107 protein-coding genes, 3 tRNA genes and 1 pseudogene (2 of these 111 cut by a window edge) are annotated in these 114,784 nt (G+C 68.2%); 51 read left to right on the plus strand and 60 right to left on the minus strand.

The annotated features are described in order from the left end of the window. From ABZ345_RS15530 to ABZ345_RS15560, 7 genes are all read left to right on the plus strand, one after another. On the plus strand, positions 1-1,587 hold the 3' portion of the coding sequence (locus tag ABZ345_RS15530) for a class I SAM-dependent methyltransferase (RefSeq protein ID WP_359847969.1). It extends 21 nt beyond the left edge of the window; 1,587 of the gene's 1,608 nt are visible here — the last part of the coding sequence; the start codon falls outside the window, past its left edge; it ends in the stop codon at positions 1,585-1,587. After that, positions 1,584-3,467, plus strand: coding sequence for a glycosyltransferase family 4 protein (locus tag ABZ345_RS15535; RefSeq protein WP_359847972.1), 1,884 nt, complete (start codon positions 1,584-1,586; stop codon positions 3,465-3,467). Before ABZ345_RS15530 ends, ABZ345_RS15535 begins: the two co-directional genes overlap by 4 nt. Then, positions 3,464-3,988 (plus strand): hypothetical protein, encoded by a 525-nt coding sequence (locus ABZ345_RS15540; RefSeq protein ID WP_359847975.1) that lies wholly within the window; start codon positions 3,464-3,466, stop codon positions 3,986-3,988. Before ABZ345_RS15535 ends, ABZ345_RS15540 begins: the two co-directional genes overlap by 4 nt. Next, entirely contained in the window at positions 3,985-5,730 is a 1,746-nt protein-coding gene (locus tag ABZ345_RS15545) for a glycosyltransferase family A protein (RefSeq protein ID WP_359847978.1), read from the plus strand. Before ABZ345_RS15540 ends, ABZ345_RS15545 begins: the two co-directional genes overlap by 4 nt. A gap of 325 nt (positions 5,731-6,055) precedes the next feature. Then, positions 6,056-6,430: a hypothetical protein gene (locus tag ABZ345_RS15550; RefSeq protein WP_030465567.1), complete on the plus strand. Its 375-nt coding sequence runs from the start codon at positions 6,056-6,058 to the stop codon at positions 6,428-6,430. A 275-nt stretch (positions 6,431-6,705) separates the two neighbouring features. Next, positions 6,706-7,053 carry a hypothetical protein gene (locus tag ABZ345_RS15555; RefSeq protein WP_359847981.1) on the plus strand — a complete coding sequence of 116 codons (348 nt, stop codon included), beginning with the start codon at positions 6,706-6,708 and terminating at the stop codon, positions 7,051-7,053. 87 nt (positions 7,054-7,140) lie between these two features. Continuing rightward, entirely contained in the window at positions 7,141-7,365 is a 225-nt protein-coding gene (locus tag ABZ345_RS15560) for a hypothetical protein (protein ID WP_359847984.1), read from the plus strand. Here the strand turns inward: ABZ345_RS15560 and ABZ345_RS15565 are convergent. Both ABZ345_RS15565 and ABZ345_RS15570 read right to left on the minus strand, forming a co-directional pair. After that, on the minus strand, positions 7,362-9,143 hold the full coding sequence (locus ABZ345_RS15565; protein ID WP_359847987.1) for a gamma-glutamyltransferase family protein: 1,782 nt from the start codon (positions 9,141-9,143) through the stop codon (positions 7,362-7,364). The genes ABZ345_RS15560 and ABZ345_RS15565 overlap by 4 nt on opposite strands. A gap of 20 nt (positions 9,144-9,163) precedes the next feature. Continuing rightward, entirely contained in the window at positions 9,164-10,132 is a 969-nt protein-coding gene (locus ABZ345_RS15570) for a UDP binding domain-containing protein (RefSeq protein WP_359847990.1), read from the minus strand. A 305-nt stretch (positions 10,133-10,437) separates the two neighbouring features. On the opposite strand from ABZ345_RS15570, the gene ABZ345_RS15575 reads away from it, so the two are divergent. After that, a complete protein-coding gene (locus ABZ345_RS15575; protein WP_359847993.1) occupies positions 10,438-11,196 on the plus strand; it encodes an SDR family NAD(P)-dependent oxidoreductase in 759 nt (252 codons plus the stop codon). Positions 11,197-11,203: 7 nt separating this feature from the next. Here the strand turns inward: ABZ345_RS15575 and ABZ345_RS15580 are convergent, their stop codons facing one another. After that, positions 11,204-12,847, minus strand: coding sequence for a TM0106 family RecB-like putative nuclease (locus ABZ345_RS15580; protein WP_359847996.1), 1,644 nt, complete (start codon positions 12,845-12,847; stop codon positions 11,204-11,206). Between the two features lie 82 nt (positions 12,848-12,929). On the opposite strand from ABZ345_RS15580, the gene ABZ345_RS15585 reads away from it, so the two are divergent. Further along, on the plus strand, positions 12,930-13,364 hold the full coding sequence (locus ABZ345_RS15585; RefSeq protein ID WP_359847999.1) for a DUF6474 family protein: 435 nt from the start codon (positions 12,930-12,932) through the stop codon (positions 13,362-13,364). Between the two features lie 384 nt (positions 13,365-13,748). On the opposite strand, the gene ABZ345_RS15590 is transcribed toward ABZ345_RS15585, so the two are convergent. Continuing rightward, positions 13,749-15,386 (minus strand): BCCT family transporter, encoded by a 1,638-nt coding sequence (locus tag ABZ345_RS15590; RefSeq protein ID WP_359848002.1) that lies wholly within the window; start codon positions 15,384-15,386, stop codon positions 13,749-13,751. Positions 15,387-15,444: 58 nt separating this feature from the next. Here ABZ345_RS15590 and ABZ345_RS15595 point away from each other — a divergent pair, with 58 nt between their 5' ends. From ABZ345_RS15595 to ABZ345_RS15610, 4 genes are read left to right on the plus strand one after another with little or no spacing between them, the layout of a single operon-like run. After that, the gene (locus ABZ345_RS15595; protein WP_359848005.1) at positions 15,445-15,960 is read left to right on the plus strand and encodes a hypothetical protein; all 516 of its coding nucleotides are present in this window, start codon (positions 15,445-15,447) and stop codon (positions 15,958-15,960) included. A gap of 49 nt (positions 15,961-16,009) precedes the next feature. After that, positions 16,010-16,747: a YcnI family protein gene (locus ABZ345_RS15600; RefSeq protein ID WP_359848008.1), complete on the plus strand. Its 738-nt coding sequence runs from the start codon at positions 16,010-16,012 to the stop codon at positions 16,745-16,747. Continuing rightward, positions 16,744-17,268, plus strand: a complete 525-nt coding sequence (locus ABZ345_RS15605; protein WP_359848012.1) for a copper resistance CopC family protein — start codon at positions 16,744-16,746, stop codon at positions 17,266-17,268. The genes ABZ345_RS15600 and ABZ345_RS15605 overlap by 4 nt, the downstream gene beginning before the upstream one ends. Further along, positions 17,265-18,284: a CopD family protein gene (locus ABZ345_RS15610; protein WP_359848015.1), complete on the plus strand. Its 1,020-nt coding sequence runs from the start codon at positions 17,265-17,267 to the stop codon at positions 18,282-18,284. The genes ABZ345_RS15605 and ABZ345_RS15610 overlap by 4 nt, the downstream gene beginning before the upstream one ends. On the opposite strand, the gene ABZ345_RS15615 is transcribed toward ABZ345_RS15610, so the two are convergent. Further along, complete coding sequence (locus tag ABZ345_RS15615; protein ID WP_359848018.1) at positions 18,277-19,104, minus strand: LysR family transcriptional regulator; 828 nt, start codon at positions 19,102-19,104, stop codon at positions 18,277-18,279. The genes ABZ345_RS15610 and ABZ345_RS15615 overlap by 8 nt on opposite strands. Positions 19,105-19,192: 88 nt before the next feature. Between ABZ345_RS15615 and ABZ345_RS15620 the strand changes: the two genes are divergently transcribed. Continuing rightward, positions 19,193-19,912, plus strand: coding sequence for an SDR family oxidoreductase (locus ABZ345_RS15620; protein WP_359848021.1), 720 nt, complete (start codon positions 19,193-19,195; stop codon positions 19,910-19,912). Between the two features lie 82 nt (positions 19,913-19,994). On the opposite strand, the gene ABZ345_RS15625 is transcribed toward ABZ345_RS15620, so the two are convergent. Next, complete coding sequence (locus tag ABZ345_RS15625; protein ID WP_109632983.1) at positions 19,995-20,276, minus strand: hypothetical protein; 282 nt, start codon at positions 20,274-20,276, stop codon at positions 19,995-19,997. Positions 20,277-20,428: 152 nt separating this feature from the next. Then, positions 20,429-21,811: a helix-turn-helix transcriptional regulator gene (locus tag ABZ345_RS15630; RefSeq protein WP_359848025.1), complete on the minus strand. Its 1,383-nt coding sequence runs from the start codon at positions 21,809-21,811 to the stop codon at positions 20,429-20,431. A 246-nt stretch (positions 21,812-22,057) separates the two neighbouring features. Here ABZ345_RS15630 and ABZ345_RS15635 point away from each other — a divergent pair, with 246 nt between their 5' ends. Both ABZ345_RS15635 and ABZ345_RS15640 read left to right on the plus strand, forming a co-directional pair. Next, positions 22,058-22,291 (plus strand): hypothetical protein, encoded by a 234-nt coding sequence (locus ABZ345_RS15635; RefSeq protein WP_045313063.1) that lies wholly within the window; start codon positions 22,058-22,060, stop codon positions 22,289-22,291. Positions 22,292-22,304: 13 nt separating this feature from the next. After that, positions 22,305-22,664 carry a hypothetical protein gene (locus tag ABZ345_RS15640; RefSeq protein ID WP_030480258.1) on the plus strand — a complete coding sequence of 120 codons (360 nt, stop codon included), beginning with the start codon at positions 22,305-22,307 and terminating at the stop codon, positions 22,662-22,664. Between the two features lie 389 nt (positions 22,665-23,053). On the opposite strand, the gene ABZ345_RS15645 is transcribed toward ABZ345_RS15640, so the two are convergent. The 3 genes from ABZ345_RS15645 to ABZ345_RS15655 are packed head-to-tail and all read right to left on the minus strand — an operon-like array spanning position 23,054 to position 26,281. Beyond that, positions 23,054-23,833: an SDR family NAD(P)-dependent oxidoreductase gene (locus ABZ345_RS15645; protein ID WP_359848028.1), complete on the minus strand. Its 780-nt coding sequence runs from the start codon at positions 23,831-23,833 to the stop codon at positions 23,054-23,056. Further along, the gene (locus ABZ345_RS15650) at positions 23,833-24,993 is read right to left on the minus strand and encodes an MFS transporter (RefSeq protein WP_359848340.1); all 1,161 of its coding nucleotides are present in this window, start codon (positions 24,991-24,993) and stop codon (positions 23,833-23,835) included. Before ABZ345_RS15650 ends, ABZ345_RS15645 begins: the two co-directional genes overlap by 1 nt. 40 nt (positions 24,994-25,033) lie before the next feature. Beyond that, a complete protein-coding gene (locus ABZ345_RS15655; protein ID WP_359848031.1) occupies positions 25,034-26,281 on the minus strand; it encodes a GH1 family beta-glucosidase in 1,248 nt (415 codons plus the stop codon). Positions 26,282-26,393: 112 nt separating this feature from the next. Here ABZ345_RS15655 and ABZ345_RS15660 point away from each other — a divergent pair, with 112 nt between their 5' ends. Further along, the gene (locus ABZ345_RS15660) at positions 26,394-27,008 is read left to right on the plus strand and encodes a TetR/AcrR family transcriptional regulator (RefSeq protein WP_359848034.1); all 615 of its coding nucleotides are present in this window, start codon (positions 26,394-26,396) and stop codon (positions 27,006-27,008) included. Here the strand turns inward: ABZ345_RS15660 and ABZ345_RS15665 are convergent. Next, a complete protein-coding gene (locus tag ABZ345_RS15665) occupies positions 27,005-28,186 on the minus strand; it encodes an amino acid deaminase/aldolase (RefSeq protein WP_359848037.1) in 1,182 nt (393 codons plus the stop codon). The genes ABZ345_RS15660 and ABZ345_RS15665 overlap by 4 nt on opposite strands. Positions 28,187-28,260: 74 nt before the next feature. Between ABZ345_RS15665 and ABZ345_RS15670 the strand changes: the two genes are divergently transcribed. Continuing rightward, a complete protein-coding gene (locus tag ABZ345_RS15670; RefSeq protein WP_359848040.1) occupies positions 28,261-29,553 on the plus strand; it encodes a D-arabinono-1,4-lactone oxidase in 1,293 nt (430 codons plus the stop codon). 142 nt (positions 29,554-29,695) lie between these two features. On the opposite strand, the gene ABZ345_RS15675 is transcribed toward ABZ345_RS15670, so the two are convergent. The 4 genes from ABZ345_RS15675 to ABZ345_RS15690 all read right to left on the minus strand — a co-directional run bounded on the left by ABZ345_RS15675 (position 29,696) and on the right by ABZ345_RS15690 (position 32,286). Then, on the minus strand, positions 29,696-30,352 hold the full coding sequence (locus tag ABZ345_RS15675; protein WP_359848043.1) for an NAD(P)H-binding protein: 657 nt from the start codon (positions 30,350-30,352) through the stop codon (positions 29,696-29,698). Positions 30,353-30,367: 15 nt separating this feature from the next. Further along, the gene (locus ABZ345_RS15680) at positions 30,368-30,985 is read right to left on the minus strand and encodes a hypothetical protein (RefSeq protein ID WP_359848046.1); all 618 of its coding nucleotides are present in this window, start codon (positions 30,983-30,985) and stop codon (positions 30,368-30,370) included. A 315-nt stretch (positions 30,986-31,300) separates the two neighbouring features. Further along, on the minus strand, positions 31,301-32,113 hold the full coding sequence (locus ABZ345_RS15685; protein ID WP_359848049.1) for an NADP-dependent oxidoreductase: 813 nt from the start codon (positions 32,111-32,113) through the stop codon (positions 31,301-31,303). A 90-nt stretch (positions 32,114-32,203) separates the two neighbouring features. After that, positions 32,204-32,286: transfer RNA gene (locus ABZ345_RS15690), tRNA-Leu, on the minus strand. Positions 32,287-32,403: 117 nt separating this feature from the next. On the opposite strand from ABZ345_RS15690, the gene ABZ345_RS15695 reads away from it, so the two are divergent. Genes ABZ345_RS15695 through pknB form a run of 7 tightly spaced genes read left to right on the plus strand, consistent with a single transcriptional unit; the run spans position 32,404 to position 42,070 of the window. Beyond that, a complete protein-coding gene (locus tag ABZ345_RS15695) occupies positions 32,404-33,648 on the plus strand; it encodes a DUF3662 and FHA domain-containing protein (protein WP_359848051.1) in 1,245 nt (414 codons plus the stop codon). A gap of 51 nt (positions 33,649-33,699) precedes the next feature. Then, positions 33,700-34,161 carry an FHA domain-containing protein gene (locus ABZ345_RS15700; RefSeq protein WP_359848054.1) on the plus strand — a complete coding sequence of 154 codons (462 nt, stop codon included), beginning with the start codon at positions 33,700-33,702 and terminating at the stop codon, positions 34,159-34,161. After that, positions 34,158-35,585 (plus strand): PP2C family serine/threonine-protein phosphatase, encoded by a 1,428-nt coding sequence (locus ABZ345_RS15705; protein ID WP_359848057.1) that lies wholly within the window; start codon positions 34,158-34,160, stop codon positions 35,583-35,585. The genes ABZ345_RS15700 and ABZ345_RS15705 overlap by 4 nt, the downstream gene beginning before the upstream one ends. Positions 35,586-35,588: 3 nt before the next feature. Next, positions 35,589-37,061 carry an FtsW/RodA/SpoVE family cell cycle protein gene (locus tag ABZ345_RS15710; protein WP_359848060.1) on the plus strand — a complete coding sequence of 491 codons (1,473 nt, stop codon included), beginning with the start codon at positions 35,589-35,591 and terminating at the stop codon, positions 37,059-37,061. Continuing rightward, positions 37,058-38,530 carry a penicillin-binding protein 2 gene (locus ABZ345_RS15715; protein ID WP_359848063.1) on the plus strand — a complete coding sequence of 491 codons (1,473 nt, stop codon included), beginning with the start codon at positions 37,058-37,060 and terminating at the stop codon, positions 38,528-38,530. Before ABZ345_RS15710 ends, ABZ345_RS15715 begins: the two co-directional genes overlap by 4 nt. Beyond that, on the plus strand, positions 38,530-40,011 hold the full coding sequence (locus tag ABZ345_RS15720) for a serine/threonine-protein kinase (RefSeq protein ID WP_359848066.1): 1,482 nt from the start codon (positions 38,530-38,532) through the stop codon (positions 40,009-40,011). Before ABZ345_RS15715 ends, ABZ345_RS15720 begins: the two co-directional genes overlap by 1 nt. A gap of 55 nt (positions 40,012-40,066) precedes the next feature. Then, positions 40,067-42,070 carry a Stk1 family PASTA domain-containing Ser/Thr kinase gene (gene pknB / locus ABZ345_RS15725; protein WP_359848068.1) on the plus strand — a complete coding sequence of 668 codons (2,004 nt, stop codon included), beginning with the start codon at positions 40,067-40,069 and terminating at the stop codon, positions 42,068-42,070. A gap of 61 nt (positions 42,071-42,131) precedes the next feature. Here pknB and ABZ345_RS15730 read toward each other — a convergent pair whose 3' ends face one another. Continuing rightward, a complete protein-coding gene (locus tag ABZ345_RS15730) occupies positions 42,132-42,773 on the minus strand; it encodes an aminodeoxychorismate/anthranilate synthase component II (RefSeq protein WP_359848071.1) in 642 nt (213 codons plus the stop codon). A gap of 104 nt (positions 42,774-42,877) precedes the next feature. On the opposite strand from ABZ345_RS15730, the gene ABZ345_RS15735 reads away from it, so the two are divergent. Then, positions 42,878-44,299 (plus strand): pyridine nucleotide-disulfide oxidoreductase, encoded by a 1,422-nt coding sequence (locus ABZ345_RS15735; RefSeq protein ID WP_359848343.1) that lies wholly within the window; start codon positions 42,878-42,880, stop codon positions 44,297-44,299. A 781-nt stretch (positions 44,300-45,080) separates the two neighbouring features. Here ABZ345_RS15735 and ABZ345_RS15740 read toward each other — a convergent pair. Continuing rightward, positions 45,081-45,236 carry a hypothetical protein gene (locus ABZ345_RS15740; RefSeq protein ID WP_359848074.1) on the minus strand — a complete coding sequence of 52 codons (156 nt, stop codon included), beginning with the start codon at positions 45,234-45,236 and terminating at the stop codon, positions 45,081-45,083. Then, complete coding sequence (locus ABZ345_RS15745) at positions 45,236-46,144, minus strand: class E sortase (protein ID WP_359848077.1); 909 nt, start codon at positions 46,142-46,144, stop codon at positions 45,236-45,238. Before ABZ345_RS15745 ends, ABZ345_RS15740 begins: the two co-directional genes overlap by 1 nt. 514 nt (positions 46,145-46,658) lie before the next feature. Between ABZ345_RS15745 and crgA the strand changes: the two genes are divergently transcribed. Both crgA and ABZ345_RS15755 read left to right on the plus strand, forming a co-directional pair. Then, positions 46,659-46,925, plus strand: a complete 267-nt coding sequence (gene crgA / locus ABZ345_RS15750) for a cell division protein CrgA (protein ID WP_045313022.1) — start codon at positions 46,659-46,661, stop codon at positions 46,923-46,925. Positions 46,926-47,159: 234 nt separating this feature from the next. Continuing rightward, positions 47,160-47,555 (plus strand): PH domain-containing protein, encoded by a 396-nt coding sequence (locus ABZ345_RS15755; RefSeq protein WP_359848080.1) that lies wholly within the window; start codon positions 47,160-47,162, stop codon positions 47,553-47,555. On the opposite strand, the gene ABZ345_RS15760 is transcribed toward ABZ345_RS15755, so the two are convergent. Then, positions 47,552-48,472 carry a rhomboid family intramembrane serine protease gene (locus tag ABZ345_RS15760; protein ID WP_359848081.1) on the minus strand — a complete coding sequence of 307 codons (921 nt, stop codon included), beginning with the start codon at positions 48,470-48,472 and terminating at the stop codon, positions 47,552-47,554. The two genes, ABZ345_RS15755 and ABZ345_RS15760, sit on opposite strands and share 4 nt — an antisense overlap. Beyond that, complete coding sequence (locus ABZ345_RS15765; RefSeq protein ID WP_359848083.1) at positions 48,469-49,017, minus strand: peptidylprolyl isomerase; 549 nt, start codon at positions 49,015-49,017, stop codon at positions 48,469-48,471. The genes ABZ345_RS15760 and ABZ345_RS15765 overlap by 4 nt, the downstream gene beginning before the upstream one ends. Before the next feature lie 94 nt (positions 49,018-49,111). Between ABZ345_RS15765 and ABZ345_RS15770 the strand changes: the two genes are divergently transcribed. Further along, complete coding sequence (locus ABZ345_RS15770) at positions 49,112-49,681, plus strand: hypothetical protein (protein ID WP_359848085.1); 570 nt, start codon at positions 49,112-49,114, stop codon at positions 49,679-49,681. On the opposite strand, the gene ABZ345_RS15775 is transcribed toward ABZ345_RS15770, so the two are convergent. Beyond that, on the minus strand, positions 49,682-50,215 hold the full coding sequence (locus ABZ345_RS15775) for a DUF2020 domain-containing protein (protein WP_359848087.1): 534 nt from the start codon (positions 50,213-50,215) through the stop codon (positions 49,682-49,684). It lies immediately after the preceding gene. A 109-nt stretch (positions 50,216-50,324) separates the two neighbouring features. On the opposite strand from ABZ345_RS15775, the gene ABZ345_RS15780 reads away from it, so the two are divergent. Continuing rightward, the gene (locus ABZ345_RS15780) at positions 50,325-50,717 is read left to right on the plus strand and encodes a DoxX family protein (protein ID WP_359848089.1); all 393 of its coding nucleotides are present in this window, start codon (positions 50,325-50,327) and stop codon (positions 50,715-50,717) included. A 63-nt stretch (positions 50,718-50,780) separates the two neighbouring features. Here ABZ345_RS15780 and ABZ345_RS15785 read toward each other — a convergent pair. The 11 genes and pseudogenes from ABZ345_RS15785 to dnaA form a co-directional block, all read right to left on the minus strand. Next, positions 50,781-50,853 (minus strand) — tRNA-Ala (locus ABZ345_RS15785). A 34-nt stretch (positions 50,854-50,887) separates the two neighbouring features. Continuing rightward, positions 50,888-51,007 (minus strand): annotated as a pseudogene (locus tag ABZ345_RS15790) (DLW-39 family protein); the annotation flags it as partial. Between the two features lie 196 nt (positions 51,008-51,203). Further along, a tRNA-Ile gene (locus ABZ345_RS15795) sits at positions 51,204-51,277 on the minus strand. A 73-nt stretch (positions 51,278-51,350) separates the two neighbouring features. Further along, positions 51,351-52,127, minus strand: coding sequence for a DUF3566 domain-containing protein (locus ABZ345_RS15800; protein ID WP_359848346.1), 777 nt, complete (start codon positions 52,125-52,127; stop codon positions 51,351-51,353). Positions 52,128-52,421: 294 nt separating this feature from the next. Beyond that, entirely contained in the window at positions 52,422-54,965 is a 2,544-nt protein-coding gene (gene gyrA, locus ABZ345_RS15805; protein ID WP_359848092.1) for a DNA gyrase subunit A, read from the minus strand. A 215-nt stretch (positions 54,966-55,180) separates the two neighbouring features. Next, on the minus strand, positions 55,181-57,151 hold the full coding sequence (gene gyrB / locus ABZ345_RS15810; RefSeq protein WP_359848095.1) for a DNA topoisomerase (ATP-hydrolyzing) subunit B: 1,971 nt from the start codon (positions 57,149-57,151) through the stop codon (positions 55,181-55,183). Between the two features lie 228 nt (positions 57,152-57,379). After that, the gene (locus tag ABZ345_RS15815; RefSeq protein WP_359848098.1) at positions 57,380-57,913 is read right to left on the minus strand and encodes a DciA family protein; all 534 of its coding nucleotides are present in this window, start codon (positions 57,911-57,913) and stop codon (positions 57,380-57,382) included. 97 nt (positions 57,914-58,010) lie between these two features. Next, positions 58,011-59,117, minus strand: coding sequence for a DNA replication/repair protein RecF (gene recF, locus ABZ345_RS15820; RefSeq protein ID WP_359848100.1), 1,107 nt, complete (start codon positions 59,115-59,117; stop codon positions 58,011-58,013). Between the two features lie 4 nt (positions 59,118-59,121). Further along, entirely contained in the window at positions 59,122-60,036 is a 915-nt protein-coding gene (gnd, locus tag ABZ345_RS15825) for a phosphogluconate dehydrogenase (NAD(+)-dependent, decarboxylating) (RefSeq protein ID WP_359848103.1), read from the minus strand. A 42-nt stretch (positions 60,037-60,078) separates the two neighbouring features. After that, on the minus strand, positions 60,079-61,203 hold the full coding sequence (dnaN, locus tag ABZ345_RS15830; RefSeq protein ID WP_359848106.1) for a DNA polymerase III subunit beta: 1,125 nt from the start codon (positions 61,201-61,203) through the stop codon (positions 60,079-60,081). Between the two features lie 658 nt (positions 61,204-61,861). Then, positions 61,862-63,448, minus strand: coding sequence for a chromosomal replication initiator protein DnaA (dnaA, locus tag ABZ345_RS15835; RefSeq protein WP_359848109.1), 1,587 nt, complete (start codon positions 63,446-63,448; stop codon positions 61,862-61,864). A 349-nt stretch (positions 63,449-63,797) separates the two neighbouring features. Here dnaA and rpmH point away from each other — a divergent pair, with 349 nt between their 5' ends. From rpmH to ABZ345_RS15860, 5 genes are read left to right on the plus strand one after another with little or no spacing between them, the layout of a single operon-like run. Next, positions 63,798-63,941: a 50S ribosomal protein L34 gene (gene rpmH / locus ABZ345_RS15840; RefSeq protein WP_030465619.1), complete on the plus strand. Its 144-nt coding sequence runs from the start codon at positions 63,798-63,800 to the stop codon at positions 63,939-63,941. 26 nt (positions 63,942-63,967) lie between these two features. Then, a complete protein-coding gene (gene rnpA / locus ABZ345_RS15845) occupies positions 63,968-64,309 on the plus strand; it encodes a ribonuclease P protein component (RefSeq protein ID WP_359848113.1) in 342 nt (113 codons plus the stop codon). Continuing rightward, complete coding sequence (yidD, locus tag ABZ345_RS15850; protein WP_359848116.1) at positions 64,306-64,563, plus strand: membrane protein insertion efficiency factor YidD; 258 nt, start codon at positions 64,306-64,308, stop codon at positions 64,561-64,563. Before rnpA ends, yidD begins: the two co-directional genes overlap by 4 nt. A gap of 4 nt (positions 64,564-64,567) precedes the next feature. Further along, positions 64,568-65,593 (plus strand): membrane protein insertase YidC, encoded by a 1,026-nt coding sequence (yidC, locus tag ABZ345_RS15855; protein ID WP_359848119.1) that lies wholly within the window; start codon positions 64,568-64,570, stop codon positions 65,591-65,593. A 31-nt stretch (positions 65,594-65,624) separates the two neighbouring features. Beyond that, entirely contained in the window at positions 65,625-66,188 is a 564-nt protein-coding gene (locus ABZ345_RS15860; protein ID WP_359848122.1) for a R3H domain-containing nucleic acid-binding protein, read from the plus strand. Positions 66,189-67,189: 1,001 nt separating this feature from the next. On the opposite strand, the gene ABZ345_RS15865 is transcribed toward ABZ345_RS15860, so the two are convergent. Continuing rightward, the gene (locus ABZ345_RS15865) at positions 67,190-67,372 is read right to left on the minus strand and encodes a hypothetical protein (RefSeq protein WP_359848125.1); all 183 of its coding nucleotides are present in this window, start codon (positions 67,370-67,372) and stop codon (positions 67,190-67,192) included. Between the two features lie 462 nt (positions 67,373-67,834). On the opposite strand from ABZ345_RS15865, the gene rsmG reads away from it, so the two are divergent. The 3 genes from rsmG (at position 67,835) to ABZ345_RS15880 (ending at position 70,406) form a co-directional block, all read left to right on the plus strand. Further along, a complete protein-coding gene (gene rsmG / locus ABZ345_RS15870; protein WP_359848349.1) occupies positions 67,835-68,482 on the plus strand; it encodes a 16S rRNA (guanine(527)-N(7))-methyltransferase RsmG in 648 nt (215 codons plus the stop codon). Positions 68,483-68,574: 92 nt separating this feature from the next. Then, positions 68,575-69,450: a ParA family protein gene (locus tag ABZ345_RS15875; protein ID WP_359848352.1), complete on the plus strand. Its 876-nt coding sequence runs from the start codon at positions 68,575-68,577 to the stop codon at positions 69,448-69,450. Then, entirely contained in the window at positions 69,447-70,406 is a 960-nt protein-coding gene (locus ABZ345_RS15880; RefSeq protein WP_359848128.1) for a ParB/RepB/Spo0J family partition protein, read from the plus strand. The genes ABZ345_RS15875 and ABZ345_RS15880 overlap by 4 nt, the downstream gene beginning before the upstream one ends. Positions 70,407-70,494: 88 nt before the next feature. Here ABZ345_RS15880 and ABZ345_RS15885 read toward each other — a convergent pair whose 3' ends face one another. Continuing rightward, the gene (locus ABZ345_RS15885; protein WP_359848131.1) at positions 70,495-71,439 is read right to left on the minus strand and encodes a D-alanine--D-alanine ligase; all 945 of its coding nucleotides are present in this window, start codon (positions 71,437-71,439) and stop codon (positions 70,495-70,497) included. A 20-nt stretch (positions 71,440-71,459) separates the two neighbouring features. After that, positions 71,460-72,776, minus strand: coding sequence for a PLP-dependent aminotransferase family protein (locus ABZ345_RS15890; RefSeq protein WP_359848134.1), 1,317 nt, complete (start codon positions 72,774-72,776; stop codon positions 71,460-71,462). 134 nt (positions 72,777-72,910) lie between these two features. Here ABZ345_RS15890 and ABZ345_RS15895 point away from each other — a divergent pair, with 134 nt between their 5' ends. Next, positions 72,911-73,543, plus strand: a complete 633-nt coding sequence (locus ABZ345_RS15895) for a GNAT family N-acetyltransferase (RefSeq protein WP_359848138.1) — start codon at positions 72,911-72,913, stop codon at positions 73,541-73,543. 55 nt (positions 73,544-73,598) lie between these two features. On the opposite strand, the gene ABZ345_RS15900 is transcribed toward ABZ345_RS15895, so the two are convergent. The 9 genes from ABZ345_RS15900 to ABZ345_RS15940 form a co-directional block, all read right to left on the minus strand. Next, positions 73,599-74,738, minus strand: a complete 1,140-nt coding sequence (locus tag ABZ345_RS15900; protein WP_359848141.1) for an N-acetylmuramoyl-L-alanine amidase — start codon at positions 74,736-74,738, stop codon at positions 73,599-73,601. A gap of 218 nt (positions 74,739-74,956) precedes the next feature. Next, entirely contained in the window at positions 74,957-75,286 is a 330-nt protein-coding gene (gene trxA, locus ABZ345_RS15905; RefSeq protein WP_359848144.1) for a thioredoxin, read from the minus strand. Positions 75,287-75,314: 28 nt separating this feature from the next. Beyond that, the gene (trxB, locus tag ABZ345_RS15910; protein ID WP_359848147.1) at positions 75,315-76,295 is read right to left on the minus strand and encodes a thioredoxin-disulfide reductase; all 981 of its coding nucleotides are present in this window, start codon (positions 76,293-76,295) and stop codon (positions 75,315-75,317) included. Positions 76,296-76,373: 78 nt separating this feature from the next. Next, the gene (locus ABZ345_RS15915) at positions 76,374-77,117 is read right to left on the minus strand and encodes a hypothetical protein (RefSeq protein WP_359848150.1); all 744 of its coding nucleotides are present in this window, start codon (positions 77,115-77,117) and stop codon (positions 76,374-76,376) included. Continuing rightward, entirely contained in the window at positions 77,114-77,731 is a 618-nt protein-coding gene (gene sigM, locus ABZ345_RS15920) for an RNA polymerase sigma factor SigM (protein ID WP_359848153.1), read from the minus strand. Before sigM ends, ABZ345_RS15915 begins: the two co-directional genes overlap by 4 nt. A 67-nt stretch (positions 77,732-77,798) precedes the next feature. Next, positions 77,799-79,325: a protein kinase family protein gene (locus ABZ345_RS15925; protein ID WP_359848155.1), complete on the minus strand. Its 1,527-nt coding sequence runs from the start codon at positions 79,323-79,325 to the stop codon at positions 77,799-77,801. 37 nt (positions 79,326-79,362) lie between these two features. Next, a complete protein-coding gene (gene murJ, locus ABZ345_RS15930; RefSeq protein ID WP_359848158.1) occupies positions 79,363-81,021 on the minus strand; it encodes a murein biosynthesis integral membrane protein MurJ in 1,659 nt (552 codons plus the stop codon). Then, complete coding sequence (locus ABZ345_RS15935; protein WP_359848160.1) at positions 81,018-83,321, minus strand: DUF6049 family protein; 2,304 nt, start codon at positions 83,319-83,321, stop codon at positions 81,018-81,020. The genes murJ and ABZ345_RS15935 overlap by 4 nt, the downstream gene beginning before the upstream one ends. Then, on the minus strand, positions 83,318-83,836 hold the full coding sequence (locus ABZ345_RS15940) for an NUDIX hydrolase (protein ID WP_359848163.1): 519 nt from the start codon (positions 83,834-83,836) through the stop codon (positions 83,318-83,320). Before ABZ345_RS15940 ends, ABZ345_RS15935 begins: the two co-directional genes overlap by 4 nt. A gap of 42 nt (positions 83,837-83,878) precedes the next feature. On the opposite strand from ABZ345_RS15940, the gene ABZ345_RS15945 reads away from it, so the two are divergent. Together ABZ345_RS15945 and ABZ345_RS15950 are read left to right on the plus strand one after the other, a co-directional pair. Continuing rightward, positions 83,879-85,315 carry a CCA tRNA nucleotidyltransferase gene (locus ABZ345_RS15945; protein WP_359848166.1) on the plus strand — a complete coding sequence of 479 codons (1,437 nt, stop codon included), beginning with the start codon at positions 83,879-83,881 and terminating at the stop codon, positions 85,313-85,315. An 85-nt stretch (positions 85,316-85,400) separates the two neighbouring features. Further along, positions 85,401-85,655 (plus strand): LuxR C-terminal-related transcriptional regulator, encoded by a 255-nt coding sequence (locus ABZ345_RS15950; RefSeq protein WP_359848169.1) that lies wholly within the window; start codon positions 85,401-85,403, stop codon positions 85,653-85,655. On the opposite strand, the gene ABZ345_RS15955 is transcribed toward ABZ345_RS15950, so the two are convergent. Beyond that, positions 85,584-86,924 carry an MFS transporter gene (locus tag ABZ345_RS15955; protein ID WP_359848172.1) on the minus strand — a complete coding sequence of 447 codons (1,341 nt, stop codon included), beginning with the start codon at positions 86,922-86,924 and terminating at the stop codon, positions 85,584-85,586. The genes ABZ345_RS15950 and ABZ345_RS15955 overlap by 72 nt on opposite strands. A gap of 237 nt (positions 86,925-87,161) precedes the next feature. Here ABZ345_RS15955 and ABZ345_RS15960 point away from each other — a divergent pair, with 237 nt between their 5' ends. After that, entirely contained in the window at positions 87,162-87,734 is a 573-nt protein-coding gene (locus ABZ345_RS15960; RefSeq protein ID WP_359848175.1) for a YqgE/AlgH family protein, read from the plus strand. Between the two features lie 18 nt (positions 87,735-87,752). Here ABZ345_RS15960 and ABZ345_RS15965 read toward each other — a convergent pair whose 3' ends face one another. Then, the gene (locus tag ABZ345_RS15965) at positions 87,753-88,157 is read right to left on the minus strand and encodes an SdpI family protein (protein ID WP_359848178.1); all 405 of its coding nucleotides are present in this window, start codon (positions 88,155-88,157) and stop codon (positions 87,753-87,755) included. A gap of 249 nt (positions 88,158-88,406) precedes the next feature. Between ABZ345_RS15965 and leuS the strand changes: the two genes are divergently transcribed. Then, a complete protein-coding gene (gene leuS, locus ABZ345_RS15970) occupies positions 88,407-91,184 on the plus strand; it encodes a leucine--tRNA ligase (RefSeq protein ID WP_359848181.1) in 2,778 nt (925 codons plus the stop codon). A gap of 582 nt (positions 91,185-91,766) precedes the next feature. On the opposite strand, the gene ABZ345_RS15975 is transcribed toward leuS, so the two are convergent. After that, the gene (locus ABZ345_RS15975) at positions 91,767-92,483 is read right to left on the minus strand and encodes a TetR/AcrR family transcriptional regulator (protein ID WP_359848184.1); all 717 of its coding nucleotides are present in this window, start codon (positions 92,481-92,483) and stop codon (positions 91,767-91,769) included. Between the two features lie 157 nt (positions 92,484-92,640). On the opposite strand from ABZ345_RS15975, the gene ABZ345_RS15980 reads away from it, so the two are divergent. Next, on the plus strand, positions 92,641-94,719 hold the full coding sequence (locus ABZ345_RS15980; RefSeq protein ID WP_359848355.1) for an MMPL family transporter: 2,079 nt from the start codon (positions 92,641-92,643) through the stop codon (positions 94,717-94,719). Here ABZ345_RS15980 and ABZ345_RS15985 read toward each other — a convergent pair. Both ABZ345_RS15985 and ABZ345_RS15990 read right to left on the minus strand, forming a co-directional pair. Continuing rightward, complete coding sequence (locus tag ABZ345_RS15985) at positions 94,650-95,732, minus strand: YncE family protein (RefSeq protein WP_359848186.1); 1,083 nt, start codon at positions 95,730-95,732, stop codon at positions 94,650-94,652. The two genes, ABZ345_RS15980 and ABZ345_RS15985, sit on opposite strands and share 70 nt — an antisense overlap. 121 nt (positions 95,733-95,853) lie before the next feature. Continuing rightward, positions 95,854-97,791, minus strand: a complete 1,938-nt coding sequence (locus tag ABZ345_RS15990) for a DUF2339 domain-containing protein (protein ID WP_359848188.1) — start codon at positions 97,789-97,791, stop codon at positions 95,854-95,856. Positions 97,792-97,893: 102 nt separating this feature from the next. On the opposite strand from ABZ345_RS15990, the gene ABZ345_RS15995 reads away from it, so the two are divergent. Genes ABZ345_RS15995 through ABZ345_RS16015 form a run of 5 tightly spaced genes read left to right on the plus strand, consistent with a single transcriptional unit; the run spans position 97,894 to position 102,990 of the window. After that, a complete protein-coding gene (locus ABZ345_RS15995) occupies positions 97,894-98,859 on the plus strand; it encodes a LacI family DNA-binding transcriptional regulator (protein WP_359848358.1) in 966 nt (321 codons plus the stop codon). Then, entirely contained in the window at positions 98,856-100,265 is a 1,410-nt protein-coding gene (locus tag ABZ345_RS16000) for a sugar ABC transporter ATP-binding protein (protein WP_359848191.1), read from the plus strand. The genes ABZ345_RS15995 and ABZ345_RS16000 overlap by 4 nt, the downstream gene beginning before the upstream one ends. After that, positions 100,262-101,167 (plus strand): ABC transporter permease, encoded by a 906-nt coding sequence (locus ABZ345_RS16005; RefSeq protein ID WP_359848194.1) that lies wholly within the window; start codon positions 100,262-100,264, stop codon positions 101,165-101,167. Before ABZ345_RS16000 ends, ABZ345_RS16005 begins: the two co-directional genes overlap by 4 nt. Positions 101,168-101,197: 30 nt before the next feature. Continuing rightward, a complete protein-coding gene (locus ABZ345_RS16010) occupies positions 101,198-102,115 on the plus strand; it encodes a substrate-binding domain-containing protein (protein WP_359848197.1) in 918 nt (305 codons plus the stop codon). Beyond that, complete coding sequence (locus ABZ345_RS16015) at positions 102,112-102,990, plus strand: ribokinase (RefSeq protein ID WP_359848200.1); 879 nt, start codon at positions 102,112-102,114, stop codon at positions 102,988-102,990. The genes ABZ345_RS16010 and ABZ345_RS16015 overlap by 4 nt, the downstream gene beginning before the upstream one ends. Here the strand turns inward: ABZ345_RS16015 and ABZ345_RS16020 are convergent. Continuing rightward, a complete protein-coding gene (locus ABZ345_RS16020) occupies positions 102,968-103,642 on the minus strand; it encodes a hypothetical protein (RefSeq protein WP_359848203.1) in 675 nt (224 codons plus the stop codon). The genes ABZ345_RS16015 and ABZ345_RS16020 overlap by 23 nt on opposite strands. Next, positions 103,639-104,850, minus strand: coding sequence for a right-handed parallel beta-helix repeat-containing protein (locus ABZ345_RS16025; RefSeq protein WP_359848206.1), 1,212 nt, complete (start codon positions 104,848-104,850; stop codon positions 103,639-103,641). The genes ABZ345_RS16020 and ABZ345_RS16025 overlap by 4 nt, the downstream gene beginning before the upstream one ends. Before the next feature lie 47 nt (positions 104,851-104,897). Here ABZ345_RS16025 and ABZ345_RS16030 point away from each other — a divergent pair, with 47 nt between their 5' ends. After that, positions 104,898-105,743 (plus strand): Dyp-type peroxidase, encoded by an 846-nt coding sequence (locus ABZ345_RS16030; protein ID WP_359848209.1) that lies wholly within the window; start codon positions 104,898-104,900, stop codon positions 105,741-105,743. Positions 105,744-105,791: 48 nt separating this feature from the next. After that, on the plus strand, positions 105,792-107,423 hold the full coding sequence (gene ptsP / locus ABZ345_RS16035) for a phosphoenolpyruvate--protein phosphotransferase (RefSeq protein ID WP_359848212.1): 1,632 nt from the start codon (positions 105,792-105,794) through the stop codon (positions 107,421-107,423). Here ptsP and ABZ345_RS16040 read toward each other — a convergent pair. The 9 genes from ABZ345_RS16040 to ABZ345_RS16080 form a co-directional block, all read right to left on the minus strand. Beyond that, positions 107,400-107,573, minus strand: a complete 174-nt coding sequence (locus tag ABZ345_RS16040) for a DUF397 domain-containing protein (RefSeq protein ID WP_359848215.1) — start codon at positions 107,571-107,573, stop codon at positions 107,400-107,402. The two genes, ptsP and ABZ345_RS16040, sit on opposite strands and share 24 nt — an antisense overlap. A 4-nt stretch (positions 107,574-107,577) precedes the next feature. Then, on the minus strand, positions 107,578-108,393 hold the full coding sequence (locus ABZ345_RS16045) for a helix-turn-helix transcriptional regulator (RefSeq protein WP_359848218.1): 816 nt from the start codon (positions 108,391-108,393) through the stop codon (positions 107,578-107,580). Between the two features lie 70 nt (positions 108,394-108,463). After that, on the minus strand, positions 108,464-109,309 hold the full coding sequence (locus ABZ345_RS16050; protein ID WP_359848221.1) for a LysR family transcriptional regulator: 846 nt from the start codon (positions 109,307-109,309) through the stop codon (positions 108,464-108,466). Beyond that, positions 109,306-110,322: a hypothetical protein gene (locus ABZ345_RS16055; protein WP_359848224.1), complete on the minus strand. Its 1,017-nt coding sequence runs from the start codon at positions 110,320-110,322 to the stop codon at positions 109,306-109,308. Before ABZ345_RS16055 ends, ABZ345_RS16050 begins: the two co-directional genes overlap by 4 nt. Further along, on the minus strand, positions 110,307-110,783 hold the full coding sequence (locus ABZ345_RS16060; protein WP_359848227.1) for an RNA polymerase sigma factor: 477 nt from the start codon (positions 110,781-110,783) through the stop codon (positions 110,307-110,309). Before ABZ345_RS16060 ends, ABZ345_RS16055 begins: the two co-directional genes overlap by 16 nt. A gap of 67 nt (positions 110,784-110,850) precedes the next feature. Beyond that, complete coding sequence (locus tag ABZ345_RS16065; RefSeq protein WP_359848230.1) at positions 110,851-112,029, minus strand: glycine C-acetyltransferase; 1,179 nt, start codon at positions 112,027-112,029, stop codon at positions 110,851-110,853. After that, positions 112,029-113,060, minus strand: coding sequence for an L-threonine 3-dehydrogenase (gene tdh / locus ABZ345_RS16070; RefSeq protein WP_359848233.1), 1,032 nt, complete (start codon positions 113,058-113,060; stop codon positions 112,029-112,031). Before tdh ends, ABZ345_RS16065 begins: the two co-directional genes overlap by 1 nt. 47 nt (positions 113,061-113,107) lie before the next feature. Further along, positions 113,108-114,550, minus strand: coding sequence for an SDR family oxidoreductase (locus tag ABZ345_RS16075; RefSeq protein ID WP_359848236.1), 1,443 nt, complete (start codon positions 114,548-114,550; stop codon positions 113,108-113,110). Positions 114,551-114,586: 36 nt separating this feature from the next. Then, positions 114,587-114,784, minus strand: the 3' portion of a protein-coding gene (locus ABZ345_RS16080; RefSeq protein WP_359848239.1) for a DUF1707 domain-containing protein. 312 nt of this gene lie beyond the right edge of the window; 198 of the gene's 510 nt are visible here — the last part of the coding sequence; the start codon falls outside the window, past its right edge; its stop codon occupies positions 114,587-114,589.

Raw genomic sequence — 114,784 nt, forward strand, 5'->3', positions numbered from 1 at the left:
GACCTGGTCGAACGCGATGGGTGCCTGGTGCTCGGCACCCACTCCGCGATCACCTACCTCGACGGGGCCGAGCAACTGGTCGGCGCGATCGTCGCCGAGGCGGGCGACCGCGGTTCGCTGAGCGACGAGCTGCACCACGCGGCCGGCGAGAACTGGGCCGAGAGGTACCACCTCGATCGAGGACGCGTGAACGTGCTGCGCGCCCTCGACCTGCCCGCCGGTGCGGTGGCGTTGGAGATCGGGTCCGGCTGCGGCGCGATCACCCGCTACCTCGGCGAGAACCTGGCGCTGGTCGACTCGGTCGAACCGGTGGCCGCACGTGCTGCCGTTGGCGCGCAACGGGTCGCCGACCTCGACAACGTCAGGGTGTTCGTCGGTGTCGTCGACGACGTGCCCGACGAGCAGGCGTACGACCTGGTGTTCGTCATCGGCGTGCTGGAGTACGTGCAGGACCGTCCCGCGTTCCTGGAGTCGTTGCGGCGCAAGCTGAAGCCGGGCGGCACGCTGGTGCTCGCGATCGAGAACCAGCTCGGGGTGAAGTACCTCGCCGGCGGGCGTGAGGACCACAGCGGGATCCCTTGGGACGGTGTGCAGGGCTATCCGAACGGCGGCCCCGCGCAGACCTTCGCCCGGCGGCCGCTGGAGAACCTGTTGTCCGGCGCGGGTTTCCGCCCGGTTCGCACGCTCGGCTGCTTCCCGGACTACAAGATCACCCGCGCGGTCCTGACGGCCGAGCTCGTCGACCGGCACCCTGCGCTGGCGACCGAGATCCCGCAGTTCCCCAGCCCTGACCGGGGCTTCCCGAACGAACGGCCTGTCGACGAGGCCCTGTTGTGGCGCCAGTTCGTCGACGCGGGCATCGCCGCGGAAGCGTGGAACAGCTTCCTCGTCATCGCCACCACCGACAGCGACGAGAGTTCGTTGTGGCCCGACGAGCGCCTCGCCGTGTACTTCAACACCGAGCGGGCAGCGCGCTGGTGCACGCGCTCCGAGGTGCTCGGTACAGGAGTCATCCGCCGTACCCCGCTCGTCACCCCGGTCGAGGACGAGGTGTCGGTACGCGGGTACGACGAGCCGCTCGTGCAGGGCATGCCCCTGATCACCTTGATGGTGAACGAGCCCTGGCGGGCGGAGGAGCTGCTCACGGCGTGGCGCGACCTGCTCCACCGCGACGCGCCCGAACTGGGCTCGGCGATCTGGGATCTGTTGCCGCACAACCTTCTGATGACCGACGACGAGATCGTCGCCATCGATCTCGAGTGGTGTGTCGAGGGCATCGGTGTGACCGAGGTCGAGCAGCGCGGGCTGTTGCTCACCGCGGACAAGCTCGCCTCCGTCGGCTGGCGTGGTGCGGGGGAACGCACGACGGTTCGTGACCTGGCCGGGTGGCTCGGGGTGCTGCTCGGACATGCTCCGTCCTATGTGGACGCGGTGGTCGAGCGGGAGGCGTGGTTCCAGGCAGTGCGGATCTGCGGCACGCCCCACGGCGCCGGGCTGCGGCGGGAACAGGACTACTTGAGGACGGCTTGGCAGAACCGCCTTGCCGAGCTTGTTGGGGGGAACGGCATGAACGGCACGGAACGATGAGCAGCGCGTTCGTCGACCTGCCCTCCGGACCGGTCGGGCACCAGTTCGAGCTGAGCGGTTGGGTTCGCGGGATCGCACTGGCGGACGTGACCGTGCGCATCGCGGGTCATGAAGCGACTCTGCGCGAGCACGGCGGCGCCCCGGACGGTGCGGCGGGCTGGGCGGCGCACACCACGAGGCCGGTGCCGAACGGCGTGCAACCGGTCAGCGTGTTCGGGCACGCCGGTGAGCTGCTGGCGCAGGAAGTCGTGATCGTCGGCAGCAACGAGGGCGACGATCCGCTCGCACTGGTCGAGCTCGACGGTCCCGCGCCGGACAGCGAGGTGGCCGGTGACCTCGTGCTGGTCACCGGGTGGGCGATGCTCAACAGCCGCGCGCCCAGCATGGTCGAGGTCTTCGTCGAGGGCAGCGGTGTCACGCGCGCCCGCACCCGGTTGCCCCGGCCCGACGTCGGGGCCGCGTTCCCCGACTTCCCGGACGCCGTGGTGAGCGGGTTCGAGGCTCGGGTGCCCGTGGACATTCCGCCGGGGGGTGCGCGACGGGTTTCCGTGCGCGTGCGGCTGACCACGCACGGGGCGGGTGAGTGGACCTCGCCGACGCGGTTTGTGACGGTGCGGAACCCTGCGGGCGATGCGGCGGACGAGCTGCTGGCCGATCAGCTCGAGGAGCAGACGGCCGGGCTGCTGGAGCGGGTCAGTGATCGGCGCGATCCCAAGCACGTGCTGGTGCTGACGCACAGTCTGGCGATCGGTGGCGGGCAGCTGTGGTTGCAGGAGCTGCTGACCGGGCTGGTCAAGAAGCACGACTGGCGCGCGACTGTGGTCACGCCGGTCGACGGGCCCTTGCGCGACGACTGCGCCGCGCTCGGTGTGCCGGTGCATCTGACTTCGCACTACCGGATCGGCGACATCGCGTCGTACGAGGGACATGTCAGTGAGCTGGCGTTGGTCGCTCGGGCGTCTGGCGCGGGTGTGGCGCTGGTCAACACGCTTGGTGCGTTCTCGGCTGCCGATGCCACGAAGCGTGCGGGGCTGCCGACGGCGTGGGTGGTGCACGAGAGCTTCGAACTGGCTGACTTCTCGTTCCAGAACTGGGGTCCCGCCGGCCTCGCGCCCGCGGTGAAGCAGCGCTGGGAACGCAGCCTCAACGCCGTCGACCAGCTGTTGTTCGTGGCGGACGCGACCAGGGAGATGTTCGTCGGTCACTCGGCGCCGCAACGCTGCCGCACGATCCGCTACGGCACGCCGATGGTTCGCTTCGGCGGACGGATCAGCGAGCACCGCCGTCGTGAGGCACGGGAGCGGCTCGGGGTGCCGCAGGACGCGTTGTTGCTGCTCAACGTTGGTGTGGTCGAGCCGCGCAAGGGGCAGGCCGGGCTGATCTCGGCGGCGGAACGGGTGCGGCACGTGGCGCCGAACCTCGTGGTCGCGATCGTCGGCCAGCACCCGACGCCGTACGGGCTGGCGCTGGACGATCTGGTCGAACGCGGTGAGCTGGAGGAGTCGGTGCGGCTCGTGCCGATCCAGCGCGACCCGACGCCGTGGTTCCACGCGGCGGACCTCTTCGTGAACGCCTCGGACATCGAGTCGCTGCCGCGGTCGATCCTCGAAGCCGTGTGCTGTGGCCTGCCGGTGCTGGCCAGCGACGTCTTCGGCGCGCGCGAGATGATCGAGGACGGCCGCACGGGGTGGCTGTTCGAGCCCAACAACGCCGACGCGCTGACCGTGGCTCTGCTGCGCGCCCTCGACACACCCGCCGAACGCCGCCGCGAGCTCGCGGACAACGCGTTCGCCAAGCTCAGCGACTGGCTGGACCCGACGGGGTACGCGGACGAGTACTCCGACGTGCTGTCCGAGATCGCGAACCAGGGGGAACGATGAACGACGATCTCAGCGACCTGCCCGGACCGGTGCGCGCCGAGCTGACGAGGCTGCGCGCCGAACGGGTCGTGTTCGTGTCGGAACGGGAGAAGCTGCTCGGTCAGCTGCAGGAGGCCGACACCTCGGCCCGCGAGCTGCTGGCCGACCGCGACAGGCTGGCCGCTCAGGTGGCCGAACTGCCGGAAACCGTGCGCAGTTCCGAGGAGCAGACCGCGAGCATCGAGGCGTTGCGCGCCGAGCTCGCGGTCGCACGTCAGGAACGCGACGCGCTGCGCAACGAGCTGACGGGCACGCGGGCCGAGCGCGACGCGTTGCGGCTGCGGCTGCTCGACGCCGAGGTGGTGCTGGCCGGCAGAGAAGCGCCCGCGTCCGTGCCGACGACGTCCGCCGGTGCGGCCGACCGGATCGCCGCCGCCGAGGCCCGTGCCGCGCACCTCGCCCGTGAGCTCGCCGCCACCCGCGCGACGATCAGCTGGCGGGTCACCGCACCGCTGCGCGCCGTTCGCAGGAAGTCGCGATGACCTCACCCGACCTCTGCCTCGTGTCGGCGGTGGGCGGTTCGGTGTTCATGGAGGAGTTGCTGGAGGTCGTCGCCGACGCCGTCCGGCGCGCTGGAGGCCGTGCCCGCACCGCGCTGGGCCGTTTCCCCGAGCCCTCCTCGGACACCGTGTACGTCGTCGTCCCGCACGAGTACTTCTACGTCACGCCCGTCGCCGACCGTCCCGCACCGGAACTGCTGCGCCGCACCATCGCGTTCTGCGTCGAGCACCCCGGCACCATGACGTTCGACCGCACCGCCTCCCTGGTGGGGTCGCTCGCGGGCGCCGTGGACATCAACGTCGACTCGACCGAGGAGCTGCGCCGCCGCGGTGTGGCCGTCGAGCACTTCCAGCTCGGGTACACACCTTTGTGGGACAGGTGGGGCGGCGATCCCGACTCGGACCGTTCCATCGACGTCACCTATCTGGGGACGGCGGAACGACGGCGCTCGCTGCTGCTCAACGGCTACTCGCGCGACCTCGACGAGCAGCGCGTCCGGCTGCTGACCCCGCCGCACGAGCCGATGGGCCCCGCGCGGATCGACTTCCTGCCCGGCGAGGCCAAGTTCGCGCACCTCGCGGACTCGCGTTTCCTCATCAACCTGCATCGCGAGCAGTCGAAGGCGCTCGAGTGGGTGCGCGTGCTGGAGGCGTTGACCAACGGCTGTGTCGTGCTGACCGAGCCGTCGACCGACGTCGAGCCGTTGGTGCCGGGCAAGCACCTGGTGGTGGCTTCCGCTGCGTCTCTGGGTGCGGTGGCCGCGGCGCTGACGTCGGACGTGGGACGCGAGCGCGACCTGCGGATGGCCGGGTACGACTTCGTGCGCAACGACCTGGACATGCTGGGCTCGGCGCGGACGTTGATCGAGCTGGCAACGTCCCTGGTGGACGGGAAGGACGTCGCGCCGCTGCCGTCTCTGCAGGAGCCCGCGCCGGTCTCCGCGGAGAAGCCGCTGGCCGTCGACACGTCCTCGTGGGACCCGAAATTCGCCGGGGTGGCCTCGCTCGGCCGCGAGGTGAGCGACGCCGAGAAGATGGCGTGCGCGCTGGCCGTGGAGCGGACGACGTTCGCCCAGCGTGCGGCCGGCCGCGACTGGCAGGACCACTCGCCCGCTTCGGCCGGGTCCGGAGTGGACGTCCTGATCGTGCAACGTCCCGGCGAACCCGACCCGGACGGCCTGATCCTCGACCTGCTGGGCGGGACCGTCCGGCCGGAACGGATCCTCGTGTGCGTGGACGGCACGCCCGCGCCGTCGAAGAGCAACGCGACCGCCGTTCTGCACCACGAGATGCCGCTGGGCCGCGGCGTCGCCCGCAACGGCCTGCTGGAACGCTCCACGGCGGACCACGTGCTGGTGCTGGACGCCGGACTGCGGGCGTCGCGGCACCTTCTCGCCCGGCTGCTGGCGGCGGACGCGGACGTGGCGCACTGCCCGATCGGCGACCCTCAGGCGGGCCTGGTGGCCGCTCTCCCGGCCGAACGACGCCGGTTGGCCCAGACGCCGTACCTCGGCTGTGGATATCTGGTGCGCCGGCCCGTGCTCGACGAAATGGGCGGCTGGACTGTGGATCCGTTGCTCGAGGGCCTGGAGGACCACGCCTTCTGGCGCTCGGTGAAGTCGTCGGTGCTGGTGCAGCAGGTGTTGCTGCAGCGTCAGGTGCCGGACCCGCCGATCCGCCCTGTCGACCTTCATCCGCAACGCGTGTGGGCGACGTTCTGTTAAGAACGCGAGTCGGTACCGCTTGCAACCGTCGTCGAGTGCTAGACGTCTACTACGGGTGTAGGTCACCACTCGGAGGCGACACATGTGGATCAGCGTGACATTAGTCACATTGGGCGGTTTGGCGTTCCTGACGCGAACCGTAATGGCCCTCCTGGCCGTTTCCCCCAACAAGGACGCCAGTGATTACACTAAGCCACAAACGTCCACCAATTGAGATACTCGTTCGGAGTACGTCTTACGGACGAACGTTGACTTACCGTACGATCCTTTCGGGTCGTATGACTGAACAGTCACCCGAAGGGGACCTCACAGGGGTAGGTGCGCCATGGACCACGCACTGAGCAAGGTCATCGAGCTGCGCGAAAACGGGTTCCAGTTCCTGCACCTCAGGGACGACGCCGGGCAGCTCGACCGCATCATGGCGTTCAAGCAGCGCAGAGGCTTCATCGACTCGATCCTGTTCTGGTCGGAGACAGAGGCGCGCGCGGGACGTCTGCCCGCGGTGCGCGACTCGGCCCGTCCGGCGCAGGCCGTGTGGATCTACGAGGGCCCGCTGGTCGAGGCCGTGGACAGGTTGCTCGACCTGCCCGAGCCCGGCGCGCGCAACGCCCCGTCGTTGATGAAGGCGACCGCCTCGGATCTCGCGGTCGTGACGACGCTGCCGTTCAAGTTGAAGCTTCCACCGGGCGCGATCGCCTAGTTCTGGTCAGTCGTTTTCGAAGTCGCCGCACATTGTGGCGACTTCGAACTGTGCCCCGATCGGGCATTGCGATGACAAAGACTGTCTTATTTCGCGGTGCGCCCTGAGCCGTTCAGAGCAATGGGCGCGTGTCCAATACGACCAGATCTGTGACGTTCGGTAGCTCGTCGAGGTCGTTCATGAACACGCGTAGCACCCCTGAAGGGATGAAGAAGTTCCCCCTCCTGAGTTACGCAGCTTGATGTAGAGGGGTCGGGTGCGCAACTTTCGCGCCTATGAACCTCAGGAAGACCGTCGCGGGGGCCGCTGTTGCCCTCGGCAGCACCGCCGCATTGCTCGGCCTGGGTGGGACCGCACACGCCGCCGACCACGTTGACACCACCGCTCACACGCAGCCCGACTTCGGTGGGGAGCTGGGTGAGGTCGCGACCGCGGGCAACCTCGCGAAGGTCGACACCTCCGACGTCGCCGGCAAGATCCAGGCGATCAACGCCGAGGACGCGGACGTCACCGCGATCGTCGAGAACGTGGACGCCGGCGCCATGGGCGTTCCCGCCTCGACGCTGCTCGGCCTGAACGAGCCGCAGGGTCCGGCCAACGGTTTCGCGCACGTCGACATCTGATCCAACCAGTACTTCCTGGCCGGGGCGGCGCCCGATTCCCTCCCCCTCGAATCGGGCGCCGTTCCACTTTTTACGGAGCAGAACGCCTTGAGCATCAAGAAGATCGTCGCGACCGCCGGCATCGCCGCCGGTGCGATCGCGGCACTGGCCGGCACGGCGCAGGCCGCACCGCTGCCCGCGCCTCAGCTGCCGGACGTCAACCCGGTCGAAAAGGTGAGCGAGCTCGGCCAGAGCGCCGGCATCTCGACGCTGCACAACGTCGGTGGCAACGTGGAGATGATCCACGACGGCACTCAGATCATCGGCGGCTAACGCCCTACCGCATACCCCTGCGCGCCACGTGGGTTCGCACCGGCGCGCAGGAGCCCGTCCGAGGAGTCCCTCGCCACGGCCGACATCCGGCCCAGGGACCACTCACCGGCGTCCACTACCTGGTGGCCCTTGCGCCGCAACGCTTCCAGGGTGTCGGCGCCCACCCGCGACTCGATGACGAGTTCGCCAGGCGTCCAGGCACGCGGGTAGAACGAGCTCGGGAACGCGTTCGAGTGCCACATCGGCGAGTCGATGGCTTCCTGCAGGTTCATGCCCGCCCGGTGCGCCAGCCAGAAGCCGAGCTGCCACTGGTCCTGCTGGTCTCCGCCCGGCGTGCCGAACGCCAGCACGGGCTCGCCGTCGCGCAACGCCATCGACGGCGACAGCGTGATCCGCGGGCGCTTGCCGGGAGCCAGCGAGTTCGGCAAACCCTTGTCCAGCCAGAACATCTGCGCACGGCTGCCCAGGCAGAAGCCGAGTGACGGGATCGTCGGCGACGACTGCAGCCAGCCGCCGGACGGGGTCGCGGAGACCATGTTGCCCCAGCGGTCCACGACGTCGACGTGCACGGTGTCGCCGCGCGTCACGCCGGTGCGGGCCACGGTCGGTTCGCCGATCGCGCCGGTCGGGTCGGAGACCTGCACGGCAGGACCGCCCACGATGTGCTTGGGCAGCAACGGCTCCCGGCCGTCGGGCGAACCGGGACGAAGCTCGAAGGAAGCCTCGGCGCCGATCAACGCACGACGCTCAGAGGCGTAGGAACGGGACAGCAACGTCTCGAGCGGGACATCGTCGACGTCGCCGTACCAGGCCTCGCGGTCGGCGAAAGCGAGCTTGGCCGCTTCGACAGCCAGGTGCACGGTCTCCGCGGAAGGCTTGCCGTCCACGTAGGACAGGTCGTAGCCCTCCAGCAACCGGAGCTGTTGCGCCAGAACGGGTCCCTGCGTCCACGCACCGGCCTTCACGAGTGACCACGAACCGAAGTCGGTCACCACCGCGTCCTCGTACGACGCCTCCCACGACGCCATGTCGGCACCCGTCAGCACACCGGCGTGGTCGCGGCCCGAGTCGTCGCGGAACTCCGAACGGCAGAACTCGTCGATCTGCGCGGCCACGAACCCCTGCGACCAGGCCCGGCGCGCAGCCTCGATCTGCGCCTCCCGATCGGCACCGGCGGCTTCGGCGGCAGCGAGCAGCCACTCCCACGTGTCGGCGAGCGCCGGGTTGCGGAAACGCCCACCGGGAGCGGGCAGCACCCCGCCCGGCATCCACTGCGCTGCCGACGTCGGCCAGTGGTCGCGGAAGAGGTCCGACACCAGCGAGATCGTGTGCACCGCGCGCTCGACGAGCGGGAATCCGTCGCGGGCGTAGCCGATGGCGCGGTCCAGCACATCGCGCAACGACTTGGTGCCGTGGTCACGCAGAAGAGTGAGCCACCCGTCCCACGAGCCCGGCACGGTCGCGGCCAGCAACCCACTGCCGGGCACGAGCTCGAGACCGAGCGACGTGTAGTGGTCGATCGAGGCGCCGGCCGGAGCCACGCCCTGGCCACAGAGCACGCGCGGCGCGGAACCAGCTGCCGCGAAGATGATCGGAACCTCGCCGCCGGGACCGTTGAGATGCGGTTCCACCACCTGCAACACGAACCCCGCGGTCACGGCGGCGTCGAACGCGTTGCCACCGTCCTCCAGCACAGCCATGGCCGCCGCGGAGGCCAGCCAGTGGGTCGATGCGACCATGCCGAAGGTGCCGACGAGTTCGGGGCGCGTGGTGAACACGCCTCTAAAGGTATGCTACGCTAACTAAATTGCGTGACTCCGAGTGACGCACGCCCCACACCCGAATGGAGTAGCCCGGCGCGCAACAGCGCGTCGGCGTCGAGGTGGTTGCGGGAGTCCACGACGACGTGGCCGTCCATAAGCTCGGCGACGCGCACCCAGTCGAGCGTGCGGAACATCGGCCAGTCGGTCAGCAGCACCACGGCCTCGGCGCCCTTGACCGCCTGGTACGGGTCGTCGACCAGCAGCATTCCGGCCAGCGGCCCGGTCACCTCGGGATCGAACGCGGTCAGTTCGGCACCTTCGAGCACCAGCTGCTCCGCGACGGCCAACGCCGGCGAGTCGCGCAGGTCGTTCGTACCCGCCTTGAACGCGAGCCCGAGCACGCCGATCCGGACGCCGGCGAGCGTGCCACCACAGGTCGGCGCACCGAGCTTGGCGAACAGCGCCGCGACCCGCTCGGCGGCGGACGGCGAGTCCGAGCCGACCACGATCCGGTCCGGGTGCAGGAAGTCCCGCACCGCCGTCCCCTCGCGCAGGAACTCCGGGTTCGACACGACCGCGACGTCCTCACGCCCGAGCAGCGCGCTCACGCGTCCGGACGTACCGACCGGCACCGTCGACTTGGTGACGATGACCGCCCCGTACGGCAGCACCTCGGAGATCTCCGCAGCCACCGACTCGACGGCGCTCAGGTCGGCCGCACCGCCCGCGCCCATCGGCGTCGGCAGGCAGAGGAACACGACCTCGGCGTCAGCGACCGCGCCCGCCGCCCCCACCACGAACTCCAGCCGCCCGGCAGCCTGACCTTCGACGACGAGCTCGGCGAGTCCTGGTTCGAGGATGTCGACCTGCCCGGCCCGCAACCGCGCGACCTTCAGCGAGTCGACGTCCGCGCAGACCACGCGGTGCCCGAGAGAGGCGAGGCAGGCTCCCGTGGTCAACCCGACGTAACCGGTTCCCACCACGGCGATCCGACGCGCAAACATGCGGGTGACCCTGACATGCCCAGTTGGCGTCCCGGAGAACGCCGTACGACTTTCGTCGTAGCTGACCGTGACAGATCTCCTACCAGAGGTCTACCGGCGCGGACGATGTTTCGAACACCTTCGAACGGCACAGTTCAGAGCATGGGAATTCTGGCGATCGCGACGATCTTCATCGGCCTCGCGCTGCTGGCAGCGGTACCTCTGGTGGCACTGCTGCACTGGTCCGACCGTTGATGCGGTATCAACCCTTGAGGTAACGAGCGTTAACCTCCTCGCGAGCAGTTCGCTTCGAGGAGGATGAAGGCATGGAGATCTCGGGTACCGCGGCCATCGTCACCGGTGGCGCGTCCGGTCTCGGCGGCGCGACCGCACGTGCGCTGGCGGCGCGGGGAGCGCAGGTCTTCGCGCTCGACCTGCCCAGCGCCATCGAGAAGGCGGAGGCCGTCGACGGCGTCACCTACCTGGCGGCGGACGTGACCTCGGGCGAGCAGGTCGCCGCCGCCGTGGACACCGCGGCCGGTTCCGGCAACCCGCTGCGCATCACGGTCAACTGCGCGGGCATCGGCCCGTCGACCAGGACCGTCGGCAAGACCGGTCCGCACGACCTCGACCTCTACCGCAAGGTCATCGAGATCAACCTCATCGGCACGTTCAACGTGCTGCGCCTGGCCGCCGCCGCGATGGGCAAGACCGAGGAGCTCGAGCACGGCGCCCGCGGCGTCATCATCAACACCGCGTCCATCGCCGCGTTCGACGGCCAGATCGGCCAGGTCGCCTACGCCTCGTCCAAGGGCGGCGTCGTCGGCATGACCCTCCCGGCCGCCCGCGACTTGTCGAGCGTCGGCATCCGCGTGCTGACCATCGCGCCCGGCATCGTCGACACCCCGATGCTCGCGACGGTCTCCAACGAGTTCCGTGCGGGCCTCGCCGCCGGCATCCCGTTCCCGAAGCGCCTGGCCCAGCCGACCGAGTACGCGCAGCTCGCGCTCTCGCTGGTCGAGCACGACTACCTGAACGGAGAGGTCATCCGCATGGACGGCGCTCTCCGCATGGCACCCCGCTAGTGCAGCGCTAGAGATCTCCGGCGAACGGCAGACGTGACATGGCGTCCGAGGTCATCCACTCGCGCAGGCGATGGGTGGCCCGGACGTCGTCCTCGTTGTACTCAAGCAGCCGCCGACGCTGGTCGATGTCGAGCGCGTCACCGTTGAGCCCCACGGCCGACCTGTACCAGCGCATGGAGTTCTCGCCGCCTGCCTCCGGGTCGCGCCACGAGAACCCCGCCGCCGGCGCGATGATCTTCAGGCCCTTGCCGTGCGCGCACAGGAACTGCTCGCGGACGATCCCGAACAGGTCCACCCACGAGTCCGAGCCGATGAACTCCTTGATCTGAGCCACGGTCGGAATGCCCGGCTTGCCCGCGAACCGTTCCGCCGACCCCAGCAGCCAGCGGTTCTCCGCGAGCTCGTTGTAGCAGTAGGCGCGGAACGACAGCCCGCGCGCTTTCGCCCGCAGCCGCACTCCCGTGAGCCACGTCCAGAACTCGGCGAACGAGCGGGCCTCGTCGTCGCACGGCAGCGCGTCCCACGTGACGAACGCGCGGTACCCGTGCTCCTCGTCGATGTCCTTTCCGGACAGCAGGCAGCCCCACATGTACGCGCCGAGATCGCCGAAGCTCTCCATGTCGACGTCGACCTCGACGTCCGCGCGCGGCACCTTCATCTCGGGCACCCGCCGCACCAGCGTGAGATCCCGCAGCCACGCCCGTGCCAGCACAACGGCGTCACCGAACGGCATGCCCACCAACTGGATCGGCCCGTCCGCGGCAGGATCCAACTCGGCCAGCTGGTCCACAGTGGACAGCCCGGCCTTCCGCAGCGCCGCAGCGTCCTCACCGCGCACGACGAGGCTGACGTCCCGTCCCTGCTTGAGATCGTTGTCGCACGTCGGCCACCACGGGCAGGTCTTGCAGTCGACGATCCGCGACGGCCGGGCCAGCGCCTCCCGCTGGTTCGCGGCGGCCAGAGCCACCGCCAGCCGATCACTGAACCGGGCGTCGTACTCGCCCAGAGCGTTGCGCCCGCCCGGCCAAGTCGGAGCCTCCAGGTCGTGCCACAGCACCACGTCCGCGTCCATGCCGATCACGCCACCGGTAGCGCGCCCGTTCGTCGCGTACCCGGCGGCCTGCAGCTGCCGTTGCGCGTGAGCCAGCCGCAGCTGGTCGCGGGGCTGCGGCCGCACCTTGCGATGCGGGTCCGTACGACCACTACCGGGCAACGGCATGGTCAACGGACTCGTGCGAGCCCCCTGGCCAGGGTCTGTGATCTTGTGCCGGACCACGAGCACGGGCACGTACCCGCTGACGTCCTTGACCAGCAGGTCGATCCCACCCCGCCGCCCACCACGAGGATCACGCGGCAGCGCGGCGCCCCAGATGTACTGAGCGCCCATCTCCATCGCGGCGAGCGTGACCCGTTCCCGGTCCGCACTGCGCACGTCGGGCCCGTTCGGCACCTCGAAAAGGTTCGAGCCGACAATCCGTCCGAGCGCGTCCACCACCGCACGGCGATGGTTCGTCGCGTCCGCTTTCCGTTGTTCCGAAGCCGGATCCAGCGCCGCTTTGGGAGCGTCGCGCATCTCCGGATCGTTTTCGAGGTGCACCCGCCGCCGACAACGAGTGACCACGCCGGCGTCTAGCTGCACCTGGGAAGTCACTGATGCAGGGTATGTCGCGCGTCGACCTCATGTGTCAGCAACCTGGGCAGTAAGTTTCACCTGACGGAGGAGGTGTACCCGAATGGCGCGCAAAACCGGCCATCTGATCACGCCCAAGAGGGCCAAGAACCTGGTCGGAGTGGCAAAGGTGATCGGCCCGGCCCTCATTCCGGTCCTGGCCCCGGTGATCGTCCGAGGCGCCGGATTGCTGAGCGAACAGTACGACCGCTACCGCGCCCGCCGCCTGGGCATCGACGTAGCGGACATCGGCAAGTACTCCGGCCACGGCGCCCGCCTACACGCACGAATCGTCGGCTTCTCCGACTCGATGGAGCCTCTGCGCGCTACCGACGCCTCCTGGGTCTCGAAGACCGAAGAGCGACTAACTCAACTCCTAGCCGCCGTACGCGCCTCCGAACGCATGCCGACGGCCCGCCGCAAAGCCGCGCACCGGGCCGTAGGAACTGATCTGGACGTACTGGAGCAGGAACTGCTCAGGCGCCTGAACGTGCGCTAACCCCGCCAAAGCCCACCCTCAAGCGATGGCGAAGCCGAGCAGTACCGACGGCGAAGCCGAGGCAAGCTTTTCCCGTGCGCTTCGGGTGGGGCCCCGTCACGAGTCGTGCCTCAGCTCCTGCCCTGGTGTGGCTCGCTCAGGTACGGCTTGTGACGGGATCCCACCCGGACCGCACCACCTACGGAACTGGCAGCCGCCGAACGCAACAGGCGTGCCATCAACCCGCAAGCGGCGCTGGCTGGTCTTTGATCAGATTGGCGGGGTCCGGGGCGGAGCCCCGCGCCCTAAAACGTGACACGCCCAACGCAAGGTGACCACCCGCAAACTCGCGGATCGCACGCAACGTGACTCGCCCAACGCAAGGCGACCACCCACAAAGCCGCGTCACGCCCGCACCGAAGGTGTCTTCCCAGTCACCTCAGCCACAGCCTTGACCGCCGCCTCCTCAACCACCTGCCCAGGGTCGAGATGCGCGGTGACCTCCTCCATAACCTCAGCCACCCGCTCCTCCCGCCGAATCATCGGATCCGACCGAAGATCCCGAGCCAACGAAACACACAACCCCACCATCACAACCATGAACGGCAACGCCGCAATGATCGTCAGATTCTGCAGCCCAGTAAGCGCGTCAGACCCGCCCACCAGCAACATCACCGCAGCAACGGCCCCGGTCAGCACCCCCCAGAACACCACCACGGGTTTCCGAGGCTGAATCGACCCCTGCTGCGAGAGCGTTCCCATCACAATCGAAGCCGCGTCGGCCCCGGACACGAAGAAGATCGCCACCAGCAGCATCACCACGACCCCGGCCACAGCAGCCAACGGGAACTGGTCCAGCAACGAGAACAGCTGAGACTCCGGAGTGGACTGCCCAGCAAGATCCACCCCAGACCGCTGCTCGAAGATCGCCGTGCCCCCGAGGATCGCGAACCACACCAGCGACACCGCGGACGGCACCAGGATCACCCCGGCCACGAACTGCTTGATCGTGCGACCACGCGAGATCCGCGCGATGAACATGCCGACGAACGGCGTCCACGAGATCCACCAGGCCCAGTAGAAGATCGTCCACCCGGACAGCCAGGTCTCGGTCGCGTCACCACCGGAAGCGGCGGTCCGCCCAGCCATGTTCGCGAGCTCGCGGAAGTAGTCACCCAACGCAGTGGGCAGCAGGTTCAGGATGAAGACGGTCGGTCCGACCACGAACAGGAACAGCGCCAACACGACGGCCAGCACCATGTTGATGTTCGACAGCCACTGGATGCCCTTCGCGACCCCGGACACGGCCGACGCGACGAACGCCACGGTCAGCACGGCGATGATCGCGACCAGCACGCCCTTGCCCACGTCACCGGCCCAGCCGGCGGCCTCCAGCCCGGACCCGATCTGCAGCGCGCCGAGCCCCAGCGACGCGGCCGACCCGAACAACGTGGCGAAGATCGCCATCACGTCGATCGCGCGGCCCCAGCCGGACGACGCCCGGCGTCCCAGCAGCGGCGCGAAAGCGGAGCTGATCAGCGAGGACCGGCCGCGGCGGAAGCTGCTGTAGGCGATGGCGATGCCGACGATGGCGTAGATCGCCCACGGGTGCAGCGTCCAGTGGAACAGCGTGGTGGCCATCGCGGTCCCGAGGGGATCGCCCTCGGTGCCGGGTGGCGGCTTCACGAAGTGGCTCAGCGGCTCGTTGACGCCGTAGAACATCAGACCGATGCCCATGCCGGCGCTGAACATCATGGCGACCCACGAGACGGTCTTGAACTCGGGTTTCTCGTCGTCACGGCCCAGCGGGATCTTGCCGTAACGGCTGAAGGCGAGCCACAGGGCGAAGACGACGAACCCCGAGGCCGAGATCACGAACGCCCATCCCAGATGCTGGATGATCCAGCCGAGCGCGGACTTCGACACCGAGGCGAGTGAGTCTGTTCCGACGATTCCCCAGGCCACGAACGCGAGCGTGAGACCAGCGGCAACGCCGAACACGACCCGGTCGGTGCGGCCCGGCTGGTCGCATTGGTTGTGCATGCGTCCCTAGCTACCCACTCATAGACCGGGGCAAACTCCTCCGATTACCCTCACCGGCGTGAGCACACGGTCGAGTGAGTTGCGCACCCTGCGTGGTGCCGCACTTGCGCTGACCTCTGCAACGCTCACGATCGCCGCGCACGGACTGGGCGGCGGAGAGCTGTTGGAGTTCATCCACGCGTTGCCGCTGGTCGTGCTGATCGCGTTCGCGGCGGCGTCACTCGCGGACAAGCGGACCGGGAAGCTCTCGGTCATCGCCGGTCTCGGCACGGCCCAGCTCGCGCAGCACCTGCTGCTGACCTGGGTCAACCACGAACACACCAACACGCTCACCGGGAAGATGTTCTTGGCGCACCTCGTCGCCGCGACGCTGACCGGCATCCTCCTTTTCCACGCGGAGAACGCCCTGTTCAGGCTGTTCTCCGCGGTCACGCGCCTGATCCCCCGCAGGCTCACGCCGCTGCCGGTCACCAAGCCGCCGCGGACGTTCACCAGCACGCCTTACCTCCGCAACACGCACCACTCGGAGCTGACGCGTGCGCACGGGCTGCGCGGCCCGCCCTGTGGTTCCTGACATCCCCGACTCCCCTAAAACCCCTTTGGCAATCAGGAGCCACAACTTCATGTCGACAAATCGCTTTGGCGTGCGCGCGCTCGCCGTCCTCGGCGTTGCCGGACTCGCCGTTCTCGGCACCCCGACCATCGCATCGGCGCACGTCAGCGCCCAGCCCGCCGACTTCACCCAGGGCGGCCGCGCGACGTTCGCGTTCCGCGTCCCGAACGAGCGGGACAACGCCGGCACCACCAAGATCGAGGTGACGCTGCCGCAGGACACCCCGCTGACCTCGGTGCGCACCAAGCCGCTGACCGGCTGGAAGGCCGAGGCGGTCAAGGCCAAGCTCGACAAGCCCGTGACGATCGCCGGCAAGGAGGTCACCGAGGCGTTCAAGACGATCACCTGGACCGCCGACCCCGGCGTGAAGATCGGGATCGACGAGTACCAGGAGTTCTTCGTCGCGCTCGGCACCCTGCCGGAGGGCAAGGACAAGCTCGAACTGCCGACCAAGCAGACCTACGAGAACGGCGAGGTCGTCGACTGGTCGCAGGCCACCGGCGCCGACGGCAAGGAGCCGGAGCATCCGGCCCCCGCGCTGAAGCTCGCCCCGAAGAAGGCCGAGGGTGACGACCACGGCGGCCACGGCACGGCGGCCGCGGCCGACAGCCACACCGACACCCACGAGGCGTCGGTCTCCAGTTCCGACAAGACCGCCCGCTACCTCGGTGGCGCGGGTCTGGCCGTCGGTGCGCTCGGCCTGGGCTTCGGTGTCGGCGCGATCCTGCGGTCGAGGCGCAAGGCATGAAGCGCGCACTAGTCGCGTTCCTGTTCGCTGGTGCGGCCGTGCTCGTCACGGCCGCCCCCGCGGCGGCGCACAACGCACTGATCGGCAGTGACCCGAAGGACAAGACCTCGCTGGAGGCCGGTCCGTCGAGCGTCACGCTGACGTTCGACCAGGACGTGCAGGGCGGCCAGGGCATCAACACGATCACGGTGGTCGACGCGAACGGCGGTCACTACGAGGTTGCGGGCGATCCGACGATCAAGGACACCGCGGTCTCCACGAAGGTCGACGCGCTGGGCAAGGCCGGGCAGTACAAGATCGGCTACCGCATCCTGTCCGCGGACGGGCACCCCGTCTCCGGTGAGCTGACGTTCACGCTGACCAAGGACGGCACCGGTACGCCTCGCCAGGTCGCGGCCGACAACGAGGCCGACAGCGGTTCGAGCGACGGCGTGCCCATCTGGGTGTGGATCGCCGGCGCCGTGGTGCTGCTCGGCGGTGGCGTGTTCTTCGCCCTGCGCGGTGGAGGCACGAAGGCATGAGCGACGTCCGGACCGCCGCCCCCTCCCACTACCGCGTGCTCGCCGGGCTCGTCCTCGGCGCGCTCGCGGGCATCGCGCTCGGCCTCGTGCTGGCACCACCCGTCGTGGTCGCCGGGGTCGTCGACGCCGGGGCGGCGGTCCGGTACGGCCTTCCGGTCACGCGGGTGCTGCTCGACGTCTCGGCGACCATCGTCGTCGGGCTGTCGATCCTGCCGAAGCTGCTCGGCTTCGACCGGCCCACCCACACCGAACCGGTGATGCGCCTCGCCCGGCCCGGCGCGGTCGTCGCCGCGGCCGTCTGGGTGATCACCGCGTTGCTGGCGATCGTTCTGCAGGCCGCTGAGCTGCGGCCGGGCAGCAAAGTCAGCGTCGCCAACGCCCTCGACTACATCGCGAACGTCGGTGCCGGTAAGGGCCTGCTGTTCAGCGCGGCCTGCGCGTTCGTCTACCTGATCATCGGCGTGATGGCCGTCCGCCGCGGCGAGTCCGTGCCCGCTGAGCTGCGGATTCTCATCTCGATGTTCGGGCTTCTGCCGATCCCGGTGACCGGGCACGCGTCCAACTGGAAGTACCACGACTACTCGATGGTCTCCATGGAGCTGCACGTGCTGGGCGCGGCGGCCTGGGCGGGTGGGCTCGGCGCGTTGATGGCGCTGGTGGCCTACCGCAAGGGACTGCTGGCGGTCGCGCTGCCGAAGTTCTCCAGGGTCGCGACCATCAGCCTGATCGTCGTAGCGGTGACCGGCCTGTTCAACGGGTTGCTGGAGCTGATCCTCAACCCGGTGGTGCCGTTCCCGCAGTCGCTGTTCACGACCGGCTACGGGTTGCTGTTCCTCGGCAAGGCGGTCTGCGCCGGGCTGATCGCGCTGCTCGGCGCGCACATCCGGTGGCGGCTGCTGCCGAAGATCTCCCAGCACAAGGTCACCGCGATCGTGCAGTGGGCGATTCTGGAAGTGACGATCATGGGCGTGGCGTTCGGCCTCGCCGTGATCCTCAGCCGCGCACCCGTCAGCTGAACCCCATCGCCACCCGCACCAGGTCCGCGACAGCACGCGACCTGCTGTGGGGCGGCCAGGCGATCACGGTCGTCACCTTCGGCGCATCGACCACCGGCACCGCGACCAGGCCTTCGAGCAGGCCCGTGCGGACGATTTCCGGCATGACCGCGACGGCACGGCCGAGCGCGATCATCTGGAAGAGCTGCGTCAGGTTGTGCACCTCCACGCCGGGGCCGTCCAAGTACGTGCCGTCGGGCTCCGGCCAGCGCGCGAGCTCCGGCAGGTCGATGACGTCGGCCATCCGCAACTGCGCCGCACAGGCCAGTGGATGCGAGTTGGGCAGGACGGCGTACTGACTCTCGCTGTACAGGGCCTCGACGTCGAGACCCGCGGTCGAGTCGTACGGTTCGTGCAGGATCGCCACGTCGGCCCGGCCGTCGAACAGCGGTCGCCTGGTGTGGGCCTCGCACAACAGCAGGTCGACGGCGACCGCACCCGGTTCGGCGGCGTAGGCGTCGAGGAGCTTCGCGAGCAGTTCGCTGGAACCGCCGGCTTTCGCGGCCAGCACCAGCGACGGCCGGTCGACGGTGCGAGTGCGCCTCTCGGCAGCGGCGATCGCACCGAGGATCGCCTGCCCCTCGGCCAGCAGCACCGCGCCCGCCTCGGTGAGCGAGACCTTCCGGCTGGTGCGGGTCAGCAAAGCGACGCCGAGCCGTTGTTCGAGCTGGGCGATCGTCCGCGACAACGGCGGCTGGGCGATGCCGAGCCGGTCCGCGGCCCGGCCGAAGTGGAGTTCCTCGGCGACCGCGACGAAGTACCGCAGCTCTCGTGTCTCCACGCCGTCAACCGTATCCATATCAGCCGGGTATCGCTGCCAGACCGAAGTGATGTTGGTTCCGGCGCCGGCTCCGGCCACGATCAAATGCATGAGCGAACAGACGATTGCGCTGGTCACCGGCGCGAACAAGGGCATCGGGTACGAGATCGCGGCGGGGCTGGGCGCCTTGGGGATGAGCGTCGGAGTCGGCGCACGAGACCGTCAGCGAGGCGAGGAGGCAGCGGCGAAACTGTGCGCAGAGGGCGTTGATGCGTTCTTCGTACCGTTGGACGTGACCGACGACGAGAGCGCCACCGAAGCAGCGGCGCTGTTCGAGGAGCGGTTCGGCCGGCTCGACGTGCTGGTCAACAACGCCGCGATCGCCGGAGGGTGGCCGGACCAGCCGTCGACCGCCACGCCGGAGAGCATCAGGGCCGTGGTGGAGACCAACGTGATCGGCGTCGTGCGGGTCACCAACGCGCTGTTGCCGCTGCTGGGCCGCTCAGCACGGCCGCGAATCGTGAACATGTCGAGCCACGTCGCGTCACTGACCTTGCAGAGCACACCGGGCCGCGGCCTCGGCGGGGTCAGCGGGACCTACTCGCCGTCGAAGACGTACCTGAACGCGATCACCGTCCAGTACGCCAAGGAACTGGAGAACATGAAGGTCAACGGTGCGTGCCCCGGATATGTGGCGACCGACCTCAACGGCTTCCAGGGGACCGACACACCCGCCGAGGGAGCCAGGATCGCGATCAGGCTGGCCACCCTGCCCGACGACGGACCGACCGGAGGCCTGTTCGACCACAGCGGGCCGGTGCCCTGGTGATTGTTCAACGTGAAACATCCGCGTGATCAGGACCGCGCTCGGTGAGTGGTCCGATCGGCGCGACGAGCTGCGCGCGAACGGACTAGTCGGTGATCAGTCGAGCCGAAGATTCCTCACGCATGCGCGCCAGCCGGTTCATCGTCCGCTGGCCGCGGCGGTCCAGCTCACGGCTGTCGATCCAGCCGTTGGCGTAGTAGCGGTAGTCCTGCGCGAGGGCCACCAGTTCCGCGAGGTAGTCGGCTGACCTGCGCCGTCGCTCCTCGTCGAACGCCGCCAGCAGCGGCAACTGGGTGTCCACCACCTCGTCGAGCAACTGCGCGGACCGCAGCGCTCTCTTGGAACGCCACCTCCGAGTAAGGCTCACGCGCCGCACCTCGTCCTTCGCCCCGACCTGCCGCACCTTAGGCGTGGATTTCTCGCCCGTCGATGCTGCATTCGTGGGAGAAGGTCCTGGCGTTACCGCTTCGTGTCCCACACCATCCAAAAGAGATGCTATGGGGCCCAAACGAGATAAAACTATGCGGCCGACTCGGTACCGGTGAAGCGGGCGACGCGGTCCGCGAGCTCGCGGGCCTCGGGGTTGTTGCGGCGCTTCTCGGCTTCCTGGCGAAGCGGCTCCATGCGCTGCTTCGTGCGCACCGACTTGAGGCTTTCCGACAGGTCAACGGCCTGGCGGCCGATCTTGGCGCCGTGGTCGATGTCGCCCTCGAGCAGGTGGTTGATCGCCATCGAGGTCAGGTTGAACGAGCGGCTGCGCGCGTACTCGTCGCCGAAGTTGTTGATCGCCTTGGACAGCGCCGGGATGGCGGTCCTCGTGTACTTGGCGTCCACCGTCTGTGCCAGCTCCGTGTGCACCGTGCCGATCATGGACGAGAGGTCGATCTCGTTGAAGAACTTGGCCCAGGCGGGGGCTTCGGCGACGTTGGCGCGGGAGAACTCGTCACGCGCGCGGCCGAGCAGCTTGAGCGCCTGCTCGTCGGACCCCATCTTCGCGTAGGCCCAGGCCTCGTTCGCGCACAGGATGCCCACCGCCAGTTCGGAACCCGAGTTCTGCGCGGCCAGCTGACCCAGCTGGAACACCTTCAGCGCGTCGTCGGGGGCGTTCTGGTGCAGGTAGACGCGGCCCATGCGGTACAGGATGTTCGCCATCAGCGCCTCGTTCTCGCCCTGTTTGGCGAGGTCGAGGGCCTGACCGAAGTGGTTGCGGGCCGAGTCCATCAGGCCGGTGTCGAACGACGTCCAGCCGGCGAGGTTGTGCAGGTCGGCCAGCGCGACGTAGAGGCGCTGGCGGACGACGTCCGTCGAGTTCGCACCGAGCATCTGCTGTCCCCAGGACAGCTGGGCGACCACCGCGTCGCGGCAGGAACCGCCGCCGTACTGGTAGTCCAACGCACGCAGAGCCCGCGTCGCCGCTTCGACCTGGCGCACATCGGTCATGCCGATGCGTCCCGGAGCCGGAGTCTGTGTGGGGTGTGAAACCCACGACCCGGAGTCCGCTCCGAACACGGCCGCGCCGACTGTCACGGCGGCGGCGTGCGCGAGGAACTTCCGACGCTTCACCGACTCGTCCTCCTCAGGATGGGGTGAGTCCGCGGTTGCGGCCACCCGTACTGCCGTTGTCTCGTCATAGGCGAGACCCATGTATCCACGTGGGACACCCAAGCCAACGGCGATCCTGGTGAGGACGTCATAAGCCATCACCTGGCGTCCCTTGAGGATCTCCGAGACTTCGGACTGCGACTGCCCAGTGAGCGCCGCGATCTGGCGCTGGGACACGCCGTGCCGTCGGAGCAGCCGGTAGACCGAGCTGATCTCTCGTCGGGCCAGTGCGTCCCGCATCTCCTGCTGGTCCCACACGTCGGTGGGAATCGGAGAGCCCTGGGAACTCATGGTGTTCATCGCGCACCCTCACAGTCCGTTGGGCGTCATCGGCAGACTAGGGGCAGGTCCCCGAGTCGAGAAGTCCTCTTCGGCGGAGCTGATCGGCTCTGCCGAACACCACTTACCGCTCACCGTAAGACTTCCACCGGTGGGCGCTGTGACGTCCCGTTCCGGCATGAATCATCGCAATCTGGATTCCGGTAAGCGAGTGAGCACGGAGAGGAACGACCGATAGTGGACAGCTCCTCCCCAAGCTCCACCTCCATTGTGGAGACGGGTGACACCGAATCCACATGGCGCGGCACGACCGGGCAGCGTCGGACGTGGCAGATCAGCTGCGGCGACGTGGTCGACCGGGACCGCCAGCTCACCGTGAAGGTCGTTCAGGGCCAAGTGGTTCTGGTCGGACCTCCCGGGGAGACGGCAGTCTTGTCCCACGACCAGCTCGTACAGCTCAGGGCTGCGCTACGCGAAGCCGCCGACCAGGCGGAAAGGTGACGGTGACGTTTCGATGGACGCGATCCTCGGACAGGTTCTTCGCAACGCTGTGTGGGAACGCCTCGACCTGCTCACGGAGCTGGCGAGCCGCGCGGACGCCCCGTCCCTGCTGTCGGTGGCTCGATCCGAGCTCCCTCGGCTGACCGAGGGATGGCGTGCTCTGCTGGCAGCGCACGAGCCGGACGAGAAGGGCAACTGCCCCGAATGTTCCGGCCGTTGGCGCCAGCAGAAGTCACCTTGCTCGGTGTGGCGCGCCGCGTACGAGCACCTGGTTGCGGGCGGACTGGCCCCGCGCCCGGCTCGCCACCTGCGCGAGGCTCCGGTGACTCCTCCTGTCACCCGGTCCCGTCGCGCGGTGGCTCGAGCCCACTAACGGGCGTTTGCGACTGACCTGGCGTCCCCCCGACACGACCAGGTCTGCAAACCGCCTACTGACCGGTGGTCCGCGATGTGCGAACCCCCGACCGCTACATCGCGGACCCCGGTCAGCTTTACAACTCCACAGATTCCCGCGGGCCGGTGACGTGCACCTTCCCTCCCCGACCGGCACCGGTCCGCGGTTACCAACGTCGGCCCTTTGTCTGCCCCTCCCGCGCAGGCAAGGGGCCGTTTCCATGTTCCTGGCGGGTTTCCGCGGACGCCTCCAGCACCGCCTCGCGCACGGTCTGACACTCGAACTTGCCGCTCACGCGAGTTTCGGCACGCGGGTCTCGAACAAGATGGCCGTTCAGCATGCGCGTCATGCAGGTGGAGTGCCCAGCTTCAGCGGTGCGTACCCGTCTTCCAGGTCAGATACGAGGTCAGGCCGGGGAACAGCCGGCCGGAGATCTCGAACGCCTTGAGCTGCCAGGGGAACAGGTGCTCGGCGCGTTCCTTCTCCACCGCGTCCACGATCGCCTTCGCGCACTGCGCCGGTGTGACCGTCGGGATCAGCCGCGCGATGGCCGGGATCTGCTCTTCGGCGCCGGGGTTGTTGGTGAAGTACTCGCTGGAGACCTTGCCCGGCACCACTTCGCTGATCCCCACACCGGTTCCGCGCAGGTCGAGCCGCAGTGACGCGGTCAGGCCGCGCAAAGCCCACCGCGCCGACTGGTAGCCCACGCAGCCGGGGATCGGGAGGCGGGACACCGGCGAGTTGACGTTGACTATCCAGCCGGAGCCGCGCGACCGCATGGCGGCCAGGTACTCCCTGGTCAGCAGCAACGCCGCCAGGTACGGCACGGCGGTCATCGTCTGCAGCTCGTCGGCCGAGGTGTCGTCCAGGAACAACCAGCGACCGACGCCCGCGTTGTTGACGAGCACATCAGGTGCGGAGACCTCCGCAGCGAGCGCCTTGATCTCCGCGGCATCCGACAGATCCGCCACGTGAGCGGACGCCGAGCCACCGAACTCGGTGATCCGTTTGACCTGTAGATCGAGCAGTTCGGCGCTGCGGGCCACAAGGTGGACGTGCGCGCCGTGGGCGGCGAACCGGAACGCCGCCTCCGCGCCGATCCCCTGGGACGCTCCCGTGACCAGAACCCTCTTGCCCGACAGACGCATCAGACCACCGATCGCACTCGACTCATCAACACCGCCGCCAGCGTCGTCGCCAACGCCGACACCGCGAACAGACCGCGGTAGCCACCAAGGTTGGCCAAGATCACGGCCGTCAGCAACGGGGCGATGACCTGCGGCAACGCGTTGGCGACGTTGAGCACGCCGAGATCCTTGGCCCGATCGGACGCCGCCGGCAACACCTGGGTCAGCAGCGCGATCGCGACCGCCCAGTACGTGCCGAAGCCGACGCCGAGCAACGGGGAAGCGATCAGCACAGCCGTCCAGGTCGGCCAGATCACCAGGATCAACGCGGCGAGCGCCATCACGACCGAAGCACCGTAGACATACGGCTTGCGGCGCCCGGAAGCATCACTCCGTGCGCCGAACAGCACCGCTCCTGCGGCGAGCGCCACCCCGTAGAGCGCCATGAGCACCAGAAGACCATCCTCCGGTGACGGGTGGTGGACCACGTCACCGAGGAAGTACAGGAGGTAGAGCGTCCCGAACGCGTTGCCGAGGTTGATCATCAGGTGACCACCCCAGGCCCAGGCGAAGTCCGGGTGCTCGCGCGGCGAGATCCAGAACGTCGGCTTGACCGGCTTCACGATGAGCTGCGTGTCGGGCGTCCTCAGCACGAAGAAGATCGCACCGGCCAGGACGATGACCGCGCACGCCATGTAGCCCGCCGGCAGTCCGCTGACCAGCAACGTCACGACGACCGCGCCCAGCACGGTGCCGAGCATCTGGCTGATGCCGATGAGTCCGCCGACCTGCGCGCGTTGCTCGACCGGCACGCGGTCGGGCACGGCCGAGGTCAGCGCGGCGAGCATGCCGCCGATCCCCGCCTGCACCAGGCACCAGCCGATGGTCATCACGACGACCGACGGCGCGTTGGCGAGAACGGCGAGACCGATGGCACCGACGACCGCGCCGGCGAGCGTCCACGGGTGGCGACGACCGAACCGCGAGGTCGTGCGGTCGGACAGGAAGCCGATCAACGGCACCACGACCAGCGACACCAGGCCGCCGAAGCCGGTGACGATGCCGAACACCAGCTCCTTGTTCGCCTTGTTCAGCAGCTCGGCCTGCTGCGGCAGCAACACCTGGATCGGTGCGTAGACCGCCAGCCACAGGCCAAGGTTCGCGAAGAACAACCACGCCATCCACCCGCGGCGGACGCGCACCACCGGTTCTGCGAGCGCTTCACTCACCACTGATCACCTTTCTGTACCAGTGGAACGAGTCGCGCGGCGTGCGTCGCTGCGTCTCGTAGTCGACGTGGACCAGTCCGAACCGCTGTGAATATCCGGCTTCCCACTCGAAGTTGTCGAGCAGGGACCACACGAAGTACCCGGAGACGTCGGCGGCTTGCGCGGCCTTGAGGTGTCCGTCGAGGTACGCGATCCGGTCGGTGTCCTCGATCTCGTGCGGGAAGCTGCAGCCGCTCTCGGTCACGTACACCGGCGGCAGGTTCGGATGCCGCTCGCGCAGCGTGGTGATCATCTCGGTCAGCCCCGACGGGACGACCGGCCAGCCGAAACCGGTCCGCGGGTACTCGTCGATCTCCACCAGCTCGAACGGCAGCGGGTTGCCCTCGGACGGCTGCTTCAGCCGCGTCGGGTTGTAGTAGTTCACGCCGTAGAAGTCGAGTGGCTGGTGGATCGTGGCCAGGTCACCAGCGGCGATAGGCAGCAGTTCGGCGACTGCGTCGGGATATCGGCCCGACAGCATGGGGTCGGCGTAGATCCAGTTGTGGATTTCGCTGTAGGCCTCGGCGGCTGCCAGGTCGTTCGGAGTAACGGGCCACGTGGGAGTGTGGTTGTTGGCGGTGCCGACCTGCTGAGCGTTGAACGACCGGAGCACCTCCACCGAACGTCCATGAGCGAGGTTCAGGTGGTGGGCGGTGGGCAACGCGTCGAAGAGCAACGTCTTGCCGGGGGCGTGCTCACCGACCGCATAGCCCTGCAACGTCACCATCGCGGGCTCGTTGATCGGGATCCACAGCTTCACCCGGTCGGCAAGGCGGTCCGCGACCAGCGCCGTGTAGTCGGCGAACCGGTCGGCGATGTCCCGGTTGAGCCAGCCGCCTTCCGCTTCCAGCTCCAGAGGCGTGTCCCAGTGGTACAACGTGACTGCGGGGGCGATACCGACATCGACGAGCGCGTCGACCAGGCGGTCGTAGAAGTCGAGCCCCTCGGCGTTGACCGGGCCCTTACCGGAGGGCTGGATGCGCGGCCACGCGATCGAGAACCGATACGCGTTCACGCCGAGCTGCGTCATGAGCGCGACGTCCTCGCGCCAACGGTGGTAGTGGTCACAGGCAACGGATGCGTTGTCGTTGTCGTGTACCGGAGCGAAGTCGTCCCACACGGAGGGACCACGGCCGCCTGCACTGAACGCGCCCTCGATCTGGAACGCGGACGTCGACACTCCCCAGAGGAAGTCGCTCATCGATCCTCCAAATGTGAAACTTGTTCGGATCGTAGGCGTGTTGACAGGTTCAGGGAAGTGAAAAGGCCGTACAACAGGCAAGATGGAAGTACCCGAACCACTGGGAGTCGCCGTGACGAGCACCACCCCGCTTCGCCGTCAGCCTGTCCAGCAGCGCAGCGCCAAGAGAGTCGAGCGAATGCTCGAAGCCTGCGCGACTCTGATCGACGAGGTGGGCTACGACGGGGTCACCACGACGTTGATCGCGGAGAGAGCGGGTGTGGCGGTCGGTTCGCTGTACCAGTTCTTCCCCGACAAGAGAGCCGTCGTGCAGGCGCTGACACTGCGCAACGTCGACAGGTTCTCCCAGGGCATCACCGACCGGCTCGAACAGGCGACGCTCGAGCACTGGTGGGACGCCGTGGACACGGTGTTCGACGTCTACGTGACGATGCACCGCGAGATCCCCGCGTTCGGGAGGCTGCACTTCGGTGACGTCGTGGACATGCGTCTGCTCGACGACCGCCGCGACAACAACGCCGTCATCTCCGACAAGATCTCCGAGCTGATCTCCGGCAAGTTCGGAATTCCGATGGCCGAGGTCCAGCTGCCGATCGCGATCGCCGTCGAAGCCGCCGACGCCGTGCTGAAGATGGCCTTCCGCAACAGCACGACGGGCGACCGCGCGATCCTGATCGAGGCGAAGGCGCTGGTCAGGGGCTACCTGTCGTCGCGCCTGCCCGCCTAACCGAAGTTCCGGCGCTCGCCGCGGTACGTGGGCACGGTCCGTTCGATGCGGTCGCCGTGCACCAGGTGCACCTCGTCGAACCGCTCGAACAGCTCGCCGGCCTTGGCGTGCCGCATCCAGACGCGGTCACCGATCTTCAGGTGCTCCGCCGCCTTACCGGTGACCGGCGTCTGCACCTCGCCGGCGCCCTCGAGTCCGAGCGTCTTCAGTCCTTCCGGCAGGTACGGCGACGGCTGCCGGTCAGGCGTGGGCGTGCCGGACGCGATGTACCCGCCGGCGAACAGCGTCGCGACCCGCTTGGTCGGCTTGCGCACCACGGACAACGCGAACAGCGCCGCCGGTTGGGGCTTGAACGACTGGTACCCGTCGAACAGCGTCGGCCCGAACAGCCCGCTTCCGGCCGCGAGCTCGGTGACCGACGGGTCGGACCCGGTGAGCTCCAGGCTTCCGGTGCCACCACCGTTGACGAACTCCAGGTCGGCGACCTCCCGGACCGCGCTGACCACGGCTGTGCGCCGATGAACCAGCTCGGGCCCGGACTTGGACTGGATGAACCGGATCCCGAGCGCCCTCAACGGCTGCCCCGGCGGGTTGTCACCCAGCCCGGCGATCTGCCCCTCGTACGCCATGACGGCGACCAGCTTGAACCCGCGCCGTTGCACGATCTTGGCGGCAAGGGCCTTGGCCTGCTGCGGCGTGTGGATCGACGACCGGCGCGGCCCGATGTGGATTCCGGGCAGCGGCCGCCACGACACGTCCAGCTCCAGGCACACCCGGATGTCGGAGTGCGGCCCGATCGCGGCGTCGACGAAATCGAGGTGCTCCGTGGAGTCGACCATGATCGTGACCCGCTGACGTGCGGTTTCGTTGGCGGCCAGCTTCTGCAGACTGGCGCGGTCCGCCGTCGGGTACGCGACGAGCAGGTCCTCGCTGACGTTCTGCTCCGACAACCACAGCGCCTCGGCCAGCGAGTAGCACATGACCCCGTGGTAGCCGGGCCGTTCCAGCGCCCGGCTCACCAGGTCGCGCACCCGAACCGACTTGCTCGCCACCCGGATCGGATGACCGGCAGCGCGACGGGCGAGGTCCGCCGCGTTGTGGTCGAAGGCATCCAGGTCGACGATCGCGAACGGAGGATCCAGATCCTTCGTCGCGACATCGAGTCGGTTTCTGCGCATGCCCTGACGGTACGTCCTGAACCCTTGAAACGTGAAGAGCTTTCACTTACGTTACTCGCAGGTCACACTCTCTCGTGGAGGTCCGTGTGTGGACGAACTGGGCTAGAACTGCTTCGTGCACCCCGACGCGCGTAGTTCACCCCGCCTCCACTGACGAGATCGCAGCCGCGGTCACGTCGGGCAGCCGTGTCCGCGCGCGGGGCAGCGGTCACTCGTTCAACGACATCGCGGTCGCGCCCGAAACGGCGCTGGACCTCGACCGCTGGACGGGAATCGTGCGCGCGGACGCGGAGTCCGGCCTGGTGACAGTACGCTCCGGCACCCCGCTGTGGGCCTTCAACGCCGACCTCCACCGGCTCGGGCTCGCGATGCCGAACCTGGGCGACATCGACGCCCAAACCGTCGCGGGCGCGGTCTCGACCTCCACGCACGGCACCGGCGCGAAGCTCGGGGTGCTGGCCACGGCGATCTCCGAGCTGGAACTCGTGCTCGCCGACGGCTCGGTCGTGACGTGCTCCCGCACCGAACGCCCCGACCTGTTCAACGCGGCGCGGGTGGGCCTGGGTGCGCTCGGCGTCATCAGCACGATCACCCTGCAGTGCGTCCCGTCGTTCGTCCTGCAAGCCTCCGAGGCACCGGGCCGCCTCGACGCCGTGCTGGAGCAGTTCGACGACCTCTGCGCCGTCGAGGACCACGTCGAGTTCCACTGGTTCACCCACTCCGACCGCGTGATCCTCAAGCGCAACAACAGGATCAGCGAGCCCGCGAAGCCGCTGTCGAAGTTTCGCCAGGCCTGGGAGTACGAGGTCATGGAGAACGCCGCGTTCGGCGCGGTGTGCAAGGTCGCTCGCACGTTCCCCCGCTACACCAGCCGCCTCAACGAGCTCTGCGGCTCCCTGATCTCCGAGCGCTCCTACTCCGACTACTCGCACAACGTCTTCGTGACGCCGCGGCGGGTGAGGTTCGTCGAGACCGAGTTCTCCATCCCGCGCGAGACCCTGCTCGACGTCATCGGCGAACTCCGCGCCGTCGCCGGCAAGCTGGGCGAGCGCGACCACCTGATCGTGCCGTGCGAGGTCCGCGTGGCTCAGGCCGACGACATCTGGCTGTCGACGGCGAGCGGCCGCGACACCGCCTACATCTCCATGCACCAGGCACTCGGCATGCAGTACAAGGCTTTCTTCGACGCGTACGCGAGCATCGCCGCGAACGTCGGCGGCCGCCCGCACTGGGGCAAGATGCACGACCTCACGGCCGAGCAGCTCCGCCCGCTGTACCCGCGCTTCGACGACTTCCTGCGCGTGCGCGACGAGGTCGACCCCGGCAGGACGTTCACGAACCCCTACCTGGACCGCGTGCTCGGCTAGATGTCTGGCCCGGTTGCTCGTCGATGAGGGCTGGCCGGTGAACTGGGCATGGCCGACCGCTCGATCAGACCGCACCTGTGAGCCGATCCGCCGTCACGACCCCAGGTCGCGGCGGTCCTGCGCCGAGCTCCGGTCAATACCGCTAGAGGATCGCGCGAACGGCCTCGGCGATCGGCGTCTCGCCGTTCGTAAGCTCCAGCGTCTTGCCGATCGTGCCGGGTGCGTTGAGCAACTCCGCCAGCACGGCGGCAACGTCCGCGCGTGTCACGGACGCACGCGGCAGCCGGGACTCGGCCAAGGTGACCAGGCCGGTGGGCGGATCGTTCACCAACGGGCCGGGTCGCAAGATGGTCCAGTCGAGGTCCCGAGGCTTCAAGTCCTCTTCCGCCAGTCCCTTGGCCTTCAGGTAGACCGCGAACTCCGGGTCCACGGAAGGAGAGTCGGCGGACTCGATGCCCACCGTGGAAACCTGGAGGAACCGCCGCACCCCCGCCTCCACGGCAGCGGAGGCGAACAGGGCAGCAGCCCCGTAGTCCACGGTGTCCTTGCGGGCGGATCCGGACCCAGCCCCGGCACCGGCCGCGAACACCGCGGCATCGGCACCGTTCATGTACTCCGCGACCGAGTCCACGTCAGCGGACTCCAGGTCGCACAACACCGGAACAGCTCCGGCTTCCTGCACGTCAGCGAAATGATCGGGGTTTCGGACCAGCGCGGTGGCGGCGTCTCCACGGGTGGCCAGCAGCTGCTCGAGAAGCAGCGCGATCTGCCCGTGTCCGCCGGCTATGACTACTCGCATAGCCCCGACCGTAGATCAGGAAGCGGTGGCGAGCACCTGCTCGTAGACCAGCTCGTTGACCCAGCGGGTGATGGCGGTGTCCTCGGCGGGCACGTTCTCCTGGCGGCCGGACACGTCGACCGAGAGGTCCTTGTCGTCGTCGGCCAGCAGCACCGAGACGCCGTAACGGCGGACGCGCGGCAGGCAGTTCGACAGGTAGTCGTGCGAGAAGGCGACCGACTCGGGCAGGACGACCGCGGCGTTTCCGTAGCGGGCGAAGGGGACCGCGGAGGCCAGAGCGGTGCGCCAGTGGCGGGCGACGGCCAGGACGCCGACGATGCGGACGGCGGCCGGCGGGACGCGGCCTTCCATCTCGGGCCACACCCACGTGGAGACGGTGGTCTTGTCGGCCTCGGGACCCGCACCCACGCACACGCGCTCGGCGTGGGCGTCGGCCAGGAGTTCGGCCACGACGACGACCTTGCGGCCCATGAGGACCATCTCGGGGAGGACCACGCCGTGCCAGCCGAGTCGGATCGCCGCAGCGGCTGCCAGCTCCTCGACGGAGGCGGGCAGTTCCGGAACGGGGAGCGCGGTGGTCGACAGTCCGTGTGCGCTGCCGAGCGCCGCGATCCTTGCTGGGGTGCTGCTCACGCCAGTGCCTCCTCGTCACCCGCGGCGGGAGTTCCGCCGCGATTCGACTCGTGCTCTGCATAAGGCTTAGCAGTAAGCGCGCGGCCCTTCTCCGGGTCGCGGAGCCTGTTGCGATCGACGGCGCCGACCGGTCGGTGACCGGTCGAAGAGTGGCGCGGGGAGTTCGGTCCTACGGTGCTGCCGTCTGGGTGACGTTAATCCGGATGGACGCACCAAAAGACCTGCTCAGAGTGGGTGCGCTACGCGTGCGGGCAAAACGGCGGTGAGCGGTGCCGGTCACCGTCCGTCGACCGTTCACCGCGCCAGAACGACCACCTACATGATGATCACGGTTTTGCCAGGTCCGTGACCTGCGAAAACATCAACAGCCTCGCGCAGGGGCACGCGCCGGGAGATCGGCACGGAAAGGTCTCCCGCCTGCACCATCGACGCGAGCCGCACGAGCGTTTCGCGCGACCCCTTCATGCCGAAGTTCTGCGCCTTGTCGCTGGAGACGTAGTTGGTGTTGAAGGCCAACGGCGCGTAGCGCGCGTTCGCCTCGAACGACGAACGGTCAGCGCTGACGAGGTCGATCAGCGCGTCAGCCTCGACAAGAGAGTCGCCACGACCGATCGGGATCACCCGCTTGCCGGCCGCACGGGCGATCTGCACGGCGAACGAACCGACTCCGCCGGACGGCCCGATGATCAGCACGGATTCCGCGGACCCCAGCGACTCGACCAACTGCAAAGCGGTCATTCCCGCGGTCGGCAATGCGGCGGCAACGGCGGGATCGAGGTCTTCCGGCAACGGCGCCAACGCGTTCCCGGCCGGAACTGTGACGTACTCGGCGTACGTTCCGCGGCCGACGGGATGGTGGAAGAAGGTGCCGAAAATCCTCTCTCCGGAACCAACCACCTCACCCGCACCATCAGTTCCGGGAACCAACGGGAACACGTGCTCACCGGAACCGCGAAGCATCCCGTTGACGACTTTGCGGTCGAACGGGTTCACGCTCGCCGCGAACAACCGGACCTTGAGCTCGTTCGGGCCCGCCTCAGGCTCCGGAACCTCCACGAGTTCGAGTTCCGCACCGAAATCCGGCGCCGCTATCGCCCACATGCCGACCCCCGAACGAGTGACAGACATCACCTGTTGGATCAAGGAATCCGATACTGCCGATCAACGAAAGAACCCCTCTCACGGATTCCGTGAGAGGGGTTCCATCTGTCTTTAAGATGGGCAAGGGGGGAGTTGAACCCCCACGTCCTTTCGGACACACGGACCTGAACCGTGCGCGTCTGCCATTCCGCCACTTGCCCCTGGAGACGTTGGGAACACTAGCACGCGTCCAAACCAGGTTCCTAATCGCCCCCTGTAGGGCTGGTCGTACCCGGATACGATCGGTACAGGAGCCCGTCCGAGCGGAAGGAGTTGACGTGGGCCTGCAACGTTTCGAGCGGAAGCTGGAAGGTCTGGTCGGCAACACCTTCGCGCGCGTGTTCGGAGGCAACGTGGTGCCCCAAGAGGTGGCACAGGCGCTGCAACGGGAGGGTGACAGCAACATCCGCGAACTCGCGGGTGGCAGACTGCTAGCCCCCAACCACTTCACCGTGTTGCTCGGACCTCAGGACCACAACCGTCTTGCGGGCGATGAGCAGGATGAACTACGCATCACCCAGCTACTCGCAGAGGGCCTGCGGGAGCACCTGGCCGAGTCCGGATGGGATACCTATGGTGACGTCGTAGTCTCCCTGGAGCGCTCCGAGGCGCTGCACACCGGACAGTTCCGAACCAGCTCGTCCGTCGACCCCGACGTGAAAGCGGCCAGCCGACGGTCAGCACAACCTCGCACCGCAGGAGACCGACCCATGAGCCAGCCACCCGGCTACGGACAAGGACAGGGCCAGCCCGGCCAGGACCCTTATGGTCAGGGCGGCTACGGCCAGCAGGGCTACGACCAGCAGCAGCAGGGCTATGACCAGCAGGGCTACGGCCAGCAGCAGGGTTATGGCCAGCAGGGCTACGACCAGGCCCAGCAGCCCGGCTACGACCAGGGTTACGGCCAGCAGCAGGGCTACGGCGGCCAGCAGCCCGGCTACGACCAGCAACAGGGTTACGGGCAGCAGCCCGGCTACGACCAGGGTTACGGCGGCGGCCAGCAAGGCGGCGGCGGCTACGACCAGGGCTACGGCCAGCAGCAGGGCTACGGCCAGCCCGGCTACGACCAGGGTTACGGCCAGCAGCAGGGCGGCTACGACCAGGGTTACGGCCAGCAGGGCGGGTATGACCAGGGTTACGGTCAGCAGCCCGGCTACGGCCAGCAGGGCGGCTACGACCAGGGCTACAACCAGGGCGGATACGCTCCCCCTGCCACCCAGGGCGCCAACCGTCAGCTCAACGCGACGCTGCACCTCGACGACGGTTCCAACCGCACGTACAACCTGAAGCAGGGTGGAAACGTCGTAGGACGTGGGCAGGAAGCCGACTTCCGCCTCCCGGACACGGGAGTCTCCAGGCGCCACCTGGAAATCTCCTGGGACGGGCAGAATGCGATGCTCGCTGATCTCGGTTCGACCAACGGCACCACGGTGAACGGCACGCCAGTGCAGACTTGGCAGCTCGCGGAAGGCGACGTCGTCCGCATCGGCCACTCGTCACTGGTCTTCCGCACCGCGGGCTAAAGGTCGGAACGAGCGTCGGTATGCAACTCAAGGCAGGAGCGGTTACAACCGGTGCAAGAGCTGGTGATGCAGCTGACCAGAGCGGGCTTTCTCGTGCTCCTCTGGCTCTTTGTGCTGGCCGCCCTACGTGTGGTCCGCTCTGATCTCTACGCAGCCTCAGGGCTCCGGGCGTCAGGTCTGCCCGGATTCCGGAGGTCCGACAAGTCGGCGAGGGGAAGCAAGGCGCCTCGGCAACTCGTGGTCACCCACGGGGCGCTGACCGGCACCCGCATCTCACTCGACGGCCGGCCGATCCTGATCGGCCGCGCTGACGACTCCACTCTCGTCCTGGACGACGACTTCGCGTCGACCAGGCACGCGAGGCTGTCCATGCGCGGCACTGACTGGTACGTGGAAGACCTCGGCTCCACGAACGGCACCTACCTAGACCGAGCCAAGGTCACCGCACCCCTGCGCGTACCTCTCGGCACCCCGATCCGCATTGGCAAAACGGTGATCGAGCTGCGCTCATGACCTTGGTTCTTCGATACGCGGCCCGCAGCGACAGGGGTCTGGTTCGCTCCAACAACCAGGACTCCGTGTACGCGGGCCCTCGCCTGCTCGCAGTCGCCGACGGCATGGGTGGCCACGCCGCCGGTGAAGTCGCGAGCAAGGTGGTCATCGCCTCGCTGGCCCACGTCGACGACGACGAGCCAGGCGACGACCTCCTCGGCAAGCTCCGCGACGCGGTCGCGGCCGGCAACGGCGCCATCTCCGAACTCGTGACGAGCGACCCGGACCTGGAAGGCATGGGCACGACGCTCACGGCCATCCTGTTCGCGGGCAACCGCCTCGGGCTCGTGCACATCGGCGACTCGCGCGCGTACCTGCTCCGTGAGGGCATGTTCGCGCAGATCACGCACGACGACACGTTCGTCCAGTCGTTGATCGACGAGGGCCGGATCACGCCGGACGAGGCCGCCACGCACCCGCAACGCTCGTTGCTGCTGCGCGCACTGACCGGCCACGACTTCGAGCCCAGCCTCACCGTGCGCGAAGCACGGTCCGGCGACCGGTTCCTGCTCTGCTCGGACGGTCTGTCCGGCGTGGTGAGCCTGGAGACGCTCGACGAGGCGATCCGCATCCCCGACCCGCAGGCCTGCGCGGACCGGATGATCGAGCTCGCGCTCAAGGGCGGCGGCCCCGACAACGTCACGGTGATCGTGGCGGACGTCGAGGACGTCGACTTCGGCGACGACTACCCGATCGTCGGTGGCGCGGCCGGGGACGGCAGCGAGGAGCACAACACTCCGCCGGACTCCGCGGCCTCACGGGCGAGCGCGCTCACGCAGCAGCGCCCGCCGATGCCGCAGCGCATGGAGGCACCGCCGCCACCGCAGCAGGACCCGAAGCGCAAGAAGCGCAACGCCATCAAGGCGTTCGCGATCATCTTCGTGCTCCTGGTGCTGACGGCGGCCGTCGCGGTCGGCGGCAAGCTGTGGCTCAACACCCAGTACTACGTCGGCGCCACCGAGGACGGCCAGGTCGCGATCTTCCGCGGTCTCAACGGCACCGTGCTCGGCTTCAAGCTGTCGTCCAAGGCCGAGGACTCGTGCCCGCCCGGATCGACCGGCTGCACCCCGATCACGCTGAAGGACCTGCAGGAAGGTGGTCGCAAGACCATCACCGCCGGCATCCGCAGCGACAACGGGATCGACGGCGCGCGCGCCGCGGTCAGGTTGCTGCGCACGGAGCACCTGCTGCCGTTGTGCAAGGACACGTCGTCGACGTCGAGCACCACCACGACGACGACTCCGACGAGTCCCACGACCCCGTCCAGCAGCACGTCCAGCACGCCTCCGGCGAACGGCACGCCCAACCCCGAGACCGGGGCCACCGAGCCGTCGCCGACCCCGACGGGGCAGAAGGTCGGCGTGGAATGCCGGGAGGGTCCGTAGTTGATGGGCTCGCCCGTCCCCACCGGGGAAGGCTCACCAGGCGCGTCGGTGGCGACGAGCACGTCACCGGGGCTGCGACCGCCGACGCGGCGCGGCACCGAACTGGTGATGCTCGCGTTCGCGGCAGGAATCGTGACGCTGGCGCTGATCCTGGTCGAACTCAACCAGGAGCGGTCGCTGAGTCTGAGGATCCTCTGGCTCGGTCTCGCATACCTGGCTCTGTTCGGCGCCGCTCACCTCGCCGTGCGCAGGTGGGCGCCCTACGCCGACCCGGCGATCCTGCCGTGCGTCGCGCTGCTCAACGGCCTCGGTCTGGTGGTCATCCACCGGATCGACCTCGCTCTTGAAGGCGTCCCCTTCCCGGACGGCTCCGTGTGGGATCCGGTGGCGTTCAAGCAGGTCATCTGGACCGGCATCGGGTTGCTGCTGTTCGCGGCGACCCTGAAGTTCCTCTCGGACCACCGCACGCTGGCGCGGTTCGGCTACACGTTCGGCCTCGTCGGACTGGTCGCGCTGCTGCTGCCCGGTGTGCTGCCCGGTTTCATCGCGCCGACGATCAACGGCGCGAAGATCTGGCTGCGCATCGGCCCGTTGTCCATCCAGCCGGGTGAGTTCGCCAAGGTCCTGCTGATGGTCTTCTTCGCCGCCTTCCTGGTGTCGAAGCGCGACCTCTTCACGACGGCGGGCAAGCGGTTCCTCGGCATGGACCTGCCGCGTGCCCGCGACCTCGGCCCGCTGTTCGCGGCCTGGGGCGTCACGGTCGCGGTCATGGTGCTGCAGAAGGACCTCGGCTCCTCGCTGCTGTTCTTCGGCATCGTGCTGGTGCTGCTCTACATCGCCACCGAACGCGCGGCGTGGGTCGTGCTCGGCCTGGGCATGTTCTCCGGCGGCGCGGTCATCGCGTGGAAGCTCTTCACGCACGTCCAGCAGCGCGTGGCGAACTGGCAGGACCCGATCGGCCGCTACGACGTGGTCGGCGGCGGGTACCAGATCTCGCAGTCGCTCTTCGGTCTCGCGACCGGTGGCATCGGTGGCGCGGGCCTCGGCGCGGGCCGCCCGGAGATGATCCCCGAGGCGAACACCGACTTCATCACCGCCGTGATCGGCGAGGAGCTCGGGTTCATCGGCCTCGCGGCGGTGCTGCTGGTCTACATGGTCCTCTCCCTGCGCGGCCTGCGCGGCGCGATCTCGGTGCGCGACAGCTTCGGCAAGCTGCTCGGCGGCGGTCTGGCGTTCGCGCTCTGCTTCCAGGTCTTCATCATCGTCGGCGGTGTCACGAAGCTGATCCCGATGACGGGTATCACCGCACCGTTCCTGTCCTACGGCGGTTCGTCGCTGCTCGCGAACTACATCCTGGTCGCGTTGCTACTGCGAATTTCTGCCGCGGCGAGGGCCCCGCAGAAGGCTCCCAAGCCGAAACCGCAACAACCGGCTATCGCCGACCAGCACACTGTGATGGTGGAGCGTCCCAAATGAACACACCGCTCCGCCGCGTCGGCATGGCCATGATGGTCATGATCCTGCTGCTACTGGGCAACGCCACGTGGGTGCAGGTGATCAACGCCGACGAGTGGCGCCTGAACACCTACAACCGCCGCGTGCTGCTCGACGAGTACGCCCGCAAGCGCGGTCTGATCACGGTCGCCGACGGCACGGTGATCGCGGACGTCAAGGAGACGACCGATCGTCTCCGGTTCCTGCGCACCTACAACAACGGCAAGGTGTACGCGCCGGTCACCGGCTATCTGTCGGTCACCTACGGCACCTCCGGCATGGAGCGCGCCGAGAACGACCTGCTCAACGGCTCGGACGACCGGCTGTTCGCCCGCCGCGTCTCCGCGCTGATCACCGGTCGCGACCCGGTCGGCGGCAACGTCCAGCTCACGCTCGACTCGAAGGTGCAGCAGGTCGCGTACGACCAGCTGACAGCCAAGGGCTTCACCGGCTCGGTCGTCGCGATCAAGCCCGCGACCGGCGAGATCCTCGCGATGGCGAGCACGCCGTCCTATGACCCGAACCTGCTCGCGAGCCACGACTCGGACGAGCAGGCGGCGGCGTGGAAGCAGCTCACCGCCAAGGACGCGAACGACCCGTTGATCAACCGCGCGACGCAGGCCCTCTACCCGGCCGGCTCGACGCTGAAGACCGTGGTCGCCGCGGCCGCGCTGGCCGACGGCAAGAACAAGGACACCCAGTACACCGCCGCGGGCACCATCAAGCTGCCGCAGAGCACAACGGACCTGCCGAACTTCAACGGCCAGCCGTGCGGCCCGGGCCAGACGGTGTCGATGGAGACCGCGCTCGCCAAGTCGTGCAATACGGCGTTCGCCGAGATGGCCGGTCAGGTGGGCGCGAACAAGCTGCGCAGGCAGGCCGAGAAGTTCGGCTTCAACGACTCCGGTCTCAAGGTGCCGCTGCCCGTCGAGACCTCGACGCTCGGCCAGATCCCGGACGACGCGGCGCTCTACCAGACCGGCATCGGCCAGCGCGACGTGCAGATCACGCCGCTGGAGAACGCCGTGGTGGCGGCGACGATCGCCAACGGCGGCAAGCGGATGCAGCCGTACCTGGTGTCGAAGATCCTCGGCCCGGACCTGAAGCCCATCGACGAGACCGACCCCGACGAGGTCGAGACCGCGATGAGCAAGGACAACGCCACCACGCTGCGCGACATGATGATCCAGTCGGAGATCAACACCGGTGGAGAGGGCCGCAACCAGAACATCCAGGTTGCCTCGAAGACCGGTACCGCCGAGCACGGCACCGACCCGTTGAAGACCAAGCCGCACGCCTGGTACATCGCGTTCGCGCCGGCGCAGAAGCCGGAGATCGCGATCGCGGTGATCGTGGAGGACGGTGGCGACCGCGGTCTGGGTGCCACCGGCGGCAAGGTCGCCGCTCCGATCGGGCGCGCCGTGATGAACGCGTACCTGGTGGGTCGCTGATGCTGACCAAGGGCCAGCTCCTCGCCGACCGCTACCGCCTCACCAGGCGGATCGCGGTCGGCGGCATGGGCGAGGTCTGGGAAGGCGCCGACGAACGGCTCGACCGCCGGGTGGCCGTGAAGGTCCTCAAGGCGGAGCTGTCCGGCGATCCCGAGTTCCTGCACCGCTTCCGCACCGAGGCGCGGATGACGGCGTCGCTCAACCACCCCGGCATCGCGTCGGTGCACGACTACGGCGAGACCGCGTCCGTCACCGACGGGCCGGAGGACACCGCGTACCTCGTGATGGAGCTCGTCGAGGGCGAACCGCTCGCGACGGTCATCTCACGGGGCAGGCTGACCGCCGAGGTGACGCTGGACCTGCTGGAGCAGACCGGAAACGCGTTGCAGGCCGCCCACGAACGCGGGCTCGTGCACCGGGACGTGAAGCCGGGCAACATCATGGTCACGCCGTCGGGGAAGGTGAAGATCACCGACTTCGGCATCGCGAAGGCCGTGGACGCGGCACCCGTGACCCGGTCCGGCATGGTCATGGGAACCGCGCACTACATCGCCCCCGAGCAAGCTCTCGGCGGAGAGGCCGAACCCGCGAGCGACGTTTACTCGTTGGCGGTGTGTGGCTACGAATGTCTTGCAGGGCACCGGCCGTTCCTGTCGGACAACGCGGTGACGGTCGCGATGATGCACATCCGCGACATCGCGCCGCCGTTGCCGCCGGACGTGCCGCCGGGTGCGCGCGCGTTGATCGAGGCGACGCTGGTGAAGGACCCCCGGCAGCGCTACCGGACCGGTGGCGAGTTCGCCGCCGCCGTGAGCGCGGTGCGGGTGGGTCAGCCGCTGCCGACGCCGTCCGGGTTCTCGATGCCGCAGATGGTGCCGCAGCAGATGGTTCCCCAGGGACCACCGCCGATGGCGCCACCGCAGGTGCCGCAGCAGCCACCTCCGCAGGTTTCGCAGCCGCTTCCGGTGCCGCCGCAGATGGCGCACCACAACACGGGACCGATCCGTCCCGGGACCCATCCGGGCATGCGACCGGCGCACCAAACCGGGACGTTCAACCCGATGTCGGCACCACCCGGGAGAAACCGGGCGGTCGTCTGGGTTATGGTCGCTGTCCTGGTGACCGTGCTGCTGGTGCTCGGCGTGGTCGTCCTGTGGAAGTTGACCGTGAAGTCGAACAACGGCAGCGGCCAAGGTGGCCAGACGACCACCTCCAGCTCGGTGAACCCGAACGGACAGGCGAAGCCCGACACCGCCGACCGGATTCCGGGCAACACGCCGAAGCGACTCGACGAGGACGACTACATCGGTCGTTCCGGCAACGAGGTCAGTGCAGACCTGATCGACCACGGCTTGGAGCCCAGAGTGCTGACCCCGCAGGGCACAGCACCGGGCGACCTGAAGAAGTGCCGGGTCACCGCCATCGCGCCGACTGGCGAGATAGCGGCTGGCTCGCAGGTGAAGGTGACGTGCGCGCCATGAGCAAGAGCAGAACCGAGTTGGGAACACCGTCGACGAGGAGCGGGACGAAGCACCGATGAGCACTCCACGACTGCTCTCAAACCGCTACGAACTGGGTGAGACCCTCGGGTACGGCGGCATGTCCGAGGTCCACAAGGGGCGGGACGTCCGTCTCGGCAGAGACGTGGCGATCAAGGTGCTGCGCGCTGACCTCGCCCGTGACACCCAGTTCCAGGAACGCTTCCGGCGCGAGGCGCAGAACTCGGCTGCACTGAACCACCCCGCGATCGTGGCGGTGTACGACACCGGCGAGACGCAGACCGAGTACGGCCCGTTGCCGTACATCGTGATGGAGTTCGTCGACGGCCGGACGTTGCGCGACATCGTGAAGACGCAGGGTCCGCTGTCGGGCAAGCGCGCGATGGAGGTCATGGCCGACGTCTCGGCCGCGCTCGACTTCAGCCACCGGCACGGCATCGTCCACCGCGACGTGAAGCCGGCGAACGTGATGATCACGAAGTCCGGCGCCGTGAAGGTGATGGACTTCGGCATCGCCCGTGCCCTGCACGACGGTCAGGCCGCGGTCACCCAGACCGCCGCGGTGATCGGCACCGCCCAGTACCTCTCACCGGAGCAGGCGCGCGGCGAGTCCGTCGACGCCCGTTCCGACGTCTACGCGGCCGGCTGCGTGCTGTTCGAACTGCTGACCGGCGAGCCGCCGTTCACCGGTGACTCCCCCGTCGCGGTCGCGTACCAGCACGTGCGGGAGGACCCGAAGGCGCCGTCGCAGCTGAACCCGAAGGTGTCGCCGCAGCTCGACGCGATCGTGCTGAAGGCAATGGCGAAGGGTCCCGCGAACCGCTACCAGTCGGCCGCGGAGATGCGCGCCGACCTGGTGCGCGTGTTGTCGGGTCAGCGTCCTTCCGCCCCGGCCGTGATGACCGCCGAGGACCGCACCGCCGTGATGAACGAGCAGGCGCGCACCCCTCGCACGCAGGTCGTCAACGCCGGCGGCCGGCACCGTCCGGCGGCGTTGAAGTCGGAGCCCGAGGACGAGTACGACCCGATCGCCGACGAGGAAGAAGAGCGGCGCGCCAAGCGCAAGAAGGCCATCATGATCACGTTGGTGGTGATCCTGTGCGTGGCCGTGCTCGGCCTCGCCGCGTGGATCACCGCGAACATCATGAACTCCGGCAGCCAGACCTCCGACAAGGTCCCGGTCCCGTCGCTCGTCGGCCGGAGCCCGCTGGAAGCCAAGGAACTGATCACCAAGGCCGGCCTCGTGCCGCTGCAGCAGGAGATCGCGTGCGAGCCGGGCGCGAACGGCGCCGCGGCCCCGTGCACGTCCGACCAGATCTCCAAGGTGATCAGGTCCGACCCGCCCGACGGCTCGCAGGTGCAGAAGGGCTCGCAGGTCACGGTCTTCGTCGGCGCGCCTCCCGGTGAGGCGACCGTCCCGGACCTGAAGGGCAAGACCGCCCAGGAGGCCCAGGCGATCGTCGACAAGGACCCCAGTGGCTTCAAGCTGGTGCAGGCCGCCGAGTCGATCGAGGTCGACGACGCGAAGCTGCAGGGCAAGGTCGCGACGCAGAACCCGGAGCCCGGCCTGAAGCTGAAGAAGGGCGGCACGATCAACATCCAGCTCGGCAAGGCACCGGACAAGCAGAACGTGCCGGATGTCGTGGGTGATGATCAGGACGACGCCCGCCAGACGCTCCAGGGTTCCGGCTTCAAGGTCAACATCGAGCCGGTCGACAGCGCCAAGCCCGAGGGCAAGGTCATCTCGCAGACCCCGGTCGGCAACAGCAAGGCGGCCAAGGACACCACGGTCACGCTGAAGGTCTCGAAGGGCAACCAGTTCGAGATGCCCGACCTGACCGGCCTGAGCGAGAAGGAAGCCGAGAACAAGCTGAAGGCGCTGGGCTGGAACGGTGTTCTCAACGTGCAGGACCAGACGGTCTCGCCGGGGTCGCCGCAGGTGAACAAGGTGATCACCCAGCAGCCCGCGAAGGGCACGGCGATCTCGAAGGGCACTTCGGTGACCGTGAACATCGGCAAGGCAGGCATCGTCACCACCTAGCGCCAGGTCACGACGAAAAGGGCGGCTCCTCGGAGCCGCCCTTTTTTGCTTATTGGTTTGGTTACTGGCGAGCGGCTGCGGCGAGCGTGCGCATGCCGTTCTCGAGTGTCGCGACCGTCGCCTCGGGAACCTCGTAGCCGCAGACCTTGAGCCAGTTCGCGAGCATCCGGTGGCCGCCGTCGGTGAGCACCGACTCCGGGTGGAACTGCACCCCTTCGACCGGCAGTTCCTTGTGGCGCATGGCCATCACGATGCCGGTCTCGGTCTTGCCTGTGACCTCGAACTCCGCGGGGATCGTCTCCGGCAGCACCGTCAGCGAGTGGTAGCGGGTGGCGATGAACGGCTTGGGCACACCGGCGAGCACACCCTTGCCCTCGTGGAAGACGATGCTCGTCTTGCCGTGCAGCAGTTCGGGCGCGCGGTCGACCGTGCCACCCCACACCACACCGATGGCCTGATGGCCGAGGCACACGCCGAAGACCGGCTTACCGGTGTCGGCACACCGCTTGATCACGTCGATGCTCGAGCCGGCCCGCTCCGGCGTACCGGGCCCAGGGCTGACGAGCACGCCGTCGACCTTCGCGATCTCGTCGAGGTCCAACTCGTCGTTGCGCCGCACGACGCACTCGGCCCCGAGCTGGGCGAGGTACTGGACGAGGTTGTAAACGAAGCTGTCGTAGTTGTCGACCACGAGCACGCGCATGGACAGAGCCTAGTCGGTCTAGTCGAGTGAGTTAGCTCTCGTCTGGGATGAGGTAAGCCTTCCCTAAAATAGGTGTCATGAGTCGTCCCTTGCGCGTCGCGGTCATCGGCGCCGGTCCGGCCGGTGTGTACGCGGCCGACATCCTGACCAAGTCCGACGTCGACGTGCAGATCGACCTCTTCGAGAAGCTGCCGGCGCCCTACGGCCTGGTCCGCTACGGCGTCGCGCCCGACCACCCCCGCATCAAGGGCATCGTTGGTGCGTTGCAGAAGGTGCTCGACAAGCCGTCCGTCCGCTTCTTCGGCAACGTCGAGTACGGCGTGGACATCAAACTCGACGACCTGCGCCAGTTCTACAACGCGGTCATCTTCTCGACCGGCGCCTCCTGCGACCGCCCGCTGGACATCCCGGGCATCGACCTGCCCGGCAGCTACGGCGCCGCCGACTTCGTGTCCTGGTACGACGGCCACCCGGACGCACCACGCACCTGGCCACTGACCGCCAAGTCGGTCGCCGTGCTCGGCGTCGGCAACGTGGCTTTGGACGTCGCCCGCGTGCTGGCCAAGAGCGCCGACGAACTGCTGGTGACCGAAATCCCGCCGAACGTCTACGAGGGCCTGGCCGCCTCCCCGGTGACCGACGTGCACGTGTTCGGCCGCCGCGGCCCGGCCCAGGCGAAGTTCACGCCGCTCGAACTGCGCGAACTCGACCACTCACCGTCCGTCGAGGTCATCGTCCACGCGGAGGGCATCGAGTTCGACGAGGCCTCCCTGGCCGCGATCCGGAGCGACAAGCAGGTCTCCATGATCGTGAAGACCCTGCAGGAGTGGGCGATCCGCGACGTGGGCTCCCGCCCGCGCCGCCTGCACCTGCACTTCCTGGAAGCACCGGTAGAGGTGCTCGGCACTTCGAGCGTCTCCGGCCTGCGCACCGAAACCCAGGAGCTGACCGGCGACGGCAACGTCCGCGGCACCGGCGTCTACACGGACTGGGACGTCCAAGCCGTCTACCGCGCGGTCGGCTACCTCTCGACGCACCTGCCCGACATCCCGTTCGACCACGTCTCGGGCACGATCCCGCACCTCGCGGGCCGCGTGCTGGACCTGGACGAGGTGCCGATCCCAGGCGTCTACGTCACCGGCTGGATCAAGCGCGGCCCGATCGGCCTCATCGGCCACACCAAGGGCGACGCCCTGGAGACCATCACCAGCTTGCTGGAGGACCTGGACTCCCTCCCCCGCGCCGCGTCTTCCCCGGATGCCAACCACGCCGCGTCCTCTCCGGACGGCAGCCGCGCCGCATCCTCCCCGGATGGCAGCCGCGCCGAGGACCCCTCGGATGCCAGCCACACCGAGGCCTCCCGGGACGCCATCGTGGAGTTCCTCGAACAGCGCGCCGTGCCGTTCGTGACCAACGAGGGCTGGAGCCGGCTCGACCTGCACGAGATGGCACTGGGGGCACTCGAAGGCCGCGAGCGCGTGAAGGTCGTCTCGCGCGAGGAGATGACCGCGATCTCGAACGGCTGACCGCCGTTCCCTGATGAAGCCGCCATCGCGTGGGCGCGGTGGCGGCTTCACTTACTCGCTCGCGGTCGTGCGGACACCTGGCCCGTCGTGCGGACACGCTGTGCAGATACCTGGCGCGTCGTGCGGATACCTGGTCTGCGAACGCTGAGCTGCGCCAACGGCCGCTCTGCCCGAACGGCTGCTGCACCCGGCTGCTCTACGCGAACGGCCGCTGCGCCTCAACGCCGACACGGCCTCGCCCGACGCCGCCCTCGCCGTCTCGCCGACCGCCTCGCCGTCTCGCCGACCGCCACGCCGTCTCGCCGACCGCCACGCCGCCACGCCGACCGCCACGCCGGCGCCCAGCACTCCTTGATGCCCAGTCCGCCTTGGTGCCCGGCACGCTCTGGCTGAGCACGTCCTCGAGCCCGTGTCCTCAACCCTGCCCCGCCACCATCACAACGTCACCCGTGATCGTGACAGCTGTGACAACGGCTCCGGCAGTCGTCGAGCACCGAGCCTGTGCCCGCTGCCCCCGCGCGCTTCCTCATGTCGCAACGACAACGGCAGGATTTCGGTTCCCGCCGATCCTGAATTCCTGTGGACAACTCGTCCAACCTCGACCCACGTTAGCGGACCCAATCCGCTGAACTGCGCAAACAGCCGTCCCAAGCCCATGATCACCACCGCACATCACCCGTCCAGGTGACCCGCATCAGTCGATCACTGAGCCGCGAACCGCCGCCCAACTCAGCCGCCCGGCTGCTCCGCTCGACTCAGCCGCTCAACTCAACCGATCAGCTCACTGGGTCGTGACGTGGTTGAACGGCAGCTTCGGCTCCGCCCACGGGAACACGACGAACATCAGCAGCGCGATGATGCCCACGGTCAGCACGACGGCCTCGACGATCCGCAGATACAGCGGGCCCGGCAGGTGCCGCCAGATCCAGCCGTACATCAGCCCTCCGTCATCTCTGGCGGCACGAAGCCGTCGGCCACCGGGTAGCTCTTGGTCTCGATGGCGTGCACGATCAGGCGCTGCCGGTCGGAGAAGCGCGGGTGGCAGGTCGTCAGGGTGAGCAGGCGGGCCTGCTTGTCGGCCGGCACCGCGGTGTTGACCTGGTGCGGGATCGGGGCGATCACTTCGCCCTGGGTCGGCACGACGATCTCCTGGCCCACGGTCTTGGCGTAGGCGTCGCCGAGGGTGGTCGACAGCGGGGCCACGCCGGTGCAGGCGGCTTCCTTCGACCTCGCGTTCGCTGCCCAGCCGGCGACCTCGTTGCTCATCGGGAGCACTCGGTAGACGAACCACTGGGTCTGGGTCTGCACGACGATGGCGTTGCAGGACTGGAGCAGGTCGAGGTCGTTGAACGGGGCGCCCTTGCCGACTCGGTGGCCGGCGATGGCGAAGTTGCCCGACTCTCCCGGCTGGGCGGTGTCCTTGTAGTGGCCGGGGCCGATCTCGAGGTGCTTGTCGGTCGTGCCCTCGACGACCGAGAACTTCCAGTCGTTGCCGAAGACCGGGATGTACATCTTCGCGAAGGCCTTGCCCTCGATGAGGGTCGTCTTGGCCTGGCGGTTCGGGTCGGACGGGGGCGGCGTCACGACGTTCGAGCTCCACTCGGAGTCGAGCGCGGCGGTGGCCTCCTGCTGCTTCTCCGCGGAGAGCAGGTCCGTCACGTAGACCTCGTAGACGACGAACAGCAGTACGACCAGGCCCATCGTGATGAGTGCCTCGCCAACGCCGCGCACGACTTTGCGGGCCGTGCTGTCCGGCGGCGGGGTGGGCTTGGCCTCTTCCTCGTCGTAATAGTCGTCATCGTCGTAGTAATCGTCGTCGTAGTCGTCCTCTACGCGCGGGATCACCTCGGTGGGCGGATCGACCGGGCGAGGACGGGGCGGCATTGCCTGCGGAGGCCGGCTCTGCTGAGGCATTCCGGGAGGCGGGGTTCCGGGAGGCGGGCCCTGTGGAGGCATTCCCCGCGTCGGCGTTCCAGGAGGAGGACCCTGCGGAATTCCGCGCGCTGGAGTGCCCGGCGGCTGGCCACCGGGAGGCGGTCCCTGACGGCGCGGCGGAGCGCCGCCCGGAGGCAGGCTGCCCGAGAAAGCGCTGGTGAACTGCGTTGCGTCGGGCGGCGGCACCGGGCGCGGCGCCGGGGTGGCCCGCACGTGCTGCAGGTCATCACGACGGGGTGCAGGGCGCCTTGGAGGCGGCTGCTGCGGTCCCGAGTTCACCTGAGAACCTCCGCGCGGACTGTGAACTGAAAACAACTGCGTCTGCCAGGTGGTTCGCTCACCACCTCCGCTACGTTAACGTGTTCCCCGAGTAGTGCACGTAAACTTGCGTCACTGAGGGATATCCACGTCAGGCGAGGACAGCATGCCCAAGTCCAAGGTCCGGAAGAAGGCGGCCTACACCGCACCGACTGACCGCCGCACGCCGGTCAAGGTCAAGGCAGCGGGACCGTCACACCCGGTCTACGTCGTTATCATGCTCGGCTTCATGGTCCTGGGCCTCGCGTGGCTGGTCGTCAACTACATCGCGGCCGAGAAGATCCCGTTCATGCTCGAGCTGGGCGCGTGGAACTTCGCCATCGGCTTCGCGCTGATGATCATCGGCCTGCTGATGACGATGCGCTGGCGCTAGGCGCTCACCCGCTCACTGTTCGTCGAGGTCGGCCCGGACGTCACACGTCCGGGCCGACCTTTGTTATCTCCTGGTTCACCTGGTTCATCCGAGCGTCACCGAAGCACACGGCTGTAAGTCATCCCCATTGGGGACAAGTCCTGTGGACAACTTTGCGCGAAATTGCACAAGCGTCGGTTTCCCCTCATGCGGAGCCGTTCAGTTGTCCACATTGAATGCGGGACACTCGACGGTGTGACTCGCACCTGGTCCACTCCCGCCCCGCTCGTCGCGGTCGCGTGGGTCGTCGCCCTCATGCTCGCGTTCGCCACGATCATCGCGGACGACAACGCGGGCCGTCTCCTCATCGGACTGGCAACGTTGCTGGTCACGTACCTCGCGGCGTTCGCGACGATCGCCCGGCCGCGCCTGTCCGCGGACGTGAACGGGCTCGCCGTGCGCGGGCTCGCGAACACGACGCACCTGCCGTGGCACGAGGTGAAGATCAAGCTGCAGACCACTCGCCGGCTCGGCAGGGAACAGCAGTCGTTGGAGCTCGACGCCGACGACCGTCTCGTGGTGCTCACGAAACTGGACCTCGGCGCCGACCCGGAAGAAGTCGCCGGAGTGCTCCACGCCCTGCGCCCCTAATTCGGGCGGCAGGTCCTGGCGATCTCGAGAATGACCTCCGCGTCGGTGTCGAGCTGAGCCGCCCTCAGGGCGAACATGCCGCCGAGCAACACCACGGCGGCCACCACGGCACCGATTTGGTAGAGGTTGCGGTTCTGCGCGGGCGCCCTGACCATCGCGATCGTCAGCAGGCCGCCGATCACGAACCCGCCGAGGTGCCCGAGCAGCGAGGCGTTGGTGAAGAGGTTCGACACCAGGTTGATCCCGACGACCACGACGATCGTCGAGATGTCCCGCCGCTGGCGTTTCCACAGGATGAGCAACGCGCCCATCAGGCCGAACACCGCACCGGACGCTCCGGCGAGCTGTTGGCAGACGGTGCCGAAGTAGAACGCCGCCGCGCTGCCGCCGAGCAGCGACAGGAAGTACACGGCGCTGAACCGGAGCTTGCCCAGCTCCCGTTCGACGTTCTGGCCCACGACGTGGAGAACCGCCATGTTGAGCGCCAGGTGGATCAGACCGAAGTGCATGAAGCCCGACGTGAGGACCCGCCACCACTCACCCTGGGCGGTGAGCTCGGGGATCATCGAGGTCGCGGTGAAGAAGCCCGCTCTGTCGTTGTTCATCGGGCTGCCGGACTGGAAGACCGTCACCACGTACGCCAGCACGTTGAGCGCGATCAGCACCGGCGTGACGATCACGCGGTCCGACACCTCCGCGCCCACGATCGTGCGAGCGGAACGGACCGTGCGCTTGCCTTGGTTCACGCAGTCGACGCACTGCATGCCGACCGCGGCGTCGCGCAGGCAGTCCGTGCACATCGGGCGGTCGCACCTGGTGCAGCGCAGCCGGGTGGGCCGATCGGGATGACGTGCGCAGACCGGGGTTTCCGGCTCCGCTCCGATCGGCCCTTCCGGTGGCACGGGGGCGTTGCTCACGCGCGTTCGATCGTGATCCGCTCGATCTTGATGTCGTTGACCGGACGGTCGCCCGCACCGGTCGTGGTGTTGCCGATCGCGTCGACGACGTCGCGCGACTCCTGGTCCGCCACCTCACCGAAGATCGTGTGCTTGAAGTTCAGCCACGTCGTCGGCGCCACGGTGATGAAGAACTGGGAACCGTTGGTGTTGGGCCCGGCGTTCGCCATCGCGAGGATGTACGGCTTGTTGAACTGCAGTTCCGAGTGGAACTCGTCCGCGAAGCGGTAGCCGGGGCCACCGCGGCCGGTGCCGGTCGGGTCGCCCGTCTGGAGCATGAAGCCGGCGATGACGCGGTGGAACAGGGTGCCGTCGTAGAACGGCCCCGACTTCGTGCCACTCGCGTTCGCCTCGGTGTAGTCGCGGGTGCCCTCGGCGAGCCCGACGAAGTTCGCCACCGTCTTGGGGGCGTGGTCGGGGAACAGGTTGATGCGGATGTCGCCCTGCGTGGTGTGCAGGGTCGCCGTCACCTTGGTCCCGACGAAGGATTCGTTGCTGTCAGCCACCACCCCATCGTGCCATCCACGGGCAGCGATGTTCAGAAAGGGGCACGATGGGTACCTCTATGACATAACCGGACGACAACATGTGGAGCACAGGATGGACGAGGTGGACGTCATGACCCGCGCCGGCGAGTCCGTTGGCAAGGCTGTCGGCACCGGTCTGAAGGCCGCGCGCCAAGGTGTCGTTCGCGCTGGTCACGCCGCTGAGGTGAAACTCGCGGAGCGCGGCATCACCACCGACCAGGTTCGCGGCGCGCTCGTCGAGCGGGCCGACACGCTCATGGGCAAGGCCGAGGACTGGGAGAAGCAGACCCGCCGCTCCCGCAAGCGCCTCGCCAAGAAGAGCGCGAAGACGCGCGCGGACCTCATGAGCAAAGCCGAAGAAGTGCGCAAGGAAGTTCGAAAGGCCGCCAAGCACGCGCGCAAGGACGCCAAGTCGCGTGCCAAGGAGATCCGCAAGGCCGCGGCGAACATCGGTGGTGACGCACCGAAGCGCCGCCGCTGGCCGTGGGTGATGGGTCTGCTGATCGCGGCCGCAGTTGCCGGCTACGTCGCGTTGACGCGCAGGCCGGAAGAGATCCACCTGCAGGACGACGAGGAGCAGGCTCCGCTGCCGGAGCCCGTCCTCAACGGGCAGGTGCCCGTCCAGAAGGAGCCGGTCAAGTAGTCAGAGCTTGAGGTTCGTGATCGCGGTCTCCGCGATGCGGCGAGCCTTGATCGACTGCTTCTGGTTGCTGGTGACGACCACAGCGGCGTCGCTCTTCGCCACGGCGTAGACGACGCCGCTGTCGTTGCTCACGTACCCCCCGGTCCACCCGGTGGGCGAGTTCGCGGGCTGTGAACCGTCCGGCGCCGCCTCGTCCACGATCTTCTTGGCGATCCGCTCATCACCCACGTAGACGCGCACGGTCAACTGGATCTCAGTCGCGTTGGCGTAGAAGAAGCACGCCGGGTGCGGCTCGTCCGTTGACAGTTTCACCTTTGGTACGCGCTGTCCGTTCGCCTCGGCCACGAATGTCGTCGCCAGGTACGGGCAGGCGCCGTCTTTCGCGGGCTGGGGCGCGGGCGGCACTGTCGGAGCCGCGCTGGTCGTGGTGGTGACCTGCTGGGTCGACGTCGCGGGAACCGGCGTGCTCTGGACGACAGCGGGAGCGCACGCGGCGAGTGCTCCGAGCAGGGGCAGCAACAGTGCTCGTTTCATAGGGGCAACAGTCAACCAGATACCAAATGCGCCTCTAGCGGCACACTCTAAATTGGTCCATACCTTTTGTGCCCTGCCCCTGCCCCCGCGCCCTGGAAGGACCCTGACAATGGAGTTCCTGGAGCAAAGACGAGAGCACGCCCTGGCGCTCTTCCGCATCGTCCTCGGATTGTTCTTCGTGATGCACGGGGTTCAGAAGCTGTCCAAGGGAACTGATCTGCTCTCCTGGCCAATGGGCCCGATGAGCCTCATCGAGCTGATCGGCGGCGGCCTCGTCCTCATCGGTCTGTGGACGCGATGGGCAGCGCTGGTCGTCTCCGGCGCCATGGCCTACGCGTACTTCGTGGTACACCAGCCGCGCGGTCTGCTGCCGCTGCAGAACGGTGGCGAGCTCGCGGCGGTCTACTCGTGGGCGTTCCTGCTGCTGGTGTTCACCGGCGCGGGAGTGTGGAGCATCGACAAGCTTCGGCAGTCCTCGAAGAAGTCGCTAGCCAACGTATGACGCGAGAAGCACAGAAGCCCTGTTCGCTACGGCGGCGAACAGGGCTTCTGCGTGAACAACTAATGGAGACGAGGGGAATCGAACCCCTAACCCCCGCCTTGCAAAGGCGGTGCTCTGCCAATTGAGCTACGTCCCCGCGATCTGGGGGCGGCAGGCCGCCCTCAGGATCAGTCGGTGGGAGCGGTGGCCTCGCGCCACAGGTCCGCGTCGGCCTTGGCCGAACGGCTGCGCTTCACGAAGAACAGAACCGCACCGGCAACCACGACGAGTGCGATGATCTTCTTAGCCACTTCGAATCCCTCCCAAGACTGCTGGTGCACGACCCCACCACGCTACAGCACCACAGCGGCTGCGGAGCGATCAACTGTGATGGGGGTCCGGGGGCTCGCCCCCGGCAGGGGGTCTGGGGGCTTGCCCCCAGATAAAAGGACGATGATTCGGCATAGGTTGGCGAATTCCGCCGACATAAGTATGCGCCGAATCGAGTGGGCCTAGGAGGACTTGAACCTCCGACCTCTTCATTATCAGTGAAGCGCTCTAACCGCCTGAGCTATAGGCCCTCGATCAACTGTCACCCCTTGGGGCGACGAGAAGAACCTTACAGGATCGTCCGTCGCCGCCCCAAATCGGGGGTCACTCACGCTCGGAGAGCGTCAACTCCAAGCCACCGGCCAGATCCGCGGACACGTTGTAGACGAACGCGCCCACGGTCGCCAGCGCCGTGAACAGCACGATGTTGACCGCGCCGATGATCGCCGAGACGCCGAACACGCGGCCGGCACTGATCAACGGCTCGCCCGGCTCGTTGGCCTGGAGCAGGTCGTTCGCGGTGCTGTTGATCTTGTCCCAGACACCCATGCCGTGCAGCACGCCGTAGAGCACGCCGACCGCCACGAGCCAGACGAAGAACAGCGCGACGCCCAGCACCAGGGCCAGCTTGAGCACCGACCACGGGTCGACGCGCTTCACCTGCAGCGAGGCGCGACGGGGGCCGCGGCCGGGGCGGCGGGCCGACGGCGTGGCCGCGGCGGGACGAGCCCCGCTGCCCATGTTCACCGACGTGCGGCTGCTGCCCAGGCCCACCGGCACGGCCGAGCCCGTGACCACCGGCTTCTGCACCTTGACGGTGTCCGGGTCGGTCTGCGGGAAGGCCGGGGCCTGCTCGGCGGACGGCACGGGCGGCGCGCCCGGAGCCACGTACGCCTGCGTCGAGTCCTGGGCGGCCTCCGTGTCGTTCGTCACGCGCTGCCAGGGCGGCGGCGCGGAGACGACGACCGGCTCCTCGGCGACGGCGGCGACCGGCGCGACCGGCTCAGCGGCAGGCGCCGGAGCCGGCGTTGGAGCTGGAGTCGCAGCCGGGGCTGGAGTCGCAGCAGGAGCGGCGGCAGGAGCCGGAGTGGACGTGTCGATCGCGACGGTCTTCTGCTCTGCGGAAGCAGCAGGAGCGGCCGGCGCGGCAGCGGGAGTCTCGGGAGCAGCGGCGGGTGCGGCGGCATCGGCCGCCTTCTCCGCCGACACAGGCTTGGTCTTGCCCTGCGCGTTCCCACCCGAGGAACCGGAGGCAGCCGGCGCGGCCGGCTCCGCCTTCTTCGCAGCGTTCTGGGAAGAAGGCTTGGTGATCACCGCGGTCTTGTCCGCGTCCCGACCTTCGCGGTTCTCGGGTGGAGTCACGAGCTGTCCTTAGCCTCTCGCTAGCAATTCCGACTACTCAGCCGAGTCGGGGGTGGTGTCTGCCTGGTCAGCGGCAGAGTCCTCCGCGGCAGACGCCTCACCGTTAGTGACGTCGCTGGGCTCGTCCGCGTTGCGTGCGACGGCGATCAAAGTGGTGCTCTCGCCGAGGTTCATCAGCCGCACGCCCTTCGTCTGCCGTCCAGCCTTGCGCACCTGCTCGGCTCGGGTCCGGATGACCCCGCCGCTCGAGGTGATGGCGTAGAGCTCGTCATCGACGTCGACGATGAGCGCTCCGACCAGCCTGCCACGTCGGCGGTCGTGCTGAATGGTCAGCACACCCTTGCCGCCGCGACCCTGGACCGGGTAGTCCTCGATCGGCGTTCGCTTCGAGTACCCACCGTCCGTCGCGACCAAAACGAACAGGCCTTCCTGCACGACGCCCACCGAGAGCAGCTCGTCTTCGGCGTTGAAGCGCATGCCCTGCACGCCTGAGGTGGCACGACCCATCGGGCGCAGCACGTCGTCGGTCGCGTGGAAGCGGATCGACTGGCCGTCCGCGGACACCATGAGCAGGTCGTCGTCGGCCGAGCAGAGCACCGCGCCGACCAGCTCGTCGTCCTCGCGCAGGTTGATGCCGATAAGACCACCCGATCGGTTGGAATCGAAGTCGGACAGCTTCGACTTCTTCACCAGACCCTTGCGAGTGGCGAGCACGAGGTACGGCGACACGTCGTAGTTCTTGATCTGGATGACCTGCGCGATCTCCTCGTCCGGCTGGAACGCGAGGAGGTTCGCCACGTGCTGGCCGCGGGCGTTGCGGTTCGCCTCAGGCAGCTCGTACGCCTTCGTGCGGTACACACGGCCCTTGTTCGTGAAGAACAGGATCCAGTCGTGCGTCGAGCACACGAAGAAGTGCGCGACGATGTCGTCCTGCTTCAGCTGTGCGCCCTGCACGCCCTTGCCGCCGCGCTTCTGCGCCCGGTAGAGGTCGGTCTTGGTGCGCTTCGCGTAGCCGGTGCGCGTGATCGTGACGACCACGTCCTCGACCGCGATCAGGTCCTCCATGGACACGTCGCCGTCGAACGGGATGATCTTCGTGCGGCGGTCGTCGCCGAACTTGTCCACGATCGTCGTGAGCTCGTCGCGCACGATCTTGCGCTGCCGCTCCGGCTTTTCGAGGATGTCCTTGAGGTCCGCGATCTCCAGCTCGATCTCGGCCAACTGGTCGATGATCTTCTGGCGCTCGAGGGCGGCCAGGCGGCGGAGCTGCATCTCCAGGATCGCGTTGGCCTGGACCTCGTCGATCTCGAGCAGCGAGATCAGACCCTCACGCGCCTCGTCCGGCGTTTGAGACCGGCGGATCAACGCGATGACCTCGTCGAGGTGGTCGAGCGCCTTCACCAGACCGCGCAGGATGTGCGCGCGCTCTTCGGCCTTGCGCAGGCGGAAGCGGGTCCGCCTGACGATGACCTCGATCTGGTGCTTCACGTAGTGGCGGATCATCTGGTCGATCCGCAGCGTGCGCGGCACACCGTCGACCAGCGCCAGCATGTTGACGCCGAACGAGTACTGCAGCTGGGTGTGCTTGTAGAGGTTGTTCAGCACGACCTTCGCCACCGCGTCGCGCTTGAGCGTGACCACGATGCGCATGCCGATGCGGCGGTTCGACTCGTCCGCGATGTTCGCGATGCCGGTGAGCTTCGCGTCGCGCACCAGCGCGGCGATGTTCTCGACCAGGTTGTCCGGGTTGACCTGGTACGGCAGTTCGGTGACGACCAGGATCGTGCGGCCCTTGGCGTCCTCGTCCATCTCGACGACCGCGCGCATGCGGACCGAGCCGCGGCCGGTGCGGTACGCGTCCTCGATGCCGGAGGTGCCGAGGATCTGGCCGTACGTCGGGAAGTCCGGGCCCTTGATCCGGGCGATCGTCGCCTCGAGGGTCTCCTCGTCGGAGGCCTCGTGGTTGTCGAGCGCCCACACCACCGCGGCCGCCACCTCGCGGAGGTTGTGCGGCGGGATGTTGGTCGCCATGCCGACCGCGATGCCCGAGCTGCCGTTGATCAGCAGGTTCGGGATGCGCGACGGAAGGACGACCGGCTCCTGGATGCGGCCGTCGTAGTTGTCGCGGAAGTCGACGGTCTCTTCCTCGATGTCGGCCAGCATGTGCATGGCCAACGGGGAGAGCCGGCACTCCGTGTACCGCATGGCGGCGGCGGGGTCGTTGCCCGGCGAGCCGAAGTTGCCCTGGCCCTGGATCAACGGGTAGCGCAGCGCCCACGGCTGGGCGAGACGCACCAACGCGTCGTAGATCGCCGAGTCGCCGTGCGGGTGGTAGTTGCCCATGACGTCGCCGACGACGCGCGCGCATTTGTTGAAGCCGCGGTCGGGACGGAAGCCGGAGTCGAACATCGAGTACAGCACCCGGACGTGCACGGGCTTGAGCCCGTCACGCACGTCCGGCAGCGCACGACCCACGATGACGGACATCGCGTAGTTGATGTACGAGTTCTGCATCTCCTGCTGGATCTCGACCGGCTCGATGCGGTCGTGCTGCGGGGGCAGAGTCGTATCGGTCACTGTTCTCTTTCCTTCTCGCCGGAAACGCCAGGATGCCTAGGGATCAAGACCGGACTAGTGGAGTGGCGCAGAACGTTGCCGGTGAATTCGTGGTCAGACGGGTGCATCGTGGTGCCGCCCCCGCGCCTTCGTACTGGTTGTACGGGGGCGCGGGGGCGGTGCCGCGAGGCACCCGTCTGACCACGAATTCACCGCCCACGTTCTGCGTCGCGCCACTAGATGTCCAGGAACTTGATGCTCTTGGCGTTGCGGGTGATGAACGAACGGCGTGCCTCGACGTCCTCGCCCATGAGCACGCTGAACAGCTCGTCGGCGGTGGCCGCGTCGTCCATGGTGACCTGCCGCAGGATCCGGTTCGCCGGGTCCATCGTGGTCTCCCACAGCTCCTCGGCGTTCATCTCGCCAAGACCCTTGTACCGCTGGATGTTGTCTTCCTTGCCGAGCCGCTTGCCGCCCTCGAGACCTGCCTTGATCACGGCGTCGCGCTCGCGGTCGGAGTAGACGTACTCCGGCTCTGCGCGCTGCCACTTGATCTTGTAGAGCGGCGGCTGCGCGAGGTACACGTGGTTGTGCTCGATGAGCGGCTGCATGAAGCGGAACAGCAGCGTGAGCAGCAGCGTGCGGATGTGCTGGCCGTCGACGTCGGCGTCGGCCATCAGCACGATCTTGTGATAGCGCAGCTTGGTGAGGTCGAACTCGTCGTGGATGCCGGTGCCGAGCGCCGTGATCAGCGACTGGACCTCGGTGTTCTTGAGGACGCGGTCGATGCGCGCCTTCTCGACGTTGATGATCTTGCCGCGGATCGGCAGGATCGCCTGGTACATCGAGTCCCGCCCCTCCTTCGCCGAGCCGCCCGCGGAGTCACCCTCGACGATGTAGAGCTCGCAACGCTCCGGCTCGGTCGAACGGCAGTCCTTCAACTTGCCCGGCAGGCCGCCGATGTCGAGCGCACCCTTGCGGCGCACCAGCTCGCGGGCCTTGCGCGCGGCGATGCGGGCCTGCGCCGACGACACCGACTTGGTGACGATCGTCTTGGCCTCGTTGGGGTGCCGCTCGAACCAGTCGGCCAGGTGCTCGTTCGTCGACTTCTGCACGAACGACTTGGCCTCGCTGTTGCCCAGCTTGGTCTTCGTCTGGCCCTCGAACTGGGGCTCCTTCAACTTCACCGAGATGATCGCGGCGAGACCCTCGCGGATGTCGTCACCGGTGAGGTTGGTGTCCTTCTCCTTGAGCAGCTTCTTCTCGCGCGCGTACTCGTTGACGACACGCGTCAACGCGGCGCGGAAGCCCTCTTCGTGCGTGCCGCCCTCGTGCGTGTTGATCGTGTTCGCGAAGGTGTAGACCGAGGCCGTGTAGCCCGTGTTCCACTGCATCGCGACCTCGACCTCGAGGTCCTCGCCCTTCGCCTCGAACCCGATCACCTTCTGGTGCACGGCCTCGCGCGTGTGGTTGATGTGGCGGACGAAGTCCTCCAGACCACCGGGGTAGTGGAAGACGCGCTCCTTCACCGCGGCCTTGTGGCCCTCGGCGTCTGCTTCCTCGTCCTCCGGCGAGACCCGCTCGTCGCGCAGGATGATCGTGATCCCCTTGTTGAGGAACGCCATCTCCTGCAGGCGGCGTGCGATCGTCTCGACGTTGTACTCGGTGGTCTCGAAGATCTCCGGGTCGGCCCAGAACGTGACGGTGGTGCCCGTCTCCGTAGTCGGCTCGCCCTTGCGCAGCTCGTGCGCGGGCTTGGAGCCCTCGTAGCGCTGGTTCCAGACGTGGCCGGCGTTCTTGATCTCCAGGTCGACGGCGGTGGACAGCGCGTTCACCACGGAGATGCCGACGCCGTGCAGACCACCGGACACCGCGTAGGAGTCGCTGTCGAACTTGCCGCCCGCGTGCAGCTTGGTCATGACGACCTCGACGGTCGGCACGCCCTCCACCGGGTGGATGCCGGTCGGGATGCCACGACCGTCGTCGATCACCCGGACGCCGCCGTTGGCCAGCAGGGTCACGTCGACAGTCGTCGCGTAGCCGGCCATGGCCTCGTCGACGGAGTTGTCCACGACTTCCTGGACCAGGTGGTGCAGACCGCGCTCGCCGGTCGAACCGATGTACATACCCGGCCTCTTGCGCACTGCCTCGAGGCCTTCGAGGACGGTGATCGAGGACGCGTCGTACTCATTCTTCTTAGCTGACACGGGCGTGGAGTCTCCTCGCTGATGCGGGCAGAACCCGCACGGTGATGGGTGACGCTCCCTGTGATTCTACCGGTGCACCCCGACAGAACGGGGGCAAGGACACCTTTGATTCGGTCACAGAGCGCCTCACGCGGCACCAGACGGGTCAGGACGGCCGAAACGGGGGTTCAAATCCGCTGGTGAACGCTCATTGAGCCGCAGAATCGCCGCTGAGCCCTTGACAGGAGCTCACCCGTAGGTGTCACGCGGACCGCGCCCAGGCGCGTGCCTGGGGCCGTGTCGCCAGCTCGGCGCGTCCGGTCCCTTGATCTTGAGCCGTTTGACGACGCCGTGGCCGACACCCGCAGCAATCCGCTTGAGCAGATCGCGCTGCAGCAGGCGCAGCTGAGTGGCCCATGCCGTCGACGACGCCTGGACCGTCAGTTCCCCGTCACTGAGAGCGATCGGTTTCGCGTGCTCGGCGACGTCCTCTCCCACTAATTTTGCCCATCGGCCGAAGACCTGGCCACCCTGAAGTTGCTCGACCCAGCCCCGGTCGGCGGCGATCCTCGACGCGATCCGGCCGATCGCCTGAGGGTCGCGGTCGTCCGGTCCCGGACCCGACCAACGGCGGCGCCGGCGGTTGACCGGACGGCCCTTCGACTTGCTGCCGGGGGTCCGTCCGCGGGCCTTCGCACTGGCCTTCGCGGCCTCGAGAGCGGCTCGCGCGAGGTCAGAACCCTTCAGTGGCTCACCCTCAGGTGTGAATGAACCTGTGGACAAGTCCGGATTTGTGACGGAGTTATCCACACCATCCACAGACTTGTCCCCAGATGTGTGGGCGGACACACCCGATCGAGCTACATCTTGGGGCTCAGAGTCAGACACGTCGGACCTCCCCGCCGTTCACGTCGAAACGGGCACCGCTGAGCTCGTCGGGCACGTCCTCCGCCACCGCCGCGGTGATCAGCACCTGCTCCGCGGCGGACGCGACCTTCGCCAGCTGCTGCCGCCGGCCGCGGTCGAGCTCCGCGAAGACATCGTCCAGCACGAGGACCGGTTCGATGCCGTCGACACGCATCAGCTCGTACCCTCCGAGCCTCAGAGCGAGCGCGAACGACCATGACTCTCCGTGACTGGCATAGCCCTTCGCGGGAAGCTCGCCGAGCGTCAGCTCGAGGTCGTCGCGGTGCGGGCCGACCAGGCACACGCCGCGTTCGATCTCCTGCCGCCGGACCCGGTCGAGCTCGGCGAGCAACAGGTCCTCGATGCTCTCCCTGTCCTCCGGAAGTTCGCCGACGCTCGACCTGTACGAGATGAGCGCCGGGCGTGACTCCGGAGCGACCTCCGCGTAGGCGGAAGTCACGTGGTCCGCCATGTCGCGGACCAGCTTCATCCGCGCGGCCAGGAGCTCCGCGCCGTGCTTGGCCAGATGCCCGTCCCAGACGTCGAGCGTCGAGAGGTCCGCCGACCGTGAATGCTTCACCGTCTTCAACAACGCGCTGCGCTGCTTCAGGACACGGTCGTAGTCGCTGCGAACGCCCGCGAACCTCGGCGCGCGCAGCACCAGCATCTCGTCGAGGAACCGTCGCCGGTCGCTCGGATCGCCTCGCACAAGAGAGAGGTCCTCAGGTGCGAACAACACGGTGCGCAGAATCCCGAGCACGTCACGCGGGCGTGGCACCGGACCGCGGTTGATCCGCGCCCGGTTCGACTTGCCCGCCGTGATCTCGAGTTCCACGAGCAGTTCGCGCTCGTCGTTGACCACGGCCGCCCGCACGACGGCGCGCTGGGCACCGTGCCGGATCAGTGGTGCGTCCGTGGCGACGCGGTGCGAACCCAGCGTCGCCACGTACCCGATCGCCTCGACCAGGTTCGTCTTGCCCTGACCGTTTCGTCCCACGAGCACCGTCACGCCGGGCTCGAGCTCCAGGTTCGCGAGCTCCCACGAACGGAAGTCGCTGACCTGGAGGTGTCTGACGTGCACCTCGCTAGCCCTGGGTGCTGCCGGTGCCGGACGACGGTCCGGCCATGTGCACCGCGTGGCCGCCGAACTGGTTGCGCAGTGCGGCGACGGCACGCATCGCGGGCGAGTCCTCCTGCCGCGACTGGAACCGCGCGAAGAGCGCGGCGGAGATCACCGGGAGCGGCACCGCGTTGTTGATGCCCTCCTCGACGGTCCACCGGCCCTCACCCGAGTCCTCGACGTAGCCGCGGAGGTCGTCGAGCTCGGGGTCGGACTCCAGCGCACGCACCAGCAGGTCGAGAAGCCACGACCGCACAACGGTTCCGCGCTGCCAGGCCGAGATCACCGCGGGCACGTTGTCCACGACGTCGGTCTTGTCGAGCAGCTCGAAGCCCTCGGCGTACGCCTGCATCAGGCCGTACTCGATGCCGTTGTGCACCATCTTCGAGTAGTGGCCGGCGCCGACCTTGCCCGCGTGCGCGAAACCTTCCTCGCGCGGACCTTCCGGACGGAGCGCGTCGAAGATCGGCATCGCCTGCTCGACGTGCGCGGCGTCGCCACCGACCATCAGCGCGTAGCCGTTGTCGAGACCCCACACGCCACCGGACACGCCGCAGTCGAGGTAGCCGATCTCCTTCTCCGCCAACAGGTCCGCGTGAATGCGGTCGTCGGTGAACTTGGAGTTGCCGCCGTCGATCACGAGGTCGCCGGGCGCGAGCAGCTCGGACAGCTCGCTCACCGTGTTACGGGTGATCTCGCCGGCGGGCACCATCACCCACACCACGCGCGGCGCCTCGAGTTTGGACACCATGTCCGCCAACGACTCCGAGTCGCTGACCTCCGGGTTGCGGTCGTAGCCGATCACCTCGTGACCGGCACGGCGCACCCGCTCGCGCATGTTGAAACCCATCTTGCCGAGGCCGACGAGTCCGAGCTGCACGGTGTTCTCCCCTAAACGTTTCTCGTTACCCGGTAAGAGGTTTTAGCCGGGCAGGCGAACGGGCATCAGGAGGTACAGGTAGCCCGGCGCCACGTTCCCATCCTCGTCCACCGGCTTGAGCAGCGCCGGTCGGCTGGGTGTGGTGAAGGACAAGTGGACACGGGGCGTGCGAACCGCTCCGAGACCGTCGAGGAGGTATCCGGGGTTGAACGCGATGGTGACCGCGTCGCCGGTGTACTCGACCGGGAGCTCTTCCTCGGCCGAACCCTCGTCGTCGCCACCGGCGGACAGGCGCAGGCCGCCGTCCACGAACTCGAGCCGGACCTGGGTGCCGCGCTCGGCGACGAGCGAGACGCGCTTGATCGCCTGAACGAGCGTGTCGACCTCGATGATCGCGGCGGCCGAGTGCTCGGTCGGCAGGAGCTGGCGGTACTTCGGGAAGTCCGCGTCGAGCAGGCGGGTCGTCGTGCGCTTGCCGGAACCGGACAGACCGAGCAGTCCGTCGTTCGCCGCGAGCGACATCTCGACCTTGCTGCCGGACGAGCCGAGCGTCTTGGCCGCGTCGCCGAGCGTGCGGGCCGGAACGAGAACCGCGACCTCGCCGAGAGAGGCGTCGGGCTCCCACGGGAACTCGCGCATCGCGAGCCGGAAGCGGTCGGTGGCGACGAGGACGAGCTTGCCGTCACCGATCTCGACGCGGACGCCGGTCAGCATCGGGAGCGTGTCGTCCTTGCCGGCGGCGACGGCGACCTGGCCGACGGCCTCACCGAAGACCTCGCCGGGAAGCTCACCGATCAGCTGAGGCATCGACGGCAGCGCGGGGTAGTCCTCGACCGGCATCGTCGGGAGGCTGAACCGGGCGCTGCCGCAGCTGATCATCATGCGAGCGCCGTCGACCGCGATCTCGACCGGGTGGTTCGGGAGCGCCTTGGTGATGTCGGCGAGCAGACGCCCGGAGACCAGCGCGCGGCCCCCGTCGGCGATCGTCGCCGGGACACCGACCTGAGCCGAGACCTCGTAGTCGAATCCCGAGACCGTCAGCGAATCGTCCGACTCCGCGTCGAGCAGCACGCCGCCCAGCACGGGGACCGGCGGACGGGACGGAAGGCTGCGAGCGACCCAGGCGACAGCGTCGGCGAGGCCGTCGCGTTCGACGCGGATCTTCATGAGGCGTCCTTTCCTCGACAGTCGACAAGCCCAACCACGACAACGTGCCAGTGGGGGTTAGGGAGCCTCGACCTCGGCTGACCCGAGGTGCGGAGCAACCACGTTAGAGCGTCCTGGCCCTTCCCGTCACTTCGGGGTTCGGGCACCGATCCCCGGGAGCTGTCCCCCGCTGTTTTGCTTTTGAGTTCTTCTAGAAGAGATCAAACAGCAGTAACAGTAAGGGCTGTGGATTGTGTGGACTGGTGTTAAACACGCAGGTCGGGACACCAGCGTCCATGTGGACTAAGGGGGGATGGCACCCGGGGACAGATCGGCGCACCCGGGGACAGCCAGTTGTGCACACCTCTCGATCCACAGATCGTCCACAGTTGTCCCCGGGTGCGTCCCCGGGTGCGGGGCAGTTGTACCCGGGTGTTCAACAGGCTTCTGTGGCCAGATCGTGGCCTGGGTCTCACAAGTTTCCAGTTGTCCCCACCCCTTCGAGTGCGGTGAGCGAACAGTAAGCCCGTCTGCGTGGCCGAGGATCCCTCGATTCCACCCAGGTTCGAGCGCGCGCGTACGGCCCGTGCGGCGGTCACGTGCCGTCGGGTCCCGTTGTGTGCGAACAAAAAGAAGGGGCCCTCCGTGGCGGAGGACCCCTCGTCGTACCTGGGTTGGATCAGGGAGCGTGGCGGGCGCGCTGCTTGATCCGCGACGTCAGTTCCTGGACCTGGTCGTAGATCCGGCGGCGCTCGGCCATCTCCTTGCGGATCTTCTTGTCCGCGTGCATCACCGTCGTGTGGTCGCGGCCGCCGAACGTCTGGCCGATCTTCGGCAGCGACAGGTCGGTCAGCTCGCGGCACAGGTACATGGAGATCTGCCGTGCCTGTGCGAGCGCCTTCGTCTTACCCGGGCCGCACAGGTCGTCGATCGTGACGCCGAAGAACTCGGCGGTGACCGCCATGATCGTCGGCGCGGTGATCTCCGGCGCGTGCGAGTCGGGGATCAGGTCGCGCAGCACGATCTCGGCGAGCTGGACGTCGACCGGCTGGCGGTTGAGCGACGCGAACGCCGTGACGCGGATGAGCGCGCCTTCGAGCTCGCGGATGTTCCGCTCTATCCGGGCGGCGATGAACTCCAGCACCTCGGCCGGGGCCGCGAGCCGGTCCTGCGCCGCCTTCTTGCGGAGGATCGCGATCCGGGTCTCCAGCTCGGGCGGCTGGATGTCCGTGATCAGGCCCCACTCGAACCGCGTGCGCAGGCGGTCTTCCAGCGTCTCCAGCCGCTTGGGCGGCCGGTCGCTCGACACCACGATCTGCTTGTTCGTGTTGTGGAGCGTGTTGAACGTGTGGAAGAACTCCTCCTGCGTACCTTCCTTGCCCTCCAGGAACTGGATGTCGTCGACGAGAAGAACGTCGATGTCCCGGTAGCGGCGCTGGAAGGCGACCTTGCGGTCGTCGCGCAGCGAGTTGATGAAGTCGTTGGTGAACTCCTCGGTCGACACGTACCGCACGCGCATGCCGGGGAACAGGCGCTGGGCGTAGTGCCCGACGGCGTGCAGCAGGTGCGTCTTGCCGAGGCCGCTCTCACCCCAGATGAAGAGCGGGTTGTACGCCCGGGCGGGAGCCTCGGCCACCGCGACCGCGGCAGCGTGCGCGAAACGGTTCGAGGCGCCGATGACGAACGTGTCGAAGTTGTACTTCTCGTTCAGCCGGGTCTGCGACGGCGACGGGTTGGCGGGCCTCGTGTACGGGAGGTTCGCGTTGGGCGTCGCGCCGACCGCGGTGTTCGCCGTGTTGAAGGTCGGCCAGATCTCGGTGACGGCGGCGAGCGCGTCGCCGGCTTCGTCGACCTCGTCCGAGTCGCCTGTTTCCGCTGCTGTGTCACCGTTTGTCGCAACAGCCGCGAGCGCGTCGTCCGTGATCACGGAGCCGGGCGTGTCGCCGTTGGCGATGCCGGGAACGGGCTGGACCGGGATGGGCGTGGTCGGCGGGCTCGCCGGTTCCGGAGAGTCGACCTTCACCGCGAGGGAGACCGTGCGGCCGAGCCTGCGGGACAGGGCGGCGGTGATCGGGTCGCGCAGTGCGCGTTCGATCGCCTCTTTCGCGAAGTCGCTCGGAGCCGCGAGCAGGGCGGTCCCGTCCAGAAGACCAATCGGACGGGTGACCCTCATCCACGCGCGTTGCTGAGGGGACAGGTGACTCGTCGCGAGCTCCTGCACCACCTCGGCCCACACGAGACCAAGGTCGACCTGCTGGTTCGACACCTCTGCGCCCCCTCCCCTGCGACTGGAGCCCATGACTCCACACGTGGACACGGAGAATAGAGGCATCCACAGAGTTATCCACAACTGTGCACTAAACGGTGCGTTGTGTTGCCGGTACGGTGGCGGCTCCCACGCCAGCTCCGGCATGCGCGAGGGAAGAACGGTAACAAGGCCCGCCACGCCTCACAAGACGTGGCGTCGGCCACCCCGATTTGGTCGGCGCACCCGGGGGTGCGTACCCTCTGTGGAGTCTCCCGCTTGCGACGGGCGCCTTTCGCGCGCCTACGTCCACTGCCATCGGGGGCGACCACCAGGCTTTGTAAGCAGTGAAGCACCGGGAGAACCGACCGTGAGCAAGGGTAAGCGCACCTTCCAGCCCAACAACCGCCGCCGCGCGAAGACGCACGGCTTCCGGCTGCGCATGCGGACCCGCGCCGGCCGCGCCATTCTGGCCGCGCGCCGTAGCAAGGGCCGTGCCACTCTGTCCGCCTGACAGCGGCTGGTAAGCGCAGCGTCGTCGTGCTCCCACCGGCCGCCCGGCTCACCCGCAGCCAGGACTTCGGCCTGGTGGTCCGCAGAGGCCGCCGCGCCGGACGACCCCGGTTGGTCGTCCACGCCTTGATGCCTGACGTGCCCACCTTGGATTCGTCCAAGGTGGGCTTCGTCGTGAGCAAGACAGTGGGCAACTCGGTGGTCCGCCACCGGGTCTACCGGCGACTTCGCCACATCGTGCGCCCGTGTCTGGCGGACATGCCGCCGGGAACTCTCGTCGTGGTCCGGGCGTTGGCCCCAGCAGCCGAGGCGTCGAGTTCGGAGCTCGCCGCCGACTTCTCCTCCGCCCTGCGCAAGGTGCTGCGATGACCACGTTGCCCGCGAAGGTCGTACTGCTGCCGGTGCACTTCTACCGGAAGTTCATCTCGCCGCTGCTGCCGCCGACCTGTCGCTTCTACCCGAGCTGCAGCGCGTACGCGGTGGAAGCGTTGACCGTCCACGGTGCGCTGCGAGGAACCTGGCTGACCATCCGCCGGTTGCTGCGCTGCGGACCCTGGCACCCTGGAGGCCTGGACCCCGTTCCGCCGAGGCGGCAGGTCCCCGACGTATCCACCGAGGAGTAGCTCCGTGCTCAACTTCATCTACTACCCGGTGTCCTTCATCTTGTGGTGTTGGCACTGGGTTTTCGGCCACGTCTTCGGTGAGTCGAGCGGATTCGCCTGGGCGCTGTCCGTCATCTTCCTGGTCTTCACCCTCCGCGCCATCCTCTTCAAGCCGTTCGTCGGCCAGGTGCGCTCCATGCGGCGGATGCAGGAGTTCGCCCCGGAGATGCAGAAGATCAAGAAGAAGTACCCGAACGACCGCCAGCGCCAGGCCGCCGAGATGCAGAAGCTGCAGTCCGAGCACGGCGTGAACCCGCTCGGCGGCTGCCTGCCGATGCTGGTGCAGATCCCGGTGTTCATCGGTCTGTTCCACGTGCTGCGCTCGTTCAAGCCCGGCTGGGGCGAGGTCTACTTCTTCGACGCGAAGGGTGTCGAGTCGTTCGTCAACGCCAAGCTCTTCGGCGCGAACCTCTCCACCTTCATCTCGATGCCCGCCGAGCAGCTCGCCCAGTTCGGCACCGACCGCACGAACGTGATCCTGGTGTCCGTGCCGCTGATGATCGTGGCGTCCATCGCGACCCACTTCACGGCCCGCCACTCGGTCGCCCGCCAGAACCAGGCCGCGCTGGACAACCCGCAGACGGCCATCATGAACAAGCTGACTCTCTACATCTTCCCGCTGGGCGTCTTGGTCGGTGGCTTCTTCTTCCCGATCGCGATCCTGATGTACTGGCTGTCCAACAACGCGTGGACCCTCGGCCAGCAGCACATCGTCTACAAGCGCATCGACTCCGAGGAAGAGGAGAAGAAGGCCACGGCGGTGGAGACGCGCCAGGCCCTCGCCCCGAAGCCGGGCGCCAAGCCGGTCAACCCGAAGAAGCCCGCCCCAGGAGCCAAGCCCGCCAACGGCGCCAAGCGCATGCCGACCGCGGGCCCCGGCGGCGCGTCGTCGTCCAAGCCGGACACGAACGGCAGCTCCAACACCGAGATTCCCGGCCTGATCCAGGGCCGATCCACCAGCAAGAAGCCGGGCAGCAAGAAGCGCCGCTGATTTCGGGCGTTTGCCCCGGAGAGGAGACATCGTGTCGGAGACCTTGCAGGCGACCGACGACGTGGAGGCGTCGTCGCCGGCAGAGGCTGAGGCCGACGCCTCGGCCGAGCCGCAGTCGCAGAGCAAGACCGAAGACCTGCTGGTCCAGGAAGGCGACATCGCGGGCGACTACCTCGAGCGCCTGCTGGACCTGCTCGACTACGACGGCGACATCGACCTGGACGTGGAAAGCGGCCGCGCCATCGTCAGCATCGACGGCGGCGAGGACCTGTCCAAGCTAGTGGGCCCCCGCGGCAACGTCCTCGAATCACTCCAGGAACTCACCCGCCTGGCCGTGCAGCAGGAGACGGGCGTCCGCTCCCGCCTGATGCTGGACATCGCCCAGTGGCGAGCGGGCCGCCGAGCCGAACTGGCCGAACTGGGCCGCTCCACCGCCGAGAAGGTAGTGGCCTCGGGCGAGCGCGCCCGCCTGCACCCGATGACGCCGTTCGAGCGCAAGGTCGTGCACGACGCCGTCGCCGCCATCGCGGGTGTGCACAGCGAGAGCGAGGGTGAGGAGCCGCAGCGGCGGGTCATCATCTTCCCCAAGCCCTGACGGGTTCTGCCCAACGGCCCCTGGCTCCTCTCGGAGCCAGGGGCCGTTTGCTGTCTCGAGGCGAGGCGAGGCGAGGCGAGGCGAGGCGAGGCGGAGCGGGGCGGAGCGGGGCGGAGCGGAGGGGGCGGAGGGGGCGGAGGGGGCGAGGCGAGGCTGGGCGGGACGGGACGGATGAGGCGACGCGAGGCGAGGCGACGCGAGGCGGGACGAGGCGGGACGGGGTGGGCAACACGAGGCGAGGCGGAGCAGGGCCGGGACGGTGCGAGACGGGACGGTGCGAGACGGGGCGGGGCGAGACGGGGCGGGGCGGGGCGAGACGGGGCGAGGCGGGACGGGGCGAGGCGAGGCGGGATGAGGGGCGGACGGGGGCGGCGGCGCATGTGGTTTGGCTGGAGTTGCCCGCCTGGTTGGCGGCGCTTGCGTTCGGTTCGGGCCAGGCTCGCGACGGAGTCAGCGTGTCGGCTGTGCGGTGAGTGGTGACATGTCGATATGGCGACGGGTCGGTGATGCGATGCGAAGCGAGCAGTCCGAACCGCGCGCGCCGGGTAGCGGTGATGACTGACGCGTTCGGTGCCAGCGCGCCCACGCACGCAGGCGATTGGGGCTTGACTTTGGGTGCGAGGTGCTAGCGTCGAGGATCGGCCGGGCGCTTCTATGCCCGGCTTTTTAAGGCCGATGAGCGCCTCGCAAGGGCCCCGAAGTCAAGCCCCAATCGCAATCGTCGCGAAGCGGCGATGACGCAACCAACGCTCGTCCGTGCCCGCGCACCCACGCTGGAAGGCGACCACCCCGCATCGGCGACCCCTCCGCTGGAACGCGACCAGCCCACGCAAGCCGACCCGCCCACCCTAAACGCCAGCCCCGCATGCGGACCCGTCCACTCCAGACGGCCCGCTGCTTAAGCCGGCCCACCCCAAGCGACCCGCCCTCGCAAGCCAGGCCCGCCCGCCCGGAGCGGCCCACCCCCAAGCAAGCTCCGCGCACTGTTCCACGTGAAACCGTCACCCCCGCGACGCCCACCACGAAGCCAGCCACTCCTCCTGCTGCCGAGTGTCCGGCACCGGGAACCCACGCGCCGCCGAGATCATCGCCCACGCCGCCGCCGGCTCCACCCCGTCCATCCCCAGCAGCAGAGCCGCGAGCAACGACGACCGCCCGATCCCCGCCCAGCAGTGGAACCACATGCGCGCCCTCCCGGTACCGCGAATAGAGAGCCGCCACCGGCGCGACGACCTCCAGCCCGAGCGGCGCCGTCCGGTCCTCGATCGGCACGCACACGTACGTCAGCCCGGCAGAGGTGACGATCGCCGCCTGCTCCCCCAGCGAGCACTCGTCGCGTTCCGCGTCGGTCTGGGCGGACACGAGGACGTCAACTCCGAGTCGGCGCAGTCCGTGAACATAAGGCAGAAGTAACTCGCCGCCGGGTGGGTGGGACATCGTTGAGACGGTGCCGGGGCCCGGATGAGAGACCGTGTAGATGGTTGGACGCAACTTTCCCCCAAGTTTCACGTGAAACGGCGCTCAGGATTTGGCGGAGCGCACGGTCGATCCGTCATGATGGTGCCCTGGCATTCGCCAGCTTTTCCACCGGCCGCCGGAACGTCGCCGCCGCGTGGTTTCACGTGAAACGCTCACGGACGGAGAACATGGCCGGGGAGTTGCCCGACAACGCGAAGCTCGTCTTCGGTGAGCACGTTGACCGTGCCGCCGAGTTCGTCAGGCTCCTGCAGGAGCACGGTGTCGAGCGCGGGCTCATTGGGCCTCGCGAGGTCGAGAAGATTTGGGATCGTCACGTGCTCAACTCCGCGGTGATCGAGGAGTTGTTCAAACAGAACGAGCGCGTGGTCGACGTAGGCTCGGGCGCGGGGCTGCCGGGTGTGCCGCTGGCGATCGCGCGGCCTGACTTGAGGATCACTCTGCTGGAGCCGATGGCGCGCCGCGTCGCCTGGCTCGAGGAAGTGAAGGAACGTCTCGGGCTCGACAACGTGACGGTCCTGCGCGGGCGCGCCGAAGAGGGGCCGGTGCGCGCCCAGTTGAAGAACTGCGACGTGGTGACTGCCCGGGCGGTCGCTCCGTTGGAGAAGCTCGCGAAGTGGTGCCTGCCGCTCCTCAAGGGTGGCGGACGGATGGTGGCGCTCAAGGGTGAGCGCGCGCAGGAGGAGCTCGACCGCGACGGGATCGCCGTTGAACGCATGGGGGGCGTCAACGGCGAGGTGGTCGTGGTGGGAGCCGATGTACTTGAGGTGCCTACGACGGTGCTGATCGTCGAGCGCCAGACCAGAAGGGATCGGTGAGCGTGTACCCGGAGTTTCAGGCAGCCGATGTTCCACGTGAAACCGAACCCCAGCAGAAGCCGAAGCCGACCAACAACGGAGATGACAGCGCCGTGGTGTGGACCCCGATTGCAGAAGAGGCGGCTCGTGCGGCAAGCGTGCTGCACCCCGACGAGTCACTGCTCCCCCGGCCGACTCACCGACGGGTGATCACGGTCGCGAACCAGAAGGGTGGCGTCGGCAAGACGACGAGCACGGTGAACCTCGCCGCCGCTCTCGCCATCCACGGGCTCAAGACGCTCGTGATCGACCTCGACCCGCAGGGCAACGCCAGCACGGCGCTCGCGGTCGAACACCGCAGTGGCACCCCGAGCGTCTACGAGGTGCTCATCGGCGAGATCTCGATCGACGAGGCGGCTCAGGTCAGCCCGACGTCCCCGAACCTGTTCTGCGTGCCGGCGACGATCGACCTCGCCGGCGCCGAGATCGAGCTCGTCTCGATGGTGGCCCGTGAGTCGCGGCTCAAGGAAGCGCTCAGCCCGGAAGCGCTCGACGCGATCAACCCGGACTACGTCTTCATCGACTGCCCGCCGAGCCTCGGCCTGCTGACCGTCAACGCGATGGTCGCCGCCCAGGAGGTGCTGATCCCGATCCAGTGCGAGTACTACGCGCTGGAGGGTCTGAGCCAGCTGCTGCGCAACATCGAGCTCGTGCAGCAGCACCTCAACCCGGACCTCGGCATCTCCACGATCCTCCTCACGATGTACGACGGGCGGACCAAGCTCGCCGACCAGGTGACCAGCGAGGTGCGTGGCCACTTCGGCGACGTCGCCCTCAAGACGGTGATTCCGCGCAGCGTGAAGGTGTCCGAGGCACCAGGATTCGGTCAGACGGTGTTGACGTACGACCCGGGCTCGCGCGGGTCGATGAGCTACCTCGACGCCGCCAAGGAGATCGCGATCCGCGGGGCCAAGGAGGAGGGCGCATGACGGAGCAGCGCAAGGGCGGACTCGGGCGCGGCCTGGCCGCTTTGATCCCGCAGGGTCCTCCGCCCGGTGCTCCCAGCACGGTCCGGCCCGCCGCGGCCGGTAACGGGGCGACGAAGACCCAGCCGATCGGTGAGGTCGCGGGCGCGGTCTACCGCGAGGTCGCGGTCACCGCGATCAAGACGAACCCGAAGCAGCCGCGCCAGGTGTTCGACCAGGACGCGATCGACGAGCTGTCGTTCTCCATCAAGGAGTTCGGGCTCATGCAGCCGATCGTCGTGCGGGAGCTGACCGCGGACACCTACGAGCTCGTCATGGGCGAGCGCAGGTGGCGGGCGACGCAGCAAGCCGGGCTGAAGACGATCCCTGCGATCGTGCGGCAGACCAACGACGACGTGATGCTGCGTGACGCGCTGTTGGAGAACATCCACCGCGTCCAGCTCAACCCGCTCGAAGAGGCGGCGGCCTACCAGCAGCTGCTCGAGGAGTTCGGTGTCACGCACGAGCAGCTCGCTGACCGCATCGGCCGCAGCCGCCCTGTCGTCACGAACACGATCCGTCTGCTGAAGCTCCCCCTCCCCGTGCAGCGACGGGTGGCGGCGGGCGTTCTCAGCGCGGGTCACGCGAGGGCGCTGCTCGGTCTCGACGACGCCGGCACGCAGGAAGACCTCGCCGCCAAGATCGTTGCCGAGGGCATGTCGGTCCGTGCGACCGAGGAAGCGGTGACGCTCGCCAAGAACGAGAAGCCCGCGAAGCCGAAGCAGGCTCCTCGCAAGCAGATGCACGCACCCGGTCTGCAGGAGCTCGCCGAGCGTCTCTCCGACAACTTCGACACCCGCGTGAAGGTCGAACTCGGGCAGCGAAAAGGCCGGATCGTCGTCGAATTCGGGTCAGTTGACGATCTTGAAAGGATCATCGGACTGATGAGCCCAGAAGCGACAATTCGGGCATCGGAGTAGGTCCATAGGATCACCCACGGGCCTTATGTCACGGTGACGATGACGCCCCGCAGCTGAAAAGCTACGGGGCGTCACCTATGAAGAGAGATCAACGAGCGACAGCGCGCTCGATCAAACCGGCGTAAATCTCGCCCAGCGACTGCCCCGCCGCCTCGACGGCCATCGGCAGAAGCGACGTCTCGGTCAGCCCGGGCGACACGTTCACTTCGAGGAAGTAGACGGTTCCGTCCTCGGCCACGATCGCGTCGGTTCGCGACACGTCCCGCAGCCCGAGCAACCGGTGTGCCGCGACCGCGAGCTCCCCGACCGCCTTGGCGGCGGCAGCGTCCAGCCGAGCCGGTGCGTGGAAGTCGGTCAGCCCCGCCGTGTACCGAGCGGTGTAGTCGTACACGCCGGTCTCCGGAACGATCTCGACCGCGGGCAGAGCCGTCGGTCCATCGGCACCGTCGACGACGGTCACCGCCACCTCCACCCCGGAGATGAACTGCTCCGCCAGAACCGTGTCGCCGTACGCCAGGCAGCCGACCATCGCGGCCGGCAGATCGGCGGCATCGGTGACGACCTGAGCGCCGAGAGCCGAACCACCCTGATCCGGCTTCAGCATCAACGGCAGACCGAGTGTCGAGACCATGGCGTCGAGGACCGGCTTGGCACCCAGCTCGCGGAACGTCGCGTGCGGCAGGACGACCCACTCCGGCGTCGTCAGCCCGGCACGAGCGAGCTCGGCCTTCGCGGTCGGCTTGTCCCACGCCCGCCGGCACGCCCGCGAGTCGGTGCCCACGTACGGCACCCCGAGCATCTCGAGGATCGCCTGCACCGACCCGTTCTCGCCCTCCCCGCCGTGCAGAGCGACGACGACGGCATCCGGACGGCTCGAACGAAGTCGCGTCAGCAACGACGAGTCGGCGTCCCACTCCTCCACCGTCACGCCCACCGACCGCAGGGCAGCCGACAGACGGCGACCGGAGCGGATGGAGACCTCGCGTTCGTGGGAGAGCCCACCGGACAGCACAGCGACCATTCGGTCAGCCACAGCAAACTCCAAAGAAAGATTCAGGCGGTGTCGGGCGACGGGGTCTGCGGACCGGACAGCTGACGGCCCGGCGTCGCCCCGAACGTCGCGTGCAGCTGCATCTCGTCCTCGATGACGTTCGCCAGGCGGCGGACACCCTCACGGATGCGCTCCGGCGTCGGGTAGCAGTACGAGATCCGCAACTGCCGGGAACCGAAGCCGTCCGCGTAAAAGCCGGTGCCCGACGCGTACGCCACACGGGCCGTGACAGCGCGGGGCAGCATCGCCTTCGTGTCGATGCCCTCGGGCACCGTCACCCAGACGTAGAAGCCGCCGTCGGGAATGTTCCACGTGGAACCTTGCGGCATGTGCTGCTCGAGAGCCGACACCGCCGCGTCCCGGCGTTCCCGGTACGCCTCCCGGTACGTCTTGATCTGACCCTTCCAGTCCTGGGTCGAGAGATACCGCGACACGATCATCTGGTTCAGCGTGGGCGGGCACAGCGTGGCGGACTCCGCCGCCAGCACCAGCTTCTCGCGGACCGCGTGCGGCGCCAGCACCCAGCCGACGCGCAGACCGGCCGCGAACGTCTTCGAGAACGACCCGAGGTACACGACGTTGTCCGGGTCCATCGACCGCAGCGCCGGATACGTCTGACCGTCGAACCCGAGCAGCCCGTACGGGTTGTCCTCCACGACCAGCACGCCGTAGGTCCGGCAGATCTCCAGGATCTCGGCCCGCCGCGACACCGCCAGCGTCACGCCGGCCGGGTTGTGGAAGTTCGGGATCGTGTAGAGGAACTTGACGCGCTGGCCAGCGCGCTTGCAGGCCTCCAGGGCCTCTCGCAGCAACGACGGCACGAGCCCGTCAGCGTCCATCGCCACGTGGACGACGTGCGCCTGGTACGCCGTGAACGAGCCGAGAGCGCCCACGTAGGACGGGCCCTCGGCGATCACCACGTCACCGGGGTCGCAGAAGATGCGGGTGACCATGTCGAGGCCCATCTGCGAGCCGACCGTCACCACCACGTCGTCCGGGTGGCCGTTGATGCCCTCCATCGCCATGACGTCGCAGATCTGCTCGCGCAGCAACGGAACACCGTGCGCCGAGCCGTACTGCAACGCCACCAGACCCTCGGTGGCGACCAACTGGCCGATCTCCGCGGACAGCGACTCCAGGGGCAACGCGGCCAGGTGCGGCATGCCGCCGGCCAGCGATACGACCTCGGGACGAGACGCGACTGCGAAAAGTGCCCGGATCTCCGACGCCGTCATCCCTGCCGTGCGCGCTGCGTAGCGCCGAAGGTGGGGGTCAAGGCTTCTGGGGCCCTGCTTGGCGGGCTGTCCGGGCATCGTCATGTGGGACTCCTGTATGGGAATTGTCCCGAGCGAGTGTAACCGTCGTCCCGTTCAGGGCACGTGCCTTCCCGGTTCCGTCACATTCGCCTACCCTCGTACGGGTCTACTGTGCGTGTTTAGGGGTGGAGGTCGGGGTGTCGCGACGCGTTGTGGGCGTCACGCTGGACAACCTGGAGCATCTCTCCAAGCACAGCAGGACGTGCGTTTTCTGGGAGTTGGCCCCTCACCTGCGCGAACAGGCGGAGGAATACGGCGACACGGAGTTCGAGAAGGAAGCCTGGGTCTCCAGCGTCCTGCTCGAATGGGGTTCGTGCGGCCGCCTGATCTACTGCGACGGGATTCCTGCCGGTTCGGTGTTCTACGCACCTCCTGCCGCTGTTCCGCGCAGTTCTGCCTTCCCCACGTCCCCGGTGAGCCCGGACGCGGTCCTCATGACGTCGCTGGACGTCCTCCCTGAGTTCCGAGGGGGCGGGCTTGCACGTGTGCTCGTTCAGGCCGTGGCGAAGGATCTGACGCGTCGTGGCGTGAAGGCCATCGAGGCGTTCGGTGACATGCGCCCGGACGATGAAGAGTCCAGTTGCGTCACGCCCGCGGACTTCCTGACGAGCGTTGGGTTCAAGACCGTGCGGCCGCATCCGCGCTGGCCCCGGTTGCGTCTGGAACTGCGCAGCGCCATCACGTGGAAGGAAGACGTCGAGGCCGCTCTCGAACGCCTCCTCAACAGCGTCACCGTTTCGACGGCGGAACCGAGCTTCCGCCCCGTCTGATCACGCGAAAAGGGCCCCCTCCACGGCGGAGGGGGCCCTTTTTCACGCCTGAGATCTAGCCTTTGGCCATCTCGTAGCGCAGCAGGTCGTTGAACGTGAAGGTGCCCGTCGGCTGGTCGTCCTTGCCGAGCAGGTAGAGACGCTTCACGGACACGAGGATGCCCTCGGCCACGATGTCGCGGAAGCCGGGCGTGGCCAGCCGCGCGCGGTCGTCGGCGTTCGTCAGGTAGCCCACCTCGACGCGGACGGCCGTGCAACGGGTGAGCCGCAGCAGGTCCCACGTCTTCGGGTGCGAACCGCAGTTCTGCATCGACGTGCGGGCCGTGACCTCGCGCTGGATGAACCCTGCCAGCGCCTCGCCCACGGTCGACGACGTGCCGTTGCCGGTGCCGTAGTGGAACGTCGCCACGCCCTGAGCGTTCGGCGACTGGTTGCCGTCGGCGTGCAACGACAGGATCAGGTCGGCGCCTGCCTCGTTCGCGAACCGGGCGCGCTCCGCCTCGTCCGGGCAGTTCGCCGGACCACGCGTGAGCAGCGCCTCCATGCCGGTGGCGGCCATCTTGCCCTCGAGGCGGCGGGCCAGGTCCAGCATCAGGTCGGCCTCGGACACGCCGTCCACGACCACACCGCGGTCCTGCCCGCCGTGGCCTGGGTCGATGACGATCCGCTTGCCGGACAGACGCGAACCCGCGCTGCGGACCCGTTCCTGCTCGCGCAGCAGCACCGGACGGCCACCGCGGACCTTCGGCTGCAGTTGGCGCAACGCGCGCACGGTGTCAGGACCGCACATGCCGTCCACGATCAGGCCGTAGTCGCGCTGGAAGTTCTTCAGCGCCTGCTCGGTCTGCTGGCCGAACACGCCGTTCGCGCGGCCGGCGTCGTAACCCAGCTCCAGCAGGCGTTCCTGCAGCATCAGCACGTCGTCGCCGGTGGTCGGCTGCGACATCAGGTACGCGAGCGGGCGGTCGCCGAGTGAGAACGTCGCGTCGCGCAGCGCGCGGTAGGTCGCCGGGCCGACGATGCCGTCGATGATCAGCCCCCGCTGCTGCTGGAACGCTCGCACGGCGTGCTCGACCTGCTGGTCGAACACCGGCGGCGCCTGGGGGTCGGTCGGCGGAAGCATTCCGAGCCTGGTCAGGGTCGACCGGATCTCGGCAACATCACTTCCGACGTCCCCGCGGCGGAGCAGCTGCATGCACCCTCGCTCGACTAGGGCGCCGAACTTGGTCGGCGCGTCAGTTGGGAAGTCCTCATTGTGCCCTGCTGCGCTAAGTGATCGATGCAGGGCTACTCACAGTCGCACCGAGATCACGTTCCCGGTACCGAACAAGCGTGACCCGCCCGTCTTATCGGTAGACGGGCGGGTCACGTTGCGCGTTGCACTGGACTTCTTAGCCCATGCAACTTTTTTCGTCAGGCCAGGACGTCCTGCAGGTCCTTCAGCAGCGCTGCCTTGGGCTTCGCGCCGACGATCTGCTTCACCGGACGGCCGCCCTGGAACAGGATCAGCGTCGGCACGGACATGATCTGGTAGTCACGGGCGATCGCCGGGTTCGCGTCGATGTCGACCTTGGCGACGGTGAGCTTCTCGCCGTGCTCGGCGGCGATCTCCTCCAGCACCGGCGCAACCATCTTGCACGGGCCGCACCAGGTCGCCCAGAAGTCGACCAGAACGGGCTTCTCGCTGGTCAGCACGTCGTCCGCGAACGACTTGTCGGTCACCGTGACGGTGGCGCCTGCCATGTTCTCTCCCTAAAGCCTTGAAGAAACTTCAGTTGCTCTTGCCGTAGCCGCCGCCGACAGCCTCGGCGGCGATCTCCGCATGCTCTTCGCCGTGCTCGGCGAGCCACCGTTCCGCGTCGATCGCGGCGCTGCAACCCGAGCCGGCGGCCGTGATCGCCTGGCGGTACTCGTGGTCGACGAGGTCGCCTGCCGCGAACACGCCGTCCAGGTTCGTGTAGGAGGACTTGTCCTTCGTCAGGACGTAGCCCTCCTCGTCGAGGTCGACCTGGCCCTTGACCAGCGACGAGCGCGGGTCGTGGCCGATCGCGAGGAAGAAGCCGGTGACCGGCATCTCGGACTCGGCGCCGGTGACGGTGTCCTTGATCTTGATCGACGACACCGTTCCGTCGCCCAGCACGTCGGTGACCTGGGTGTTCAGCTGCCACTTGATCTTGTCGTTGGCGCGGGCGCGCTCGAGCATGACCTTGGAGGCGCGGAACTCCTCGCGGCGGTGGATGACCGTGACCGACTTGGCGAAGCGGGTGAGGAACGTCGCTTCCTCCATCGCCGTGTCACCGCCACCGACGACCGCGATGTCGTGGTCGCGGAAGAAGAAGCCGTCGCACGTCGCACAGGCCGACACACCGCGGCCGAGCAGCTCCTGCTCGCCGGGGATGTTCAGGTACCTGGCCGCCGCGCCCATCGCGAGGATGACCGCCTTGGCCTCGTACTCGACGCCGTTGGCGACGACCTTCTTGATCTCACCGGTCAGCTCGACGGACTCGACGTCCTCGGCACGCAGTTCGGCACCGAAGCGCTGAGCCTGCTCGCGCATCTGCTCCATGAGCTCGGGGCCCATGATGCCGTCGCGAAAGCCCGGGTAGTTCTCGACCTCGGTCGTCGTCATGAGGGCGCCGCCGTACTGCGAACCCTCGAAGACCAGGGGCTCGAGCTGCGCACGGGCGGCGTACACCGCCGCGGTGTAGCCCGCAGGCCCTGATCCGATGATGATCACGTTGCGCACGCTCACGGCCCCAGCAACTCCTCGATCTCGTCGTCTGTCTGGCTCAACGGATCGTAGGTGTAGCTAATTCCGTGACTTGAGCGACTACCGAGCGCCGATCGTGGTGTTCGCGAGGACGCCCTCGGGCTTGTCCGGTCCGCAGGTCTTCGGATCCAGCACGACCAGGCGATATTGCCCGAGACCGGCGGGCAGGATCGCCATCACGGCGTCCTTGCCGTCGAGGGTGATCGGGCTGATGCCCAGCGGGTTGCCCGAGCTCGTGATGCCGCCGCCCTTGAGACAGCCAGCGAGGCGGTCCGGGGTCTCCAGCGGGCCGAAGTTCTGCGCTTTGAGCACGTCGCTGACCGCGGAGCCGAGCTGGTCGCTGCTCAACGCGAGCGGCGGGGCGGTCACGTTCGAGGACGGCTTCGGGCTCTCCTGCGCGGCCGGCGGGGTGTTCGCCTGCTGCCCACCTGGGGAGACGGCCAGCACGATGCCGAACGCGGCGGCGGCCGCGACCAGCACGCCGGCACCACCGAGGCCGAGCCTGCGGTTGCGGCGCTTGCGCGCGTCGTCCAGCGACACGACGGGTGCGGCGGGACGGGCCTCGGCGGCGAGCGCGGCGTCGATCCGGGCAGCCACGTGGTCGGGCATGGGGATCGGCGGCAACGCCTGCAGGTCCTCCAGCGTGGCGTCCAGCGCCTGCAGGATCTCCCTGGCCTCAGCGTCCGCCTCGACCCTCGGGCGCAGCTGTGCGGCGACCTCAGGGGGCAGCACGCCCGCGTGCAGGTCCGCGATGAGGTCTACCGACCACGGCGGACCCATCGGCACGCGCTCCATGCCGGTCATCGGCCCTCCCACTGACGTTGCTCTTGCACATTCACACCGTCAGCTGGGACGTTCGCATCTGCGATTCGGTTCCTGAGGTGCCCGAGAACTTTGGCTAGCTTGGCGCGACCCCGCGCGCACCTGCTCTTGACCGTGCCTTCCGCGATGCCGAGCATCTTCGCCGTCTCCGCGACGGAGTAGCCCTCGACGTCGACGAGCACGATGGGCGCCCGCTGCTCTTCCGGCAGCTCCATCAGCGCTTCCTGCACCATCAGGCTGGTCTCGCGGTCGCTCATCGCGTCACGGGGCGCGACGGGCTCACCGGGGCCGGCCTCGGGCAGCGGCACTGTCGGTCTTGTTTGTCGCCGTCTCATCCGGTCGAGGCACGCGTTGACCACGATCCGGTGAAGCCAGGTGGTGACCTGTGACTCCGCGCGGAACGACGAGGCCGCGCGGAAGGCCGAGATGAACGCCTCCTGCAGCGCGTCCGCGGCCTCCTCGGGGTCCCGCAGCGTGCGCAGCGCCACGGCCCACATCCGGTCGCGGTGGCGCTTCACCAGCTCCGAGAACGCGTAGGGGTCACCTGCGGCGTGGGCCGAGATGAGATCGGCGTCCGAGCTGGCTGCGGCGGTCACGGGACGCACTTTAGCGAGGACGATCACAGATCACCCGGACAGGGCTACCCACGGTGCCGAGGTAGTTCTACTGGGCTCGCGTGTAGAGGATCTCGCGGATTTCGGACTGGTTCTTGCCGCCACCGGAGTTCGTCAGCTGCGTGATCCAGATCAGCACGTGACCGGTCGGTTCGTGTTCGTTGAGCTGGATCTGCGTCTGCCCGTCCGACAGGTCCGCGACCCCGATGACCTTGGTCTCCTCCAGCGGCGCGTCCAGCGCAGAGGCCACCCTGATCTCGACGTGCGTGCCCTTGCTGGGCGAGGTGATCGTGACCGACGCCAGCCGCACCGGCTCGGCGAACGAGGCCATCAGCCCGATGCCGGGCTTCAGGGTCGGGAACTGCTGGAAGTAGTTGTCCGTCCGCCAGAACGTGGACGCGTTGTTGTCGACCGCCCGGCTCGCCTGGTTCGCGTTGTCCGGCTGGTTCGTCACGTCGTAGACGCCGATCCGGCCCGGCTGTACCGGTCCGGCAGGCGTGGGCACGGGCGCGGTCTGGCCGTTCGACCCCGGCTGGTTGATCACCACGGTCGGGCCGCCGCCACGGGAGGGCTCGTCGCTGAAGAACCCGACGATCTGCACGCTCAGCCACACGATCACGGTCAGCGTGGCCAGCGCGAGCACGCCGACGCTGATCCACAGCTTCTTCTTCTGCTGCTTGTCCTGCACCGGGCGCTGCGTCGTCCACACCACGGCGTCGTCATCGTCGGCGCGCGAGCGGGACGCCGACACGGCGGGGATCAGCGAGGTCTCGGCCTCTTCGGCCGCGATCTGGTTGAGCACCTGCAGGATGGCCGCCGACGTGCGGATACCGCCCACCGAGGTGTCTTCCAGCGAACGCACCGCGACGGACGACAGCTCGTGCGGCAGGTACGGGTGCAGCGCGTTCGGTGCCACGACAGACCCGTCCGGCCCGGTCGGGGCGACCGGCACGCCACCGGGGCCGCCCGGCAGCGCCCACCGGCCGGTGAGCAGCAGGTACAGGATCGCGCCCAGGCCCTTGACGTCGTCGCGCGCGATCGCGTCCGGCCTGGGACCGGGGAACGCGAGGCGCAGGCGGCCGTCCGAGGTGACCCGGATGCGCTGCGGGTGATCCGCGCCCAGAACGAGACCGGCGTGGTGCGCGCCCTCGATGGCGGCGCCCAGCGGTTCGAGCAGGCGGGTGGCGGCGCCCGCGGGCAGCGGGCCCTCCGCGATCAGGTCCATCAGGTCGGTGCCCTGGGTCCACTCGGCGACGACCATGCCGAGGATGCCCTCGTCCGGCCGGATTCCGGTGCCGGGCGTGAGGACGTCGATGACCCTGGAGACACCGGGGTGCGTGAACGACGCGGCGTGCATCGCACGTTCGACCGTTCGGCGCGCACGAGCCGCGGCGTCGTTGTCGGCCAGGTCTCCGAGCAGCACCGTCAGCGCCACGTCGCGGTTGAGCTGACCGTCCCTCGCTCGCCACAGCTCTGCCTTGGAACGATCATCCGCGCCTGATTTGGCGAGCAGGCGGTAGCGGCCGTTGCCGATGACGCCGCCGGGGACCAGGGCGGCGTGAACTCCGCTACTCACGGGCACGAGGGTACGGGACGACGCTCACAGCCCGGAGTCACCGCCGCCGCACCAATTGGTTGATCTTGTCGATGGCCGGCTTCATCTCGGGTACGCGGAATGCCGCCAAAAGGCCGAACGCGAGCGGCAGACCGATCAACGTCACCACGATGACCTCGACCCAGCTGGCCACGACCACCTCGGTCTTGGTGGACGCGTCCGACAGGCCGAGTCCGTGCTGGACGAGCCAGTTGGCTCCGGTGGCCACCGCGAACGCCAGCGAGGAGGCGACGACGGTCAGGCAGACGGTCCAGATCGTGAAACCGGTGCGCAGGCGGCCGAGCCGGATCCGCAGCCACACCTGACCGACGACCGCGCCGAAGACGAAGCTGAGCGACATCGCGAGCGACATGCCGACGCCGAGCTGCTCCGGCTTGGCCACCGCGACGAAGAAGTAGATCAACCCGATCCGGACCGCCACGATCAGCGCCTGGATCAGCGTGGGCGTGCGGGCGTCCTTCATCGCGTAGAAGACCCGGAGCTGCAGCAGCGTGATCGCGTACGGCACGAGCCCGAACGCGGACATGGCGAGCGCGATGCCGATGCCGGTACCGCCCTCGACACCCGACCGGCCGAACCCGAAGGCCGCGATGCCGATCGCCACCCCGGAGACGGTCATCAGCGCGCTGAACGGCATCAGCAGGATCGTCGACATGCGGTTGCCGAACAGCAGGTCGCGGACGATCTGGTCGTTGTCCCCGTGCGCGGCGGACCGGCTCATCCTCGGCATCAGCGCCGTCAGCAGCGACACGCCGAGCACGCCGTAGGGCACCTGGGCGATGAGCCACTGGAAGTTGAACGCGGTGAGCGCTCCGCCGGCCTCGGTCGCGGCGTTCGTCAGCACGGTCATGCTGGCGAAACCGAGGGCCACGTAGAGCAGCACCCAGAACGCGAGCCCGCCGAACTCCGACAACCGCGAGTCCCAGCCGAGCCGCCACTTGAACCGGAAGCCGGTCTTCTTGAGCGCCGGGATCAGCACGGCGGCCTGCACGGCCACGCCGAGCGCGGTACCGAGACCGAGCACCAGCAGGTGCGTGTCGGTCATCCGCACCGGGTTGATCGTGAGATCGCCGGGCAGCAACGCGTAGGCGGCGAGCACGCCGATGACGACGACGTTGTTCAGCACCGGCGCCCAGGTGGGCAGGCCGAACACGTGCCGGGCGTTCAGCACCGCGCTGATCAGCGCGGTCAGGCCGTAGAACACGATGCCGGGCAGGATCAGGTACGCGAACGCGGTCACGACCTCGGGCTTCGCGTCGCCCGTGTCGGAGATGAAGAGGTCCGTGAGCAGCGGTGCGCACGCCACGGCGATGATCGTGCCGACGCCGAGGATGGCCGTGCCCATGCTGATCAGCCACTGGGCGTAGGACTCACCGCCGTCGCCGTCCTCTTTTTCGGCCCGCACCAGCAGCGGGATCGCCACGCTGGTCAGGATGCCGCCGAGGAGCAGCTCGTTGATCATCGTCGGCAGCGTGGACGCCGCCTGGTACGAGTCGCTGAGCCAGCCGGCGCCGAGGACGGCCACCAGCAGCACCTTCGACAGCAGGCCGGTGACTCGGCTGACGATCGTCGCGATCGCCATCGAGCCGCTGGCCTTCGCGACCGAAGGTGCCTGCTTCTGCTGCTCTGGTTCGGTGGTCGTGGCTGTCTCGCTCACGCGCTCGACTTCTCCGGTGTGACGTTCTCGATGGACGGTGCGTCGCCGCCGTTCTCGCCGTTGCGAGCACGGACCCGCTTGTAGATGCGTCGTCCGGAAAGCAGGACGAGCGCGATCGCGGCGATCACGGTGACGATCACCGTGATGGTGCCGTAGGCGGAAGACGACACCTCCAGCTTGACAGTGTCACCCAGAGCGACGCCCTCGGGAGTGGTCAGCCGGACGTTGACGGGGAACCTGCCGGACCGCAGCACCTCGACCGGCACCCGCACGACGCGCTCGCCGCGGGCGGGAAGTACCTGGTCAGCGAGGTCGAGCTTGCGGATGCCCGGCGTGTCGGCCAGCACGATCCGCACGGTGACGCGGACGTCGAGCTTGTTCGTGATGGTGACGGGAATGGGACTGTCGCCGGAGCCGAGCAGGATCGGGCTCGCGGGCGGAGTCACACCGACCATGCCGGTCAGCGAGTTCAGCTCGGCCTGGCTGATGTACGCGGTGGACCGCGCGCCCTCCTCGTTCGACCGCCACGCGCCGGACATCGCGCGCAGCAGGCCGAGCCACAGCGGGTCGGAGAGGTCGCCGGGCGTGGCGTGCTCGCTGTCTTCCTGCTGCATCGACGCGACCATGCCGTTGAGCTCGGCGCTCTGCCTGGTCACCGCGTCGGCGATGGTGGCGGAGATCTCACGCGCACCGGCCTCCGGCGGGTAGGTGACCTTGGCGGTCGTCACCGTCGGCGTGGCCTTGGTCAGCTCCTCGAGACCGGTCTGGGTCGCGTAGCCGCTGGCGAGCAACCGCTGGGCGGTGCTCAGGAACTCGGTCATCTCCGAGAGCGGCGCGTTCCACCGGCGCGGCGGCGTGACCAGCACGTTTCGGCCGTCGCCCTGCCAGCCGGCGCGGAACACCAGCACCGACAGCGCGTTCTGCACCGACACCGGCTGGCTCTCGACCGGCGTGGTTACACCGGAGAGCGTGCGCGGCCTGGAGGCACTTCCCTGCAGCGCGTCCGAGACCATCGAGTCGATCTTCACGGCGGTCACGGGGTGCTGACCCGCGATGCCGACCGGACCGGTGCCGGGCGCGTCGGCCAGGCCCGTCGGGTCGAGCAGGACCGACTTCATGCCCGCGTACTTCTGCTCGGGCTGGGGCGTGGTCAGCTCGTCGAACGTCGGCTGGTCCAGCACGCCGTCCTCTGGCCACACGAAGTCCGGCAGCGGCTGGACGCCGAGGATCTGCTGGATGAGCTTGGGGCCGTCGGTCAGCGCGAGCGTCCGCATGTTCGTGAGCTTCGCCCTGTTCAACGCCACGAGGTCGGCGTCGGCGTACGGCAGCGCGACGACGCAACGGCCGGTGACGGCGAGCTTGAGCCGGTCGAGCCACAGCTTCGCCTCGGCCCTGCCCGTGCCCTCGACGCCACCGCGTACCCGGTAGCCCGTGCTCATCGCCTGGATCGTGCGCAGCAGGTCGGGGTCGATGGCCAGGCACATCGAGGTGCTCATGGACCCGATCGCCTGCTCGTAGGCCTGCAGCAGGCCGTAGAGCCGTCCGGTGGCCGAGAGCGACGCCACGAGCTCGTCGTCGACCAGCTCGGACTGACCCTCGCCGCCGGTCCTGACCAGCCGGGGCCGGTCCGCGATGGGCCACAGGACGGTGAGCTTCGCCGCGGCGCCCGGCCTGCCCTTGGTCTCGCCGCCGGGCACGCCCAGCACGGGCAGCAGCGTCGAGAGGGCCGCGAGCCGCGCCTGGCCGCCGTAGTCGGGACGGCCGTTGATGTTGGCGAGGATCGGGTAGATGCCCGGCTGCTCGATCGCGAGCGAGGTGGGCGCATTCCCGCGCAACGGCACCTCGAGCGTGAAGTCCTGCTGCTGGCCTGCCTCGAGCGCGTCGGCGACCTTGGTGAAGTTCGGCTGGATGAACTCGGCCGCCGCGGGCTCCCGCAACGCCTTGCGCAGGTCGTCCTCGGACTCGAGCGGCTCGCCGCGCTCCAGGCGCAGCACGATGTCGGACACCTTGCGGTCGCCGACGTTGACGATCTTGCCGGTGATCTTGACGGTGCTCGGTGAGTCACCCGTCACGAACCGGGGTGTGAGCTGGGCGATGTCGAGCCGCAGGAACTGCGGCTGCTGCTGGCCCGGCTGCGCGGAGAGGGTTCTCGTCGCCCACACCTGGGTGGCGGGCGCGGGCATGAACGGCAGCGCGTCGATCTCGTCCGGCTGTGACTGCTCGACGGCGCCCGCGGGCGGCGTGACGGTCACCAGGCACGCGGCGACAGCGGCTGTGCAGAACAGCTTCCTCAGGCTCACGCCGACTCCGCCCCGTTCCGGCAGCGGTCGGCGAGCAGTTCGGCTGCTCGGCGGACCAGACGGCGCTCATCGGCATACGCGAGTCGCTCGTCCAGCTCGCCGAGTGGCACCCACGCCACCTCGGTGACCTCCACGTCTTCGTCGGAAAGCTCTCCCCCCAGCGCTTCGAGGAGGAAGTGGTGAACCGTCTTGTGCACCCGGCGGTCGTCAGCGACGAACCAGTAGTCGATCGACCCCAACGGGCGAACCACCCTGCTATGAATACCGGTCTCCTCGGCGACCTCGCGCACCGCGGTCTGTTCCGCGGTCTCGCCTGCCTCGATGTGACCCTTCGGCAAAGACCACAGCAACCGGCCGCGCCGGTCAAGTCTGCCGATCACCGCGGCCCGTTGCTCGCCGTCGAGCACCAGGCCGCCCGCCGACGTCTCGTCGACCGTCTTGAGCCTTCTGCCCCGCCGCTTCTTCCGGCGCCCCGGCTTGGGGCCTCCTCCGGATCGTGCGGTCGACGCGGGCATACGGCCGATCGTACTTACGAACCTTAAGTACGCTGGTTTCTCGTGTCTCGATCGCTCCAGCAGAATGCGGTGGTGGAACAGCCCGCCATCACACCAGTCGTCGCCGAGCTCGCCGCTCGGTTCGCCGCCGAGGGCAAGCGCCTCTACCTCGTGGGCGGCAGTGTGCGCGACGCCGTGCTGGGGCGCCCGACGAACGACTTCGACTTCACCACCGACGCGCGTCCCGCCGAGATCCAGAAGCTGCTCAGCGGCTGGGCGGACGCCCAGTGGGACACCGGAATCGCGTTCGGCACGGTCGGCGCCTCGAAGAAGGGCGAGATCATCGAGATCACGACCTTCCGCGCGGACACCTACGACGGCGTCACCCGCAACCCCGAGGTGACCTTCGGCGACACGATCGACGGCGACCTGGTCCGACGTGACTTCACGGTCAACGCGATGGCGTTCGACGTCGTGGCCGGCGAGTTCGTGGACCCGACCGGTGGCCTTGCGGCTGCGCGTGAAGGCGTGCTCGACACGCCGGCGACCCCGCAGGAGTCGTTCGGCGACGACCCGTTGCGGATGCTGCGTGCGGCGCGGTTCGTCTCCCAGCTGGGCTTCACCGCCGCGCCGCGGGTGGTCGAGGCGATGCGGTCGATGGCAGGCCAAATCGCCCGCATCACGCCGGAGCGAGTGCAGGTGGAGCTCTCGAAGCTCCTGTGCGGCGCGCACCCGCGCCGCGGCATCGAGCTCATGGTGGAGACCGGGCTGGCCGACGTCGTGCTGCCCGAGCTCACGGCCATGAAGCTGGAAATCGACGAACACCATCAGCACAAGGACGTCTTCGACCACTCGCTGGTTGTGCTGGAACAGGCAATTGATCTTGAAGATGTTGATCAATCACCCGATCTGGTGCTGAGGATCGCGGCACTCCTGCACGACATCGGCAAACCGGCTACCCGGAAGTTCGAGCCCGGCGGCGGTGTCTCGTTCCACCACCACGAGGTCGTGGGCGCGAAGATGGTTCGCAAGCGCTTGCGGGCGTTGCGGTACTCGAAGGAGATCACCGAGGACGTCGCCAAGCTCGTCTACCTGCACCTGCGCTTCCACGGCTACGGCAACGGCGAGTGGACCGACTCGGCCGTGCGCCGGTACGTGACCGACGCGGGAGACCTGCTGACGCGGCTGCACAAGCTCGTCCGTGCCGACTGCACGACCCGCAACAAGCGCAAGGCGAGCCTGCTGAAGCGGACGTACGACTCTCTCGAGGAACGCATCGCGCGCATCGCTGCCGAGGAAGACCTCGCGCGCGTGCGGCCGGACCTCGACGGCAACGAGATCATGAAGCTGCTCGGGCTGGCACCGGGCCGGCAGGTCGGTGAGGCGTGGAAGTTCCTCAAGGAGCTGCGGCTCGACCGGGGGCCGCTGGGGCGCGACGAGGCCGAGGCCGCGTTGCTCGACTGGGCGCGCGAACAGGGCATCACTCCGCCATCCGTGTGACACATGGTGAGCGCATGACATCCCCGCGTTAGCGAACTGACAGCGCGGGGCTGCACCATGGGCAGTGCTCATGGGGGTGATGCAGATGTTCACTTGGGGACTTTCCGCAGGTCCTGCGGTATACGACCTGGAAGTGCTGACCGACGACCAACGGGCCGTGCTGAGGTGTCTCGCGCGCGGTCACGCCGACCACGAGATCGCCCGCGTGCTCGGCATCGGGCAACAGCAGGTGGCCGACGAGGTGGCCGAGATCCTGCGGCGCCTGGATCTACCCGATCGGGTGGCTGCCGTCGTTTTCGCGCACAAGGCCGGGATGTTGCACCTGCCGTTTCCGCGCTAGCAGGAGCAGGTAGGCGCCCAGCCCGATCACGTAGAGCCCGGCGGCGGTGATGATGAGAGCGGGCGAACGCCCGTCCAGGGGGACCACCGTCGCCGTGATGGACACCGCGGTGACCTGCGCGACGTTGAAGAGCGTGTCGTAGAGGGAGAAGACCCGGCCGCGCACCTCGTCACGGACGTCGTGCTGCACCGCGGTGTCCACGCACAGCTTGACGATCTGACCGGCGAAGATGATCAGGAAGCTCGCCCCGAGGATGGACGGCAGCGTCATCGGCAGCCCGAGCCCGATCTGCGCGGCGCACGTGAGCATCAGCGCGCCGCAGATCGTGGTCTTCACACCGAACCTGTCGACGATCCGGTCGGTGAAGATGCCGGCGAGCAGGATGCCCGCGCCTCCCGCCACCGCGACCTCGCCGAGCCCGCCGATGCCCGCCTTGAGGAAGCCGACGTCGTGCAGGCTGTAGCGCATCAGCAGCAGCGTGACCATGAGGCTCACGCCGAACGCGGCCCGGTGCGCGAGCAGTGCGGCCAGCCCGGCCGTGACGTTCGGGGTGTGCCAGGTGGCCTTCGCGCCGTCCACCAGACCTCGTGCGACGGCCCTGAACGCGTTGGGCGGCTCGTCGACCTCGTCCGGCCCGAGCACGCCGGCCTTGAACCTGCTGGCGATGAACGCGCTGGTCAGCATGCCCACGAGAGCGATGCTGGTCGTCCATCCCGAGCCGCCGTCACCGGCACCCAGCAGCGTGCGGAACCCGATCGCACAGGCCGCGCCGATCACGGCGGTGATCGCTCCGGCGGTCGTGGCCAGCGCGTTCGCCTCGACCAGGTGGTCCTCGTGGACGACGTGCGGGAGGGAGGCGGAAAGTCCTGAACCGACGAACCGGCCGATGCCCATGACGACCAGTGCGGAGATGTAGAGCGGCAACCCGCTCAGCCCCGCGCCGACCGCCAGAGCGGTGAGCAGGACGAAGGCAGCGCGTGAGACGTTCGCCACCACGATGACCTTCTTGCGGTCCCATCGGTCGAGCAGCGCGCCCGCGAACGGCCCCACGATCGAGTACGGCAGCAGGAGCACGGCGAACCCGGCCGCGATGGCAGCGGGATCGGCCTGCCGCTCGGGGTTGAAGAGCACAGCGCCGGCGAGCCCGGCCTGGAAGAGTCCGTCACCCCATTGCGACGCGAGGCGGGTGGCGAGAAGCCTGCGGTACTCGGGGATGCCGAGGAACCGGCGTGATCCCCAGTGGTGCTTATCCACCGCAAGCGTTGTCACCGCTGCACTCTATGCGCGCTCGGGTGAAAACCACGAAAGCCGGACCTCTCGGTCCGGCTCCCCTGGGCCGGATGCCAGGTCGCCTCACGGCGCGGTGCACTACGCGGCTCCAGCCGTACGGTATTCCGCGAAGGCGGTTGTCTGTTGAGCCCGGGGGACACAAAGACATCCGACACCTGAGTCTAACGGGGCGCGGCCCTGAGTTGTTCCGGCGATCACGGGTGATTTCATGGTGACGTGCGTCCCGATGCCGAAGTCGAGCCAGGCTCCCTCTTGGTTGCCGCTCCGAGCCTGAACGACCCGAACTTCACACGCACCGTCGTCTACATCATCGACCAACGTCCAGAGGGGACCCTCGGCGTCGTGCTGAACCGCCCCTCCGAGGTGGCGGTCCACGACGTACTGCCGCCGTGGGGTTCACACGTGACGAAGCCGCAGTGCATCTACATCGGCGGTCCGGTCGAGCAGAAGACGGCGCTGTGCCTGGCAGCCTTGAAGGCGGGCACCGACCCGTCGGCTGTGGAGGGTCTGGTCGGCGTGCAAGGCCCGGTCGCGTTGATCGACCTCGACGCCGAGCCGGACGACCTGATGCCGCTGGTGCGCGGCCTGCGAGTGTTCGCGGGCTACGCGGGCTGGGGCGAGGGCCAGCTCGCCGGTGAGATCGAGCGCGGTGACTGGATCGTCGTGACCGGGCTGGCCGATGACGTGCTCGTAGGCGCGAAGGTCGACCTGTGGGGACGGGTGCTGCGCCGGCAGGGAATGCCGCTGGCGCTGCTGTCCACCTATCCCAAGGACGTCCGCGAGAACTGATTCACGTGAAACGTCGAGTTACAGGCCGGCGAGCGGGGAGCAACCGCCGCCACCGCAAGCGCAGCCACCGCAGCCCTTGGGCTTGACCGGCTCCGGCACCAGCGCCGCCGCCCGGCTGCCCACGATCCCGCCGGCGAAGGCGATCGCGAGCGCGCCGACCAGTCCGATGATCCCAGCGGTCACGGCCAGGTCGGCCATGACGAACGACATGGCGCCCGACACGATCGCGACCACGCCGGCCGCCACGTTAGGCACCCCGGCGACGCGGTTGGCCAGCGCGAACGTCTCCTCGTCGCGCAGTGCCGCCGCCGTGCGCACGCCGACGAAGCGGTTGCGTCGCAGCTTGCCCTGCAGACCCAGCAGACCGACCGCGCCGAGAGCGACGCCGAGCACACCCAGGACGACCGACAGCACGATGTTCACCCCAAGAGGGTAAGGCGGAACCTGCGTTCACCTCGAAGTCACCCCGGTCCGATGTGCCGCACGCCACCGCCGCGTGCATGCCGCTTGCGGTGCGCTGATACCGTTGACGACATGAGCACGGCCCGCCTGCTCCTTATCTAGCCGCGACGACCTGATCGGAAGACGGTCGGCGCGGCCGCCCTCCATGCCCTTTCGGGCTGGGGGGCTTCGTCATGTCAGGAGCAGGAACGACGTGAGAGGGACCTTGAAATGAGCACGGACGCGGCGGAGATTCCCGCCTACCGCTACACCGCCGAACTGGCGGGCCAGATCGAGGAACGGTGGCAGCGGTACTGGGAGAACCACGGCACCTACCACGCGCCGAACCCCGTTGGCGCGCTCAAGGGTGACGTGCCCGCGGACAAGCTGTTCGTGCAGGACATGTTCCCGTACCCGAGCGGCGCCGGCCTGCACGTCGGCCACCCGCTGGGCTTCATCGGCACGGACGTGTTCGCGCGCTACCACCGCATGAACGGCCGCAACGTCCTGCACACCATGGGCTTCGACGCGTTCGGCCTGCCCGCCGAGCAGTACGCGGTGCAGACGGGTCAGCACCCGCGCAAGACCACCGAAGACAACATCAACACGTACCTGCGCCAGATCCGCAGGCTGGGCCTGGGCCACGACGAGCGTCGCCGCATCTCGACGATCGACCCCGAGTACTACAAGTGGACCCAGTGGATCTTCCTGCAGATCTTCAACTCCTGGTACGACGCGGATGCGCGCAAGGCCCGTCCGATCGCCGAGTTGATCTCCCAGTTCGAGTCCGGCGAGCGCGCCGTCGAGGACGGTCGCAAGTGGTCTGAGCTGTCTTTTGCCGACCAGCAAAGGATCTTGGGCGAATTCCGGCTGGCCTACTTGTCGGAGGCGCCCGTCAACTGGTGCCCGGGACTGGGTACTGTGCTGGCGAACGAAGAGGTCACCGCGGACGGTCGCAGTGAACGTGGCAACTTCCCAGTGTTCAGGAAAAGCCTGCGCCAGTGGATGATGCGCATCACCGCGTACTCGGACCGGCTGATCGACGACTTGGACCGGCTGGACTGGCCGGACAAGGTCAAGGCCATGCAGCGCAACTGGATCGGGCGCTCGCACGGCGCCCGAGTCCGATTCGCGGTGGGAGACGAGAACATTGAGGTCTTCACGACCCGTCCGGACACACTGTTCGGCGCGACCTACATGGTCCTGGCACCGGAACACGAGCTGGTGGACCAGATTGCGGCGCCCGATCGCGTGGCAGACATCGCCGCGTACCGGCGCGCGGCGTCCCTGAAGTCCGAACTGGACCGTCAGGAGAACAAGGAGAAGACCGGCGTCTTCATCGGGGCGTACGCCACGAACCCGGTGAACGGCAAGGAAATCCCTGTCTACATCGCCGACTACGTGCTGATGGGCTACGGCACCGGCGCGATCATGGCCGTGCCTGGCCAGGACCAGCGCGACTGGGACTTCGCCCGGAAGTTCGACCTGCCGATCATCCGCACGGTCCAGCCCTCGGAAGGCTTCGAGGGCGAGGCCTACACGGGCGACGGCCCGGCGGTGAACTCCGGGTTCCTGGACGGCATGGCGATCGACGACGCCAAGAAGACGATCATCGGCTGGCTGGAGGAGAACGGCCACGGCCACGGCACCGTCCAGTACAAGCTGCGCGACTGGCTGTTCAGCCGCCAGCGCTACTGGGGCGAGCCGTTCCCGATCGTCTACGACGAGGCCGGCACCCCGATCGCGCTGCCCGAGTCGATGCTGCCGATCGAGCTGCCCGAGGTCGACGACTACTCGCCGCGCACCTTCGACCCGGAGGACGCGAACACCGAGCCGTCGCCGCCGCTGTCCCGCGCCACTGAGTGGACGACGGTCGAGCTGGACCTGGGCGACGGTGTGAAGACCTACCGCCGCGACACGAACACCATGCCGAACTGGGCGGGTTCGTGCTGGTACCAGCTGCGCTACGTCGACCCGGTCGAGACCGAGCGGTTCGTCAACCCGGAGAACGAGAAGTACTGGCTGGGCCCGCGCACGGCCGAACACGGCCCGACCGACCCCGGCGGCGTCGACCTGTACATCGGCGGCGTCGAGCACGCGGTCCTGCACCTGCTGTACTCGCGCTTCTGGCAGAAGGTCCTGTTCGACCTGGGCCACCTGACCGGCGACGAGCCGTACCGCCGCCTGTTCAACCAGGGCTACATCCAGGCGTACGCGTACGTCGACCCGCGCGGTGTCTACGTGCCGGCCGACGAGGTCGTCGAGGAAGACGGCAGGTACTTCTACAACGGCGAAGAAGTCCGTCGTGAGTACGGGAAGATGGGCAAGAGCCTGAAGAACGTCGTCACGCCGGACGAGATGTGCGAGCGGTACGGCGCCGACACCTTCCGGTTCTACGAGATGTCCATGGGCCCGATGGACGTGTCACGCCCGTGGGCGACCAAGGACGTCGTAGGCGCGCAACGGTTCCTGCAGCGTCTGTGGCGCAACCTGGTCGACGAGACCGACGGCTCGCTGCGCGTCACTGACGAAGAGCCTTCGGCCGAGGCGCTGCGTTTGCTGCACAAGACCATCGCCGGCGTGCACGACGACTACGCGAACCTGCGCTACAACACGGCGGGCGCGAAGCTGATCGAGCTGAACAACTACGTCACCAAGCACTACGCCGCCGGCACGCCCCGCGCGCTGGCCGAGCCCCTGGTGCTGATGCTGGCTCCGCAGGCCCCGCACGTGGCCGAGGAGCTGTGGGCTCGGTTGGGCCGCACCGACTCGCTGGCGCACGGGCCGTTCCCGGCTGCTGACGAGCAGTACCTGGTCGAGGACACGGTCGAGTACCCGATCCAGGTCAACGGCAAGGTCCGCTCGCGGGTCGTCGTGTCGGCCTCGGCCTCGCAGGACGAGATCAAGGCCGCGGCGCTGGCCGAGGAGAAGATCGCCGAACTGGTCGCGGGTGGCGAGCCGCGCAAGGTGATCGTGGTCCCCGGTCGTCTGGTGAACGTGGTTCTGTAGTTGGGAGTGGAGCCGGCGCGGCTGCGGTCGCGTCGGCTCTGCCTTGTGCGCGTTGGGCTTGATCGCGAGTTATCCACAGGCTTCTGGGTTCTTGACCTGCGGTTATCGGGATCCGGGTAGCCTGTGGATAACGGCGGAACCAAATCGAGGGTTCGCGCGTTGCGTCACAAGGAAAAGGCGCGGGGGTGGCGAGCGCCGATCGCGAACGACCGGATTGACCTGTGCGACCGGCCGAGTTGCTGAAGGCCGTGCTCACCGACAGCGCCTGACAGGTCGCCGGCCCGGAGTCGGTCAGCGGTGAACGGTCCGGCCCAGATCCGGCGCGGCGAGCTCGGTCCGGTGGTCTGGGCGAGAGCTCGGCCCGGCGGTCTGGGGTGAGGAGCTCGGCCCGCGATCTGGGCGAGGAGCTCGGCCGGGGGATCTGGTCGGGGAGCCGGCCGGTGGTCTGGGGCGGGGGGCTCGGCCAGCGGCGATCCCGACTGACCCCGCTCGAGACCGCGGCCGCTGCGGAGCTGCGGAGCCGGCCGCCGGGCACGTTTCGCGAGGACGTGGAAGACGTGCGCGAGTACGTGCGCGACAACGTCAGCTGTTGGCGTCTTCTTGGAACCCGATGTCCGTCAGCATCTGGTCCAGCATGCTGTCGAACATCGGCTCCGGGTTGCTCACCGCGAACGGGAACCTCCCGAACACCTCCAGCGCCACGTGCCCGTACAGCCGCACCCACGACTGCACCACGTGGTAGATCTTCCCCAGGTTGAGGATGTCCTCGCCGATCTGAACGCCGTGCACCGACACCGCGTCCACCAGGACCTGTTGGAACCTCACCAGGTCCTCGTGCAGCACCTCGGGCACCTCGTCGTCCGCATGGGTGGCGACCAGGTTCGAGGCGATCAGCTGCCCGGCCAGCTGCAGGAAGACCGAGCCGAACTGGTCGGCGCCCAGCGGGTCCCGGGGTGAGGCGAAGACCAGGGCGAACTCCTGCGGGTGGGCCAGCGCCCAGCGGCGGAAGGCTCGGCACACCGCCCTGACCTTGCATCCCACGTGTCCTGTCTCCAGCGACAGGTCCGCGTACAAAGCCGCTGCCATGTCGGCGCAGATGTCGTCGCAGAGCTGTCGCAATAGCGCGTCGTGGGAGTCGTAGTAGCGGTACAGGGCGGGTGCGGTGATGCCCAGTTCGCGGGCGATCGCACGCAGAGTCACTGCGTCGCGGCCGCGTTCCACCAAAAGGGCGCGGGCCGCCTGCCGAATCTCACGCTCTGTTTCTGCGCGGAGTCGTTCTCGGCGAGTGGCCTCGGTCATATGTCACTCCATCGGGTTGTAGACCCCGTCCATGGACCCGTACGGTTTCAGTGAACGGTGTTTACAAGAGTTCACGGTATTTACAGCACGGTAACCCAGGAGGCCGTCGTCGATGTTCGCGAAGTGGGGATCTATCGCATATCGCCGCCGGTGGGTGGTGTTGATCGCGACCGTACTGCTCGCTGTGCTCGGCGGCGTGTGGGGACTGGGCGTGTTCGACAAGCTCAGCCAGGGTGGTTACGAGGCTCCTTCCAGCGAGGCGGCGCGGGCCGACAAAGTAGCCGAGCAGGCGTTCGGGCGGCAGAACGGTGATGTGATCGTCATTTACCGCGGCGATTTCGCCAACCCGCTCGAGCTGAAGAAGGTCGCCGACCACATCAGCGGCTTCCCCAAGCACGACGTTCTCAAAGTCACCGGGCCGGTTCCGTCCGACGACCAGCAGCAGGCGCTGGTCGCCATCACGTTGACCAGCGGTGACTCGAACGAGCAGATCAAGCAGTTCGAGGACGTCCAGAAACAGCTGAGCATCGACGGCTTCACCCAGCAGGTCGGTGGGCTCGTGCCCACGCAGAAGGCCATCAACGACATGTCGCAGGAAGACCTGACGCGCGCGGAGATGTTCTCGCTGCCGCTGGTCCTGCTGCTGCTCGTGATCATCTTCGGCGGTCTCGTGGCCGCGAGTCTTCCCGTCGTCGTCGGTGGGCTCGCGATCATGGGTGCGCTCGGGGTGCTGCACGGCATCGCGATCTTCACCGAGGTCAACTCGTTCGCGGTCAACGTCGCGTCGTTGCTCGGCCTCGGCATGGCGATCGACTACGGGCTGTTCATGGTCGGCCGGTTCCGCGAGGAGCTGGCACAAGGACGCACGACCGAGCAGGCAGTCGGCCGCACGGTGGCGAGTGCGGGCCGCACGGTGATGTTCAGTGCGACGTTGCTGGTCATCGCGCTGGCCGGGTTGCTGCTCTTCCCGCACGGCTTCCTGAAGTCGCTCGCGTACGGCGGCATGTCGTCGGTCGCGATCGCCGCGCTGGTCTCGCTGACGTTGCTGCCCGCGTTGCTCGGCGTGCTCGGTCACCGGGTCGACAAGCTCGCCATGCCGTGGCGCAAGAAGGAGCCGAGCGAGCGCGGCTGGCGCAGCCTCAGCGGCAAGGTCATGAAGCGGCCGCTGCTGTTCGCCATCCCCCTGATCGCGGTCCTCGCGGCACTCGGGGCGCCGTTCCTGGGCGTCCAGTTCGGCCAGGTCACCGAGAAGGTCCTGCCCGAGGGCAACGCCGTGCGCGTCGCCACCGAGAACATCAACCAGAACTTCAGCGTGCTCTCCAACACCGGCCTCAAGATCGTCGTCAAGGGCGGCGACCAAGGGGCGGTGAACGACTACCTGAGCAAGGTCAAGGACGTCACGGGCATCGGCGACGTCCGGCCGATGGGCGCGGACAAGGGCGTCACCGCCGCGGCCGCCGGGCTGGAGCACGACGCGCTGAGCAGCGAGTCGAAGCAGGCACTGAAGGACGTTCGAAAAATCACGCCTCCGCCGAACTCGGAGGTGCTGGTCGGCGGCAACACGGCCATCGTCACCGACTCGCTCGACGCAATCGCGGACGGGCTGCCGTTGATGATCGGCCTGCTGGTCGGCGCGACGCTGATCCTGATGTTCCTGGCGTTCGGCTCGGTCGTGCTGCCGATCAAAGCGGTCGTGATGAGCGCGCTGTCGCTGTCCGCCACGTTCGGCGTGCTGGTGTGGATCTTCCAGAAGGGTCACGGCGCCGACCTGCTCGGGGTCACGCCGGGGCCGCTCGAGTCCGGCATCGTCGTGCTGATGGCCGCGATCGTGTTCGGGCTGTCGACCGACTACGAGGTCTTCCTGCTGAGCAGGATGGTCGAGGCCCGCGGTCAGGGCGCGACGACCGAGGAGGCGGTGAGCACCGGCCTGGCCAAGACCGGCCGGGTGATCACCTCGGCGGCACTGCTGCTGATCGTGGTGACGGGTGCGTTCGCGTTCTCGCAGGTCGCGATGATGCGGTTCGTCGGCGTCGGCATGATCCTCGCGCTGGCACTCGACGCCACCGTGGTCCGGATGCTGCTCGTGCCGGCCGTGCTCAAGCTGCTCGGCAACGCCGCGTGGTGGTCACCGGGCCCGCTCAAGCGGATCCAGGAACGCCTCGCGCTTCACGACGAGCCGGTGGACGACTTCGACGACTGGGACGACGAGATCCGCGAGCCCGTCGCGGTCGGCTGACCGGAGGGGAAGGCGATCATGGCCGCGTCGAACTGGCGCGGCCTCGCCTCCTCCAGTTCGCCCGACTTCATCCGGTACGTGGCCAGCACCGCGTTCGAGCTGTCGAGCACCGTCGTCGTCGGTCCGGTCGCGAAGAAGACTCTCGGGTCACCCGGCGCGATGGCGACGCTCGCCGTGTCGAGGGGCAGGCGTTCGCGCACCGCCAGGCTCGCCGCGTCGATGATCAGGACCGAGCCTTCCTTCGGCAGCGTCAGGTAGACGGTGGCGCCGTCCGAGGTGACGGCGATGCTGCCCGCTCCCCTGCCCACGTCCATCGAGCCGACGACCTTGTTCGTGGCCGTGTCGATCACCGACAGCGTGCCCGGCGTCTTCTCGCCCAGGCGCATCCTGCTCACGTACAGGCGCGTGCCGTCCGGTGAGATCGCCACGAACTGCGGCAGGCCGCCGACCTGGACCGTCGAGGTCTGGAACGCGGTCGCGGTGTCGACGATGCCGACGGTGCCGTCCTGCGCGTTGGCCACGTAGAGGACCTGGTTGTTCGGGTGGACGACGAGGCCCTGCGGCTGTCCGGGCACCTTGATCGCCGCGACCAGCCGGAAGTTCTCCGGGTCGACCACCGCGACACCGCCGCTGGCTGAGACGTAGAGGCGCTGCCCGTCCGGGCGCATCGCCGCGTGCGAGAGCTGGACCTGCGTGAAGATCCGGTCGAGGATCGCACCGGAGTGCGGGTCGACCACGGTGATCGCGCCGGTCCACCCGTTGATCACGTAGAGGCGCTGGCCGTCGGGCGACACGGCGACACCCGTCGCCTGGCCCCCTGTGTCGGCCTGCGCGAGTACCGTGCCGCTTCGGGTGTCGACGACCTGCACGAGACCGGTCTTGCCCACCACGTACGCACGCGGGGCCACCGATGCGGAGGAAGTGGTCGTGTACTCGTGCCCTTGGTGAACACCAGTCGCCGCGAAAGCCGCTGAGAGCGCTAGAACCGCGGCCACGAGGCGTGGCTTTGCCATACGCCCGATGGGACCACTTCCGGGTGCTTTCGATCTACTTCCGTCACTCTGTCGAGGGAAATCTTTGCCTGGTTGTAGTACGACCGTCGCCCGCGACGGCGGCGCGGGCGACGGTCGTCAACTAGTAGGACGACGGTGCGGCTGGTTTGGATTCATATGAATCCGAGTTTTTCGCCGACGCCACCAGTTTGGCGTAACGGGTGCCGGCGGTGAGCAGCACCAGACCGGCGCCGAGGAACGCCAGCACGCGGGCCACGCCGTCGAGCGCGGCCAGGTCGAACGCCACCAGTTTGATCACCGCCGCGCCGACCAGGATCAGCCCGGAGATCCGCAGCGCCTTGTTGTTGATGCCCCTGACCAGCAGGAACAACGCCGCGACGGTCCACGACACGGTGACCACGGAATGTCCGAAGAGGAACCCGGACTCGTCCGGCGAGACCAGCAGCGCCGCGCACAGCACCGCACCCGCCGCGCCGTAGAGCATCACCAGCCCGGCGAGGATCCACGGGAACGGGTGCCGAGCTGGTTCGCGCAGCACCTGCATCTTCAACGCGGCCCACGGCGCGGTGGCCGCGAAGATGCCCAGCACCAGCGCAGTGACCAGGCCTGCGGCGTAGTCGCCTTGGGTGACGATGATGTAGCGGGGTTCCTCGACCAGCCACGTGAGCGGCACGGCGTCCCCGATCGTCATCAGGAACCCGACGGCACCGAACACGATCGACCCGACGAGCGCGCTCTTCTTGTCGAGCCGCGCCGCGAGGAACGCCAGCAGCACCGCCTCGGCCAGCACGATCGCCGTCCGCACGTTGCCGTCGAGCGCGATCACCGTCGTCTGGAACAACGCGAGCATGCCCGTCGCGCCGGCCGCCGTCGTGAACGCGCGGGGCAGGTCCGGGACCATCCAGATCGCCAGCAGGACCGCGGCGACCGCACCGGCGAGCACCGAGTTGGCGGGGTCCTTGAGCAACGTGGTCGCGAACATCGCGGGCAGCGCCGAGCCCGCCACCAGCGCGATCGCGACGATGTCCTCAGGTCGCTTCCGGATCGTCAGGATCGCGACCACGATGCCGACGACGGTCGTGGCGGAGGCGACCCCGACCACGGTCCACTCGAAGTCGGCCGGGATGGCCTGAGCGGTCGCGAGCAGCGAGGCGATGATCGCCGGGAAGCCACCGGCGATCGCGAGACCCGGCCAGTTGCGCTGGATCTGGACCGGCGTGCTGGCCATCTTGAGCACCAGCAGGAAGCCGACCAGCAGCACCGTGAAGCCGTCGGTCAAGATCGGCGAGCAGATGGCGCAAGCTGCGACAACGCCGACCGCGAGCGTTTGCGAGTCCCACCGCAGCGCGAGCACCACACCACTCGCCGCGACCGCGAGGCCGACGACGAGACCGACGCCGGGAGGGAAGTACTCGTAGAGGCTCGTCGCGGCGATCACGTCGAGGTACAGGCCCGCGAAACCGGTCGCCGCGAGCGCGAACGCCCCGGTGCGGCCGTGCGGGTTGCGGTGCAGCCACATGCCGATGCCGACCAACGCGCCGCTGAACACCGCACCGCCGATGACGCGCGGCATCGGCCCGAGCCAGCCGCGTTGAATCGCCAGGATCAGCAGCAGCACGAACCCGAGCACGGTGATCGCGCCACCGACCCAGGCCAGCAGCTTCGCCCCGGCGCCGTCCTTGCCGAGCTTCTCGAACAACGTCTCGCGCGGTTGCGGTGCAGGCCACGGGGCCTGAGGCGGCGGCTGCTGCCACTGCTGCTGTGCGGGCGGCTGCGGCCACGGCTGTTGGGCAGGAGGAGGTGGCGGGAACGCGTGCTGCGACCACGGGTCGGGCTGCTGCGGCACCCCGGCCGGCGTCGGGAAGGCCGTGGTCGGCGGCAGCGGTACGGACACCGGCGCGCCCGGCGCCGGCGGTGGCGCGATGACCTCGGCGACCGCGGTCGCGGCCGAGGCGGAGTGCTCGCGCATCTCCGAGCTGATCGTCACCAGCCGCTGCCCGATGGCCGCGAGCTCCAGCGCCATGCGCTGCTCGTACCCGAGGCGATCCTGTCCGTCCATGTGATCAGAGTGAGGCAGACCACGGCCAGTGACATCCGTACACCTACTCATCCGCTTGACGAGGTACGTGTGTAATCGATTAACTTCTGGCCCGTGACGACCATGAAGGACGTCGCGCAGCACGCCGGCGTCTCCACGGCCACCGTGTCGCGCGTGCTCAACGGCCATGCCGCGCCGACCCCCGAGACCCGCGAGCGGGTGTTCGCCGCGATCGACGAGCTCGGCTACCGGCCCAACGCCCTGGCGCGATCCCTCAGGACCACCAGCACCCAGACCCTCGGTCTGGTCATCAGCGACCTGCTGAACCCGTTCTTCGCCGAGATCGCCCGAGCGGTCGAGGACGAAGCCCGGTCACACGGCTACTGCGTCGTGATCGGGAACGCCGACGAGAGCGCCGAGCAGGAGGCCACCTACGTGCGCACCCTGCTCGACCGCCGGGTGGACGGCCTCCTGCTGTGCCCCGCGACCGACGACCCGAGTCTGGTTCGCGAAGTGAGCGCAGGCGGCGTTCCGCTCGTCCTGCTCGACCGGACGGTCAGGGGCGCCACATGCCCCGTCGTCCGCGCCGACGGCAGCGAGGCATTGACCGCGCTCGCCCGGCGGCTCGTCGGCGCCGGCCACTCCCGCATCGGCGTGATCGCGGGACCGCCGGACACCTCCACCGGGAGAGAACGCAGTGCCGTGTTCACCGGGGAGCTCGGTGGCATCGCGCGCGTCGTGCACGGCGACTTCCGGCAGGAGAGCGGCAGCCAGGCCGCCGCCAAGCTGATCGACGACGGCGTCACCGCGCTGGTTGCGATGGACAACCTGATGGGTCTCGGCGCGCTGAGCGAGATCAGGGCTCGTGGCCTGCGGATTCCGCACGACATCGCGCTCGCGGTGTTCGACGACCAGCCGTGGTTCGCGCTGCTCGACCCGCCGATCACGGTCATCGCGCAGCCGACCGTGGAGATGGGCCGCGCGGCCGCCCGCAGCCTGCTCGACCTGATCAACGGCCGCCAGCCCGACGACGTCCGCCTCTCCGGGAAGCTCGTGCTGCGCGGTTCGTGCGGGGAGGCCGAACTGTGAACGCCCTGATCACCGCCCGTGGCATCACCAAGCACTTCGGTTCCACGAAGGCGTTGGACGGCGTCGACCTCGACATCAACGCGGGCGAGGTCCACGTCCTGCTCGGCGAGAACGGCGCCGGCAAGTCCACGCTGGTCAAGGTGCTCGCGGGCATCCACAGCCACGACGCGGGCACGATCGAGGGCAAGGCCAGCCTCGCGGTCATCCACCAGGAGCTCGCGCTCGTCCCCGAACTGAGCGTCGCGGAGAACCTGTTCCTCAACCGGCTGCCGCGCAAGTACGGGTTCGTCGACCGCGCCGAGATGCGCCGCAGGGCACCACGTCTGCTCGAACGCGTCGGACTGGACGTCGACCCGAACGCCAAGGTCAAGGACCTCGGCATCGCCCAGCAGCAGATGATCGAGATCGCCCGCGCGCTGGACAAGAACGCCGGCGTGCTGATCCTCGACGAGCCGACCGCGGTCCTCACCGACACCGAGACAGACCGGTTGCTGCAGATCATGGCCCAGCTGCGCAAGAACGGCGTCGGGCTCGTCTTCATCACCCACCACCTGGACGAGATCCAGCGCATCGCGGACCGCATCACCGTTCTCCGCGACGGCAGGTCGGTCGGTGTCCTCGGACCGGGCGTGTCCACGCAGCACATGATCGAGCTGATGGTCGGCCGCTCCATCGAAGAGCAGTACCCGCGCGCGAAGCAGCGTCCGGGCCGGCCGTTGCTCAGCATCTCGAACCTCACCAGGCGCGGCGTGTTCCGCGACATCACCATCGAGGTCCACGCGGGCGAGGTCGTCGGCATCGCCGGTCTGGTCGGTGCGGGACGAACGGAAGTCGCGCGAGCGGCGTTCGGTGTGGACGACTACGACTACGGAACGGTCCAGGTCGCCGGGAAACCGTTGCCGCGCGGGAACGTCCAGGCCGCGATCAGGGCAGGACTCGGGCTGGTGCCGGAGGACCGCAAAGGCCAGGGCCTGGTGCTGACCGCGACCGTCGGCGAGAACCTCGAGCTGGCCACGCTGGAGAACCGCGACCAGAAGCGCCTGCGCGACATCGCGGGCAAGCTCCGGATCAAGGGCCGCATCGAGCAGCCCGTGAAGGAACTCTCCGGCGGCAACCAGCAGAAGGTCGTCATCGGCAAGTGGCTGCTGGCCGATCCGAAGGTGCTGATCCTCGACGAGCCCACGCGCGGTGTCGACGTCGGCGCCAAGGTCGAGATCTACGAGCTGATCAACCGCATGACCGCGCAGGGCCGGGCCGTGCTGCTCGTGTCCAGCGATCTGCCCGAGGTGATCGGGATGAGCGACCGCGTCGTCGTGATGGCGCACGGCCGTGTGGCCGGTGAGCTGCCCAAGGGCGCGACCCAAGACCAGGTGATGGCACTCGCCGTGCAGGAGATTTCAGCGTGAGCACGATCAGCATTCGCAAGCACGCCAGCGAAAATGGTGCCCTCGCCGGGCTCCTGATCCTGGCCCTGGTCATCGCGGTCATGCAGCCGGCGTTCCTCAACGCGCAGAACCTGCTCAACGTCGGCGTGCAGGCCGCGGTCATCGCGATCATGGCGTTCGGCATGACGTTCGTGGTGGTCGCCGGCGGTATCGACCTGTCCGTCGGCAGCATCGCCGCACTGGCCGCGATGGTCGGCGCTCTCACCGCCGGACCGATCGGCCTGGTCGTCGGTGCGGTGTGCGGTCTGGTGAACGGCGCGTTGGTCAGCTACGGCAAGTTGCCGCCGTTCATCGCGACGCTGGCGATGCTGAGCGTTGCCCGCGGTCTCACGCTGGTGATCTCCGAAGGCCAGCCGCACGAGACCGACGCCATGGTCACGTTCCTCGGCTCGAACCTCGCGCCGATGGTTCCGTTGCCACTGCTGCTGATGCTGGCGTTCTTCGGCATCACCGGCCTGATCCTCACGCGCACCAACCTCGGCCGCCGCATGTACGCGATCGGCGGCAACGAGGAAGCAGCCAAGCTCAGCGGCATCGACGTCCGGAAGCAGAAGCTCTGGATCTACGCGCTGAGCGGCCTGTTCGCCGCCGCCGCGGGCCTCGTGCTCGCGGGACGGCTCGGGTCCGCCGGTCCGCAGGCAGCGGTCGGCTACGAGCTCGACGCGATCGCCGCGGTCGTCATCGGCGGTGCGTCGTTGTCCGGTGGCGTTGGCCGCGCCACCGGGACGTTGGTCGGCGCACTTGTGCTCGCCGTCCTGCGCAACGGCCTCAACCTGCTGCAAGTGCCGCCGTTCTGGCAGCAGGTCGTCATCGGTGCGGTGATCGCTCTCGCCGCGCTGCTCGACTCACTTCGCCGTCGCTGAGAAAACCCGCAACAGGTAAGGAAGACACCAATGAAGGTGACCCGACGGATCGCGTTGACGCTCGGTGCCGCAGCTCTGCTGGCGACCGGGTGCAGCGGAACAGGGGCGTCCGGAGGAAGCGGCATCACCATCGGCCTCGCGGTGTCCACTTTGAACAACCCGTTCTTCGTGGAACTGCAGCAGGGCGCGCAGGAGATGGCGAACCAGCTCGGGGCCGAGCTCACCGTGGTCGACGCGCAGAACGACGCGACGAACCAGGTCAACCAGGTGCAGACGATGGTGACCCAGGGCGTCAAGGCGATCATCCTGAACCCGGTCGACTCCAAGCAGTCCGCGCCCGCCGCCAAGGCCGCCGAGATGGCGGACATCCCGCTGATCTCGGTCGACCGCTCGGTCGAGGGCAAGGTCGCCGCCGAGGTCGCCTCGAACAACGTCTCCGGTGGCAGCCTCGCCGCCATCGAGCTCGGCCGCGCCACCTCCGGCGAGGTCGCACACCTCAAGGGCATTCCGGGCGCGTCGGCGTCGCGTGACCGCGGCCAGGGCTTCGAGCAGGGCCTGAACAGCGGCAACATCAAGGTCGCCGCCACCGCCGTCGCGGACTTCGACCGCGCCAAGGCCCTCAACGAGACCACGAACCTGCTGCAGGGCCACCCCGGCATCAAGGGGATCTTCGCCGAGAACGACGAGATGGCGCTCGGTGCGATCAAGGCGCTCGGCGCGCGTGCCGGCAAGGACGTCATGGTCGTCGGCTTCGACGGCACGCCGGACGGCCTGAAGGCGATCCAGGACGGCACGCTCGTCGCGACCATCGCGCAGCAGCCGAAGCTGCTCGGGTCTCGGGCCGTCGAGCAGGCGGTCAAGGCGTCGAAGGGCGAGGCCGTTCAGCAGGTCGTGGACGTCGAGGTGAAGGTCATCACGAAGCAGAACGTGGCAGAGTTCCAGAAGTGACGAAGCCTCTGCTCGTGCTCGGGTCCGCCAACGCCGACCTCGTGGTCGAGGTCGGCAGGCGGCCCGGCGGCGGTGAGACCGTGCTCGGCGGTGACACCGTCGTGCTCCCCGGTGGCAAGGGAGCGAACACGGCCGTTGCCGCCGCTCGTGTCGGTGCTTCCGTTGCGCTCGTAGGTGCTGTTGGTGGCGACGGATACGGCTCGCTGCTGCGTGAGTCGCTGGAGTCGTCCGGCGTCGACACCGCGTTGGTGAAGACTTCCGCGCGGCCGACCGGGATCGCTTACATCACCGTGACTCCGGACGGCGAGAACTCCATCGTCGTGTCCCCAGGCGCCAACGCGGACGTCTCGAAGTCCGATGTGGACGCTCTGTCGTTCGACGGTGCGAGCGTGCTGACGTGCTCGCTGGAAGTGCCGCTGGAGACGGTGATCCACGCGATCGACGCAGCTTCGAAGGCCGGCGTGAAGACGGTGCTGAACCTGTCGCCGGTCGCCGAGTTGCCCGCGGAGACGCTCAAGCAGCTCACGACGTTGATCGTGAACGAGCACGAGGCCGCGCAACTCGTGTCGGACTGGCGCCACCTGCTGCGACTCGGCCCGCACACGGCGATCGTCACGTTGGGCGAACGCGGCGTGGCCGTGGTTCTTCCCGCCGGGGTCGTGGAGATCCCCGGGATCAAGGTCGAGAAGGTCGTCGACACGACCGGTGCTGGCGACGCCTTCGCCGGTGCTTTCTCCGCACGGCTGGCCGCGGGCGACCGGGTCGTCGTCGCAGCCGAGTACGCCGTGAAGGTGGCCGCGCTGTCGGTGACGAAGGCCGGTGCGCAGCCGTCCTACCCGACCGCCGCCGAGGTCAGCGCCCCAGCGGCGGAATGACCTGCACCGGCTGGGCCGAGCCGGTGAAGTCGAAGACGGCGAACTCCTCCTGGCTGCCCAGCTTGGCTTCCAGCCTGCGGAGCTTGCCGTCGGCGTCGAGCCAGTAGTGCAGCCGGGCGTCGGTCGCGGTCTTCTGCTTCGGGCCCTCGAAGATGTCGACGGCCGTGTCGCCGATCCTGTCCGACCGCAGCCAGCGCGCCGAGCTCTGCAACAGCAGCTGGGCGTTCTCCGGGCGGTCCGAGCCGAGGTTCACCAGCAGCCGCAGCGCACCGTCCAGTTCGGACCCGCGTTCCTGCAGTTCGCGGACCTGCCAGTCGATCACCGGGACCGGGTCGACCGGCTTGGTGGACGGGTTGATCGCGAACGCCATCCTGCCGAGGTTCCACTGCACCAGCCCCTTGGAGAACTGGTCGTCGCGGCCGTCCGTGCGCATGCCCGCGTAGCCGAGGTGGTTCACGAAGTCGACGCGGCCGTCCAGCACGAGCTTGCCGCCGGCCGACGGCACGGACGCGGTGAAGGCGGAGACCCCGGTGGTGTAGTTGGAGAACCGGACCAGTGCCAGCCGTTCCGCCTCGGGGATCGAGAGCGGGCGCGCGTCGGGCGTGGAGCTGCAGGCCGACAGGACCAGCAGCAGAGCGAGCGTCTTCTTCACGACCGCACCGCCGCGCGGTCTTCGAAGAGGTCCTCGGTCGGCACCGCGTACTTCTCGACGTTCGGCGCCTTGTCCGGCAACGGGCCGTCCGGCATCTCCGGCTGCATCGGTGGCGCCGCGACCTGGTTGAACGGGATTCCGCGCGGTGCGGCGGGTTTCGGCAGCGGGTCGCCGACGCCCTCGTAGCACCGGCCCTCGACGCAGTTGTTCCTGCCAGGCGCGCGTTTCGTGGCCACGTACAGGACGTCCTGGCCGTTGTGGGTGATCACGTTGTCGTCGAAGCGGTTGTCGAGCGGCGCCATGTCCTCACTGGACCCGAGCGCGATTCCGGTGCCGGGGTTGCCGGTGATCAGGTTGCGGGACACCGTGTTCCTCGTGCCGCCCGCGATGCCGAGGCCCAGACCGAACGCGCCGTCGGCCTGCGCGGGTGAGAGCGCCTCCGAGTTGTCGGAGACGAGGTTGCCGACGACCGTGGCGTCCTCCTGCGGCACGAACGCCTCCTGGTAGTCGGAGTTCGAGGTCATGCCGACGCGGTTGCCACTGAACCTGTTGCCCAGCACGTACATCTGGCCGGACGCGTTCGTGCCCTCGTAGCCGACGGCGTTGCGCTCGGCGACGTTGCCGCGCACGACGATGTCGCACGGTTTGCACTGGCCCACGTAGAAGCCGGAGTCCGCACTGCCGCTCGCGTAGCTCTGCTCGATCACGCCGTGCTGGGCGTCGAACGCGTAGATGCCGTACAGCGCGTTGTTGCTCGCCGTCACGTACGAGATGCGGAAGCCCTGCACCGGCGGGAACTTCTGCGGGTCGAGCTTCGTGTAGCCGTTGCTGCCGCGGCCCATCCCGCCGTTTTCACTCAGTCCGGTGACGAGCACGCCGTTCAGCGTGTGGTTGCGCACGGTCAGGTTCTGGATCTGCACGTCCGGCGCGGTCACGACGATCCCGTTGGCGCGCTTGACCTCGCCGTCGATGATCACGCTGCCGCGCTGGGTGCCCCTGATCGTGAGGCCCTTGGTCCTGACCTGCACGGACTCCTTGTAGACGCCGGGGGCGACGACGATGGTCGCGCCTTCCTGCGCCGCGTCGACGGCAGCCTGGATGGTGCTCAGCTGCGCCGGGACGGTGATCTCGGGGCCGAGCTTCGGTTGCGCCGCCGACGAGCAACCGGCGACCAAAAGCACTGCTGTCAGGACGTACGGAGAGCGCACAGCCGGTCACCGTACTGCTCTGTTCGGCCTACTGACACACTGCCCCTGTGGGCCAACTCTCACGCCGCCGTCTGCTGTACGGCGCTGCTGCTCTTGGACTACTTGGCGGCTGTGGTGCGCCTGAACGCCAGCCGGGCGTCGCCACGCCTCAGCAACTGCACGCTGATGTCTCCGTGTGGGACGCGGCCGCGGTGCCGTCTGCGCAGGTCAGCTCCTCGCTAACGGTGACGTGGGGGCGCGGGATCGACGGGCTGCCGGAGTTCCCCGGCGACGCGGTCCGGCCGCAGGACCTCGGCGGGCGGTTGTTCCTGCAGATCTGCGGGGACGATCCGGACGCCGTGCGGGACGCTGTCGCCAGGGTGCGGCCCGACGGGCGGTTGCGGTGGCGTGAGCAGGGCTTCTGCAACGCCGATCGCACGAACGGGTTGGGTTTCAGGGACGGCATCGTCGTCCCGAAGACCCCTGACGAGTTCGATCAGGAGGTCTGGCTGCCGGACGGGTCGACGATCGCGGTCGTGCGCCGGATCAAGCTCGACTTCGCGGCCTTCGAGGCGTTGCCCGTCGCTGATCAGGAGCGGGTGTTCGGGCGCCGGAAGCACGACGCCGTGCCGTTGTCCGGCGGCGAAGAGGTCGATTTGTCGGCAAAGACCCCGGACGGCGAGTACGTCATCCCGGCCGACGCGCACGTCCGGCGGGCGCATCCGCTGATGGCGGGCGCGGGCCTGATGCTGCGCCGCTCCTACAACTACGCCGAGGGTCTGCTCTTCATCTCGTACCAGCGCGAGCTGAAGACGTTTGTGAACACGATGTATCGGATGATCGACGGGGACGCACTTCTGCGTTACGCCACGACCACCAGCTCCGCTGCTTTCCGCATCCCGCCGCTGAATTAGTCACACTGAGCTGTCGTCGGTTCCCGGTGGAAGGGTATGGTCTAGACCATGTCGAGCGCGCGGCTGAGCGGTGTCGGTGTCAGCAGCGGCCGGGCTTCCGGCCCAGTGGTCAGGGTCGCTGAGTCCCTGCCGGAACCTCCGCTGGGTCCGCGACCTGCGGATACAAAGGAAGAGGCCTCCCGGATCCGCCCGGCGACCGAGGTCGTCGCACAGCGCCTGATGGAGCGCGCGAAGTCCGTCGAGGGCGAGGCGCGCGCCGTTCTGGAGACGACGGCGACGATGGCCGGCGACCCCTCCCTGATCAAGTCGGCCGAGAAGCTCGTCGTGGACGAGGGGCTTCCCGCCGCCCGCGCGGTGCACCAGGCCGCCGCGAAGTTCATCTCCGCACTGCAGGCCGCCGGTGGCTACATGGCCGAACGCGCCCGCGACGTCCAGGACGTCCGCGACCGCGTGGTGGCCGAGCTCCTGGGTCTGCCCGCCCCCGGCGTTCCCGACCTGACCTCGCAGTCGGTGCTGGTGGCGCGTGATCTCGCGCCCGCCGACACCGCGGGCCTCGACCCCTCGAAGGTCCTCGCCCTGGTGACCGAGGAGGGCGGCCCCACCTCGCACACCGCGATCTTGGCTCGTTCGCTGGGCATCCCGGCCGTCGTCGCGTGCCGTGGCGTGCTGGCGTTGGACGTTCCTGCTCTCGAGGTCGACGGCGACACCGGTCAGGTTCGCGAGTCGGACGGCAAGGTCCGCGCGGCCGGTGGCGGCAAGAAGGCCACGTGGAACGGCGTGGGCGTGCTCAAGGACGGCCACCGCGTGAAGGTGCTCGGCAACGTCGGCTCCCCCGCGGACGCTGCCGCCGCTGCCGCCGCCGGTGCGGAGGGCGTCGGCTTGTTCCGCACGGAGTTCTGCTTCCTCGACGCGGCGGAGGAGCCGAGTGTTGCTGAGCAGACTGCTGCCTATGAGGCTGTTCTGGCGCCGTTCAAGGGCAAGCCGGTTGTGGTGCGCACCCTCGACGCGGGTGCGGACAAGCCGCTGGCGTTTCTGAACCCGGACCCCGAGCCCAACCCGGCCCTGGGCGTTCGCGGCCTGCGCGTCGCGTTCGACCGACCCGAGGTGCTCGACCGGCAGCTCCAGGCCATCGCCGCCGCGGCTGCGTCCTCCGGGGCCGACGTCTCGGTCATGGCCCCGATGGTCGCGACCGCCGCCGAGGCCTCGTGGTTCGTCGCCCGTGCCCGCCAGGCTGGGATTTCCCGGGCCGGCGTGATGGTCGAGGTTCCGTCGGCCGCGTTGTCCGCGCGCGAGATCCTGCAGGTCGTCGACTTCATCTCCATCGGCACCAACGACCTCGCGCAGTACGTCTTCGCCGCTGACCGCCAGCTCGGTGGCGTGGCCGCGTTGAACGACCCGTGGCAGCCGGCGTTGCTGCGCCTGATCGCGCAGGTCGGCGAGGCGGCGACCGCTGCCGGAAAGTCCATCGGCGTGTGCGGTGAAGCGGCGGCCGACCCGTTGCTCGCGTGCGTGCTCATCGGCATGGGCGTGACGTCGCTGTCGATGAACCACACGGCTCTCGCGATTGTCGGCGCCAAGCTCGCGACGTCCAGCATGGACATCTGCCAGCTCGCCGCTCGTGGCGCGTTGGCGGCGGCTGACCCGGCGACGGCGAAGCTAGCCGCGCGGGCTCCGCACTAGTTCGAGGAACGCCGACCACGCCTTGTCCGACACGGGCATGTGCGTGGTCGGCGCTTTGCTGTCCCGGATGCCGATGCCACGTCCGATCTCGACGCAGTCTTCCCCTTCGATGCTGTAGCTGCTCTTGCGCCAGACCGGCATGCGGAACATCTCCTCAGATCAGGATGCTGGTGATCAGCTCCTTCGAGTGTTCCGCATCCAACGCCTGCTGGTCGAGGAGCTTGAGCACGGTGGTGTAGGTGTTCAGCGTGTCCTTGTCTTCGAGGAAGAGGCTGGAGTTCTTGCTGTCCAGGTAGACGACTGGCTCGAACTTCTCGTACTCCAGCAGCGTGAACGCACCCGACACCCCGGCATGCGCGCCGATCGCGGTGGGCACGATTCGCAAAGTGATGTAGCTGCGCTGGGCCATCGCCAGAAGATGGAGAAGCTGGTCTTTCATCACGTCCGGGCCACCCACCGGGAGATGCAAGGCCTGTTCGTGGATGTAGAAGAGGAACTGCCGACTCCAGTGGAAGAGTTCGCGGCGAGCCAGCTTCGCGGCGATGACCTCCTCGTAGTCGATCGACGCTGAGCGGGCTGCTCCTGCGACGAGAGCGCGCATGTAGTCGGCGGTCTGGAGCCGACCGGGTACGAGGTTGAGCGACAGAGCCGTGATGGAATTGGCGAGTCGTTCCTGGGTGATGATGCTTCGCACCTGAGCGGGGATCTGCAGGTAGGCGTTCTCTCGCGACTCGTGGAAAAGCGTCAGCAACCGCCGCACTTCGTCCGGCTTGACGTGGCAGTACCCGAGCAGCTGCTTGAGGTCGCTCTCGCCGACTCCACCCTTGCCCCGCACGAGGTCGGAGAGCTTGGCGGGGTCCCAGTCGAGTGCTTCGGCGAGCGTGCGGTGGGTCAGGTGGGTCTCCTTGATGGCGTGCCGGACGCCCTCGCCGAACTCCCGTCCCACCACGCTGGAAATTCGTCGTGGCATGTCGATGAAGCTAGAAGTACGGATCCCCTTCGCTCCATCGTTTCCGCCCGAATTTCCCTGAAGGAAGTAGTTATTGGAGGCGGTTCAATTCTTCGAGCACGACCTGAATCAACGGGTGGTCTTCTGTTCCACGTCGTACAGCAGCAACGACGCGTCTTAGTGGCGCGACACCGGCCACAGGTACACCACGAACGGCGTTGCGAGGCGCCAACGCCACCCCGCCGCCCGCAGCCACCAACGCCTGGATCGCGCGGAAGTCGTCAGACGTGTGCCGGATTCGCGGCGTGAACCCGGCCTGCGCGCACGCCATCTCCACGACGTCCCGCAGCGGATTTCCCGGCAGCGTCACGACCCAGTCCTCGTCGGCCAGCGCGGCGAGGTCCACCGGTCCGGTGAGCGCGTGACCCGGCGGCAGCACCACGTCGAAAGGTTCGGTGTACAGCGGAAACGTGGTGAAGCGATCCGTCGACCGGTGCTCCTCGGTGATCGCCACGTCGATCTCGCCGTCCAGCAGCAGCCGCACGCTCTCGTGCCCCTCGGCGTCCCGCACCGACAGCTCGATCGACCGCTCCCGCAACGATGCCAGCGCGGGCGCCACCACCAGCGTGATCGCCGAGGCGAAGGCGGCGATCGCGACCCGTCCGGAAGTTCCGGAGGTCAGAGCGTCCAAAGTGGCCTGTGCGCGTTCCAGTTCTGCCGCAACGGCATGGGCGTGCGCGACGAGCAGTTCGCCCGCGGGAGTCAGCGAGACGCGGCGTCCCTTGCGCAGCAGCAGCGGATGCCCGGCCTCCGACTCCAGGGCCGCGAGCTGCTGCGACACCGCTGACGGCGTGAGGTGCAGTGCCGCGGCCGCAGCCGTCACGGTGCCGTAGTCAGCCAACGCGCGCAGTACGCGGAGCCGTCGTGGGTCGATCACCGCTCAATGATGGGGGATTCCACTTCGCCGTTCACGGGGACGTCCTGCGGCACGATCGGGTCGATCGTCACCTGTTCCAGCAGGAGGTACTCCTCCACCGAGATGGGCGAGTTCGCGGGCAGGTTGTGCTGGGCCGCGGTGAGCATGTCCCGCCTGACCAGCGGCATGCCGGTCTCCGGGTCGATCACCAGTTGCGTCTCGACACCGGAGAACTGGAAGGTCGGCGGCGCCGGGATCGCCACGCCGATGCCCTTGCGTTCCTCGCTCAGCCGCACCTCGCCGAGGAACCGGGCCCCGTCGAGGGTCTTGAGCAGCTCGAACGCCGCCTGCCGCTGGTCCTGGCGCACGTTCGAGGCCATCAGCTCCATCGCGAGCGACCCGATTCGGTAGGGGTCGTTGCCCACGATGGTCTCCAGGGCCTGCTTCAGCTCCGGCGGGTCCGCGGGCAGCGCGTCGAGCGAGTCGAAACGCGCCGCGCTGTGCAGCGACATCTGGAACCCGGAGACGTCGGTCTTCTGCACGGCCGGCTTCATCGGCCCGATGCGCACCAGGTGCGTTCCGCCGATCTGGGGCACCTTCGCCGGCCTGCCCGCCGCCTCCCACGGGTCGGTGTCGCGCTCCAGGGAGAACGGCTGCACGTCCCCGTCCTTCTGCAGGACCGTGATCTGCTGGTTCGCGGACTGCCACCGGTCGGTCTTGGAGTCGATGAAGACGGCGTACGGGTTCGCGGGATCGCCGACGATCATCATCGACCACTGCCGCGTCAACGCGTGCCACCACCTCGCGGGCCCGGCGGGCTGCACGGGCGGGGTGGGCTTGGGCAGCAGGACGACCACGAGCGCGATCACCCCGGCCGCGACCAGCAAGGGAGCGAACCGCTTGAGGAACAGCGTCCTGACGGACCGCTCCCGCGGCAGCGTGATGATGCGTGCGAGGTCGCGTTCCATCCGTTCGCGGTCGACCTCGGGCTCCGGCGGCTTGGCCTGAGCCAGGTCCTTCATGAGGTCTTCCATGACTCCCTCGCACGGTCGGAGTTCGGTGTCGAGAGAGCGGCCTTCAACCGTCGACGGGCGCGATGCAGCCGCACGAAGTACGTCGCTGTGGTGCAACCGAGCACCTGCGCGGCCTCCGCGGCCGGCAGACCGTGCCACGCGATCAGCGTGAGCACTTCCTGGTCGGCCTCCGACAGGCTGGCCAGCGCCGCTCGCAGCTCCACGAACCGCACGAAGTCGTCGGTGATCGGGATGTCTTCGATCTCGTCGTGCCACACCTGCCTGCGCGAGGCTTTCACCAGGTTGCGGGCTATGCCGAGCAACCACGGCAGGGCGTTCGACGGCATCTGGTCGAGCTTGCGCCAGGCGATCGTGAAGGTCTCGCTGGTGATGTCCTCCGCTCGCTGTGCCCCCGCGTGGCTCGCGGCATAGGCGAGCACTCGCGGGTAACACTCGCGGTAGACCCCCGAGAAGTCCTCCACGATCGCCCCTCCCTCTTCACGAGGTAGTGCGCTGACCGTTGAGATTCTTACCGTTGTGTGACTGGGGTCACATCTTGGCGCGTGCGGCGACGAACGCGTTGACCGCCCGGTTCACGTCCTCGGTGGTGTGCGCGGCCGACATCTGCGTGCGGATCCGCGCCTTGCCGTGCGGCACCACCGGGTACGAGAAGCCGATCACGTAGATGCCCTGCTCCAGCAACAGGTCGGCGAGCCGGCCCGCCTCGGCCGCGTCGCCGATCATCACCGGGATGATCGGGTGCTCGCCGGGGAGCAGGTCGAAGCCCTCCTCGGTCATCCTGCGGCGGAACAGCTCGGTGTTGGCGCGCAGTTGGGTGAGCAACTCGGAGGAATTCGACAGCATGTCCAGCGTGGCGATCGCGGCGGCGGTGATCGACGGCGCGAGCGAGTTCGAGAACAGGTACGGGCGCGAGCGCTGGCGCAGCAGTTCGACGATCTCCTTGCGGCCGGACGTGTAGCCGCCCGACGCGCCACCCAGCGCTTTGCCGAGCGTGCCGGTGACGATGTCGACCCGGTCCTGCACGCCGAAGAGCTCGGGCGTGCCGCGGCCGGTCGGTCCGGTGAAGCCGACGGCGTGCGAGTCGTCGACCATGACCAGCGCGTTGTACCGCTCGGCCAGGTCGCAGATCTCGTCGAGCGGTGCGAGGTAGCCGTCCATCGAGAACACGCCGTCGGTGGCGATCAGCCGGTAGCGCGCGTCGGCGGAGTCCTTGAGCTGGCGCTCGAGGTCGTCCATGTCGCGGTTCTTGTAGCGGAACCTGCGGGCCTTGGACAGCCGCACGCCGTCGATGATCGACGCGTGGTTCAGCTCGTCGGAGATGATCGCGTCCTCGGCGCCGAGCAGCGTCTCGAACAGACCGCCGTTCGCGTCGAAGCACGAGCTGTAGAGGATCGTGTCCTCGGTGCCGAGGAACTCGCTGAGCTTGCGCTCCAGTTCCTTGTGCGGTTCCTGGGTGCCGCAGATGAACCGGACGGACGCCATGCCGAAGCCCCAGTCGTCGAGAGCCTTCTTCGCGGCCACGATGAGCTGAGGGTGGTCGGCGAGACCGAGGTAGTTGTTGGCGCAGAAGTTCAGGACCTCGTCGCCCTGGCCGACCCGGACGGCGGCGTTCTGCGGGGTGCCGATCACGCGCTCGGACTTGTAGAGCCCGGCCTCCCTGATCTCCTCGATGGTCTTGAGGAGGTCGTTCTTCAGCTCGCCGTACATCAGGCTCCCGTCCAGTCGAGGATGACCTTGCCGCACTTGCCTTCGCGCGCGGTGGCGAAGGCCTCCGCGTGCTGCGTGAAGTCGTACCGGTGCGTGATGACCGGCGCGAGGTCGAGACCGCGCTGCAACAGCACGGTCATCGAGTACCAGGTCTCGAACATCTCGCGGCCGTAGATCCCCTTGATGTGCAGCATCTTCAGCACGACGCTGCTCCAGTCGACGGGGAACTGTTCCGCCGGCAGCCCCAGCATCGCGATGCGACCGCCGTGCGCCATGTTCGCGATCATGCTCTGGAGGGCGGACGGCTTTCCGGACATCTCCATGCCGACGTCGAAGCCCTCAGCCATGCTCAGTTCTGCCTGCGCCTGCTCGATCGTCTTCTCGGCGACGTTCACCGCGAGGTCGACACCGACCTTGCGGGCGAGGTCCAGCCGGTGCTCGGAGACGTCGGTGATCACGACGTTGCGCGCACCCGCGTGCTTGGCCACGGCCGCGGCCATGATGCCGATCGGCCCGGCGCCCGTGATGATCACGTCCTCGCCGATGACCGGGAAGCTCAACGCGGTGTGCACGGCGTTGCCGAACGGGTCGAAGATCGCGGCCACGTCCAGGTCGACGGGCGTGCGGTGCACCCACGCGTTCTGCTCGGGCAGCACGACGTACTTGGCGAACGCGCCGTTGGAGTGCACGCCGAGGCCCTTGGTGTTGGCGCACAGGTGCCTGCGTCCGGCCTTGCAGTTGCGGCAGGTCCCGCACACGAGGTGGCCCTCGCCGCTGACCAGGTCGCCGACCTTGACGCCGGTGACGGACGCGCCGACCTCGGCGACCTCACCGACGAACTCGTGCCCGAGCGTGAGGGGCGCCTTGATGTTCTGCGCCGCCCAGTCGTCCCACGAGTCGATGTGCAGGTCGGTGCCGCAGATGCCGGTGCGCAGGACCCTGACCAGCACGTCCGTCGGACCCGGCGTGGGGTCGGGAACGTCGGTCAGTTCGAGGCCAGGCCCAGCGGCGACCTTGACGAGAGCCTTCATGCGGGAAGTCTCACCCTTGCGGCTTGTGCAGTCCATCAGGACTTTCTTCATTTATTGTGAAGCTCGGCTTCATTGGCGATGTTGCGCACCATGCCGCCGAACACCACGCCGTGAAACGGCCAGACCACCGCCCAGTAGAGGTGCCCGGCGAGCCCTTTTGGCACGAACACGGCGCGTTGGCGGTAAGTGGACCCGTGTCCCCCGTTGCCTGCCACTCGAAGCTCGAGCCAGGCCTGACCCGGCACCTTCATCTCGGCTCTGAGCCGCAGCAGCCGTCCGCGCTCGAGCTCTTCGACCCGCCACCAGTCGAGCGCCTCACCGATGTTCAACCGGTGCGGATCCCGGCGGCCTCTTCGCAGACCCACGCCGCCCGCGAGCCGGTCCATCCAGCCCCGGACGGCCCAGGCCAGCGGAAACGAGTACCAGCCGCGTTCGCCGCCGATGCCCTCGACGACCTCCCACAACCGTTCGGGCGTCGCCGTGGTGCCGCGTTCGCGCTCGTCGACGTAGACCGAACCACCGGACCAGTCGGGGTCGCTCGGCAGCGGCTCACTCGGCGCGCCGGGAGTGGAAGCCCCTGACCAGCGGGTCTCCACGTCGGCGTCGCGGATCTTGGAGAGCGCGAGCTCGACGGCCTTGTCGTAGCCGACGTTCTCACCGGGCAGCAGCTCCCGGACGTCGTTCTCACGGCACACCACCTCGTGCACCAGCGACTCGATCAACGGCTTCGCGATCGACCTCGGCACCGGCGTGATCAGGTTGACCCAGTGCGACGACAGCCCGGGAGTCAGCACGGGCACCGGCAGCACGCGGCGCCTGGGCAGCCCGGCGACCCGCGCGTACCTCAGCATCATCTCCAGGTACGTGAGCACGTCCGGCCCGCCGACGTCGAACGTCCGGTTCTGCCCTTCGAGCGTCGTCGCGCCGACCAGGTACCGCAGCACGTCCCGGACCGCGATCGGCTGGATCCGGTTGTGCACCCAGCGCGGCGTGATCATGACCGGCAGCCGTTCGGTCAGGTAGCGCAGCATCTCGAAGCTCGCCGACCCCGACCCGATGATCACCGCGGCCTGCAGCACCACGGCCGGCACGCCCGACCGCAGGAACACCTCCCCGACCTCCTTGCGGGAGGCCAGATGAGGTGACAGCTCCTCGGTAGCGGGATGCAGTCCGCCCAGGTAGACGATCCGCCGCACGCCCGCGCGTTCGGCGGCCCGTGCGGTGTTGTCGGCGGCCTTGCGGTCCGCGGCGGCGAAGTCCTCCGAGTTCAGCGAGTGCACGAGGTAGTGGACGACCTCGACGTCCCGCATGGCGTCGTCGAGATCGCCGAGCACGTCACCTTTGACGATCTCGACGTTCTCGGCCCACGGGACGTCGCGCAGCTTCTCCGGTGACCGCACGAGGCAGCGGACCTCGTGACCTTCGGCCAGCAGCCTGGGCACGAGCCGTCCGCCGAGGTAGCCGGTCGCGCCGGTCACGAGACATCGCATGCCTCGATCCTGCGGGGTGAGGTGAGCGGGCGCAGATCAGCGCTTGCGCTTGATCACCACGGTCCCGCCGCGCACCGCGCCCTTGAGCTGGAAGTGCGGGTTGCCGACGGCGTTGTGGACCTTGTCCTTCAGCTCGCCGGCGGTGATCTCGACACCGTCCGCGTTGACCGACGACCCCGCCGGCAGCAGGAGCTTCACCGTGCCCAGCGACACGTCCAGGTCGACGTTGACCAG

It is taken from the genome of Lentzea sp. NPDC005914 (assembly GCF_040629405.1).
In the GTDB taxonomy this organism is placed as follows: domain Bacteria; phylum Actinomycetota; class Actinomycetes; order Mycobacteriales; family Pseudonocardiaceae; genus Lentzea.

Bases quoted from the DNA above. Each gene is read 5' to 3' on its own strand.
- ABZ345_RS15770 (WP_359848085.1), top strand. From the start codon at position 49,112: ATGGACGAGGTGGACGTCATGACCCGCGCCGGCGAGTCCGTTGGCAAG.
- ABZ345_RS15985 (WP_359848186.1), bottom strand. From the start codon at position 95,732: ATGGCAAAGCCACGCCTCGTGGCCGCGGTTCTAGCGCTCTCAGCGGCT.
- ABZ345_RS16040 (WP_359848215.1), bottom strand. From the start codon at position 107,573: ATGTTCCGCATGCCGGTCTGGCGCAAGAGCAGCTACAGCATCGAAGGG.
- ABZ345_RS15940 (WP_359848163.1), bottom strand. From the start codon at position 83,836: ATGCCCGCGTCGACCGCACGATCCGGAGGAGGCCCCAAGCCGGGGCGC.
- ABZ345_RS15900 (WP_359848141.1), bottom strand. From the start codon at position 74,738: ATGCAGCTGCTCCGCCGCGGGGACGTCGGAAGTGATGTTGCCGAGATC.
- tdh (WP_359848233.1), bottom strand. From the start codon at position 113,060: ATGAAGGCTCTCGTCAAGGTCGCCGCTGGGCCTGGCCTCGAACTGACC.
- ABZ345_RS15590 (WP_359848002.1), bottom strand. From the start codon at position 15,386: ATGCACAACCAATGCGACCAGCCGGGCCGCACCGACCGGGTCGTGTTC.
- ABZ345_RS15630 (WP_359848025.1), bottom strand. From the start codon at position 21,811: ATGAACACCATGAGTTCCCAGGGCTCTCCGATTCCCACCGACGTGTGG.
- yidD (WP_359848116.1), top strand. From the start codon at position 64,306: ATGACCACGTTGCCCGCGAAGGTCGTACTGCTGCCGGTGCACTTCTAC.
- ABZ345_RS16075 (WP_359848236.1), bottom strand. From the start codon at position 114,550: ATGCGATGTCTCGTGACCGGCGCGACCGGCTACCTCGGCGGACGGCTC.
- ABZ345_RS16045 (WP_359848218.1), bottom strand. From the start codon at position 108,393: ATGCCACGACGAATTTCCAGCGTGGTGGGACGGGAGTTCGGCGAGGGC.
- ABZ345_RS16065 (WP_359848230.1), bottom strand. From the start codon at position 112,029: ATGTACGGCGAGCTGAAGAACGACCTCCTCAAGACCATCGAGGAGATC.
- ABZ345_RS15715 (WP_359848063.1), top strand. From the start codon at position 37,058: ATGAACACACCGCTCCGCCGCGTCGGCATGGCCATGATGGTCATGATC.
- ABZ345_RS15665 (WP_359848037.1), bottom strand. From the start codon at position 28,186: ATGCGCAGAAACCGACTCGATGTCGCGACGAAGGATCTGGATCCTCCG.
- pknB (WP_359848068.1), top strand. From the start codon at position 40,067: ATGAGCACTCCACGACTGCTCTCAAACCGCTACGAACTGGGTGAGACC.
- ABZ345_RS15540 (WP_359847975.1), top strand. From the start codon at position 3,464: ATGAACGACGATCTCAGCGACCTGCCCGGACCGGTGCGCGCCGAGCTG.
- ABZ345_RS15550 (WP_030465567.1), top strand. From the start codon at position 6,056: ATGGACCACGCACTGAGCAAGGTCATCGAGCTGCGCGAAAACGGGTTC.
- ABZ345_RS15720 (WP_359848066.1), top strand. From the start codon at position 38,530: ATGCTGACCAAGGGCCAGCTCCTCGCCGACCGCTACCGCCTCACCAGG.
- ABZ345_RS15640 (WP_030480258.1), top strand. From the start codon at position 22,305: ATGGACGCGATCCTCGGACAGGTTCTTCGCAACGCTGTGTGGGAACGC.
- ABZ345_RS15865 (WP_359848125.1), bottom strand. From the start codon at position 67,372: ATGTGGTTCCACTGCTGGGCGGGGATCGGGCGGTCGTCGTTGCTCGCG.
- ABZ345_RS15730 (WP_359848071.1), bottom strand. From the start codon at position 42,773: ATGCGCGTGCTCGTGGTCGACAACTACGACAGCTTCGTTTACAACCTC.
- ABZ345_RS16055 (WP_359848224.1), bottom strand. From the start codon at position 110,322: ATGGAAGACCTCATGAAGGACCTGGCTCAGGCCAAGCCGCCGGAGCCC.
- ptsP (WP_359848212.1), top strand. From the start codon at position 105,792: ATGTCGAGCGCGCGGCTGAGCGGTGTCGGTGTCAGCAGCGGCCGGGCT.
- ABZ345_RS15655 (WP_359848031.1), bottom strand. From the start codon at position 26,281: ATGAGCGACTTCCTCTGGGGAGTGTCGACGTCCGCGTTCCAGATCGAG.
- crgA (WP_045313022.1), top strand. From the start codon at position 46,659: ATGCCCAAGTCCAAGGTCCGGAAGAAGGCGGCCTACACCGCACCGACT.
- ABZ345_RS16010 (WP_359848197.1), top strand. From the start codon at position 101,198: ATGAAGGTGACCCGACGGATCGCGTTGACGCTCGGTGCCGCAGCTCTG.
- ABZ345_RS15675 (WP_359848043.1), bottom strand. From the start codon at position 30,352: ATGCGAGTAGTCATAGCCGGCGGACACGGGCAGATCGCGCTGCTTCTC.
- ABZ345_RS15585 (WP_359847999.1), top strand. From the start codon at position 12,930: ATGGCGCGCAAAACCGGCCATCTGATCACGCCCAAGAGGGCCAAGAAC.
- ABZ345_RS15710 (WP_359848060.1), top strand. From the start codon at position 35,589: ATGGGCTCGCCCGTCCCCACCGGGGAAGGCTCACCAGGCGCGTCGGTG.
- dnaN (WP_359848106.1), bottom strand. From the start codon at position 61,203: ATGAAGATCCGCGTCGAACGCGACGGCCTCGCCGACGCTGTCGCCTGG.
- ABZ345_RS15650 (WP_359848340.1), bottom strand. From the start codon at position 24,993: ATGGCGTGGTTGTTCTTCGCGAACCTTGGCCTGTGGCTGGCGGTCTAC.
- ABZ345_RS15535 (WP_359847972.1), top strand. From the start codon at position 1,584: ATGAGCAGCGCGTTCGTCGACCTGCCCTCCGGACCGGTCGGGCACCAG.
- ABZ345_RS15555 (WP_359847981.1), top strand. From the start codon at position 6,706: ATGAACCTCAGGAAGACCGTCGCGGGGGCCGCTGTTGCCCTCGGCAGC.
- ABZ345_RS15995 (WP_359848358.1), top strand. From the start codon at position 97,894: ATGAAGGACGTCGCGCAGCACGCCGGCGTCTCCACGGCCACCGTGTCG.
- ABZ345_RS15645 (WP_359848028.1), bottom strand. From the start codon at position 23,833: ATGCGTCTGTCGGGCAAGAGGGTTCTGGTCACGGGAGCGTCCCAGGGG.
- ABZ345_RS15780 (WP_359848089.1), top strand. From the start codon at position 50,325: ATGGAGTTCCTGGAGCAAAGACGAGAGCACGCCCTGGCGCTCTTCCGC.
- ABZ345_RS15975 (WP_359848184.1), bottom strand. From the start codon at position 92,483: ATGACCGAGGCCACTCGCCGAGAACGACTCCGCGCAGAAACAGAGCGT.
- ABZ345_RS15740 (WP_359848074.1), bottom strand. From the start codon at position 45,236: ATGTACGGCTGGATCTGGCGGCACCTGCCGGGCCCGCTGTATCTGCGG.
- leuS (WP_359848181.1), top strand. From the start codon at position 88,407: ATGAGCACGGACGCGGCGGAGATTCCCGCCTACCGCTACACCGCCGAA.
- ABZ345_RS15545 (WP_359847978.1), top strand. From the start codon at position 3,985: ATGACCTCACCCGACCTCTGCCTCGTGTCGGCGGTGGGCGGTTCGGTG.
- ABZ345_RS15600 (WP_359848008.1), top strand. From the start codon at position 16,010: ATGTCGACAAATCGCTTTGGCGTGCGCGCGCTCGCCGTCCTCGGCGTT.
- ABZ345_RS15775 (WP_359848087.1), bottom strand. From the start codon at position 50,215: ATGAAACGAGCACTGTTGCTGCCCCTGCTCGGAGCACTCGCCGCGTGC.
- trxA (WP_359848144.1), bottom strand. From the start codon at position 75,286: ATGGCAGGCGCCACCGTCACGGTGACCGACAAGTCGTTCGCGGACGAC.
- ABZ345_RS15705 (WP_359848057.1), top strand. From the start codon at position 34,158: ATGACCTTGGTTCTTCGATACGCGGCCCGCAGCGACAGGGGTCTGGTT.
- ABZ345_RS15880 (WP_359848128.1), top strand. From the start codon at position 69,447: ATGACGGAGCAGCGCAAGGGCGGACTCGGGCGCGGCCTGGCCGCTTTG.
- ABZ345_RS15620 (WP_359848021.1), top strand. From the start codon at position 19,193: ATGAGCGAACAGACGATTGCGCTGGTCACCGGCGCGAACAAGGGCATC.
- ABZ345_RS15605 (WP_359848012.1), top strand. From the start codon at position 16,744: ATGAAGCGCGCACTAGTCGCGTTCCTGTTCGCTGGTGCGGCCGTGCTC.
- ABZ345_RS15915 (WP_359848150.1), bottom strand. From the start codon at position 77,117: ATGACCGGCATGGAGCGCGTGCCGATGGGTCCGCCGTGGTCGGTAGAC.
- ABZ345_RS15890 (WP_359848134.1), bottom strand. From the start codon at position 72,776: ATGACGATGCCCGGACAGCCCGCCAAGCAGGGCCCCAGAAGCCTTGAC.
- ABZ345_RS15570 (WP_359847990.1), bottom strand. From the start codon at position 10,132: ATGTTTGCGCGTCGGATCGCCGTGGTGGGAACCGGTTACGTCGGGTTG.
- ABZ345_RS15610 (WP_359848015.1), top strand. From the start codon at position 17,265: ATGAGCGACGTCCGGACCGCCGCCCCCTCCCACTACCGCGTGCTCGCC.
- ABZ345_RS15950 (WP_359848169.1), top strand. From the start codon at position 85,401: ATGTTCACTTGGGGACTTTCCGCAGGTCCTGCGGTATACGACCTGGAA.
- rsmG (WP_359848349.1), top strand. From the start codon at position 67,835: ATGGCCGGGGAGTTGCCCGACAACGCGAAGCTCGTCTTCGGTGAGCAC.
- ABZ345_RS15990 (WP_359848188.1), bottom strand. From the start codon at position 97,791: ATGGACGGACAGGATCGCCTCGGGTACGAGCAGCGCATGGCGCTGGAG.
- ABZ345_RS15685 (WP_359848049.1), bottom strand. From the start codon at position 32,113: ATGTCTGTCACTCGTTCGGGGGTCGGCATGTGGGCGATAGCGGCGCCG.
- ABZ345_RS15575 (WP_359847993.1), top strand. From the start codon at position 10,438: ATGGAGATCTCGGGTACCGCGGCCATCGTCACCGGTGGCGCGTCCGGT.